The sequence below is a fragment of the Bradyrhizobium sp. NP1 genome, from assembly GCF_030378205.1.
Lineage (GTDB): Bacteria > Pseudomonadota > Alphaproteobacteria > Rhizobiales > Xanthobacteraceae > Bradyrhizobium.
The window spans coordinates 1,613,150-1,725,909 of sequence record NZ_CP127385.1; the positions used below are offsets into that span (position 1 = coordinate 1,613,150).

The following is a 112,760-nucleotide window of genomic DNA, read 5'->3' on the forward strand; positions in this document are numbered from 1 at the left end:
AGATGATTTCAGGCATTCCGGCTCCCCCCCAAGGAGCCGAAATTAGACGAATTTAAGTTGTGTGCAACTATTCGTTGTTCTCGTTCGTATGAGATCCCTAGAGCTTGGCGGTGTCAAAGGTCTCTAGCACCAATCTCGCTACCTCCGCTTCCACCCGCCTCTGTGTCCCGGCGCGCCGCCGGTCGAGCGCGGGGCGGGGCCGAACTCGGGGCCGGACTGCTGCGAGTCGGTCGGCTGGAAGATACGGCTTTGCTTGCCGAACGGTTTTTCGGGCAGCGCACCGCTCGGCCGGAACGGCAGGGACTCCGGGCCGTGCATCTCGTCGAGATGCGGCTTGTGGACTTTTGAGCCGGCGCGGCCGCCCGCCTTGATGGCCGAGGACACGCCCTTTTTCTTCATCGCACTGACAGGCAAATTCGCGGCGTCGCCATATTTCCTGGTGCCCGCGTACGCGCCTGCGCGGTTCTGCACCACGCGCTGCTTGGCGGTGGGATCGTCGACCACGGCCATTTCGGTGGCGCGCAGCCGCTTGACCTCGTCGCGCAGCCGGGCTGCTTCCTCGAAGTTCAAATCCGCAGCCGCCTCGCGCATCCGCGTCTCCAGGTCGGCGAGCACCGCCTCGAAATTGTGCCCGATCGCGATGACGTCGTCGGACCATCCGGAGCCCTGGCCGCCGTCGCCGATCTCGACCAGCACATGGTCGCGCTCGTAGACCGAGTTGAGGATATCGCCGATCGACTTCTTCACGCTTTCGGGCGTGATGCCGTGGGCCGTGTTGTACTCGACCTGCTTCTCGCGGCGGCGGTTGGTCTCGGCGATTGCGCGCTCCATCGAGCCGGTCACGGTGTCGGCATAGAGGATCACCTTGCCGTCGACATTGCGCGCGGCGCGGCCGATGGTCTGGATCAGCGAGGTCTCGCTGCGCAGGAAACCTTCCTTGTCGGCGTCGAGGATCGCAACCAGCGCGCATTCGGGAATGTCGAGGCCTTCGCGCAACAAATTGATGCCGACCAGCGCGTCGAACGCGCCGAGCCTCAAGTCCCGGATGATCTCGATGCGCTCGATGGTGTCGATGTCGGAGTGCATGTAGCGCACCCGGATGCCCTGCTCGTGCAGATATTCGGTGAGATCCTCCGCCATGCGCTTGGTCAGCACCGTGATCAGCGAGCGGTAGCCGGCCGCGGCCGTGGCGCGCACCTCGCCGACGAGATCGTCGACCTGGGTGCGGGCGGGCCTGATATCAACGGGGGGATCAATGAGTCCGGTGGGGCGGATCACCTGCTCGACGAACACGCCGCCCGATTCATTGAGCTCCCAGCCGCTCGGCGTCGCCGACACCGCGACCGTCTGCGGCCGCATCATGTCCCATTCCTCGAAGCGCAGCGGGCGGTTGTCCATGCAGGAGGGCAGGCGGAAACCATATTCGGCCAAGGTCGCCTTGCGGCGGAAGTCGCCGCGGAACATGCCGCCGATCTGCGGGACGGTGACGTGGCTCTCGTCGGCGAACACGAGCGCGTTGTCGGGCACGTATTCGAACAATGTCGGCGGCGGCTCGCCGGGCCTGCGGCCGGTGAGGTAGCGCGAATAGTTCTCGATGCCGGCGCAGCTTCCGGTCGCCTCCATCATCTCGAGGTCGAACATGGTGCGCTGCTCGAGCCGCTGCGCCTCGAGCAGGCGCCCCTGCTGGTTGAGCTGGTCGAGACGCAGCTTCAGTTCGCTCTTGATCGCCTTGATCGCCTGCACCAGCGTCGGTCGCGGCGTCACATAGTGCGAGTTGGCGTAGACCTTGATGAATTCAAGGTCGTCCTGCTTGTGGCCGGTGAGCGGATCGAATTCCTCGATGGTCTCCACCGTGTCGCCGAACAGGTTCACGCGCCAGGCGCGGTCCTCATAGTGCGCCGGGAAGATGTCGATGACGTCGCCCCGGACACGAAAGGTGCCGCGGGAAAAATCGGCCGAGGTGCGCTTGTATTGCAGCGCGACGAGGTCGGCGATGAGCTGGCGCTGGTCGATGCGCTCGCCCTTCTTCAGCGCAAACGTCATCGCGGTATAGGTCTCGACCGAGCCGATACCGTAGATGCAGGAGACCGAGGCCACGATGATGACGTCGTCGCGCTCGAGCAGCGCGCGCGTCGCCGAATGGCGCATGCGGTCGATCTGCTCGTTGATCGAGGAGTCCTTCTCGATATAGGTGTCGGTGCGCGGCACATAGGCTTCGGGCTGGTAGTAGTCGTAATAGGAGACGAAGTATTCCACCGCATTGTCGGGGAAGAAGTTCTTGAACTCGCCATAGAGCTGGGCGGCCAGCGTCTTGTTGGGCGCCAGGATCAGCGCCGGGCGCTGCGTCGCCTCGATCACCTTGGCCATGGTGTAGGTCTTGCCGCTCCCGGTGACGCCGAGCAGAACCTGGCTGCGGTCGTTGCGCTGGATGCCCTCGACGAGCTCCGCGATGGCCTGCGGCTGGTCGCCCTTGGGCTGGTAGTCGGACTTGATCTCGAAGCGGACGCCGCCTTCGCTCTTTTCCGGGCGCGGCGGCCGGTGCGGCGTCCACACCTTGAGCTGGCCGTCTTTGCCGCGAAATTCCGGGCGGCCGTCGCGGATCAGGTTTTCCAGCGCTTCGGCGGTGGCCTTGACGCCGAGTGCCTCCATCTTGTTGCGCGGCGGCCGCGCCAGCTCCGCCTCGTCGTCCTCGGCAGTCGGCAGGCCGAGCTGCCGCGCCAGTTCCGGATCGAGCATCGGCACGGTCGCGGAGGTGCCGTAATGCGGCTGCGGCGCCTCCTCGAAACCTTCGCGCGGCGACGCCTCGCTTCCCGAAGCATCGCGCTCGGCGACCGCGTCGCTCTTGCTGCGGGTCGAGGCGCGGGCGCGGTGGGCGGCGGCCTCGCCGCCCGAGCGGCGATCCCACGAGTTGTCCGGCGGCGGCTGCAAGCCGGTGGAGGAACCGACGCCGCTTTCGCCGCGGTTGATCGCGGGGTTCAGCAGTTCCGCCAGCGCCGGCGCGATCGGTTGCACGTCGGGCCGATGTGCCTTCGAATTTGGCGCTTTGGATTTCGGGGTTTTGCCGGGCCTTTTGGGGTCGTCAGGTTTCTTCGCCATGGCCGGAATATGGGACGAGTCCGGCGGGCATGAAAGGGCAAACGGCGCGGCCGCGGCCGATTGTCAGCAGATGTCAGGGGCGGTCAGGAGTGCGTCGCGGGAGCCGCGATCGTCGTTCCCGGTTGCAGGCCGGTCGCGGCTGTTTCCGGCGCAGGCTCGACGATGTCGAGGTGGATGCCGCCACAGCGCGAGCATCGCAACGTCCAGTATTCGCAGGTGCCGCGGCCGCCGATCACCCTGAGGATGACGAGGGGCGCGTTGCAGTCAGGGCAGTTGGAGCGCACCGGGCCCGATTGGCGTTGCGATGATGGCTGGACGTCCTTCATGGGTGCGCTCCATCGGCTCGCCGGGTGGAGTGGAGCGGATTTGACGTTCGCTGCCCGCTTGTCCCGATTGCTTCCTGCGAACGTCAAATCCGAAACTCCACGCTAATGGTGATCGCTCGGGGCCAGGCTCGGCTTCTCGTAGCGGCACCGGAAGCGGTCGATATGGGCCTTGGCGTCGGCGACCGCCGCGTCCGGATCTGACCACGCAAAGCCGACCTCGAGAGTCGGGAACAGCACGCCGTCGATCACGACCGGACTGAGATCGGCGCGCCTGATCCGCGCATGCCACAGGCCCTTGCCAGCCTCGAAGGATTCGATGTCGAAACCGTCGTAAAAGTAGATCATTGGTTCACCCTGTCGTTCGCCCAAACCACAGGGAATCATGTTTCCGCCCGCTCCACTGTGAAGCGGTTCACACCGGCGTTTTTTTAATCTGCAAGGAACTCAGCCGCGCGCGCCGAGGCGCAAAGCCGCCTTGCCGCGGGCGGCCGGCTCGGCCGCGGCGCGGACGATCCAGCGCCGGAAGGCGGCGAAATCGCGCTGCTCGCGCTGGAAGCCGCGATAGACCAGATACCAGCGCATTCCCTTGGGCACGCTTGAGCCGAACGGGGCCACCAGCCGTCCCGCCGCGAGGTCGTCGTCGATATAGGGCCGGATACCCATCGCGACGCCGAGCCCGTCGACCGCGGCCTGGAGCGCCTGTCCGTAGAACTGAAACTCGGTGCCGCGCGCGCCGATGCGGGTGACGCCGGCGGCCTTCAGCCACAGCGGCCAGTCCTCGGGCGAATGGGCGACGCGGAGCAGGCTCGGCCCCTTCAGGTCGGTCGGCCGCTTCAACTGGCTGGCCAGCCGCGGCGCGCAGACCGGCGTGAGGTCGGCCGCGAACAGCGGCTCGGCGACGAGGCCGGGCCAGGCGCCATCGCCGAGCTTGATGCCGCAGCTCCAGTCCTCGCCGAACGGCACCGCGGCGCCGCCGGTGGTGATGCGCACGTCGATGTCGGGTTCCTGGCGCCGGAAATCCGCCAGCCGCGGAATCAGCCAGCGCATCGCGAAGGTCGGTCCGACCCCGATGGTCAGTGCCCGGACATGGCCGGCCGCCGTCACCTGCGCGGTCAGGCTCGCCAGTGCGTCGAAGATCGGCGTCAGCCCGCTCTGATAGGCGCGCCCGGCCGCGGTCATCACCAGGCGGTTGGCCTTGCGCTCGAACAGTGCCACGCCGAGCCGCTGCTCGAGCAGGTGCACTAGGCGGCTGATCGCGGCCGGCGAGACATTGAGCTCGTGGCCTGCGGCGGCGAAGCTGCCGCCGCGCGCGGCGGCCTCAAACGCCTTGATGCCGTTGAGAAACAGGAGCCGTCGCATTGCCTCTGGCTATACCCTCAGGAAAACTGAGGCAAGGGCAAGATATCTCAGTTTGCGCGAAAGGTTCAGGCAAGGCAGAAATACAGCCGGTCGTTGAGCCGGGTGAATCACCTCTCCCCGCATGCGGGGAGAGGTCGGCGCGTAGCGCCGGGTGAGGGGGATTCTCCACCGGCTGTGCTCTGGAGGCTGCCCCTCACCCCGACCCTCTCCCCGCAAGAACGGGGAGAGGGAGGACGACCGCCGGAGATTCGAATGACGCCGCTTCTGATCGCAGCCCTCGGCCTGTTGATGGTCGCGACCGCGTTCCTGTCCGGCCTGTTCGGCATGGCCGGCGGGCTGATCCTGATCGGCGTGCTGCTGGCGCTGATGCCGCTGCCGACCGCGATGGTGCTGCACGCCATCACGCAGATGGCCTCGAACGGCTGGCGCGCCTTCCTGTGGCGGGCGCATATCCGCTGGCGCCCGGTCTTCGTCTACCTGATCGGCTGCGCGCTGGCGCTCGCGCTGTGGTCGCTCACCCGTTACGTCCCGGACAAGCCGGTGGCGCTGTTGATGCTGGGCGTCACGCCGTTCATGGCGCGGATGATGCCGAAGGGGTTGAAGCCCAACCCCGACAGCGTTGTCCAGGGCTCGTTCTACGGCCTGATCTGCATGGGGCTGATGTTGATGACCGGCGTCTCGGGCCCGCTGATGGACACCTTCTTCCTCGGCGCCAAATTCGATCGCCGCTCCATCGTCGCGACCAAGGCGACCTGCCAGGTCGCCAGCCATTTCACCAAGCTGATCTATTTCGGCGGCATCATCGACCAGGCCGCGAGCCTCGATCCGCGGCTTGCCGCGGTCGCGATCGCCGCCTCCATGCTCGGCACCACGCTGGCGCGGCGCATCCTGGAAGCGATGAGCGAGCAGCAGTTCCGCACCTGGGCCAACCGGCTGATCACCACGGTGGCGAGCTACTACATTCTCTACGGCGGCTGGCTGCTGCTGGCCGGCCAGAGCTCCGTCGCCGCAAATTAAGGGAGGACGCGATGGCCGAGGCCGATCCGCTGGTGCTCGATTTCGTCGAATGGATCGCGCGCGAGCCGCGCGTCTATGCCGAGGTGGTGGCGACCTGGCGCACCTCATGCCCGCGCCTGACGATCTGGGAGGACGCCGCCGATCGCGGCTATGTCGCGCGCGAGGCGATCGCCGGCTTCGGTCTGGTCGTGACGGCGACCGAAGAGGGCGAAAAGCTGCTGCGCGCGCACGGCCGCATCATCAACTAGCGCAGTCCGAACAGATCAGCCCTGCGCGCCGCGCGCGATCACTTTTGCGCGCCGTCATTGACTTCGATTGTCGTCATGGCAAGGTTCATGCAATCGCATCTTTCTTGCGATCCATGAGCCATTCATTCCGCGAGGAACGCCCGCCATGATCGACCTGCATTATTGGACTACGCCGAACGGCCACAAGATAACGATGTTCCTCGAAGAGACCGGTTTGAAGTACAAGATTTTCCCGGTCAACATCGGCAAGGGCGATCAGTTCAAGCCGGACTTCCTGAAGATCGCGCCCAACAACCGCATCCCCGCCATCGTCGACCACGAACCCAAGGGCGGCAACAGGCCGATCTCGATCTTCGAGTCCGGGGCGATCCTGCTCTACCTCGCCGAGAAGACCGGCAAGTTCATCCCATCCGATCTCTACGGCCGCTATGACGCGATCCAGTGGACGTTCTGGCAGATGGGCGGGCTCGGGCCGATGGCCGGGCAGAACCATCACTTCAACAATTACGCGCAGGACAAGATCAAATACGCGATCGATCGCTATGTGAACGAGACCAACCGCCTCTACGGCGTGCTCAACAAGCGGCTCGCGGATCGCGAGTTCATCGCCGGCGACTACTCGATCGCCGATATGGCGAGCTATCCCTGGATCGTGCCCTACAAGAACCAGAGCCAGGACATCGACGACTTCCCGCATCTGAAGCGCTGGTTCGAGACCGTCCGCGACCGGCCGGCGACAGTGCGCGCCTACGCCGTCGCCAAGGAGGTCAATCCGAATTTCGGCCAGCCCTCCATTCGCACCGATGAGGAACGCAAGCTTCTGTTCGGGCAGACCGCGGCGGTGGTGCGCTAGCGATACAACATTGTCGTCACGGCCGGGCTTGACCCGGCCATCCATCCTTTAGTGCGGTAGGGTGGGCAAAGGCGCGCTTGCGCCGTGCCCACCGGTTGGCCCGTAGTTGGATGTCGGTGGGCACGCGGAGCCTGTCATCGGGCGCGCGTTCGCGCGACCGGTTGGCTTTGCCCACCCTACGAAATTGGCTCGAGTTTGCTTATGTCCCTAAAACTCTTCGAACTCGTCGGCACCGACGAACGCCGCCCCTTCAGTCCCTATTGCTGGCGGACGCGGCTGGCGCTGGCGCACAAGGGGCTGTCGGCGGAAACCATTCCCTGGCGCTTCACCGAGAAGGCGGCGATCGCGCCCTACGGCTCCGACAAGGTGCCGGTGCTGCTCGATCGCGATCGCACGATCGTCGATTCCTGGGCGATCGCGAATTATCTCGAGGACACCTATCCGGATCGTCCGTCGCTGTTCGGCGGCGACGGCGGCCGCGCGATGGCGCGAATGCTGAACTGGTGGGGCGACATCGCCATCGTCGGCGGCCTGTTTCCGCTTGTCGTTGCCGACATTCCGGCGCAGCTCGGGCCCGACGATGTCGGCTATTTCCGTACCTCGCGCGAGGCGCGGCTTGGCCGTCCGCTCGAAGTGGTCGCGGCCGAGCGCGACAAGGCCGTGGCCGGATTCCGCAAGTCGCTCGATCCGCTGCGGCTGACGCTGAGGTCGCAAGCCTTTCTCGGCGGCAACGCGCCGAACTACGCCGACTACATCGTGTTCGGCGGCTTCCAGTGGGCGCGCGTCGTCAGCCCCTTCAGGGTGCTGGAGAAGGACGATCCGGTCTATGCCTGGCGCGAGCGGATGCTCGATGCCTTCGACGGGCTTGCGCGGAAGTCACCAGGCTTTCCGGTGTAGCAGCGGCAGTACGGCGTCAAGGTCGGGTAGCACTGCCCGGCAGCGCCGGCGCGTTTCCTCGGTCGGCGGCACGATGTCCGGCACCATGATCGTGATCGCGCCGGCGGCATGCGCCGCGGCGACGCCGGGATTGGAATCCTCGATCGCGAGACAAGCCTGTGGCGGCATTCCTATCCGCGCGGCGGCGAGCAGGTAGAGCTCGGGACTCGGCTTTCCGCGACTGACATCGTCGCGGGTCAGGATCGCATCGAAGCGATTGTCGATGCCGGCAAGCGCAAGATGCAAATCCGTGGTGCGGCGCGAGGAGGAGGTGACGATCGCCTTCGGCAGCCGCGCCGCGTCCAGCGCATCGAGCAGCGCGATCGCGCCTCGCTTGAGCGGCAATCCGGCGGCGAAGATGTCGGCGCAGTGGGCCTCGAAAGCGCGGTTCACGTCGTCGAACGGAAAGCCGTCGCCGAAATGATTGCGCAGCATCCGCTCGCAGTCGGGACTTGGAATGCCGATCATGGCGTGGCACAGCTCGATGACGCCGTCGCTGTAACCGCAGGCGTTCAAGGCCGCGATCGCGCTTTGCAGATAGACCCGCTCGGTGTCGAGCAGCGTTCCATCCATGTCGATAAGGACGGCGGCGGGAGTCCAGCGCTCTGTCACTTTGCTGCGGCGCCCTGTTCCGCCATCTTCCGCAGGCAATCCGGGCACAGGCAGTCGTCGCTGCCTGATGGCATCGGCAGGCGGAACGTCTCGTCGGCGCACCAGCATCCGCCCGACAGGTTGCACGAGAATTCCGTTCCGCAACGCGCACAGGCGAGGCGTCGGCTGGCCGGGTTTTCTGACCGATTTGTCATGAACGTAAATGCGCTTTTCATGCCGGGTTCATTTCCGGCCACCGTATAATCCGCCCGACACTATACGCCCTAGCGGTCCGATTCTAACATTCGCTACCCGCTTTGGGAGGTACTTTTGCGAATGTTAGAATCATAAGGGCCACTAGCAAATTATTTGTTCTAGTGGAGCTTTGGATTTGACGTTCGCATAAAGAACCCGCGGCAAGTGGGTAGCGAACGTCAAATCTACTCCACTAGAGAGCGCCAAGGGAAAGCTGCAAAGGGAAACCTGCAGAGGGAAAGCCGATGGCCCGGGATTCGCAGAACGCCCTTGTCGCGCTCAACCGCTTCGGCTTCGGTGCGCGCGGCGGCGCGTCGGGCGACTTCGTCAATGCGGCGTCCGACCCGCGCGGCTTCGTCAAGGGCGAGCTTGCGCGCCCCAACGGCGCGTTGCTCGAATTGCCGGGGCTGCTATCGACGCCGCAATTGGCGAAAGCCGTGTTCGAATATCAGTTCGAGCAGCAGCAGGCGCGCGCCGCCGCCGCCAAGGCGATGCCGCCGGCCGAAGGCGGCGAGGACAAGCCGCAGCGGCGCAACCTGTCGCTTTCCAGCATCGCCATCGAGATGGCGCCGAAGGAAACGCCGCGCGGGTCCGGCAATGCCAATGCGGCGATGGCTCCCGCCGACGCGCAAGTCGCGCCGGCCGTGCAGCCGAATGCGGCCAAGCCACCGCAGCAGCCGCTCAACGTGATCCAGAAGACGTTCCGTGCGGAGGCCTTGGCGCGGCTGCAGCGCGCCACGCTGGCCGATTGCGGTTTCGTCGAACGGCTGGTGGCGTTCTGGTCCAACCATTTCTGCATCTCGGCGGGCAAGGGCGGACTGGCGCGGATGTGGGCCGGCTCGTTCGAACGCGAGGCGATCCGCCCGCATGTGCTCGGCCGCTTCAGCGACATGTTGAAGGCCGTCGAGCAGCACCCGACGATGCTGTTCTTCCTCGACAACCAGCAATCGCTGGGTCCGGATTCGCGCGCCGGGCAAAACCGCAAGCGCGGGCTGAACGAGAACCTGGCGCGCGAAATCATGGAGCTGCATACGCTCGGGGTCGGCGGCGGCTACACCCAGGACGACGTGACGTCGCTCGCGCGCGTCATCACGGGTTGGACGTTCGCCGGCCGGCAGGGCCAGCTCGGCACACCCGGCAGCTTCGTGTTCAACGCGAATGCGCACCAGCCCGGTCCGCAGACCGTGCTCGGCAAGGTCTACGAGCCGAACGGCCTGGCGCAGGGCGAGGCTGTTCTTTCGGACATCGCGCGCCATCCCTCGACCGCGAAATTCGTCGCCACCAAGTTCGTCCGCCATTTCGTCGCCGATGATCCGCCGCCTGCGCTGGTGGCGCGGCTGCAGGACACATTCACGAAGACCGACGGCGACCTCAAGGCGCTGGCGCTGACACTGGTCGATTCCGACGAGGCGTGGGCCGCGCCGCTGACCAAGATGCGCTCGCCTTACGAATTCCTGGTGGCGAGCGGCCGGCTGCTGGCGCGCGTGCCGGAAGATCCCGGCCGCTATCTGGGCGGCCTCAACGTGCTCGGCCAGCCCCTGTGGTCGCCGGCCGGCCCGAACGGATTTCCCGACAGCAACGCGGCTTGGGCCGCGCCCGAAGGCATGAAGCTGCGGCTCGATATCGCGGCACAGATCGCCTCGCGGCTCGCCGACAGTGTCGACCCGCGCGAGCTGCTCGAGCTCGCCGCGGCGGATGCGGCATCGGAAGACACGCGGCGCACCGTCGAGCGGGCGGAGACGCGGCAGCAGGCGCTGGCGCTGCTGCTGATGTCGCCGGAATTTCAACGGAGATGACGATGGATTGCTGTGAGAGCCGATTTTCACTGGCCACGTCGCGCCGCGGCCTCCTGCTCGGCGCCGCTTCGTTCGCCGCCTGGGCCTACTTGCCGAAATTCGCGCGCGCCGCGGACGGCCGCGATCCCCGCGTCATCGTCGTGATCCTGCGCGGCGCGCTTGACGGCCTTGCCACCGTCGCGCCGACAGGCGATCCCGACTATGCCGCGCTCCACGGCTCGATCGCGTTGACGCGCGACGGAGCACATCCGGCCCTGATGCTGGATTCTTTCTTCGCGCTGCATCCGTCGATGCCGGAATTTGCGCGCATGTATCGCGACAACCATGCCGCCGTGATCCATGCGGTTGCGACGTCGTATCGCGACCGCTCGCATTTCGACGGGCAGGACGTGCTCGAAAGCGGCTTTCCCGGCCCCGGCCGCGTGCAGTCCGGCTGGCTCAACCGCGCGCTGGAAGCCTTGCCCAGAGGCGAGCGCGTGACCAGCGCGCTTGCGATCGGTCCCACGACGCCGCTGGTGCTGCGTGGCGCCGCGCCGACGGTCGGCTGGGCGCCGGTGGCGCTGCCGCAGGCCGATGACGACACCGCCGCGCGGCTGCTCGATCTCTATGCGCATCGCGACCCGGCGCTGGCCGGCGCGCTGTCGCAAGGCCTGAAGCTCGAGAAGGCCGCGCAGGGCGACGACATGAAGCCGAAGCCCGGCGGGGGCGGCATCGCGGCGATGCGGCAGGTGGCGCGCGGCGCCGCCAAGCTGATGGCCGCCGATGACGGCCCGCGCATCGGCGCGCTCGCCTTCGACGGCTGGGACACCCACGCCAACGAAGGCGGCCCGGTCGGCCGCCTCGCGCAATTGCTGTCGGGTCTCGATGGTGCCTTGGCCGAATTCGAGAAGGGGCTTGGTGAGCGCTGGCGCGATACCGTGGTGGTGGTCGCGACCGAGTTCGGCCGCACCGCGCGCATCAACGGCACCGAGGGCACCGATCACGGCACCGGCACGGTCGCGCTGCTCGCCGGTGGCGCCGTGAAGGGCGGCCGGGTGATCGCGGACTGGCCGGGGCTTGCGCCCGCCAATCTCTACCAGGCCCGCGACCTCGCGCCGACCACGGATCTACGCGCCGTCATCAAGGGTGTGCTGCGCGATCGGCTTGGGCTTTCCGAGCGCGTGCTGGCCGAGACGGTGTTTCCCGACAGCGCCGCGGTGAAGCCGATGAAGGGATTGGTCGTGTGAGACAACGACGCGGCGAGTGAACCTCTCCCTGCGCTTTGCGGGGAGAGGTCGGATTGCGAAGCAATCCGGGTGAGGGGCAAGGGGAATGCGAGGGCCAGATCGCAAATCGATCAGAATCGCACGACGCTTGCGCGTCAATCAAACCGATGCAGAAAGGGTTCTATGGAACCGTCTTCGCAATCGACAGATCGATGGGCACAAGTTTGTGCGGCAAGATCCGATCAAAGGCTATGTTTGCGATTTCGTCTGCCGCGAAAAATGTCTCATCATCGAAGTGGATGGCGGGCAGCACAACGACTCTGCCGAGGATGTGATCCGGGATAGGCGTTTGGCAGATTCGGGCTACAGGGTGCTTCGATTTTGGAATAACGACATCCTCGGCAATCTGGATGGTGTCTTGCTTGCCATTCAAAGCGAGCTTCAAGGCCAAGAGCCCCTCACCCCGACCCTCTCCCCGTAAGAACGGGGAGAGGGAGCAGGGGCGCTACCCCAGCGTGATCCTGTCGATCTCCGCCATCTCGTCGGCGGTGAGTTTCCAGGCGATCGCGGTCACGTTCTGCTCGACCTGCTCGACGCGGGTGGCGCCGGCGATCACGCTCGAAACAAGCGGCCGCGCAGCAAGCCAGGAGAACGCCAGCTCCAGCATGGAGTGGCCGCGTTCTTTCGCAAACGCGGCCAGCTTCTCCACGATGTCCTCGTTGCGCGGCGTAACGTAGCGGTCGCGCAGCGCCGGGGCCTTGGCAAAGCGTGTATCCGCGGGCGCCGCGGCGCCGCGCCTGTACTTGCCGGTCAGAAGTCCGCTCGCGAGCGGAAAGAACGGCAACAGCCCGAGCCCATATTCCTGCGCCGCCGGCAGCAGGTCCTTCTCGATGTCGCGCACGACGAGGCTGTATTCGTCCTGCGCCGAGACGAAGCGGCTGGTATTGATCGCGCGCGCGACATACTCCGCTTCCGCGATGCGCCAGGCCGGAAAGTTGGAATGGCCGATATAGCGCACCTTGCCCTGCCGCACGAGATCGTCGAGCGCGCGCAAGGTCTCCTCGATCGGCGTCAGGGGATCGTATTCGTGCTGCTGGTAGAGATCGATGTAGTCGGTCTTTAGCCGCCTCAGGCTCGCTTCGACCGCGTCCATGATGTAGCGCCGCGAGGCGCCCTGCCTGGTGCCGTCGCTCGCCATCGGCTTGGCATATTTGGTCGCCAGCACGATGTCCTTGCGGCGGTCGCCGAGCACCGTGCCGAGCACGGTCTCCGAGCCGCCCATCCCGGCATAGATGTCGGCGGTGTCGAACAGCGTGATGCCGAGGTCGATCGCCTTGTGAATCACCTTGCGCGAGGTTTCGAGATCGGTGCGCTGGCCGAAATTGTTGCAGCCAAGTCCGACCGCGGACACGCGCAGGCCCGAGCGGCCGAGATTGCGGATTTCCATGAACAGTTTTCCTGAGGTGTGCGGCAGGGTCATCGCATTGTGACGCGCGCACGACACTGCCGCAAGGCGGCACCCGTGGCCGGCAGATCACGATGCCTCGCGTCAAACGCGAGGGCTTGACCGCTCGCCAAGAACCGTGTCGCAGAAAACGCTGTCGCACAAAAAAGTGCGGCCCCGGTCAGACGCGGCTGCTGACGGGGACCGCTGGGCGTTGATCTGTGACGGGGGGCCTGATCAGACGCCGGTGCACGCTAACCCCGTAATGTTACGCGGCCGTGACAGCGGGGTTATCCACAGGGCGTGGCCGCCCGTCCCGGTTGCCTCCCGCGCCGGCCCGCACGGGCATCAAAGCGGCTTGCGGTAGATGATGAACCCCTGGTTCTCCGCGACCTTGTCGTACAGCATGCGCGCGGTGCGGTTGGTCTCGTGCGTCTGCCAATAGACGCGCCCGCAGCCGATGCGGCGTGCCTGATCGTACACCCCGTTGATCAGAGCCCGTCCGACACCCTTGCCGCGCGCGGCTTCGCTGGTGAACAGGTCCTGCAAATAGCAGACCGGTTCGATCGCGATGGTCGAGCGGTGCAGCAGGTAGTGCGTGAGCCCGATCAGCTCGCCGCCATGCTCGGCGACCAGCGCATGCATCGGCTCATAGGCGTCGAAGAAGCGCTGCCAGGTCACGCGCGTGATCTCGAGCGGCAGCGCGGTTGGGCCGGAGCGGCCGTAGAACGCGTTGTAGCCGTCCCACAGCGGAAGCCAGCGCTCGTAATCCTGGCGGGTGACGAAACGGACGGAGAGCTCGCTGGACATCGATGAGCCTGATGAGACGCGCAGGCGGAATGCTGCGGCCGCAGTTTACGAGAGGCGTGGTCGGAGGATCAAGCCGGCCGTGCTATTCGGCCGCCCGCAGGTGCCAGGAGAGCTTGCGGTCGCCGTGGTCGCGCAGCGAGCGGTAGAACTCGGCGCTCGCGGGATCGTCGGTGTGGCGGACCAGGTCGGTGACCGGCGTGTAGCTCAGCATCCGTCCGCCGTCGGGTAGCGCCGTGCAGGAAAAGCGCAGCACGCGGCCGTCGCGCAGGTTGATGTTGATCGGCGTCGAATCGCCTGCGCGCATCATCGCGGTGCGGCGGGCGATGAAGGCGGCGAGCTCGTCCTCGGGCAGCTCGAAGGCGCCGGTGTCGCGGCCGTGATACATCAGCGCGATGAACGGCGGCTTGGCATCGGCCTGCTCGTCCGAGAGCGAGAAATAGTTGCGGAAGGCGCGGTTGATGAATTCGGCGCGGGTGTCGGCGTCGAGCAGCACGATTCCGATGTCGACCTGGTCGAGCGCCGCCGACAGGCGCATCGCGGTCTCGTGATGCATGCGCTCCCAGGCCAGCGTGTCCATCAGCCGCTGCCGCAACAGCCCGGTAATTCCGGCGGTGCCCGCCGCAGTCATCGCCAGCAGCGCCAGCCGGACCAGGTCCGTGGTGTCGTAGCCGGGCGTGGCGCGATGGTTGAGGAAGAACAGCGCCGAGCCGACCACCGCGATCCCCGCGCTCGCCATGCCCGAGGCAAAGCCGGCGAGCGAGCCTGCGAACGCGACGATGCAGACGAACAGCGGGGCGGGATTGGGCACGGCAATGAGGGTGCGGTCGGCGCAGATGGCGGCCAGCGCCGTCGCCGCCGTCAGGGCCGGACCGGAGATTGCACGCCAGTCGAACCGCATGGCCTTACACTCCTCGCCTCACGAGCATAAGGCCGATCGCGGTACCGATGGTTGCGTTATGATGGGGACTTTTTGCGCTGTGCTTAAGAAATCGTTGACGATGCCGGCAGCCTTTTCCCGGCATCTCGGGCTCAAATCGGATCGATCGCGAAGCCGCGGCAGTCTCGACGTCGCGGGTCCCTTGGCCCCAAGCGCCGCGAACAAAATCAAAAAGCAGAAGTCGGCGTTCCCCAGGGTAACGTGGCCCTCGGTTTTCGCAATCAAGAAGCCGAAAGAGCCGCTGGCGAGAAAAAAGGCTGCGCACCGAAAGGCGTGCAGCCTTGCTTTTGGCTTACTCTACCCTTGCGCGTCGAGTTGCTTGCCGATCGGCAGCGTGCGGATGCGCTTGCCGGTGGCCGCGAATATGGCGTTGAGCAACGCCGGCGCAAAGGGCGGCACGCCCGGCTCGCCGACGCCGCTCGGCGGCGTATCGGGGCCGGGAGGCACGATGTGGACGTTGGTGACAAGCGGAGCCTCGTCGATCCGGATCACAGGGAAATCATCAAAGTTGCCCTGCTGCACCTTGCCTTCCTTGAAGGTGATCTCGCCATATTTGGCAAGGCTCAGGCCCATGATGGCAGCACCCTCGATCTGAGACCGGATTCGCTCCGGGTTGACATACGTTCCGCAATCGATGGCGGTATCGACCCGAGGCACCGTGATCTTGCCGTTGTCGTCGACTGCCACCTCGACGATGGAGGCGATGTAGCTGACGAAGCTGCGGTGGACGGCGATCCCGAGCCCGTGGCCTTTGGGCACGGACCGTCCCCAGGCGCCCTTGTCAGCGACCAGTTCGACCACGCCGCGCAGCCGTGCCGTATCGATCGGATAGCTGTCGTAGGGCTCGCCATAGTTCCACAAGTCCTTCACGGAGGAGAGATCGACGATCCGTGGCGAGCCGATGAGCTCGAGCAGCATGTCTTTCTGGTCGCGGTTGGTGGCGTGCGCAAGCTCGCCGACCATGCACTGCACGGCAAAGGCGTGCGGGATGTTCGACACCGAGCGGAACCATCCGATGCGGGTATGCGCGGCCGCTTCCGGATTTTCGCACTGGACGTTGGCGATCTCGAACGGCATGTCGACCACACCCATGCCGAGTTCGAACGGCTGCTGGTGCACCGTGTTGGCCGCAAATGTCGAACCGATGCTGGGCGCGACTGTGCGGTGGCGCCAGGCAGTCACCTTGCCGGTCTTGTCGAGGCCGGCCTCAATGCGTTCCGCGGAAACCGTGTGCAGGAAGTCGTGACGAACGTCATCTTCGCGCGTCCATTGCACCTTCACCGGCGCGCCGAGAGCTTTCGAGAGCAGGGCCGCCTCCAGCGCATAGTCGCATTTCGACTTGCGACCGAAGCCACCGCCGAGCAGCGTGACGTTGACCGTGACGTTGTCTTCGGGAATGCCGAGCGTTTTCGCGACGTCTTCCCGCGTTCCTCCCGCGCTTTGCACGGGCGCCCAGATCTCCGCCCTGTCACCCTTGACGTCTGCGACGGCAACGGGCGGCTCCATGCTGACATGGGCCAGATGCGGCACGTAATACTCACCGACGATCACCTTGTCAGCGCCCTTCAGGGCGGCGTCGACGTCTCCTTCCTTGCGCACGATCAAGCCCGGCTTGCGCGCGGCTTCCTCGAGTTGGGCCCGATAAGCAACCGAGTCGTATTTGCCGTTGGCTCCATCGTCCCAGACGACCTTCAGCGCGTCGCGCCCCTTGATCGCGGCACCGGTATTGCGCGCAATCACCGCCACCCCGCCGAGTGGCTGGAACTTGGAAGGCCACGGCCATCCCTTGACCTCCATGATTTTTTCGACACCGGAAACCTTCTGGGCCTCGGCGCCATCGAAGGACACGAGTTTGCCGCCGGTTACCGGCGGCCGGGCGATCACGGCATACTTCATGCCCGGCAGGCGGACGTCGGCGCCGTACATCGCTTTGCCGACGGTGATGTTGCGGAGATCCACGATGCTGATCTCGCCTTTGCCGAGATAGCGGAAATCCCTGGGGTCCTTGAGTTTCAGACTTTCGAGGCTCGGCACCGACTGCTTCGCTGCATCGGCGGCCAGGTCGCCGAAGCCGATGCGGCGTCCGCTCGCATTGTGGACCACCTCGTGATTGACGGCCTTCACCTCGGTGGCCGGCACGCCCCAGCGCTTCGCCGCGGCGGCTTCAAGCATCGCGCGTGCAGAGGCGCCGATCTGCCGCATCGGCATCAAATAGTGCCGCGTGCTGCGTGATCCGTCGGTATCCTGGTTGCCATATTTGACTTCGTCGCCAGGCGCCTGCTGGACGCGGACGCGAGACCAGTCGGCTTCCATTTCTTCGGCGACGATCAACGGCAGGCTGGTCCGGACGCCCGTTCCCATCTCGGCGCGGTGCGCGACGATGGTAACAATTCCATCCGGTGCGATCGCCACGAAGACACGCGGATCGACCACGGTACCGTGCGGCATCTTGTCCGCGCCAGTCTTGTACGCCGCGAAAGCAGGGCGCGACATCACGGGAGCGGCGAGCACGAAGCCGCCGGCGATGCCGAGACCCTTCAGGACGCTGCGACGTGAAACGTTCTCGACCCTGACGGTCTCGACGTTGATATGTCGCTCAAAGCCACGGAGTTTTCCGGGATTGGTCAGGATATTCATGGTCACACCCCCGTCGATGCGAGATGGACGGCGTTTTCGATACGCTGGTAGGCACCGCAGCGGCAGATGTTGCCCGACATCGCTTCACGTATCTGGTCGTGAGACGGTTTTGGATTTTGGCTCAGCAGCGCTGCCGCCTGCATGATCTGACCGGCCTGGCAATAGCCGCATTGCGGAACATTGAGCTCGCGCCAGGCCTTCTGAACCGGATGATCGCCTGTCGGATGGAGGCCTTCGATCGTCGTGACTTCCCGGCCGGCCGCGTCGGAAACCGAGGTGATACACGCGCGTACGGCATCCTTGTCGACAAGGACGGTGCAAGCGCCGCAGAGCGCCTGGCCGCACCCAAACTTGGTGCCGGTCAATCCCGCCTCATCACGGAGAAACCAAAGCAGTGGAAGATCCGGGTCGCCATCCCAGCTCTGTTCCTGGCCATTAATCTTCAATTTGATCATGATCGTTTCTCGCTCTTCGTAAGCTACTGATGTCCGCTTCGGTGCAAGCCGGAACATGCTTCCATTCGCTTGCATCAACCGCTCGACTTCCCGCCCGATTGCGCCAGGAAGTCCGAAGGACCTCATCTGCACGACCTATTTCGGTAGTCTGTTGTTGCGTACGCCTCCCGCATCTATTCAGTTCTTGATTGTTGTGCACGCGGACCTTCGTCGCGAGGGCTGCAATGTTATCAGAATTGACGTGCAGTTGACTTCACGCACAGTTGTTTTTGCATTTTTCGTTTGTCGAAGCGGACGCCGATTGCCGGAACTCTTCAATTGTCCCGACAAGGTTGAGAGGCTGTGGCAGCGGCGAGCAGCGGGAGCGACAACCACGAGCATGGGTCAGGGTTGCGGACACACGGCGATCCGAAAGCAGCCGGGGCCGGGCCAGCAGCTTTGTGCTTGGCCGGACGCCTGTGATTCAAGCTCCGGAACCGGGGCTTCGAAGCGTGCGCTGTGAACTGCCGCCTAGATCGGCGGCTGTGAACTGGCCGCCTAGATCGGCATCGCCATGCCGACCCTGATCGACAGCACGGTCAGGGCAACCATGACGCACAGCGACACCGCGCCCGCCGCAAGCGAGGCCGCAACGGCATCGATGAGCCGCGACGAGGAGGAAACGCTTTTGCCGTGAAAGCCTCCGCTGTGAGGCCGCATGGTCCGATCCTTCGATACACGGGCGAATCACCCACTGCATCCCGGGAATCTCGCAACGGTGGCGGGCAACATTGCGGCATTTTCCACCGCGAATGGGGCGGTTCGGCCGCAAGCGTTAATGCTTGTTAACGATATCCGGCAGCTAGGCGCCGGCTGCGAGGCTCGCGGCCGCTTCCTCGGACTGCCAGTCCATCGGCACATAGCCCTGGGTCTGTTCGACGCGCTTGAGCCAGCTGCGGATCGCCGGGAATGTCGAGAGGTCGAAGTCGCAGCGGTCCGCGAGGTGCGTGTAGCCATAGAGCGCGATGTCGGCGACGGTGAGCTGATCGGCGGCAAAGTAGTCGTGCGTCTTGAGGTGGTTTTCCATCACCTGCAGCGCCGCATAGCCGCGCTCCATCCAGTCCTCCAGCGCATGCGTCTGCAGGGTGCGGCCGCCCTTGACCAGCGCCAGCCAGAAATAGGCGGCGCCGATATTCGGCTCCAGCGCGTGCTGCTCGAAGAACATCCATTGCAGCGCCTCGGCGCGCTCGATGCGCGATTCCGGCGCCAATGGCGTGCCGCCGCAGACGTACCACAGGATCGCGTTGGACTCCGCGAGATAGCGGCCTTCGCCGACTTCCAGGAGCGGCACCTGGCCGCTCGGATTCTTGGCGAGAAATTCCGGCGTGCGGCTTTCGCCGCGCAGGATGTCGACCTCGATCGCGCGATAGGGCGCGTCCAGGAACGCCAGCGCAAGGCGGACCTTGTAGCTGTTGCCGGAGCGCTGCATCGAGTAGAGCTTGTACATGGGTGCGGGATTTCGTCCGATCTGCAAGGCGCTCGCGCACGACGACGGAATCGATGGTTCACATCGCAACGCGGCTAGACAATGATCTCGATGGCGGGGGGCTGCAAGGTGCGCGATATGGAAAAAGTCGAAAAAGCCTGCCGCAGCGCAACCATGCGGAAGATCTTTCCACACGCGCAAACACATCGAATCACGCTTGCGCGATGCGATCGCTCCGCCTGAAATGCGCCGCGATGGCTGCGCGGCATGATGATGCTCCCGGCATGTCGAACGGGCTCGGCGCGGGCTCGCCACGCGGCGCAACGTGTCGTTGCGGGCCGCCACGTTCCAGCCAAGGCCCGCACGATCCCCGAAGGCCTGAGCAGCGTCGGTGCCGCTTGCCAGATATGACCCATCGGCCTCTGGAACTTTATGAAAGTTGCGCGGGATCGGCGGTGTCCGGGTGGGTCACCCCTAAAGTTTGCATGACTGGGCCGAAGCTTCTTGCGGTGCAGTGGAACGCGCTTTAGGGTGGCGATATTCCCATCACCACGAGTCGTGAAACTACCGATTCACGACGTCTGCCAGGAGAAGATGATGCCCTTCCTGTCCGCTGCGCTTGCCCGTGTGAAGCCGTCCGCAACCATTGCGGTCACGGATAAAGCACGCGCGCTGAAAGCGGCGGGGCGCAACGTCATCGGGCTTGGCGCCGGCGAGCCAGATTTCGACACGCCGGCCAACATCAAGCTGGCGGCGATCCACGCGGTCGAGGCCGGCAAGACCAAGTACACCGCGGTCGACGGCATTCCCGAGCTGAAGGAGGCGGTGATCGCCAAGTTTCAGCGCGAGAACGGCCTCGCCTACAAGCCGGGCCAGGTCATCATCGGCACCGGCGGCAAGCAGGTGCTGTACAACGCGCTGATGGCGACCATCAATCCGGGCGACGAGGTGATCATCCCGGCGCCCTACTGGGTCAGCTATCCGGAAATGGTCGCGCTTGCCGGCGGCGAGTCCGTGCCGGTGGTCTGCACCGCCAAGCACGGCTTCAAGCTGCAGCCCGCGGATCTCGAGAAGGCGATCACGCCGAAGACCAAGTGGATCATCCTCAACTCGCCGTCGAACCCGACGGGCGCCGCCTATACGCGGGCCGAGATGAAGGCGATCACCGACGTGCTGGTGAAGCACCCGCATGTCTGGGTGATGACCGACGACATGTACGAGCATCTCGTCTACGACGATTTCGTCTTCACGACGCCGGCGCAGATCGAGCCGAAACTCTACGACCGCACGCTGACGGTGAACGGCGTGTCGAAGGCCTATTGCATGACCGGCTGGCGCATCGGCTATGCCGGCGGCCCGACCGAGCTGATCAAGGCGATGGCGACGATCCAGTCGCAGTCGACGTCAAATCCCTGTTCGATCGCGCAATGGGCGGCGGTCGAGGCGCTGAGCGGTCCGCAGGACTTCATCCCTGCGAACAACAAGGTGTTCAAGGAGCGCCGCGATCTCGTGGTGTCGATGCTCAACCAGGCGAACGGCATCGATTGCCCGCGGCCGGAAGGCGCGTTCTACGTCTATCCGTCCTGCGCCGGCACCATCGGCAAGAAAGCGCCGTCCGGCAAGGCGATCGGCAATGACGAGGATTTCGTCACCGAGCTGCTCGATGCCGAAGGCGTCGCCGTCGTGCAGGGATCGGCGTTCGGTCTCGGCCCGGCCTTCCGCATCTCCTATGCCACCAAGACCTCGGATCTCGAGGACGCCTGCAAGCGCATCCAGCGCTTCTGCGGCAATTTGCGCTAGTGTTTCGGTTCTGACATTCGCAATCATTCCGTGGCGGATTTTTTGCGAATGTTGGGGCCAAGGGAGCACCGGTTGCGTCACCCTGCTGCGGGTTTTTGGATTTGACGTTCGCTGCGAGGAGCCGCCGCGCAACCGGGGCGAATGTCCAATCCGCCGCAGCTGTCAAATCACATCAGGCTTCTGGCGCGTTGATGTTTTGACGGCAAATTTTTGGAAGCGCCTTGTTTTGGACACGGCACTTCCTTCTTGTCCCTCCGCTTTCGTTCAATTCGTCTCGCGGAGATCAGACAAATGCGACTTTCGACCTTCCTTCTCGCTGCCGCTACCCTGTTCGGCGCATGTGCAAGCGCCAGTGCGCAGCAGCCGGCGATCCGGGCCGGCATCCTTCAATGTGAGGGCGGCCAGAATGTCGGCTTTGTCCTCGGGTCGATCGCGACGCTGGAATGCGTGTTCCAGAGCCCGGGCCGGCGGCCCGAAGGCTATCTCGCGACCATCCGTCGCTTCGGCGTCGACCTGGGCGTGACCGAACAGACCCAGTTCACCTGGACCGTGACCGCGCCGACCACGCGGCTTGGTTATGCTGCGCTTGCCGGCGCCTATGGCGGCGTCGGCGCCAACGCCTCGATCGGAATCGGCGGCGGCGGCAACTTCCTGGTCGGCGGTCCCGGCAATTCCTATGCGCTGCAGCCGATCAGCGTGCAGGGCCAGACCGGCTTGAACCTCGCGGCCGGCGTCGCCGGCCTCGAGCTGCAGCCCGCCAGCTTTGGCCGTCGCGGCCGCGCGCATCATCGTCGCGGCTGACGCAAATCACGCGTGACAATCGATCCGGAGGCCCGCGCAAGCGGGCCTCTTTTCTTTGCCACGGCGCGGGATGTTGTGGCATAGAGGGAACCGTCTTTCTCTGCTCGCATCACATTATTTTAGCCGGAGATTTCCTGACATGCGCCGTTCATTCGCCCTTGGTGGGACCGCCACCGCACTGCTGCTTGCGTCGATCGTCGGCGCGCTATCGCAGCAGCCGATGCAGCGGGTCCAGGTCGGCGTGCTCGAATGCCGCGGCGGCGCGAGCATCGGCTTCATCGTGGGATCGGTGACCAATCTCGGCTGCGTGTTGCGCGTCGACGGCGTGCCTGATGACCGCTACATCGCGACCATCCGCAAGGTGGGCCTCGATCTCGGCATCACCCAGGAGACGGCGCTCGCCTGGGGCGTGTGGGCGCCGGTTGCGCGGCTCGGGCCGGGCGATCTCTCCGGCGACTATGCGGGCGCGCAGGGCAGCGCGACCCTCGGCGTCGGCGTCGGCGGCAACGTGCTGGTCGGCGGCTCCAACAATTCGATCGCGCTGCAGCCGCTCAGCCTGCAGGGCCAGGTCGGCCTCAACGTCGCCGCCGGCCTCGAAAGCCTGGAGCTGCGGCCGGGACGGTAAGCTTCAAGAGGCCCGCCCGCATCTAGTGTGGTGGTTCGAAAGTTCTCTTCATTTGTGCCGCGAGTTCGTCAAGAGAACTTCCGAACCGAAACCACACTAGAATCACTAGCAAAAGGGCCGAGACGCTGCCCTTGTTTTTCCTGCTTGCCAAATCCCGAGGACAGGAGGAGCATTCTGTCGCCGACCCAATCACGGGCCGAGCTCCAGATGAAGGAGGCGGCGAATGGGACAAGACGTCAGAAGTCCCCGTGGTCCCCGGTGCATCGCGCTGGTGGGCCCATTCCAAAGCGGTAAAACCACACTTCTTGAAGCGATATTGGCCCGCACCGGCGCGATCCCGCGGGCCGGCAGCGTCGATGCCGGAACTTCCGTCGGCGACGCCAGCCCCGAGGCCCGCCATCACAAGATGAGCGTCGGCCTGTCCGCCGCATCAACCAGTTTCATGGGCGACAGCTACACTTTTATTGATTGTCCGGGCTCGGTCGAATTCGCGCATGACATGCGCGCGGCGCTGCCCGCCGTCGATGCCGCGATCGTGGTCTGCGAGGCCGACGAGAAGAAGTTGCCGCAGCTGCAGATCATCCTGCGCGAGCTGGAAGAGCTGCGCATTCCGCGTTTCCTGTTTCTCAACAAGATCGACAAGGCCAACAAGCGCATCCGCGAGACGCTCGCGACGCTGCAGCCGGCCTCCCGCGTGCCGCTGGTGCTGCGACAGATTCCGATCTGGAAAGGCGAATTGATCGAGGGGTTTGTCGATCTCGCGCTGGAGCGCGCCTTCGTCTACCGCGAGCACAAGGCTTCCGAGGTCATCGCGCTCGAAGGCGGCGATCTCGATCGCGAGAAGGAAGCGCGCTTCTCGATGCTCGAAAAACTCGCCGACCATGACGACGCGCTGATGGAGCAGCTGCTGGAGGACATCGAGCCGCCGCGCGACGCCGTGTTCGACGATCTCGCGCGCGAGCTGCGCGAGGGGCAGATCTGCCCGGTGCTGCTCGGCGCTGCGCTGCGCGAGAACGGCGTGCTGCGGCTGATGAAGGCGCTGCGCCATGAGGCGCCCGGCGTGGCCGAGACCGCCAAGCGCCTCGGCGTGCCCCAGACCAAGGACGCGCTCGCCTATATCTTCAAGACCATGCACCTGCAGCACGGCGGCAAGCTGTCGCTGGCGCGCGTGCTCACCGGCCATCTCGACGACGGCGCGACGCTGCAGAGCTCGTCCGGCGGCGCGGGCCGCATCTCCGGCATCTACGCCACCAGCGGCGCCTATGACAGCAAGCGCCCCTCGGCGGAAGCCGGCGAAACGGTGGCGCTCGGCAAGCTCGACGCGGTCAGGACCGGCGACACGGTATCGAGCGGCAAGGTTGCGCCGCAGGCGCTGGTCAAGGTCGAGCCGATCGCGCCGGTGCTCGCGATGTCGGTCGCGGCCGCCGATCGGAAGGACGACGTCAAGCTCGGCCAGGCGCTGCTGCGCCTCAACGAGGAAGATCCGTCGCTGACCATGGTGCAGAACCAGCGCACCCACGACATCGTGCTGTGGGGGCAGGGCGAGATGCATCTGCGCGTGGCGCAGGAGCGGCTGCGCGACCGCTTCGCCGTCAACGTCAAGTCGCACCCGCCGGCGATCGGCTATCAGGAGACCATCCGCAAAGCCATCACCCAGCGCGGCCGGCACAAGAAGCAGTCGGGCGGTCACGGCCAGTTCGGCGACGTGGTGCTGGAGATCCGGCCGGTGCCGCGCGGCGAGGGCTTCACGTTCGCGGAGAAAGTGGTCGGCGGCGCGGTGCCGCGCAATTACATCGGCGCGGTGGAAGAGGGCGTCGTCGACGGGCTGGCGCGCGGGCCGCTCGGCTTCCCCGTCATCGACGTGCAGGTGACGCTGACCGACGGCTCCTATCACAGCGTCGATTCCTCCGATCTCGCCTTCCGCACCGCGGCGCGGATCGGCGTCAGCGAGGGCCTGCCGCAGTGCCAGCCGGTGCTGCTCGAGCCGATCCATGTGGTCGAGATCGTCTGCCCGAATGACGCGACCGCCAAGATCAACGCGATCCTGTCGGCGCGGCGCGGCCAGATCCTCGGCTTCGACACCCGCGACGGCTGGAGCGGATGGGACTGCGTCCGCGCCATGATGCCGGAGGCCGAGATCGGCGAGCTGATTGTTGAGCTGCGCTCGGCGACCGCCGGCGCCGGCAGCTTCACCCGGCAGTTCGACCATATGGCCGAGGTCACCGGGCGCGCCGCCGACCAGATCATCGCCGCCCATCGCGACGCGGCGTGAGCATCGCGCAACCTGCGATCCCCCGAACCGGGATCGCGGGCCGCGCGCCCACCTCAAAACGACCGCGCGCCGGCCTGCGCCTCGCGCGGGTTTTCCCGGACATCCCGAAGCGCGTGCCCCCTGCACGGAAGGCGGGCGGCACCGTAATGCGCCCTTGCGCTTTGCTGGAAATGATGTATTTTACATCATTGTCTTTATCTCAGATATCACTTATCTTGCTTCTTGCGTGAGGCCATCGTGATCACGTCCTTCCAGATGCGTGCGGCGCGGGCGCTGCTCGGGATCGATCAAAAGACCCTGGCTGAGCTTGCTGGCGTTTCGTTGCCGACCATCCAGCGGATGGAAGCCTCCACGGGCAATGTCCGCGGCGTGGTGGCGTCGCTGACCAAGGTGGTCGACGCGCTCAATCGCGCGGGCGTGGAGCTGATCGGCGAACACGCGCGCAGCGACAACGGCGGACGCGGCGTTCGCCTCCGGGAGCCGGGGCCGCCGCGAGCCGTCGCGCTTTAGCGGCATCGGGGCCATCGCCGCACGATGCAACGGGAGCATGGTGAGGCATGAGCATCGCGAGCGAACGCAGGGCGGGGGCCGTTCGGCCGCATCAGCACCAGCCGAGCTTCGCCGAGCTTTATGCGCCGAAACTGCTCACTGTGCTGCGCGAGGGCTATCGCCTCGCTGATTTCCGCGCCGATGTGATTTCGGGCCTGACGGTGGCGATCGTGGCGCTGCCGCTGTCGATGGCGATCGCGATCGCTTCGGGCGTTCCGCCGGCGCGCGGGCTCTACACCGCCGTGGTCGGCGGCTTCATCGTGTCGCTGCTGGGCGGCAGCCGCTTTCAGATCGGCGGGCCGGCCGGCGCCTTCATCGTGCTGGTCGCGGCGACCGCCGACCGCCACGGCGTCGACGGCGTCATCCTGGCGACGATGATGGCGGGCGCGTTCCTGATCGCGGGGGGACTGCTTCGCCTCGGCACCTACATCAAGTTCATTCCCTATCCGGTGACGGTCGGCTTCACCGCCGGCATCGCGGTGATCATCTTCGCAAGCCAGCTCAAGGATCTGTTCGGCATCACGCTTCCCGCCAAGGAGCCGGGCGAATTGATACCGAAGCTCGCAGCCCTTGCCGGCGGGCTGCATACTGCGAATTTCTCCGCGATCCTGCTCGCCGCCGCCAGCATCCTGATCATCGCGGTGCTCAGGAAGCTGCGGCCGACCTGGCCCGGCATCCTGATCGCAGTCGCTGTCGCAGCTATCTGCACCTATGCGTTGGCGTTGCCGGTCGAGACCATCGGCACCCGCTTCGGCGGCATCCCGCGCGAGCTGCCGGCGCCGGCGCTGCCGGCCTTCTCGCTGGAGAAGGTGAGGGCGGTGCTGCCCGACGCCATCGCGTTCGCGCTGCTCGGCGCCATCGAGTCGCTGCTCTCGGCCGTCGTCGCCGACGGCATGACCGGGCGCCGTCACCGCTCCAATTGCGAGCTGGTGGCGCAGGGCTTCGCCAATATCGGCTCGGCGCTGTTCGGCGGCATCTGCGTCACCGGCACGATCGCGCGCACCGCGACCAATGTCCGCGCCGGCGCACGCGGTCCGGTCTCGGGGATGCTGCACTCGGCCTTCCTGCTCGCCTTCATGCTGATCGCCGCTCCGCTCGCGAGCTACATCCCGCTTGCGGCACTCGCTTCCGTGCTGGTCGTGGTGGCCTGGAACATGGCCGAGAAGCAGGAATTCGCGACCCTGGTCCGCTCCTCCTGGGCGGACGCCACCGTGCTGCTCGCGACCTTCCTGCTCACCATCTTCCGCGACCTCACCGAAGGCATCCTGGTCGGCTTCGCGCTCGGCGCGGTGATCTTCATCAACCGCATGGCGCAGATGACCGGCATCGAGGGCGGAACGCCGCTGGTCGCCGCCGACCGCGCCGACCATGGCGACGGCGACCGCGTGCCCTATGATTCCAGGCTCGCCGTCGATCGCGACGTGCTGGTCTACCGCATCACCGGCGCATTCTTCTTCGGCGCGGCGCAGGCGGTCGGCAGCGTGCTCGACGGCATTGCCGACAAACAGAAGGGGTTCGTGGTCGACTTCGCCGCGGTCCCGTTCCTGGATTCCACCGCGGCGAATGCAATGGGCCGTGTCGCGGCCAAGGCGCACCGGCAGGGCATCAGGCTGTTCATCACCGGCGCTTCGCCCACGGTGCGACGGGCGCTGTTGACCCATGGCGTGAGCCCGCCGCGGGCGCGCTTCCGCGAGACCATCGAGCGCGCGGTGGCCGATATCAAGGGGAAGCTGAGGCCTTCTCAGGCCGGCTGATTTCGTGAACATTGTGCCGTGCCGAGAAGGATGGCGGCGCGGACAATGCTCGATACCCATCGCAACATCACGCTGGCCTGCGCGCTCAGCGCGCTCGCCGGTTATGTCGACAGCATCGGCTATCTGCATCTCGGCGGCCTGTTCGTCTCCTTCATGAGCGGCAACTCGACCCGGCTCGGCGTCAGCCTCGCCGCGGCACATTGGTGGGACGCGTCGGCGGCGCTCGGCCTGATCGTGCTGTTTGTGGTCGGCGCCGGCTTTGGCAGCCTGATCGTGCGCGGGCGCAGCCGCTATTGCCAGTGCTGGCTCCTGCTGGTCGAGGCGCTGCTGCTCGCGGGCGCAGGGCTCGGCCATGCGCTCGGCGCGCACGACGATCTTGCGGTTGCTGCGATCGTGCTGGCGATGGGCCTGGAAAACGCGGTGTTCCAGATCGAGGGCGGCTCCGGCCTCGGGCTCACCTATGTCACGGGCGCGCTGGTCAAGGTCGGCCAGCTGGCGGCCAGTGCGATCACCGGCGGCCCGCGGTTCGCATGGCTGCCGAACCTGATGCTGTGGGCGGCGCTGGTTGCCGGCGGCGTCGGCGGCGCGCTCGCCTATCGCGCGATCAACCTCGCCGCAATCTGGTTTGCCGCCGCCGTGGCGCTGCTGCTCGCCGTGTTCGCGGCGGTGACCGCGAAGCGCTAGCATTTTCGGAAAATTCGCGTCGGCATTGACAGCGTCCGCCGCTTGTCCGATGTCACAGGCATGACCCGCCACGTCAAAGGCCCCGCCGCCTGCCTGCTCGGATGGCCGGCCGCGCATTCGCGATCGCCGCTGATCCATCACTACTGGCTCCGCACGCTCGGGATTGAGGGCGGCTACAGCATCGAGGCGGTTCCGCCGGAAGGCTTTGCCGAATTCGTGCAGCACCTTGCGACGCACGGCTTCGTCGGCGCCAACGTCACCATCCCGCACAAGGAGCGGGTGCTGGCGCTGTCGAAGCCGGATGCGCGCGCCCGCGCCGTGGGCGCCGCCAACACGCTGTGGTACCAGGCCGGCGAATTGTGCTCGACCAACACCGACATCGAAGGCTTCATCAACAATCTCGACGCCTGCGCGCCCGGCTGGGACAAGGTGGAGGAAGCGCTGGTGCTCGGCGCCGGCGGCTCCTCGCGCGCCGTCGTGTTCGGCCTGATCGAGCGCGGCGTCAGATGCGTGCATCTCGCCAACCGCACGCTGGAGCGGGCGCAGGCGCTGGCCGGCCAGTTCGGCAGCGCCGTGCAGCCGCTGGCCTGGAATGCCGTGAACGCGGCGTTGCCGCGAGCCGGGCTGCTGGTCAACACCACCTCGCTCGGCATGCAGGGCCAGCCGCCGCTCGAGCTCGATGTCGGGCTGCTCCCGGCGGACGCCGTGGTCGCCGATCTCGTCTATGTGCCGCTTCGCACGCCACTCCTGGCGGCGGCAGGGGAGCGCGGACTGAAGGTTGCCGACGGTCTCGGCATGCTGCTGCACCAGGCGGTGCGCGGCTTCGAATTGTGGTTCGGCCGGCGTCCGCAGGTGACGGCGGAACTGCGCGCGCTCGTCGAGGCCGATCTCGCGCATAGCTGATCGATCGCGTAGCGGCGGCGGTCGCCTGATCACGCCTCTTTGAGCGCGGAATACGGTACGGCGAGCGGGGTCCTGTCGTTAGATCGGATCAGTTCCCCGTCCTGCCGGAGAGCCCTTATGCCCGCCCGCCGCCCCTCGCTTTTCCGTCCGCTTGCCGCCGTCGCCATGGTCGCCGCGTCATCGCTTTATGCGCTGGCCCAGCAGCCGCCGTCGCCCTCGCGGGTGCGTGGCACGATCGAGGCCGTCGACGGCGACCTCGTCGCGGTGAAGTCGCGTAGCGGCGAGGACGTCAAGCTGCACATGACCGCCGACCTGCGCGTGGTCGGGATCACCAGGATTTCGCTCGCCGACGTCAAGGTCGGCTCCTTCATCGGCGCCACCACGGTGCCGGGCGCCGACGGCATGCCGAAGGCGCTCGAGGTGCATGTGTTCCCCGAGGACATGCGCGGCACCGGCGAGGGATCGCGGCCCTACGATCTGCGTCCCAACTCGACCATGACCAACGCCACGGTGGCAGAGAGCGTCGTCGGCAATGACGGGCACACCCTGCTGGTCAAGTACAAGGACGGCGAGAAGAAGGTGCTGGTCTCGCCCGACACGCCGGTCGTGACCTATGTGCCGGCCGACAAGTCCGACCTCAAGGCCGGCGCCAAGGTGATCGCCTTCGTCAAGCCGCTCTCCGACGGCTCGTTCGAGACCAACCGCATCAGCGTCGGCCGCGACGGCCTGACCCCGCCGATGTGAGGCCGTGTTGTCCGGGAGAGGTGAGCTCGACCTCTGATGTAGCGACTCCATTCAAGGGCCAGCAAGCTTTAGCCGTCATGCTTCGGAAGCCTCTGGACCGCCACGCTAGATGGGGTTCTGCTCGGAGAGGAGAGCCGCCAGCGTAGCGACCAATTCCGACTGTCTTCGGACCCCCGTCTTGGCGAAGATCGACTTGAGGTGCTTGCGCATGGTTTCGGGCGAAACCCCGAGCTTCAGCGCCTCCGTGTGCAAGTCGCTTCCCGAGCCCAGGGCAACGGCAAGCCGCGCCTCCGCCTGCGTGAGATCAAAACCGGCCTGAAGCGTTCTTGCTGTCGGAAGCGATCGCTGCTCCGGATCCACGATCACCACCAGCGCGTGAAAGGACGACAGCGCCGATTCACAAAGTCCGGGACAGCGGATCGCATAGACCAGAAGCGGCAACCTGTCTTGCCTCGGGAAGATAATTGACGGCGCCGACGACGCGTCCTCTGCCCAGAGCAGGCTTTTGATCGCGGCGTTCAGTTCAGCGCTCGCCGTCTGGCTCCGCGAAAACAGGCGCTTGTGGCTGATGAAGACGTCTTCGCCGAACAGCTGCTCCGCGGCCTGATTGACTCGCACGACGTCACCCCGGCGGTTCAGCAGCAGAGCAGCCTTCTGGGTGACGTCGAATGCAGCAAGCGCGCCCTCGCCGCGCGTGAAGGCGAGAGCGCTGGCGGTCGCGGCGATGCTGTCCAGGTTTTGCGCCAGCCGCGCGAGCGATCGCAGTTCAGACGGACTGAACAGGTCCTGCGCTGCCGATCGCTGGATCGAAAGCGCCCATACGTTGTCGCCTTTTCCGACTCGAACGCCTGCGAAGCCATGCAGTCCACAGCGCGCGAGAAAATCCTGATAATACCCGCTCTTTCGTATCTCGTCCGGTGAGACAAAGTCGAGGTCGGTTACCGCGCCCCTTTCGATCATCAAGGACACTCCGCGCAGGCGTTCGTCCCTGTCGATCCAGCCGTTGCGGACATAAAAGTCGAAGGTTGGGAGGATCGATTCGCATGCCGGGACGTAAGGCAGCGCCCCTCTGTTGGGAAACATCAGCGCGCCAAGCGAACCGGTCTCGACGCTGACCATTTCCATGACGGAATTCCAGCGACTGGAATCGATCGCCGCGGCGGCGAAGGCCTCGGTAATTTTCGCAATGTCGAAATCGGACGTCATAGGAGTCTGATCGACAGCAAAATCAGCAGCAGCATCAGGGGCAATGTTGCCGGATGTCGCGCGACATTCTGACCGGGGAAGATGTGCCGTTTCGGCAACAGACGGTCGTCACGATTGGCATATGCCCCGTTTGGGGCAGGCCCGTCGCCCTGCTTCCCGGTCAAGTATCGCCCTGGGGGCGATCTTCAAAGTCGCCGATTCGATTGGGGAATTGAAATGAAGTTTCTAACGAGCACGGCGATCATTCTTGCGGCGTTGGGCGCCGTGTCAGCGCATGCGGCAGACCTCGGGGCACGGCCCTACACCAAGGCTCCCGCTTATGTGGCGCCGAGTTACAATTGGGGCGGCTTCTATGTCGGAGCCCATGTCGGCTATGGGTGGGCTGATACCAACGCAGATCAATACAACCTTGCCGGCGTATTCCAGGGCGGCGGGACAGGAAATGCGGACGGCGTGCTGGGCGGCGGCCAGATCGGCTACAATTGGGTGTTTGCACCGAACTGGCTCTTGGGCGTCGAGGCGGACATTTCCGGCGCGGACATCCGCGGCAGCTCGTCGGGGACGATCCCCGGGCAAGGATCCTCGACGGTCAGCTCGAAAATCGACTATCTCGGCACGGCACGCGGACGAATCGGCTATTTCTCAAACAACGTCCTGCTCTACGCGACGGGTGGCGCCGCCTGGGCCGGCACAAAAGCGACCCGTGAAATCACCGCGGTTGCCAATCCGGCAGCAGCCGCTCTCGTTGGACAAGCCCCAAGTTCAAGCAGCAATCCTGTCGGCTGGACCGCCGGCGGCGGCCTGGAGTGGGGTTTTGCGTCGAACTGGTCGGCAAAGGTCGAGTACCTCTACACCGAATTCGACACGTCATCGACGTTCACCTATGTCTTCCCGACCAACGTGGCGGATCGCCGCTTCGAGAGCAACACGCATCTTCACACGGTGAAATTCGGCGTGAACTATCACTTTGGCGGCCCCGTCGTCGCCAAGTATTGACGCACTCCCCTTCAGCTCGGCCCGGCCCACGCTGGGATCGCTGGCTGTCGGTGATCAATGCTCCTCGCCTGTGTCGCATCCAACGATGCGACACAGGCGAAGCCGTGCTTCGGAAGGAGCGGCCGCCGACCGCGGCCTGTACCTCTCCCCGTCGTCGGGGAGAGGGGTCTAGTCCCTCGATATCCTGCCCCTGCGAGAGTGGTTCGCCTCTCACTTAAGCGAGAGCGGCGTCTCGCATCGGAATAGTGCTCACCCCGTGGTGTTTTGCGATCGGTTGGTCGCTCAAACGGGAGGACAGGGTCATGTCGGGAATGAATTGGTGGGCGCCGCGCGCAGCCGCGGCGTCGCTGGTGGCGCTTTGCCTCCTGGGATCGGCGGCTTCGGCCCAGCAGCCGCCGACGGTGCGCATCCGCGGCACCATCGAGGCCGTCAACGGCAACACGCTCAGCATCAAGTCGCGTGACGGCAGCGACGTGAAGGTCAACGTCACGGACAATGTCGCCGTCACCGGCATCGCCAAGACGCAGCTCTCCGAGATCAAGGAAGGCAGCTATATCGGCGTCTCCGCGATGCCCGAGCCCGACGGCACCCAGAAGGCGCTCGCGGTCCACATCTTCCCCGAGAGCCAGCGCGGCGCGGCGGAAGGATTCCGGCCCTGGGATCTTCGTCCCAACTCGACCATGACCAACGCCACCGTCGCCCAGACGGTGGCCGGCGTCGACGGCCAGACCATCCTCGTCAAGTACAAGGACGGCGAGAAGAAGGTGGTGGTGCCGCCGAGCACGCCGATCGTCGCGTTCGTGCCCGGAGACAAGTCGGAGATCAAGCCGGGCGCCAAGGTCATCATCTTCGCCGCGACGAAGAAGGAAGACGGCACGCTCGAGACCAACCGCGTCGGGGTCGGTCGCGACGGCATCGCGCCACCGATGTGACTTTTCGGTCTACGCTTGTGTAGACAGAAAAGTCATCCCGGGGCGCTCGCGTGGCGAGCGAACCTCAGATGCGCAATTGCGCATCGGGGGATCTCGGTCCGCCAATCGCGCTACCGGCGCGGCTGGCTTTTGGCGCTCCCGAGAGGGAGGGGGGGTCGCCGGCGGACGCCGCGTTCGCGCCGACGGTTCACGGCCCCAAGGCGCGGCCGCTCCTGCGGTGCTCGCCCGGCGACCTCCCTAGTCGAGACTTGCGCGATACACAGTTGAACGATCGAAGAAATAGAGATGACTGCCGCGTCCGAATGCGGCGTCCCGAACCACGTCGGGACGCCGGCATCCGTTCACTCCGCCAGCACGCGCTCGTCGATCTCCGCGATGCTGTTGACCCCGCACAGGCCCATGGTGGTGATCAATTCCTTGGCGAGCAGGTCGATCGCCTTCGCCACGCCCTCTTGCCCGCCGGCGCCTAGTCCGTAGGCATAGGCGCGGCCGATCATGCAGGATTTGGCGCCGAGCGCGAGCGCGCGCAGCACGTCCATGCCGGAGCGGATGCCGCCGTCGAACATGATCTCCACCTGCGAGCCGACGGAATCGACGATCTCGGGCAGCACCTTGATCGACGACTGCGCGCCGTCGAGCTGCCGTCCGCCATGGTTGGAGACCACGATCGCCTGCGCGCCGCTCTTGGCGGCGATCTCGGCGTCCTCGACGTCGAGGATGCCTTTGAGGATCAGCTTGCCTGGCCAGATCGAGCGGATCCAGTCGACGTCCTTCCAGTTCAGCGTGGTGTCGAACTGCGAGTTGATCCAGGTCGAGAGCGAGGTGATGTCGTCGCTGATCTTCAGATGACCGGCAAGATTGCCGAAGGTGCGGCGCTTGCCGCGCAGCACGCCCGCGACCCAGCCCGGCTTGGTGGCGAAATCGACGAGCTTCGACAGCGACCATTCCGGCGGCACCGTCATGCCGTTCTTGATGTCCTGGTGGCGCTGGCCGATCACCTGAAGGTCGACGGTCAGGACCAGCGCGCTGCATTTGGCCGCGATCGCGCGCTCGATCAGCGCCTTGATGAAGCCGCGGTCCTTCATGACGTAGAGCTGGAACCAGAACGGCTTGTCGACAGCGGCTGCGATGTCCTCGATCGAGCAGATCGACATCGTGCTCTGCGTGAATGGAACGCCGGCGGCCTGCGCGGCGCGGCAGGCGTGGATTTCGCCGTCGCCATGCTGCATGCCCAGGAGCCCGACCGGCGCCAGGATCAGGGGCAGCGCCGCCGGCTCGCCGAGGATCGTGGTCGAGGTATCGCGCTTGGAGACGTCGACCAGGATGCGCTGGCGGAACTTGATCTTCTGCAGGTCGTCGTGGTTGGCGCGCAGCGTGTCCTCGGTATACGAACCGCGGTCGGCATAGTCGAAGAATGCCTTCGGCACCCGGCGTTTGTGCAGCTGGCGCAGATCTTCGATGCAGGTGATATGCTTCATGGACGCTCCCGACCCCGTCTTGTATTTGTCCCTTCCGTCGTCATCTACCATGGCTAACCGATCTGCCAAATTGCACTAGTGTCCCGGACCCGAAGTTCGCATCATTTTGCGGCGGGTCTTTTGCGACTTCGGGCCCGAAAGGACACTGGCAAATTCATGATTCTAGTGGTCCGATTCTAACATTCGCTCCCGGCTGCGGAGGCACTTTTGCGAATGTTAGAATCAAAGGACCACTAGCAAACCCAAGATTCTAGTGGAGTTTTGGATTTGACATTCGCTTTGTGAGCCCGCGGCCGGCAGGGAGCGAATGTCAAATCCACTCCACTAGTGTGGGTTCGGGAGTTTTCTTGACGAACTCGCGGCACAAATGAAGAGAACTTCCGAACCACCACACTAGCCAGGAGGCCTCCATGACCCGACCTCACGTCCCGAAAGCCGGCAAGGGAAACCATAAGGCTGAGGCCAAGACAGAGGCCAAGACAGAAGCTACGGCAGAGTCCAAGGGACAGGAGCGGCGCCGCCTCGACGAGGCGCTGGAGGAGGGGCTGGAAGAGACGTTCCCGGCCTCGGACCCCGTGAGCATCACCCAGCCGCCGCCGTCGAAGGGCAACGGAAGGCGCTGAGGCTGGGGATTAAGGCGGTTTGGCAGTCGCGGATTTCAAAAAAAGTATTTACAAACAGTACGTTATCGGCCCAATCTGGGGTTTGGCCCGGTAATGATTCATCATATTTTTTGAAGCCATCTTAGGGCCGATGGCATTATAACGCGGTCACGCCACGATTTGGGCGAAGTGGGCATGCGGGGTTTCGCGATCGGCGGGCGGAGCCTCGACAGTGCTGGGGGTGACATGAGCCGTAAATATTTCGGAACGGATGGTATCAGGGGCCGCGCCAACGGCCTGATCACGCCGGAGCTCGCGCTCAAGGTCGGCCAGGCCGCGGGGCTGGTGTTCCAGCGCGGCGATCACCGCCATCGCGTCGTGATCGGCAAGGATACCCGCCTGTCCGGCTACATGATCGAATACGCCATGGTCGCCGGCTTCACCTCGGTCGGCATGGACGTGCTGCTGGTCGGCCCGATGCCGACGCCGGCGGTCGCGATGCTGACCAAATCGATGCGCGCCGACCTCGGCGTGATGATCTCGGCCTCGCATAATCTGTTCGAGGACAACGGCATCAAGCTGTTCGGCCCGCAGGGCTTCAAGCTCTCCGACGACGTCGAGAGACAGATCGAGCAGCTGATGGATGAATCGCTCGACCGCAAGCTGTCGCAGAGCGCGAGCCTGGGCCGCGCCCGGCGCATCGACGGCGTGCATGACCGCTATATCGAATTCGCCAAGCGCACGCTGCCGCGCGACCTCTCGCTGGAAGGCCTGCGGGTGGTGGTCGATTGCGCCAACGGCGCGGCCTACAAGGTGGTGCCGGAAGCGCTGTGGGAGCTGGGCGCCGACGTCGTGCCGATCGGCGTTGAGCCGGACGGTTTCAACATCAACAAGGAATGCGGCTCGACCTCGCCGGAAGCACTTAGTCGCAAAGTACGGGAAATGCGCGCCGATGTCGGCATCGCGCTCGACGGCGATGCCGACCGCGTCATCGTGTGCGACGAACGCGGCCATCTGGTCGACGGCGACCAGTTGCTGGCGGTGATCGCGCAGAGCTGGAAGGAGGACGGCCGGCTCGCCAAGCCCGGCATCGTCGCCACCGTGATGTCCAATCTCGGGCTCGAGCGTTTCCTGGAAGGAATCGGCGTTGAGATGGTGCGCACGCCGGTCGGCGACCGCTACGTGCTCGAGCGCATGCTGAGCGGCGGCTACAATCTCGGCGGCGAGCAGTCCGGCCACATCATCCTGTCCGACTATGCCACCACCGGCGACGGCTTCGTCGCGGCGCTGCAGGTGCTCTCGGTGGTGCAGAAGCTGCGCCGGCCGGTCTCCGAGGTCTGCCATCGCTTCGATCCGCTGCCCCAGGTGCTGAAGAACGTGCGCTATCGGAGCGGCAAGCCGCTCGACAATGACGGCGTCAAGTCGGCGATCGACGCCGGCGAGAAGCGCCTCAACGGCCATGGCCGGCTGCTGGTCCGCTCGTCGGGCACCGAGCCCGTGATCCGCGTGATGGGCGAGGGTGATGACCGCGTCCTGGTCGAGGAGGTGGTCGACGAGATCGTCTCCGCGCTGGGCCAGGCCGCGGCCTGACGAAGCTGCCAGTCGCTCGGATCGTGCCGCTTGCTCTCATCAACTCACCTCTCCCAATGGGAGAGGTGAAGACGGGTGCAAGATCGGCTGCTTTCCCGGACCATTTGCATCGCAGCCATCGGCTGATGGCGGTGGTCCGCGAGGCGCTCCCGTCGTAGGAACGGCCTATCTTTCGACTGATCTCTGCCGGGAATATTCCTTGAACAAGCCTGTTGTCTCCGAGGAAGCGCTGGGCGAGCCGGTGCTGGTGCCTGATCTGACGCCCGCAAAAGCGGCCGCGGTCGCGGGCCCGGCCTATGTCGTTCTGATCGGCATCAGCTTCTCGCATTTCCTCAACGACACCATGCAGTCGCTGATCGCGGCGATCTATCCGATCCTGAAGGAGGCCTACGCGCTCGACTTCACCGAGATCGGCCTGATCACGCTCGCCTTCCAGTTCACCGCCTCGCTGCTGCAGCCGGTGGTCGGGCATGTCACCGACCAGAAGCCGAAGCCGTTCTCGCTCGCGATCGGCATGGGCTCGACCTTCTTCGGCCTGCTGCTGCTGAGCGTCGCGAGCCACTACCTCACGATCCTGATCGCGGCGGCGCTGGTCGGCCTTGGCTCGGCGGTGTTCCACCCGGAATCCGCGCGCATCGCGCGGCTCGCCTCCGGCGGGCGGTTCGGCTTCGCGCAGTCGGTGTTCCAGCTCGGCGGCGCCTTCGGCTCCGCGATGGGGCCGGTGCTCGCCGCGCTGATCGTGGTGCCGTTCGGCCAGCCGAGCATCGCCTGGTTCTCGACGATCGCGTTCCTCGCGATGCTGATCCTGTGGCGGATCGGGCTCTGGTACCGGCCGCAGATCGCCGGCAGGAAAGCGGTTGCGATCCATCGCCATCCGGATGCGCCGTCGCAGCGCCGCGTCCAGATCGCGCTCGCCGTGCTGGTGGCGCTGTTGTTCTCCAAGCAGCTCTACGTCTCCTGCCTGTCGAGCTACTACACTTTCTATCTGATCGATCGGTTCGGCGTCTCCACGCAGGCCGCGCAGCTCTATCTGTTCGTCTTTCTCGCCGCCAACGCCGTCGGCACGTTGTTCGGCGGTCCGCTCGGCGATCGCTTCGGCCGCAAATATGTGATCTGGGTTTCCGTGCTCGGCGCACTGCCGTTCACGCTGGCGCTGCCTTACGCCGGGCTGACCGCCAGCGCAGTGCTGAGCGTGCTGATCGGCCTCATCCTGTCCTCGACCACGTCCTCGATCATCGTGTTCGCGCAGGAACTGATCCCGCATCGCCTCGGCATGATCTCCGGCGTGTTCTTCGGCGTCGCCTTCGGCATCGGCGGCCTGGGCGCGGCCGCGCTCGGCAAGCTCGCCGACCACACCTCGATCGCCTTCATCTACCAGATCTGCTCCTATTTGCCGGCGCTCGGCCTGCTCGCGGTATTCCTGCCAAAGATGAAAGCGAGCAGGGCGTAGCCAATCGAACGCGTGCCCGTTCGCTATTCCCATTCGCCGTTCACACATCGTTAGTATCTGCGACGGAGTTGGCTGCGCGCTGCGCGTGCCAAGCGATGTCGTCACGGAAAATCAACCTTAAAAATTAGGGTTAAGCGCCGCTTAAGCTTTTGATGCGATCGTCCGGCCGTGGGTTTTTTGAAGTGAGGCTTCATTGCGCCTCACGGGCCAAAAGGACGAAGCCAATGCGTAGCGTTAAGTTTCTCGTCGCCGTCGGAGCGGCGTCACTGTTTTCCTCGGTGGTGTTCGCCGCCGACATGCCGATTGCCCCGCCTCCGATGCCCTATGCGCCGCCGCCCGCCGAATTCAGTGGCTGGTATCTGCGCGGCGACATCGGCATGACCAACCAGAGCATGAAGAGCATCGACAGCAACGCGGCGGCGCAGTTTCCGACCACCCAGGTCGGTCTGGGCTTCGACTCATCGCCGTCGTTCCAGCTCGGCGTAGGCTATCAGTTCAACAACTGGTTCCGCACCGACTTCACCGCGCAGTATCGCGGCAAGGCCAACCTGCACGGCTCCAACGGCCAGATCTTCACGCCGACCGCATTCCAGTCCGACAACTATTTCGGCAGCAAGTCGGAGCTCCTGTTCCTCGCCAACGCCTATGTTGATCTCGGCACCTGGTGGTGCATCACACCGTTCATCGGGTTCGGCGTCGGCTCGTCCTACAACATGGTCAGCGGCTTCCGCGACGAGAACGTCCAGATCGTGAACGGCGTCACCCACGGTGCGGTGGCGACCTTCGCCAACAACGGCACCTGGAATTTCGCCTGGGCCGCGCATGCCGGCCTCGCCTACAAGGTGACGCCCTCGGTCACGCTGGAAGTCGCCTACAGCTATCTCGATCTCGGCTCGGCGCGGCCCGGCAACTTCACCCTGCTCGACGGCACGACCGGCGCTTCCTCGATCGTGCTGCGCGACATCACCTCGCATGACCTGACGCTCGGCGTGCGCTGGAACTTCGACGCCGCGCCGGTCTACATGCCGCCGCCGCTGGTGACCAAGGGCTGATCGGCCCTCGATTTCTTAACTCCGGTTAACGGCGCGGGACTTGTCCCGCGCCGTTTTGCTTTGCGCGCGTGGCGCATCTTTGCGCTTTTCGACGCACCGCAGGCGCCGCGGCAACGATCGGTTAAGGTTAACGAGCGATGATCGCGCAACGTCGGGGTATTGGAATTGGAGCGTTGCGATGCGTAGCTTCCTGCTGTCGGTTGTGATGGTTGCGGCACTGTCCGCATCCGTGGCGCAGGCCGCCGATCTTCCCGACCTTCCGATCCTGCGCGGCGGATACACCGACGGACTCTCGAGTGGCCGCGTCAACTGGCAGGGCTTCTATTTCGGCGGGCAGGGCGGCTTCGGCACCTCCGACCTGAACTTCACCGGTGCGACCCGCACGATCGCGGCGCACCTGCTGTCCAACACGGCGGAGGAAGCAGCCGGCGGCATCTCGCAGTGGCCCGTCGGCGGCAAGGTGTCGGTCCACGGTCATGGCTTCGGCGCCTTTGCCGGCTACAACAGCCAGTGGGACAACGTCGTCATCGGCCTCGACTTCAGCTACATGCACGGCACCTTTGGCGGCTCGCAGACCGACAGCCTGTCGCGCCTCTTTGTCGACGGCAACGGCAACACGGACAACCTGACGTATCAGAGCATCGCCGCGATCCGGGTTTCCGATTTGGGGACGTTGCGCGCCCGCGCCGGCTATGCCTGGGGCGTATTCCTTCCCTACGCGTTCGGCGGCGTGGCGCTCGGCCAGGCCGATATCATCAGGACGGCCAATATCTTTGGAACGGAAACCTCTCCGCCGCCGGCGTCTGTCACACGCAATGTCTTCGTCACTGCGACCGACTCGCAGAACAGCCGTCTGGTCTACGGCTATACCGCGGGTCTCGGCGTCGACGTGATGCTGATCTCGTGCCTGTTCCTGCGCGCCGAGTGGGAGTATGTGCGGCTCACCACCTCGATCGACACCAATATCAATACGTTCAAGGCTGGTCTCGGCTACAAGTTCTGATCGCTGCGCCGCGCGTTGTGCCGGCCGGCCGTTGACAGGATCGCGCTCGCCTGTTGCTGTGTCGTGTGTGAAAAATTCCGGCACGGCGGCAGGCATGAAGATCCATGGCGACAGCAATTCGGGCAACTGCCTGAAGGTGAAGTGGGTCTGCGACAAGCTCGCGATCTCCTATGACTGGATCGAGATCGACATCCTGAAGGGCGAGAGCCGTACCGGCGAATTCCTCAGGCTCAACAGCGCCGGACAGGTGCCGACGGTCGTCTTCGATGACGGCCGCACGCTCGCGCAGTCCAACGCCATCATCAAATATCTGGCGCGCGACAGCGAACTCGTGCCGCGCGACGCCCTTGTCGCCGCGCAGATGGACGCCTGGCTGTTCTGGGAGCAGAACAGCCACGAGCCGTTCGTCGCGGTCTGCCGCTTCCACACCGTCTATCTCGGCAAGCCCGTCAGCGAGGTCGATCCCAACCTGATCAAGCGCGGCCATGCCGCGCTCGGTCACATGGATCGTCATCTGGCGGGCAACCGCTTCATGCTGGGCGATACCTTCTCGCTCGCGGACGTCGCGCTGCTTGCCTATACCCGCGTCGCGCCCGAAGGCGGGCTCGAGCTCTCGCCCTATGCCTCGCTGCGCCGCTGGATCGGCGAGAGCGAAAGCGAGCTCGGCCTGCGACGGAACGCGTCATGACTTCATCGTCCGCGTTCACCATCCGCCGCGCCCGTCGTGACGACGTCGATGCCATCGTCGCGATGCTTGCCGACGATCCGCTCGGCAGCGCGCGCGAGCGGCTGGAGACGCCGCTGCCGCCCTGCTATTTCGCCGCGTTCGAGGCGATCGATCGCGATCCGAATATTCAGCTGATGGTGGCGGACGATGGCGCAGGCGCCGTGATCGGCTGCCTGCAGCTCTGCGTGCTGCCGGGCTTGAGCTCGCAAGGCAGCCCGCGCGCTTTGATCGAGGACGTCCGCGTCGCTGCGCATTGCCGCAGCCGCGGCGTCGGCGAACAGCTCGTGCGCCGGGCGCTTGCGGAAGCGCGCGGCAAGGGTTGCAGGCTGGTCGAGCTGTTGACGCATCACACCCGTGTCGACGCGCAGCGGTTCTACGAACGGCTCGGCTTCGCCCGCAGCCATGTCGGCATGACGATGCGCTTTTAAGAGCGTGATGGGATAGCTCGAGGTGGATCGACGATCGAACTCTGCTCCCTCGCCCTGAAAGGGGGGAGGGGTGGGGAGCGGGCAGACTCAAAGAGTGAGGTCGATTGACATCTCGCTCGACAGCTTGATCCCCTCCCGCTTTGCTCCTCGCGGGGCAAAGCGACCTCCCCTTTCCAAGGGGAGGTCAGACACCTCAATGCGCCGATCGAGCGGCGGCCGGGAGAACAACCATGTCCACGATCCATCCTTTGACGGCGCTGGCCGTGGTGCTCGCGACGGCGGCGACGGATGCCGTCTACGTGATGTTCACGTCGGCGGTGGTGGCACGAAAGCGCGTGCCGGCGGCGACCTGGAGCAGTGTCTGGTATCTGCTCTCCTCCTTTGCCGTCATCAGCTATACCGAGAACTGGATCTATGTCGGCTTTGCCGCGCTGGGCTCGTGGATCGGCGCCTATGCATCATTGACGTTCCTGCATCGGCCGGGTGGCGGGCCGCCTGTTGGCGCGGCGCCGGAGTAGGCCCGTGCGAAAGTTTATTCCTCGCAAGCCGCCTTTGCTGAAAGAACCTGCTTTCCCCGCGCGCCTTGTGCATCAATCGCGCGTGTAGTCCGCATTGTTTCTTGACGGGAAGGGGCGATTCCCTTATTTGCGGCGGCGGGACACCTCCCCCCAACGGGAGGCTTACTATCTGGAAGGGTAGATCATGACTGCAGCGAAGCCCGCTTCGCGGCCTCTCGTGCCGCATTTCTCCTCCGGCCCCTGTGCCAAGCGCCCCGGCTGGAACCCCCAAAATCTCAAGGACGCAGCGCTCGGCCGTTCGCATCGCGCGAAGGTCGGCAAGGCCAAGCTCAAGCTGGCCATCGAGCTGACGCGCGAGGTGCTGGAAGTGCCTGCCGACTACAAGATCGGCATCGTTCCCGCGTCCGACACCGGTGCGGTCGAGATGGCGCTGTGGTCGCTGCTCGGTGCGCGCCCCGTCACCACGCTCGCCTGGGAATCGTTCGGCGAGGGCTGGGTTTCCGACATCGTCAAGGAACTGAAGCTCAAGGACGTCACCAAGCTCAACGCGGGCTATGGTGAGATCCCCGATCTTTCCAAGGTCGATTCCGATACCGACATCGTCTTCACTTGGAACGGCACCACCTCCGGCGTGCGCGTGCCCAACGCCGACTGGATCAAGGCCGATCGCAAGGGCCTGACCATTTGCGACGCGACGTCGGCGGCGTTCGCGCAAGTCCTCGATTGGAAAAAGCTCGATGTCGTGACCTTCTCCTGGCAGAAGGCGCTGGGCGGCGAGGCCGCGCACGGCATGCTGATCCTCTCGCCCCGCGCGGTCGAGCGGCTCGAAACCTACAAGCCGGCCTGGCCGTTGCCGAAGATCTTCCGCCTCACCAAGGGCGGCAAGCTCAATGCCGGCATCTTCGAGGGCGAAACCATCAACACGCCGTCGATGCTGTGCGTCGAGGACTATCTGGATGCGCTCAACTGGGGCAAGTCGATCGGCGGGCTGAAGGCGCTGATCGCGCGTGCCGACGCCAACACCAGGGTGCTGGCCGACTGGAAGGCGAAGACGCCGTGGATCGACTTCCTGGCGAAGGATGCTGCGATCCGCTCCAACACCTCGGTGTGCCTGAAGATCACCGATCCCGCGATTACGGCACTTTCGCCGGACGCGCAGGCCGACTTCTGCAAGAAGCTGGTGGCTCTGGTCGAGAAGGAGAACGCCGGCTTCGACTTCGCGCATTACCGCGACGCGCCGGCGGGCCTGCGCATCTGGTGCGGCGCCACGGTGGAAGCAAGCGACGTCGCGCTGCTCACGCAGTGGATCGACTGGGCGTTTGCCGAGTCCAAGGCCGCTCTGCCGAAGGCGGCGTAGCTCTTTCTTCACCTCGCCCCGTTCTTACGAGGAGAGGTCGGCGCGTAGCGCCGGGTGAGGGGCTCTTTCGACCTCGCACCCTTTTTGCAAATGCCCCTCACCCCGACCCTCTCCCCGTAAGAACGGGGAGAGGGAGAACAGAACGCTTCACCCGCTTCCGGCTCCTCGCGCCCAGCGGTGCTTTGGCCGGGACGACGTTCTCAATATTTCTCGTTCGTTTAGGAACAACACCCATGTCCAAACCCAAGGTTCTCATTTCCGACGCGCTTTCTCCCGCCGCCGTGCAGATCTTCAAGGACCGCGGCGTCGAGGTCGACTTCCAGCCCAATCTCGGCAAGGACAAGGAGAAGCTTGCCGAGATCATCGGCAACTATGACGGGCTCGCGATCCGCTCGGCCACCAAGGCGACCGCCAAGATCATCGAGAAGGCGGTGAGGCTGAAGGTGATCGGCCGCGCCGGCATCGGCGTCGACAATGTCGAGATCCCCGCCGCCACGGCAAAGGGCATCATCGTGATGAATACGCCGTTCGGCAATTCGATCACGACCGCCGAGCATGCGATCACGCTGATGCTGGCCCTGGCGCGCGAAATCCCGCAGGCCGACGCTTCCACGCAGGCCGGCAAATGGGAAAAGAACCGCTTCATGGGCGTCGAGATCACCGGCAAGGTGCTCGGCATCATCGGCTGCGGCAATATCGGATCGATCGTCGCCGACCGGGCGCTGGGGCTTCGCATGAAGGTGATCGCCTTCGATCCGTTCCTGTCGCCGGAGCGCGCCAAGGATATCGGCGTGGAGAAAGTCGAGCTCGACGAGCTTCTGAAGCGCGCCGACTTCATCACCCTGCACACGCCGCTCACCGAGAAGACCCGGAACATTCTCGACGCGGCCGCGCTCGCCAAGACCAAGCAGGGCGTGCGCATCATCAACTGCGCGCGGGGCGGCCTGGTTGACGAGAAGGCGCTGGTCGAAGCGCTCAATTCGAAGCATGTCGCGGGCGCCGCCTTCGACGTGTTCTCGGAGGAGCCGGCCACCTCGAACGTGCTGTTCGGCCACCCCAACGTGATCTGCACGCCGCATCTCGGCGCCGCCACCACCGAAGCGCAGGAGAACGTCGCGCTGCAGGTCGCCGAGCAGATGTCGGACTATCTGTTGCAGGGCGCGATCTCCAACGCGGTCAACTTCCCCTCGATCACCGCGGAAGAGGCGCCGAAGCTGAAACCGTTCATCGCGCTTGCCGAAAAGCTCGGCTCGTTCGCCGGCCAGCTCACCGAGACCGGCATTCTCAAGGTGCAGATCACCTATGAAGGCCACGTCGCCGAGATGAAGATCAAGGCGCTGACCTCGGCGGTGCTGGCCGGCCTGCTGCGACCGATGCTGGGCGACGTCAACGTCGTCTCCGCGCCGGTCGTCGCAAAGGAGCGCGGCATGGTGGTCGACGAGGTCGTCCGCACCGCGCAAAGCGACTATGAAAGCCTGATCACGGTCGCCGTCACCACCGAGCGGCAGGAGCGCGCGGTGTCGGGCACGGTCTATCACGACGGCAAGCCGCGGCTGGTCGACGTCAAGGGCATCCGGGTCGACGCCGAGTTCGGCAAGTCGATGATCTACGTCACCAACGAAGACAAGCCGGGCTTCATCGGCCACTTCGCAGGCCTTCTGGGCGACGCCAGGATCAACATCGCGACCTTCCATCTCGGCCGCAGCACGCCGGGCGGCGACGCCATCGCGCTGGTCGAGGTCGACGGTGCGGTGCCGCCCGACGTGCTCGCCAAGGTTCAGGCGCTGCCGCAGGTGAGGCAGGCCAAGGCGCTCGCGTTCTAGGCGCGCTGCGCCAAGGTGTGACGACGGAGGTTACCTCTCCCCGCCGGGGAGAGGTGAACCGGATTCGTGGATAGACTACTTCCGCCACCGCGCGGCCGGCGAGGCGATGCCGTGGGCGCGGCGAAAGGAGCCGTCAGAGCCGCTTACGCCAGCATGTCGCGCACCAGCGGCACGACCTTGCTTCCGTAAAGCTCGATGCTGTGCATCAGCTTCTCGTGCGGCATGGGACCGGCCGAATATTTCAGCTGGAAGCGCGCAGCGCCGAGCGCCTTCACCGTCGCGGCGATCTTGCGCGCCACCGTTTCGGGCGCGCCGACATAGAGCGATCCGTGCTCGGCCTCGCGCACGAATTCGTCGCGTCCCATCGGCGGCCAGCCGCGCTCCTTGCCGATGCGGTCGCGCATGAGCTTGTAGTCCGGCCACAACTCCTCGCGCGCCTGCTGGTCGCTGTCGGCGACATAGCCGGGGGAGTGCACGCCGATCGGTATGGCCGGGCGGCCGAACTCACGGAAGGCGCGGTGATAGAGATCGACATAGGGCGCAAACCGCTTCGGGTCGCCGCCGATGATGGCCAGCATCAGCGGCAGGTCGTAGTGCGCGGCGCGGACCACCGATTCCGGGCTGCCGCCGACGCCGATCCAGGTCTTGAGCCGGCCGTGCTCGACCGGCGGAAAAACCAGCTGGTCCTTCAGCGGCGGGCGCAGCTCGCCCTGCCAGGTGACCGGCTCCTGTTTCAGCAGCGCGACGAACAGGTCGAGCTTCTCCTCGAACAGCTGTTCGTACTGGCTGATATCGAAGCCGAACAATGGAAATGACTCGGTGAACGAGCCGCGGCCGAGGATCACCTCGGCGCGGCCGTTGGAAACCGCGTCCACCGTGGCGAAGCGCTGGAATACGCGAATGGGATCATCGGAAGAGAGCACCGTCACCGCCGAGCCGAGCCGGATGTGCTCGGTGCGCGCGGCGATCGCCGACAGCACGACCTCGGGCGCAGAGATCGCGAAATCGGCGCGATGGTGTTCGCCAAGCCCGATGAAGTCGATGCCAAGCTGATCGGCCAGCACCGCTTCGTCGATGACGTTGCGGATCACCTGCGCATGCGGCAGCGCGGAGCCTGCGGCATCCCGGGTGACATCGCCAAACGTATCCAGTCCGAGTTCAAGAGAGGGGGTCATGGTCTTGATCAGGATCATGCTTTGGTGCAGGTCTCGCCCTAGTGGTCCGACGCACCGTGCAGACTTGGAGGGAAGACAAGGTCATCCGCGGCGACGAAGCGCCGTGGCCTGCGGATCAGCGACAGATAAGGGGCGATCCCGATCTTGTGAGAGCGCTTTTGCGAAACGCAGGGTTTCCGTTTGGAGCGGTATTCGCGCTGCCAGCAGCCGCTTCGCAGCCGTTCGCCCTCGCGCCCGATTTCCGCTTGACGGGAAAACCGAAAGCAATCGACCGCGACAGACGCCCATGCTAGGAAGCATATGAAGCCAGAATTCTAGGGGAGAGAAACATGCGTGAAGCCGTCATCGTATCCTATGCGCGCACGGGCCTTGCGAAGTCCGGCCGCGGCGGATTCAACATCACCCCGCCCATGAGCATCGCGGCGCATGCCATCAAGCATGCGGTGGAACGCGCCGGCGTCGACAAGGACTATGTCGAGGACTGCTATCTCGGCAACTGCGCGCATCTTTCGAGCAATATCGGCCGCGAGGCGGCGCTGCTCGCCGGCATGCCGAAGACCACCGCCGGCGTCTCCGTCAACCGCTTCTGCTCCTCGGGCCTGCAGACCATCGCAATGGCCGCGAACCATATCCGCTCCGACGGTGCCGACTGCATCGTCGCCGGCGGCGTCGAGAGCATCTCCGTTCCCGGCGGCGGCGTGCCGAAGGAGGCCAAGGACGCCGAGCTCCTCAAATACGCGCCGGACATCTACATGGCGATGATCGACACCGCCGACATCGTCGCCGACCGCTACAAGATCAGCCGGGAGTACCAGGACGAGTTCTCGCTGGAATCGCAGCGCCGCATGGCCGCCGCGCAGCAGGCCAACAAGTTCAAGGACGAGATCGTCCCGATGAAGACCAAGATGAAGGTCGTCAACAAGGAGACGAAGGAAGAGAGCATCGTCGATTACACCGTGACGCGCGACGAGTGCAACCGGCCGGACACGACGATGGAGGGGCTCGCCAAGCTCGAGCCGGTGAAGGGCCCGGGCAAATTCGTCACCGCCGGCAATGCCAGCCAGCTCTCCGACGGCGCCGCCGCCGTGGTGCTGATGGAGGCCAAGGACGCCGAGAAGCGCGGCCTCAAGCCGCTCGGCCGCTTCGTGGCCTGGTCGGTCGCGGGCTGCGAGCCGGACGAGATGGGCATCGGCCCGGTGTTCGCCGTGCCGAAGCTCTTGAAGCGCCACGGCTTGAAGATCGACGACATCGACATCTGGGAGCTCAACGAGGCCTTCGCCAGCCAGTGCCTGTATTGCCGCGACCAGCTCGGCATCGATCCCGCCAAGTACAACGTCAACGGTGGCTCGATCGCGATCGGCCATCCCTTCGGCATGACCGGCGCGCGGCTCACCGGCCACATCCTGCAGGAAGGCCAGCGCCGCAAGGCCAAGTGGGGCGTCGTCACCATGTGCATCGGCGGTGGCCAGGGCGGCGCCGGCCTGTTCGAGATCTACAGCTGACGCGTCGCCGGCGCTAAAGCGCGCCGCGGCCGTTCATCAAGATGAAGCAGCACGGCAGGCATTGCCGTGCTGCTTTTTTGTGACCGCCTCTCGCCCTGCGACTTTCGGTCTCGGCCGGCGCATGATCGCGGAAAAGCGGATCTCGGTTTTTTCGAAAACATCTCGCTAAATCAAAAAGCTAAAGTGTGCTCGCGGTCTGCGGCGAACACCGCCGCGTTTTTGCGGCCGCCTTTGCAGCGCCTCAATCGAACCGGTTCCTAGATCGGAACGTCTCACCACTGGGGGTGGTGTGGCTTTTCTGCGCGTCCGTCCATCGGTGGCGGTTTGCGCGCGGAATTTGAGCGAATTTCGGAGGGTCATGATGCGAAGAACCGCGAAGTTGATGGTGACGACGAGCCTGGCTCTGGTTGCCGCATGGGCCGCCGTGCCGGCATCGGCGGCCGATCTCGATGCGAGCTCCGCGATCGACGCCGTCACCGTCTATCCCGACGGCGCGAGTGTCACGCGCGTCATCACGCTCGATCTGCCGTCCGGGGACAGCACGCTGGTCGCGAAGGATTTTCCGCTCGGACTCGATCCGTCCTCGCTGCGCGTCGAGGCCGAGGCGCACGGCCGGCTCACGATCGGCGCGATCGATGCGAAGCCGCCGCGGCCCGTTCCGCCGGTCGACCCTTCCGAGATCGACCGCCGCATCGAGGCGCTGAAGGACGAGCACACAGCCCTGCAGGACGCGATCACTGCGGCCGAAGCGCGGCGCAAATTCGCCGAGCGCTTTGCCAAGACCTCGCCCGCCGGCCTCGGCGACAAGGGCGAGGCGCGGCCGCTCTCGGAATGGCGCGCCGCCTTTGCCGCGGTCGCCGAGGAGGTGGCGAGCGCCAATGCCGCGATCCGCGACGCCGAGCACAAGCAGCGCGACATCGATCGCGAGACGGCGCGGCTGGAGGCGGATCGTGCGGTCAAGCCGCCGACGAAGCTCGAGGTGCGGGTCGATCTTGCCGCTGGCGAGGCCACCAGGGCGACGCTGCGGGTGACCTATGCCGTGCGCAATGCGCGCTGGACCCCGCTCTATGATGCGCGGCTCGATACTGGCGCTGCCGACCGCAAGGCGTCCATCGAGCTGGTGCGGCGGGCCGAGATCACGCAGGCGACCGGCGAGGACTGGTCCAACGTCGCGCTCGCGGTCTCCACCGTGCGCGTCGCGCGCGGCGGCAGCGCGCCGGACCTCAATTCGCTGCTCGTGCAATATCCGCAAGTCCAGCGCCCGGTGCCGCTCGGCGCCGCCGCCGACAGCGCCCGCCTGCGCTCCGCGCTCGCGCCGGCGCCGGAAGCGCCGGAGCAGTTCGCCAAGCGCGCCGAGGAGCAGCAGGCGGTCGCCGAGGTCGGCGGCTTCCAGGCGAGCTTCCGGATTCCGGGCCGCGTCAGCGTCGGTGCGAGCGAGGGCAGCAAGAGCCTGCGGATTGCGACCACGACCATCCGCCCGGATCTCGTTATCCGCGCGGCGCCGGTCGTCGATCCCACCGCGTTCCTCGAAGCGAGCTTCGTGCAGGGCGACGACGTGCCGCTGTTGCCCGGACGGATCTCGATCTACCGTGACGGCGTGTTCGTCGGCCGCAGCAGGATGGCGGCCGCCGCGCGCGACGAGACGGTGCGGCTCGGTTTCGGCGCCGACGACAGGGTTAGAATCGAACGTGCCGTGGTCAGGCGCAGCGAAGGCTCGGCCGGCCTGATCGTGGCGACAGCGAAAACCGACGAGCGCGCGTTCAAGACCACCGTGCGCAACGGCCACGACTTCCCGGTCAAGGTCGCGATCGAGGACCAGCTTCCGGTCAGCGAGAACGAGGACATCGTGGTCGAGATGCTGCCGCAGACCACGCCGCCGGCCACGACCAACGTGCACGACCGCCGTGGCGTGCTGGAATGGGCGCTCGAGGTCAAGCCCGGCGAGGCGAGGGACATCACCTTTGCCTGGCGCGTGCGCTGGCCCAAGGACAAGGGTGTGGTCATGGTGCCGGCCGGCTAGATGCGGCCGCCCGCTGTGTGATTTGGCTCACGACGCCCCTTCGCAGCCGGTCCTAATGCACGATGGCCGGAACTGGCCGGGTTCGACAAGCCCGGCCATGACGAAAGGTCTAGCCGCCCACCGAAGCGCCGAAAACATCGGCTGCGATTTTCAGTGAGGCTCCTCGCCGCTAAAATGGGAATGATTGGGCGACCGATTCCCGATCTGCTATAGCGGGAGCGCTTCGCTCTTGAGGTCATTGCAAATGAAATGCGTGTTTGCCGTCATTCTTGGCCTGCTCGGCTTGCCGGGCGCGGCGCTCGCCCAGACGCCGGTCGCCGTCGTCGAAGACGTGCAGGGCAAGGTCACCGGCGCCGAGTTCATGGACTATGTCGCGCCCGGCCAGGTCATCAAGCTTGGCGCCGGCGGCAAGGTCGTGCTCGGCTACATGAAATCCTGCGCGCGCGAGACCATCGCAGGGATAGGCACGATCATCGTCGGCAAGGAGCAGAGCGCGGTGCATCTGGCCGACTACCAGGTCGACAAGGTGGCCTGCGACGTCGGCCAGGCCGAGAAGATCGGCCGCGAGGTGAGCGAGAGCGCCGCGACCGTGGTGCGCAGCCTGAAGGAGGAACGTCCGGCGCCGCTCGTGCTGTATGGCACCTCGCCCGTCGTGATGACGGGAGAGCGCGGCAAGCTCGTGGTCGAGCGGCTCGACGCCAAGGGCGAGCGCCACGAGGTCGAGCTGACCGCGAGCTCATTGACGCGCGGGAGGTTCTACGACTTTGCGAAGGCCAACACTGCGCTTCAGCCCGGCGGCACCTATGCAGCCACGCTGAAGTCGAAGCGGGTGGTTTTCCAGATCGACGCCAAGGCCGGCCCCGGCGCCGGCCCGGTGATCGGCCGCCTGGTGTCCTTGCGTTAGCTTGAGGGAGCAAAAGCCCGGCCATGGGGCGCATCAGGCGGGACGCCATCGCGATTGTCCTGATCGCCTTTGCAAGCGGGCTCGCTTCGGTCGTTCCGCCCCTCAGCCTGATGCACGGCTGGTCGATCGACGCTCTCACGACGCTGCGCTGGGCGATGTTCGGCGCGCAGCGCGATCCGGCCACCGCGCCCGTCGCGGTCATCGCGATTGACGAGGAGACCTACGACAGCCCGCCGTTCAAGGGCTCGCCGACGCCGACCTGGACCACGGAGATCGGCCGCGTTCTTTCGGCGGTGCTCGACGGCGGCGCGAAGGTCGCCGGCTTCGACATCGTGTTCGCCAACTCGATCGAGCAGTCCGAGATTCCCTTCGGCGACGAGATGCTGGGGGCGCGGCTGCGCGGCTTCGACCGTCCCTTCCTGCGCGCGCTGGCGGCGGGCGCCTCCGCCGGCAAGGTGGTGCTTGGCGAGGTGCTGCGCAGCGACGGCGCGATCGCGCCATCGCCCGGCCAGCGCATCGCGGTCCGCCAGGCCGACAACATCCGCCCGTTGAACATCTATTCCGATCCTGACGACGTCGTCCGCCGCGTACCGCTGAGCTTTGCGGGCAAGGAGGGGAATATCCCCTCGATGGCGCTGGAGCTCGCCGCGCGCGCGCAAGGCGCACGGCCGGTGTTTGCCGAAGCCGGCGGCGTGTCGCTTGCCGGCTATCGCATTCCGGGCGCCGTGCGGAACACGATGACGCTCAACTTCGACGGAGCCAACGACGTCGCGACCTATTCGCTGGCCGACCTGCGCGCCTGCGTCGAGCGCAGCGACACCGACTTCTTTCGCCGTCACTTCGCGGGCCGGGTCGTCATCTTCGGAACGCTGCTCGATGCGACCGACCGCAAGCTCACCTCGAAGCGTTTTGCGACCGGGCGCGATCAGGCCACGGCGCCGCGCTGCGCGGGCGAGGCGGCGGCGGTCTCGCCTGCGTTCGGCCGCGGTTCGATCGCGGGCGTCTATGTTCACGCCACCGCGGTCAACAACCTGATCGCGCGCGACGCGCTGGTCGAATTCGGCCGGCCCGCGACCGTGGCGATCGCCATTCTGTTCGCGCTTGCCGCGGCCTTGGCCGCACGAATGCTGACGCCGTTCACGGCGGCCGCGGCCTGTCTTGGCCTGGCCCTGATCTGGATCGCCGGCGCGACGCTCGCCTTTCAACGCCTGCAGGTGGTGCCGCTGAGCGAGCCGTTCGCCGCCGGCCTGGTCGCGCTGGTCGTCATGAACGCCTACCGGCTGGTCGTGACCGATCGCGGGCAGCGGCTCTTGCGCAGGAGCTTCGCGCTCTACCTGGCGCCGCAGGTCATCGACAGGATGCTCGCCTCCAACAAGCTGCCGGCGCTCGGCGGGGAGACCCGCGAGGTCACGGTGTTCTTCTCCGACCTCGCGGGCTTTTCGTCGATTGCGGAGGCGATGACGCCGACCGAGCTGGTCTCGTTCATGAACGACTATCTCTCGGCGATGACCGACATCATCGAAAGCCAGGGCGGCTATGTCGACAAGTATATCGGCGATTCCATCGTCGCGGTGTTCGGCGCGCCGGTCGCCGATCACGACCACGCGCGCAATGCCGCGCGGGCGGCGCTGCTCTGCCGGGTGAGGCTGGACGAGCTCAACGAGAATTCTCCGGCCTTCCGCGGCCGCAAGGTGGCGCACCGGATGGGCCTGAATTCCGGCGAGGCGCTGGTCGGCAATATCGGATCAAAGCGGCGCTTCAACTATTCGGTGATGAGCGACGCGGTCAACGTCGCTTCCCGGCTCGAGGGCGCCAACAAATATTACGGTACGACCATCATCGCTTCGGAAACCACGGTCGGGCTCAGTGGTTCGACCTTCGTCTGGCGCGAGCTCGATGACACGCGCGTCAAGGGACGCGCGGCTGCGCTGAAGATCTACGAGCTGATGGCATTGAGTGGTGAGGCGACCCCGCAGCAGGAAGAGGCCGCGACGGCCTATGCGGAAGGTCTCGCGCAATGGCGGATGCGCGCATTCGCCGCTGCGGCGGCCTGCTTTGCCCGCGCAGCCTCGTTCGACAGGCCGTCGGCGCTGTTTCTCGATCGCGCCAACGCGCTTGCGAAAAACCCGCCGGGCGCGGGCTGGGAGCCGGTCAATGCGCTGGAGGGGAAGTGAAGCGCGGACGTATGGTGCAGCGAGCTCTGAATCATCTCGCCCCGCTCGCGGTGAGCGCATGGGCCGCATTCACCTGGCGTTCATGAACCTGACGTCCGTGTCAGAATCTGTCGCCTTAGTCATTTGAAGTCGGCGAATGATTTGGGTCTCCTGATCTCCTTCTTGCGGCGGCATCAACCGCTGCAATTCAACGGAGGAGGACATTGGGATGAGCAACGGGTTGCTTAAGTGTCTTATCGCAGGCGCGCTCGGTACGACGCTGGTTCTGGCGTCACCGGCGCTGGGCCGAGGCGGCGGTGGCATGGGAGGGGGCATGCACGGCGGCATGGGAGGCGGGATGCACGCAATGGGAGGCGGGATGCATGGCATGGGCGGAGGAATGCATTTCGCCGCCATGAGAGGCGGCCCGGCATTCGGCGGCGCGCGCTTTGCGGGTCCGCGTTTTGCAGGCGCGGCTTTCTCGCCGCGCTTTTCACACGCCGCATTCAGGCCCGGCTTCCATCACCGCTTCTTCCATCATCGCTTCCATCGCTTCGCGTTCTTTGGCGCGCCCTTCATCTATGCCTCTTACGGCTACGACGGCTGCTGGAGCAGGGTGTGGACGCGATACGGGCTGCAGTGGGTCAACGTGTGCGGGGACTACTACTGAACGTTGCCGCTGTGGATGACCGTCACCGGCGCTCCGGCGAGAGACCAGGGTGGGAGCGACCGGTGGCGGCCATCACGACGATTTGCGAGCCTCCCGAGGCGAGCTTGGGAGTAACATGCGTTGATCGCGGACGCACTGATCGAGCTCTGGGCCAGCCGTTCGGAGACAGAAGTCGATGGGAGGTCATCGCCACATTCTGGTCGTTGAGGACGATCCCGAAACCGCCGGTCAGCTCATGGAACAGCTCACCTCCAGCGGTTACCGGGTCGATCTGGCGTGCAGCGGCAGCGAGGCGCTGAGCCGTGGTGCCGCGTGCGACTATGCCGTGATCACGATCGACCGCATGCTGCCGGATATCGACGGCATCGCGGTGATGCGCCAATTGCGCGACGACGGCATCGCCGCGCCCTTCCTGATCATCAGTGCGCTCGGCGAGGTCGACGACCGGGTGCGCGGCCTGCGCGCCGGCGGCGACGACTATCTGGTCAAGCCGTTTTCCTTTGTCGAATTGCTGGCGCGGCTCGAGGCGCTCGGCCGGCGCAGCGACACCATTGCCAAGGAAACCATTTTGCGTGTCGGCGATCTCGCGATCGACCTGATCTCGCGGACGGCGAGCCGGCGCGGCAAGGAAATTTTGCTGCTGCCGCGGGAATTCCAGCTGCTCGAATACCTGGTGCGCAACGAGGGCCGCATCGTGTCCCGCGCCATGTTGCTGCAGCACGTCTGGGATCTTCATTTCGATCCCTCGACCAATATCATCGACGTCTACGTCGGGCGCGTGCGTCGCAAGGTCGACGATCAGCAGGCCTATCCGCTGATCCATACGGTTCGCGGTGTCGGGTATTGTCTCCGTGCTCCTGGCTAAGACCCTAACGTCATCGACGTTCAAGCTGGCCCTGATTGCGATCGCGACCTTTGGCCTGCTCGCGTCGGCTATTTTCATCTACGTCTATTTGTCCACCGCCTCCTACGTGCGGAGCCGGTCGGATCGGGCCATCATGACCGAGCATGCGAGCCTGCGCGACGCTTACGAGAAGTCAGGACGCGACGGGCTGATCGCGCTGATCCGGCAACGGATGGCCGACAAGAGCTTTGCCGAGCACGTCTACATGCTCGCGGATCCTTCATCGGCCGTGCTTGCCGGCAACCTCGAACGATGGCCGCAGGCGGCCGCGGCGCCTTCGGGATGGACGGAATTCCACGCAAGCGCACCGTTGCCCGGCGGGCTGGTGCGCGGAATGCTCGATACGCTTCCAGGCGGCGATCGGTTGCTGGTTGGCAGGGACATCAGCGACCTCGGCACCTATACCGGCCAGATCAAGACCGCCGTGATCCTGGTCATTGCGTTGATGTTCGTGATCGCGGCGGCCGCGACCGTCCTGGTGACGCGCCGAACCGTGGGGCGGATCGAGCAGATCAACGCCACCAGCCGGGCCATCATGCAGACCGGGCTCGACCAGCGCATCCCGCTCCGCGGCAGCAACGACGAATGGGATCGCGTGGCCGAAAACCTCAATCTGATGCTGGACCGCATCGAGACATTGATGGGGGAGGTCAAGCAGATGAGCGACAACGTCGCGCACGATCTTCGTACGCCGCTGACGCGGATGCGCGGGCGGCTGGAGAAGGCCTATCATGGCGAGCGCGGCGGCTCGGATGACCAATCGCTGATCGGCGACACCATCGCCGACCTCGATGCGGTGTTGCGGATATTTTCCTCCATCACGCGGATCGCGCAGATCGAGGCCCAGGCGCGCATGGGCGCGTTCCGCACCGTGAACCTGGTCGAGATCGCAAGCGAGGTCGTCGAATTGTACGACGCCGCCGCCGAACAGGACGGCACCTGTCTCGCCGTTGCCGGAGATCGCGAAGTTCTGGTGACCGGCGACCGCGACCTGCTCTTCGATGCCATCGCCAATCTCGTCGACAACGCGATCAAGCACGGTCGCGCCGGGGGCCATGTCGTCGTTGCCAGCGAAAATGCCGACGGCCGGCCGGTGATCTCCATCTCTGACGACGGCCCCGGCATCCCCACCGGCGAACACGAGCACGTCTTCAAGCGCTTCTATCGCCTCGAGCAAAGCCGCTACGCGCCGGGCAACGGCCTTGGGCTCAGCCTGGTTGCCGCGGTTGCCCGTCTGCACGGCGCGCGGATCGAAATGCGCGACAACGCGCCCGGCCTGAAATTCAGACTCTGGTTTGCTGCACCGGTTGGCTAAAGCGCGATGGAATCAGGTGGAATCGCCATCGCGCTTTGGCTCATGATTGAGCATGATCTCCGCGCAAACGCATTCGGCGTTTGTCGCGAGGGAAAACCGTTACTCGTTTTTCCGGATCATGCTCCAGGCGGGATGGAGCGCTGGCATCCGGCGATGAGCCGGGGCGGCGGATTCATGGGCGTGAAAGGGCGGTCCGCCATTGCAAACGATGCCAACCGGGTAGAACATCCGCGGGGCTGCTACCTCGGGGAAAAGCAATGAAGGTCCTTGCCGCGACTCTTGCCTTGCTTGTTTCAAGTGCTGCCGCCGCCCAGGAGTGCAAGACATGCGGGCTGGCCGATGCCTGCATCAAGGCGTACGGTCAGGCGGCGGTGGAGGCGCAACGGGCCACCAAGCAGGCCGTCCGGGATTGGAAGCAGAACCTCGACAAAAAGGCTTCCGCGGAATTCGCCAGCAGGGGCACGGTCGCGCTGCAGGACGCCATGGAGACGCAGGTTCGTTCGGAGCTTGACCGGTTGAAGGAATGCCTGGGCAAGATCAGGTAGCGAGGCAGGCGTGAATGCGCCGGCGGGGAAGCAGGGCGCGGCTTTCTACCCTCCCCAGGAGGGGTCGAGACGAGCGAAGCTCGCTCTTGGGTCGACGAGCAACGCGTAGCGGTGCGAGGCGGGGTGGGGTGAAATTATGGGCTGGAAGACACCCACCCCCGATCGCTCATTTCATTCGCGCGTAGCCGAAGCTTCGCTTCGGCATCTTCAAAGGACGGCCGCCAAGGGCGGCCTATGCCTCCCCCTCCAGGGGAGGGTGTCCAGCCGGTTTCGCGGATAGCCTCAGCTGTTCGGGCCGCGGTCCATGCTGACCGGCTGCCAGCGCTTCAGCGCGGTATTCTGCAGCACCGCCGGATTGACGCAGGAGACCGGCCACATCCCCTGCAGCACCAGCGACAATTCGTAGCCGACGCGACGCTTGCGCGCCTCGTCGAAGCGCGCCGAGGCCGAGGCGACGTGGGCGGTCAGCGTCACGTTGTCCATGCGCAGCATCGGATTGTTGTGCGAAGGCGGCTCCTTCTCCAGCACGTCGAGTGCGGCGTGCGCGATCCAGCCTTCCTGCAGCGCCTTGATCAGCGCTTCCTCGTCCACGGTGGCGCCGCGCCCGGTATTGATGAAGATCGCGTTCTTCTTCATCTGCCGGAAATGCTTCTCGGAGAGCATGTGGTGCACTTCAGGGCGCGCCGGCGCGTGCATCGACACGAAGTCGGATTGCGACAGCACTTCCGACAAGGTCGCCGGCATCACGCCGTGATCGTACATCAGCGTTTCCTGGATGAAGGGATCGAACGCCATCAAGCGCAGGCCGAACGGCGCGGCGCGCTTGGCAACCGCGCGCGCGACGCGGCCGAACGAGATGAAGCCGAGCGTCTGGCCCATCAGGCGCGGGATCTTGAGCAGCGCCGGCCGGCCCTCGGCCCAGCGGCCCTCGCGCACCATCCTGTCCTGCTCGACCAGGCGGCGGAAGCCTGCGAGCAGCAGCATCATGGCGTGGTCGGCGACCTCCTCGATGAAGGTGTCGGGAATGTTGGTGACGGGAATGCCGCGCGCGCTCGCCGCCTTGACGTCGACGCTGTCGACGCCGACGCTGCCGAGCGTGATGACCTTGCAGTTCTGCAAGCTGTCGATGATCGCCTTCGTGATCGGCATCCCCTTGGCGTAGATCGCATCGGCGCTCTTTGCGGCCGCGATGAACTCGGCCTCGTTCGCGGGCGCCTCGACGATCTCCGCGCCGATCGGATCGAGCGCCTCCCTCTCATAGGAATAGTCGCCGCCGGCGACCGTGAAACTCGCGCCCTTCGGCGTCACCACCCTGAACTTCGGCATCAGCTGCTCCCGATCCTGATCTTGTTGATTGTTGCACGACTACGAGTTGTTCCGCCTTCGATGTTCGCCTTTTCATCGCCATTCGGCGAGCTTGCTCGCCAAGCCCTTGTAAAGGCGGAGCTTCGTAACCCGATGGTAAAGAATTTCACTATAACGTGATGGCGTTTCCCGCCAATGCCTCGCGCCTTCCCCCGGAGAAATGCCTTGAAGTTGAACAACCTTACGATCGCCCCGAAGCTCGGGATGCTGATCGCTGTGACGCTGGTCGGCCTCTGCATCGCAGGCGGCCTTGCCGGTTACCTGATGCAGCAGGAGATGCTGCGGGCCCGCGTCGACCAGACCAAATCGATCGTCGAGATGGCGCGCAACATGGCGCTCGAGCTCAAGAAGCAGGTCGACGCCGGCCAGATCACCAGGGAGCAGGCGATGGCCCAGTTCCGCCAGCTCGGCAATGCCATGACCTACGACCACGGCTCGGGCTATCTGTTCGGCACCTCCTATGACGGCATCACCCAGCTCGCGCCCGATCCGAAGCAGATCGGCACCAACCGCATGGACGTGGTGACCAACGGCCGCAAGCTTTCCTATGAGCTGATGGACGGCGCCAAGGCCAATGGCGAAATCCTGCTCAAATATGAATATGTGAAGCCCGGCCAGGAGACGCCGATCCGCAAGATCGGCTACGCCGTCGCGATCCCCGGCTTCGACATGTATGTCGGCACCGGCGCCTATCTCGACGATCTCGACGCCAAGCTGAAGCCGATCGCGTGGGTGCTCGGCCTTGCCATTCTCGGCATCGCCGCGATCTCGGGCGTGATCGCCTGGCTGATCGGCCGCAGCATCAGCCGGCCGCTCGCCGCACTCGGCACCCGCATGCAGGATCTCGCCGAAGGCCGGCTCGACGGCGAAATTCCCGGCGTCGGCCGCGGCGACGAGGTCGGCAAGATGGCGGCCACGGTGCAGATCTTCAAGGACAACGCGCTGCGCATCCGCGATCTCGAAAAGGCCGAAGGCGAGCGGCAGGCGCGCGCCGCCGCCGACCGTCAAGCGGCGATGCAGGCCATCGCCGACGATTTCGAGCGCAGCGTCAACGGCATCGTCCGCTCGGTGTCGCAGGCTGCCGCCGGCATGCAGACCACGGCGCAGTCGATGACCTCGACCGCGAGCGACGCCAGCGCGCGCGCTGCGACCGTCAGCTCCGCCTCCGAGACCGCTTCCAGCAATGTCGGCACGGTCGCGGCCGCCGCCGAGGAGCTGTCGAGCTCGGTGACGGAGATTTCGCGGCAGGTGACGCGCTCGAGCGAGATCGCCAGCAAGGCGGTGAACGACGCCGAGCGCACCAATTCCACGGTCCAGGTGCTCTCCAGCGGCGCCGAGAAGATCGGCGAGGTGGTCAAGCTGATCCACTCGATCGCGGCGCAGACCAACCTGCTCGCGCTCAATGCCACCATCGAGGCGGCGCGCGCCGGCGAATCCGGCCGCGGCTTCGCGGTGGTCGCTTCCGAGGTGAAGGCGCTCGCCAATCAGACCGCGAAGGCCACCGAGGAGATCTCGGCCCAGGTCGCCGCGATGCAGGCTTCCACCGGCGATGCGGTCGCCGCCATCAACGGCATCACCGAGACCATCAGCCAGATGAGCCAGATCACGGTGTCGATCTCGACCTCGATCGAGCAGCAGGGTGAGGCGACGCGGGAGATCGCGCGCAACATCCAGTCGGTCGCGGCGGGCTCGAGCGAGATCAGCACCCATATCGGCGGCGTCACCGCGGCGGCCGCCGCCACCGGAACGGCGGCGACGGACGTGCTCTCCAACGCGCGCGAGCTCGACAACCAGTCGGGCATGCTGCGCACCGCGGTCGAGGGTTTTCTGACCAAGGTGCGCGCCGCCTAGCGCCGGCGCATCATCGCAGGGTGGGCAAAGCGTCAGCGTGCCCACCACGCCGGAGACGGTGGGCACGGCGCTTCGCGCCTTTGCCCATACTGCACTCTAGCCGTTAGGCCGAGGCGCGGCGCGATGCGATCACCACGCCCGCCAGCACCAGGGCGTAGCCGATGATGTGGAAGACCCGCAGCTCTTCGCCGAGCAGCGCGATCGCCATGATGGAGCCGAACACCGGCATCAAATGGAAGAACGGCGCCGCGCGGTTTGGTCCGATCATTGCGATGCCGCGGTTGAAGAACAGATAGGCGAGCGTCGAGGGAAAGATCGTCACGTAGATCAGCGTGCCCGCCGTCACGAGGTCCGGCTTCAGCGTGAAGCCGGTGAAAAATTCCCAGGCCGAGAACGGCAGCAGCAGCAGCGCGCCGCAGCCGGTGGTGAACACGATCAGCGACAGCGGATGCGTCTTCGGGCGGCGCGGCATCAGCGCCGAATAGAGCCCGAACGCGAGCAGCGTGCCGGCCAGCGCCAGATCGCCCTTGTTGAAGCGAATGGTGGCAAGCGTCGCGAAGTCGCCGCGCAGGATGATGGTGAGCACGCCGGCGAGCGACAGCATGATGCCCGCGAACTGTGCCGCCGTCAGCCGCACGCCGAACAGCAGCAGCGACCACAGCGCCACGAACAGCGGGCCCGATGACTGCATCAACAGCGCGTTGAGCGCCTGGGTGTGCTGCAGCCCCCAGTAGGAAAGCGCGTTGTTGATGGCAAAGCCGGTCGCCGACAACAGGACCAGCAGCGGCAGCTGCGCGCGCATCGCCGGCCAGTCCCGCTTCAGGTAAGAGTGCGCGAACGGCAGCAGCATGAGGAAGCTGCCGATCCAGCGCACGCAGGACAGCGTCAGCGGCGGCACGTGGCCCGCGACATAGCGTCCGAGCACGATGTTGCCGGCCCAGAACAGCGAGGTCAGGCTGAGCAGCAGGTAGGGCTGGCTGTTGAGCCAGCGGAGGGGCGAGTGGGTCTTGCTGGGCAAGGCGCTGGAATTTAACGGCTTCGGACCAGTCTCTTGTGCCCGAAAAATCCGCCGCTACAAGCCGTGCCAGCGGATTGGTGCCATGCGGCGCGGCGGCGGCGCGGACCGCGAACGCTATTTCTGCGGGCCCGACAGCGCGATGTCGCGCTCGGCACGAAAAACGTTGCTGTAGAGGTTGGCAATCCACTGCCGGCCGCTGGCGGTGACGTTGAGGTAGCGGATCGCGGTCTGCACATGCGGCGCGACGCTGTTCCAGTAGAATTGCGGATAGAGGTTGACGAGGTCGGCCGGCGAGGAATAGCCGAGCTGCCGGTTGAGCCCGGCTTCCTCGAACTCGTGATAGAGCGCGTTCGCCTTGCGGATGTAGTGGGGGTCGCCGAGCTGGCCGATCAGGTCGGCCGCCCGCAGCAATGCCGCCTCCTCGCCGAGTTCCTCCTGATCGCTCGGAATGCTCGACGGAAAGCGCGTCCCATCGATGGCGCGCGCGATGCGGTACCGGTCGAGCAGCGTGGTGCCCGCGATCCGCTCCATCACGAACATCTTCGAACGGTCGACATGGTAGGACATCAGCGCCGCGTCCGAGGCGCCGCGCGGCAGCGCCACCTTGCCGCCGGCTTCATCGACCAGGTAGCCGTCGCAGTCGTCGGCGCGGAACACGCCGCGGACATAGCCGATGTCGTGGGTCAGGCAGGCGACGATCACATGCGCGTAGTCTTCGGCCGGCATGTGGCTGTGGAGCGCGCGGCCGCGAAGGATGTCGTGTCCGGCGAGCGTCACCAGCATGGTGTGCTCGACATTGTGGTACAGCGCGTCGCTGTTGCCGATGCATTCCAGTGCGATGCGGGCGATCGAGGGCACCATCTCGACCAGATGGGTCTGCGACGAGCCGAAGCGGCGGCGCATGTAATTGCCGATAAATTCGCCCAGCGCGTCGGCGGCGAGCTCCGGAACGGTGATCATCATGGATCGCCTCTGACCGGTGCGGGGCGCGCGCAAGGCGCCCGCACGCAGTTGCCAGTCTAGCGGGGCGTTATGACACATTCTTTGCGGCTGGCGCCATGACGGCTAGCCCGCGCGGGCGGGCCTGCGCGAGGCGACGAACACGCCCGACAGCACCAGCGCGAAGCCGATGACGTGGAAGGCCTGCGGATGCTCGCCGAGGAAGGTGATCGCCATCACGGAGCCGAACACCGGCACCACGTGGAAGAACGGCGCGGCGCGGTTGGCGCCGATCATCTGTATTCCACGGTTGAAGCAAAGATAGGCGAGGGTGGAGGGAAACACCGCGACATAGAACAGCGACAGCAGATTGGGGACGTTGAGCGCCATCACCGGCCGGGCGAGCAGTTCCCAGATCAGCAGCGGGATCAGGCAGGCGGCGCCGCAGCCGAAGGTGAAGGCGACGAACGACAGGCTGTGGATCGCCGGACGCTTCAGCGTCATCACCGAATAGAAGCCGAACACCACGAGTGCGGAGACGAAGATGACGTCGCCGCGGTTGAACTCGATTCCCCTGAGCCTGGTGAGGTCGCCATGCAGCAGGATCGCCAGTACCCCGATCATCGACAGCACGACGCCGAAGGCCTGCGCCAGCGTCAGCCGCACGCCGAGCAGGATCAGCGACCACACCGCGATGATCAGCGGCGCGGCCGACTGCAACAGCAGCGTGTTCAGCGCCTGGGTATATTCCAGCGCCAGGTATTGCGCGGTGTTGAACGCCGCGATCCCCGTGAACGACAGCAGCACCATGATGCCGAGCTTGGCACGGATCGCGGGCCAGTCCGCAACCAGATGCTTCCAGGCAAACGGCAGGATGATCAGGAATGCGAGTCCCCAGCGCAGGAACGACAGCGTCACCGGGGGAATCTGCCCGGCGGCAAGCCGCCCGACGATGGCGTTGCCGGCCCAGCACAGCGCGGTGAAGCTGAGCAGGAGATAGGGCTGGTTGACGAGCCAGTGGCCGGAACGCGCGGCGCGCGAGGCTGGGTCGGAAACGGACATGAAGAAGCTTGCGGGGTCGGACGGTCGTTGGCCGGTTCGAGGCGGTGGCCGGTTCGGAGCGGTGGCCGGTTGGGGCGCCGCGGCCCGGCCCGGCATCCATGGCTGGGCCGGCCGCCCCCACAGACACCGATTTTCGCCGCCCAGCAACGGTCGCGGATGCATCGCGACCATGCATCCGGCGGTTGTATGGGCGGGGTGTCGGCAAAGAGAACGCGATGGCGCTTGATGCCGGGCGATCGCGCCTTGGCGTCGTGCGCTTCAGCCGTTGCCGTGGCGACCGGCCTGCCGCTTCACCATCTGCTCGGCCAGCGCGATCAGCATCCGCTTGCTGCGCTGGTCTTCCAGTTCGCGGAACGCGCGCAGCAGCCGCAGGTCGAGCAGCGCTTCCAATACCGCGCCCGGCCCGCAGGCGTCCTCGACCGGCTCGCTTACGCCGGCGCCGCGCGCAGGATTGGCGGACAGGCCGAGCGTGTCGGCGAGCTGTCGCAGCCGCTCGGCCGCCACCTTGCTCGCGCCTTCGGCGCCGTCAGGCTGCGCCTGCCGGAATGCCGCGCCGAGCACTTCGGCAAGGTCGCTCTGCGACAGCCCCATCGCGAGCCACCGCGCCTTCACCAGCCGATCGATATTCCCCTCGGTCGGGTTGCCTGTCATCGCTGGGTCCCATTGGCGCGATCGGGAAAACGGACCACTTTCGGACGCGACACCTTCTTGAACCCGGCGAACAGGTTCACCAGCGGCTCGGCATCCTTGTAGGCCCGCTGCAGATCCTTCGGGTGGATGAACTCGTCGGCGAACCAGGGATATTTGTGGCCGTCGAAGGATTGCACGGTCCAGTCGATCAACTGCCGCACCCGCGCGATCTTCTTGGCGTCGGGGTGATAGGCGAGCCAGATGTCGAGGTCGAACTGCACGCCGATATCGAGCGGGATCAGCGGATCGCCGAGCGCCGGCACGTAGGTCGGCAGCCAGCCGATGCCGGCGCCCTTGGCGATCGACCACAGATGCGCGGTGGAGACGTTGTTGCGCATCGCGACGAAGCCGACCTGCTCGCGACCCGCATACTTCTCGTACATCTCCTGGGCCTTGGTCTGCTCGGCCTCCTGCATGACGATGCGATGGTTCTGCCTGATGTCGTCGGCGTCCTTCGGCATGCCGTAGATCTCGACATAGGAAGGACTGACGAACGGCATGATGTGCAGCCGGCCGAGCTTGAGCCGCTTCAGGTCGGGCTGCGTCGGTGGCTCGAGCTGGATCGCGAGATCGGCCTCGAGCCGGAGCACGTCGGCCGAGCGCATCTCGCATTTCAGGTCGACGAGAAGGCCCGGATAGGCGCGCTGGAACTCGACCAGCCGCGGCGCCAGCCAGAAGGTGCCGAGCCCCTCTGTGACCGCGATCCTGACCTCGCCGGAAAGTGCAGGCGTCGCCTGGTTGAGCGCGCAGTCGAGCCCGAAGGAGGCCTCCTCCATGCGCTTGGCCGCCTCCAGCACCTGCAACCCCTCGCGGGTCAGGCGGATGCCGTCGACATGGCGCGTCATCAGCGTGGTCTTGTAGGAGCGCTCCAGAAGCGAGATCCTCTTGGAGAGGAAATTGGCGGACATGTTGAGGCGCTCGGCCGCGGCGCGGAAACTGCCGACCCGCGCCACTTCCAGGAATATCCGGACCAGGTCCCAGTCCGCCATTCGACCCGGGGTGTGCGCACCGGTGTGCGCACCCCTGCGCTCAGGTGAGTGCATACAAAACCCCTCGTCCATTCTTTGATCATTCATTGCAGAAATAAGGCGGCTTCACAACCAAGAGACGACGACATGACCGCTCTCGACCTCAGCTTAATACGCAAGACGGCTGGCGGACGGACCTCGCAGGACCGGGCGCCGACCTTCTCCCTCGACCGGATGACCGCGCTGCAGCTCGCCCGGCGCACCCTCATCTTCAACGTCGATTCAGCCAGCATCGGCTCCCTCGTCGATGCCGCGCGCGAGGACATCCCGGGTCTTACGTCGAACGAGATGTTCCAGACGGTGGCCAATCACAACCCCGATACGTTCTGGGCGATCGCCCGGCGCGACCGCTTCAACATCGCAAGCCCGAAGGGCGAGGGCTTCCTTGCGGTGCTGCCGCTCACCCATGAGGGCACGCGGCGGCTGATTGATGGCCGGCTCAACACCAAGAAGCCGGAACTCTGCTATGTCGCGCGCCAGTCGGAACGGCCGGCCGGCATCTATGTCTGGGCGATCCATGCCAAGGGCATGATCGCGGCGGGCATTCCGCTGGTGCTGGAGAAATTCTCTGCTCCCCTCTACCGCGGCGTCAACATCTATTCGCGGCCCGTCACCAAGGGCGGGTTGAGGGTGCTGGAGCCGCTCGGTTTCTCGCCAGGCGCGCATTACGACGGCCTCTACACCCCGAAGCTGCAGATGTTCGACCGCGCCGCCGAGATTCCGCTGCAGCCCGCCGACCACGATCCGGTCACGGTGGAGGTGGTGCGCTCGATGGACGAGATGGCGCGCGTGATCGCGATCCGCGCCGCCATCTACATGGCCGAGCAGCACTGCCCGTTCGAGGAGGAGTTCGACGGCAACGATTTCTCCGCCACGCATCTGATCTGCCACAAGGATGGCGAGCCGGTCGGCTGCATGCGCATCCGCTACTTCGCCGACTTCGCGAAGCTCGAGCGGCTCGCGGTGCGCCATGAAGGCCGCGGCGCCGGCCTCGCCGGCCGCATCCTTGATGCTGCGATCGATCTCTGCCGCAAGAAGGGCTACAGCGTGCTCTACGCGCATTCGCAGAAGCGCTTCCTCAAGGTGTGGGAATCGCGCGGCTTCAAGCGGATGGGCAAGCGCGAGCTGGTGTTCTCGGATTTCGACTATGTCGAGGTCAAGCTCGAGACCGAGAAGCATCCGCAGAGCATCACGCTCGACGACGATCCCTATGTGTTGATCCGGCCCGAGGGCCGCTGGGACAAGCCGGGCATCCTCGAGAAATCGGCGAACCGCGGCGTTTGCCAGGCGGCGGCGCGATGAGCGAGGTGATTGACCTGAGCGCCTATGTCGGTGCCTCCAACAGTCGCCTGTTGGTGATGGTCGACCTGCAGGAGCACAATTACGAGACGCTGGCGAGAGAGCGCGGCTTCGACCTCGCTCGCTCGCTGGAAAACTGCATGGCCGCGATCACCCATGCGCGCAGCCTCGGGCTGCCGATCGCCTTCACCCGCCATGCCGAGGCCGCAGGCCTGATCGGGCGCTCGGCGGCCTGGATCGCGGGGCTCGAGCCGAAGCGCTCCGACATGGTGTTCGAGCGCGACGAGCCCTCGTGCTACGGCAACTGCCTGTTCGACGACGTCGCCTCGCGCGCCGGCGGCTTTGCGATCGGCGGCCTGATCGCGGAGGAGACCTGCCTCGCGACCGCGATCGATGCCGCCTATCGCGGCCACCAGGTGACGTTCCTGAACGATGCCTCGGTGAGCCGGCGCCGCCCGGACGTCGACGCGCGCGGGGTGCACGACGGCGCCACCCGCGCGATGGAATTGTTCGCCGGCGTCGCGACCGTCAGGCACTGGATGGTCGCGACCTCGCCGCGCAGCTTCAGAGGACAGCGGCATGGACGAGTTTAGCGCTCACCGGCTGCGCAACGTCATCCCGGTGCTGATCCAGCAGCGCAACATCATGGTGTCCGCCGGCGGCTCGCTGGCCGGCCACCTGGTCGATCTCGCCATCATGGAGCTGCGCATGACGCTGCACGACGTCTCGGAGGAGGAGCTGTCGCAATTGTCCGACATCGTGAGCGTCAGCCTCGCGGCCGGCGAGCAGGCGGACTAGAGGGGGCGCGGGATGGCAGAGCCGCGCTGGATCGTGCTGGCCATCCTGTTCGCTGCCCGCGCGGCGACCGGCTTTCAGTTCCAGTCGGTCGGCTCGTCGGCGTCTTTCCTGATGCATGATCTCGCGCTGGACTACGCGCAGATCGGGCTGTTGATCGGCGCCTACCTGCTGCCGGGCGTCGTCGTCGCCTTCCCGGCGGGCATGATCGGCCAGCGCTGTCAGGACAAGGCGATCGGCCTTGCCGGCCTCGCGCTGATGGTGGTGGCCGGCCTGGCGCTGGCGCTGTCGGGCGGCTTCTGGCCGGCGCTGGTTGCGCGCATCGCCAGCGGCATCGGCGGCACCATGGTCGTGCTGGTCGCGACCAAGATGGTCACCGACTGGTTCGATCGCCGCGAGATCGTGCTGGCGATGTCGATCCTGCAGATGAGCTGGCCGTTTGGTGCGATGGTGGCCCTGCCGATCCAGGCCATGGTCGCGCAAGTGTGGGGGTGGCCCGCAGTGATGCTGTCGGGGGCGCTCGCGGCGGCCGCCGCGCTCGGTGCTTTCGCCTTGGTTCCGGTGGCTCGCGCCGCCGAGGCGACGGCGCCGGAGCGCGGCGGCATGCCGGGCAGGGTGCTCGCGCCCGTCATCGTGATCGGCCTGGCCTGGGGCGCCATGAACCTCGCCTGCATCCTGTTTTTCAGCTATGCGCCGCTGCTGATGACGGCGCGCGGCGTCACGCCGGCGCTGGCGGCGTCGCTGACCTCGCTGTCGATCTGGTTCACGATCCTGGCGATCCCCGCCGGCGGCTATCTCGTGCACCGGCTGGGGCGGCCGATCGGCGCCACCACCGTGTGCGCGCTGGCCGGGGCCGGCGCGCTGGCGCTGTTCGCGGCGGACCGGGCACCGACGCTGGCCTGCCTCGCCTTCGGGATCGCGGTCGGCCCCCTGTCCGGGGCCATCCTGTCGCTGCCCGCGCAGGTCTTGCAGCCGGCCCAGCGCTCGGTCGGGCTCGGCATCTTCTACACCTGCTTTTACGCGCTGATGGCCATCGGGCCGTCCGCGGTCGGCCGCCTGCAGGACCACTGGCGCACGCCGGCGGCCGGGCTGGTCGCCGCCGCGGCGCTGCTCGCCGCGGTGGTGCCGCTGGCGCTTTGTTTCGCGGCGCTGGTGCAGCGCCGCCAGATCCGCGCCGTCGCCGCCAAAACCACCCTGCCGGCGGCGCCGTAACCGGCAGGGCGCCTGCCGTAACATCCCGGTTGGCCGCCGCCATCGAACCGACACAAATATTCCGGGGATATCAATGAGTTGGAGTATAGTCGGAGGGGCCCTCAAAGGCCCTTCTTGCTTGCGTCGCCGCACGCCTTCCTTTATCGGGTTGGACGTGCCTCGCATGCGGGCGGCCTTGGGCCGTGGATGGGCTGCGGCGGCAGCGTGATCCCGAAAGGTGGAGAGACGGCTTTCCGCGACGGATCATGCGCGTTTGACGCAATTGTTGCAGAGGGAATAGTTCTGGCATGGCCAATGTTGTCGTCGTCGGCGCCCAGTGGGGCGACGAAGGGAAGGGCAAGATCGTCGACTGGTTGTCCGAGCAGGCCGACATCGTCGTCCGCTTCCAGGGCGGCCACAATGCCGGCCACACGCTCGTGATCAATGGCGAGACCTACAAGCTTGCGCTGCTGCCGTCCGGCGTGCTGCGGCCGTCAAAGCTCGCGGTGATCGGCAATGGCGTCGTGTTCGATCCGCAGGCCTTCCTCGACGAGGTCACCAAGTTGAAGGGCCAGGGCGTCGCGGTCGGGCCGGACAATCTGCGCGTTGCCGAGAACGTCACGCTGATCCTCCCCTTGCATCGCGAGCTCGACGCCCTGCGCGAGTCCGGCAATGCGGTGACCGCGATCGGCACCACGCGGCGCGGCATCGGCCCTGCCTACGAGGACAAGGTCGGCCGCCGCGCGATTCGCCTGATGGACCTTGCCGACCTCGACACGCTGCCGCACAAGATCGACCGGCTGCTGGCGCATCACAATGCGCTCAGGCGCGGGCTCAACCTCGATGAGATCGACGGCGCCGGCATCCTGAAGGAATTGACCGCGCTGGCGCCAAAGCTTCTGCCCTATGCCGAGACGGTGTGGCGGCTGCTCGACATCAAGCGGCGCGAGGGCAAGCGCATCCTGTTCGAGGGTGCGCAGGGCGCGCTGCTCGACGTCGACCACGGCACCTATCCCTACGTCACCTCCTCGAACACGGTGGCGGCGCAGGCGGCGACCGGCACCGGGCTCGGGCCCGGCGGCGTCGGCTACGTGCTCGGCATCTGCAAGGCCTACACCACCCGGGTCGGCCAGGGCCCGTTCCCGACCGAGCTGACCAACGAGATCGGCGAGGAGCTCGGCCGCCGCGGCAAGGAGTTCGGCGTCAACACCGGGCGCAAGCGGCGCTGCGGCTGGTTCGACGCGGTGCTGGTGCGCCAGACCGTGCGCACCTCGGGGATCAACGGCCTGGCGCTGACCAAGCTCGACATCCTGGACGGCTTCGACGCCATCGAGGTCTGCACCGGCTATCGCCTCGACGGCAAGGAGATCGACCATCTGCCGGCCGGCGAGGGCGCGCAGGCGCGGGTGCAGCCGATCTACGAGACCATCGAGGGCTGGAAGCAGCCGACCGCCAACGCCCGTTCATGGGCGGATCTGCCGGCCCAGGCGATCAAATATGTGCGCAGAGTCGAGGAACTGGTGGGCTGTCCGATTGCATTGCTTTCCACGAGCCCCGAACGCGAGGATACTATCCTGGTCCAGAACCCGTTCGAGGCTTAACGAGATATTACCTGAGAACGCGTAGTTGAGTCGAAATGGCTGATTACTACCCGCTGATCGCCCGTGCCATTGCCGGGCTCGATCCCAACGCCTCCGGCGAGAGCCGGCGCGCGTTGTATGAGCGGGCGCGTGCGGCCCTGATCGCGCAACTGCGCAGCGTGCAGCCGCCGCTGTCCGAATCCGAGATCACCCGCGAGCGGCTGTCGCTGGAAGAAGCCGTGCGCAAGGTGGAATCGGAAGCCGCCCAGCGCGCCCGCGACGCGCGATCCGGCGGCGGCGCCGCGCGCGGCGGCGACGCCTTCCGCCGCGCCAATGTGCGCCCCGCCGACGGCGCAGCGCCGTCCACGCCCGCGGCGCGGCCGCGCCCGCCGGCCTCGCCGGCAGCACCGCCATCGCGCGAGCCGCGTCCGCCGCTCGGCCAGGAAGAACGTGGACCAGAGCGCGGACCCGAGCGTGGGCCGGATCGTAGCAACGACCGCAATGGCGATCGCGCCGCTGCGCGCCCGCCGCGCGACTTCCGCCCCGAAGGTGCGCCGCCTGCTATGCGGCCGCCGCCGGCCCAGCCGCAGATCGGCATGGAGGAGCCGCTGCTGCCGCCGCCGGCCCGCGAGCGGCCTGCCGGAGGACGCCGCAACGAGGGCGCGCCGCCACCCTTGCCGCCGGCGCCGGGCGTGCGCGGTTTTCGCGACATCACCGCTGACGCCGACGACCTCGGCCGCGCCGCCGCGCAGGCCAACCGCGCCGCCCGCCGCACCTACGCCAACGTGCCGTCGCCTTCGCCGGAGTTCGACCGGCTCGAGCCGAGCATGGAGGACCGGGCCGGCGAGTCGGACTCGCCTTTCGGCTACGACGAGCAGATGGACGCGCCGCCGCCGTTGCCGCCGGCGCCGCGCGCGCGTATCGGCCGCGACGCCGACCGCGAGCCGAAGAAGCGCGCCCGCGCGGCCGCGGTGTTCCCGTTCAAGAGCGCGATCGCGATCGGCATCGTCCTGATCCTGGTCGGCGCCGCCATCCTGTGGGGCCGCTCAGCGGTCTCGACCGTGAGCGGCCTGTTCAAGTCGCAGCCCGTGGTCGAGGCGCCGAAGGACGCGGCGACGCCGCTGTCGAAGCCGAAGATCCCGGATCGCGTCGGCCAGCCTTCGTCGACCGAGCAGGTCGCGCCGGTCGCGCAGCGCGTCGTGCTGTATGACGAGGATCCCTCCGATCCCAAGGGCAAGCAATATGTCGGCTCGGTGATCTGGCGCACCGAACCGATCAAGGCGAGCGGCGGCCAGGCCGGCGACATCGCGGTGCGCGCCGACATCGAGATTCCCGACCGCAAGTTCAAGATGACGATGTCGTTCCGCCGCAATACCGATTCCTCGCTGCCGGCGAGCCACACCGCGGAATTGACCTTCATCCTGCCGCCGGATTTCTCGGGCGGCGGCGTCGCCAACGTGCCGGGCATCCTGATGAAGTCGAACGAGCAGGCGCGCGGCACGCCGCTTGCCGGCCTCGCGGTCAAGGTCACCGACGGCTTCTTCCTGGTCGGCCTCTCCAATGTGGAAGCCGACCGCTCGCGCAACATCCAGCTCCTGAAGGAGCGCTCCTGGTTCGACGTGCCGCTGGTCTATGCCAACCAGCGCCGCGCCATCATCGCGATCGAGAAGGGCGCCCCGGGCGAGCGCGCCTTCAACGACGCCTTCGCGGCATGGGGGGAGTAGCGGTTTCCCCTTTGCTCGCTGCGTTTCGCGCCTCGATCTGCGTTGAACGCCGCGCTGCTGCGAAACCGGCTAATCCTCCCATGACGTAACGGCCGCTCCGCTCCTTCGCGCAGGCGGAGATTCCAAGGCGGACATTTTCAGCCTTGCGCAAGTCGGGGCGTTGAAGAAAATTGTGAAGCGATAGTTTGCGAAATAGTCTGTGAAAGAGAGAGCATGGCGCGCAACATCCTGATCCTCGGAGCCTCGTACGGCTCATTGCTGGCGACGAAGCTTTTGATGGCGGGTCACAACGTGACGCTGGTCTGCCGCAAGAAGACGGCGGAGCTCATCAATCGCGACGGCACTGAGGTTCGCATCAAGCTGCGCGACGAGGCGGTGCACCGGGCGATCTTTTCGCGCAACCTGCCCGGCAAGCTCGACGCGGCGACGCCCGCGGACGTCGACCTCTCCCGCTATGACCTGGTGGGTCTCGCGATGCAGGAGCCGCAATACACCAACCACACGATCCGGGTGCTCATGATCAGGATCGCCGAGGCGAAGCTGCCTTGTCTTTCGATCATGAACATGCCGCCCTTGCCTTATCTCAAGCGGATCGCTGCGCTGGCCGACATGGACCTCGAGGAGGCCTACACCAACGCCCAGGTATGGGAACGCTTCGAGCCGGGACTGGTGTCGCTCTGCTCGCCTGATCCGCAGGCGTTCCGTCCGCCGGAAGAGGCGGCGAATGTGCTTCATGTCGGCCTGCCGACAAACTTCAAGGCGGCGGCATTTGCCGACGAGCAACATAACAGGTTGCTTCGGGAGCTCGAGGCGGACATCGACGCGGTGAAGCTCGATGGCCAGGACGTTCCGGTGAAGCTCAAGGTGTTCGATTCGCTGTTCGTCCCGCTCGCCAAATGGTCGATGCTTCTGACCGGGAATTACCGCTGCATCACGCCGCACGAGCCGCAGTCGATCCGCGACGCCGTGCACCAGGAGCTGACGCTCTCGCGATCGATCTATGACCATGTCGACGCCATCGCCCGGCGTCTGGGGGCCGACCCCGGGGACCAGGTGCCTTTCGAGAAATACGCCAAGGCGGCGGAAAGCCTGCTCAAGCCCTCGTCGGCGGCCCGTGCGGTGGCCGGTGGCGCGCCCTTCATCGAGCGGGTCGACCTCCTGGTGAAGCTGATCTCGCATCAGCTCGGCATGCCCAACGCCGAGATCGATCGCACGGTCGAGACCGTCGATCAGAAGCTGAACGAGAGGATCGTGGCGGGCGGCTCGGGCGCGCAGTGACGGCGCGACGGCCGATCCTATTGGTCCGCGATTTTTACAGCTTGCTACCGTCCCGGAGATCATTGGCGCGTCTCGTCTCCCGCGCAACGTCATCGAAAACTTGTGCCACGCTTGCGCTGCCAACCGGAGCGGAGCTCAACGGCCAATGAGAGATTTCCTCAACGCGGCCAAACTACTGCTCCTCGACCTGGCGTCGACAATTCTCTTTCTCGTTCTGTTTCTCCTGACGCACAACACAATCCTCTCGGTTAGCTTCGGCATGGCGCTGGGCCTGGCGCAGATCGGGACCCAGTTCGTCCGTCGAAAACCGATTGACACCATGGAGTGGCTGAGCCTCCTTCTGGTCGTCGCTACAGGCACCGCGACGCTGCTTACCGACGATCCGCGCTTCGTGCTGTTCAAGCCAACCGTGATTTATTCGATCGTCGGTGTCGTGATGCTCAAGCCTGGCTGGATGAATCGCTATTTACCGGACATCGCAAGGACGGTCGTGCCGGACGTCGCCGTGGTTTTGGGCTTCGCCTGGGCAGGCCTGATGTTCCTCTCCGCTATGGTGAATGCGTTCGTCGCGCTGACCTGCAGCGTGGCGACGTGGGCCCTGGTCATGCCGATTTTTGGCGTCGTGAGCAAGGCGATGGTCTTCCTTATCGGATTTGCTGCCATGCGCTTCATCGGCAGGCGCCGCGTGCGCGCCATGCCAGCGCTTGAACGTGATGCCCTGCTGGTCGCGACAGGACGGAAGTGACGGCGTCGCGATGACGGGCCGGTTCCGCTCAGGGTCAAAAGCGGCAACTCTCACATTGAGCAAAGCATTCTAGGGCGTGGACTCGTTAGCGCGCAGCCAAATGCGGATTGATGCCAGCTTGATGAACGCCAGATAGCTGGCGGAGAGTTTGTCGTATCGGGTCGCGACACGCCGACATTGCTTGATCTTGTTGAAGAACCGTTCGACGAGATTTTGCGCACGATACAGATACGGGCTGAAGCAGATCGGGCCTTTACGATTTCGTTTCGGCGGAATATTCGCCCATGCTCCTTGCTGGCGTGCAAGCTCCCTGATCCAGTCCGCGTCGTATCCTCGATCCGCAAGTAACATCGTTTGTGGGAGCAACGCGCGGAGGAGAACCGAACACAACCGATTGTCGTGTGCTTCACCGGGCGTGAGGGCGAGATGGACTGGCAGGCCGTTGGTGTCCACCACGGCGTGAATCTCGCTCGTCAGGCCCCCTCGTGAGCGGCCCATATCTTGATGATTGTTGTCCGCGACGCGGGCTCCGTGCTGGTGCACGCGCACGACGGAGGTATCGATCATCTGCACCGCCGCATCATGACCGGCGGCCAGCGCATCGATGATCTGGTCCCAGACGCCAGCCCGCCGCCAGCGCACGAAGCGATTGTAACAAGTGGTGCGGGGACCATAGGTTTCTGGCAGGTCGCGCCACGGCGACCTGATCGCAGAACCCAAAAGATGCCATTGACACGCGACGGTCATTTACACGCGGAAACGCCACGCGGCTTGTTCGGCAGCATCGGTTTGATGGTGGCCCATTCGCAGTCGCTGAGTTCGTAGCGCATGATTCGAGGCTCCGGTTTCGGAGCTTGAATCACATCCACGGCCGTACCATCAACCCGCAACGGCCGTCGCGGAGCCGCTAATTCTCTGAACTTACTTCCGCTTTCGGCGGCATAGCGGAGAATGCGGTCATCTTGATATTCGCTTTCAAGAGCATTGGCGTGTCTGCGCGGTCCGGATTGATGAAGGTCCTGCGAAGCTTCGCCCGGGGGCTTCGTGCCGAAATTGCATGGTGCGGGTCCGCTCAACCGGCTAATCTCGCGGCAGGGACCGTTCAATGGAAAGGACCTCGACATGCCAAGAACGACGGTTGTTGTGTTCGCTTCGGCGCTGCTCTTGGGATCCGGATCATCAGCGTTAGCCCAGGGCAACCCTCTCCGCGATGCGTATTTTGGCGAGACGCACGTCCACACCAGCTGGTCGCTGGATGCGTGGTTGTTCGGCAATCGGGTGACGGATCCCGGCGATGCCTACAAATATTTCAAGGGCGAGACCATCAAGCATCCACTCGGCTTCGACATCAAGATCGAGACGCCGCTCGACTTCGCGGGCGTCACCGATCACTCCGAATATGTCGGCGTGATGAAGTTGGCCAATGATCCCAGTTCGCCGATTAGCAAGTTGCCAGCCGCGGCGCCGCTGATCCTCAAGAACAACAGCCCAGAAGAGGTTCAAAGAGTCTACCTCTACGGCGCCAACTTGCTCGGTGGCGCGCCGGTCAAGGCGCTCGCGAGTCCCGAGATCGCGCACACGGTCTGGGAACAGAACGTCCAACTCGCGGACAAGGCCAATGAACCCGGCAAGTTCACCGCCTTCTGCAGCTATGAGTGGACATCCATGCCGAACAACATGAACCTCCACCGCAATGTCTTCTTCAAGGATTGCGCCCATGTGCCGGCGATGCCGTTCAGTTCGCTCGATTCGCCTGACCCGACCGACCTGTGGACCTGGATGGATGGCCAACGCAAGGCGGGCAACGAACTTCTCGCAATCTCGCATAACGCCAACCTCTCGGATGGCCGCATGTATCCGACCGACGTCGACCTAAAGGGACGGCCGATCGACAGAGCCTATGCAGAATCCCGGAACCGCAATGAGCCGCTCGTCGAGATCAAGCAGATCAAGGGGCAATCGGAAACCCATCCTCTGCTCTCACCCAATGACGAGTTCGCCAACTTCGAGATCCTCACTTATCTCCTCGGCGATCCAGCCGGCCGCATTCCGCATGTCATCGGCAGCTATGCCCGCCAGGCTCTAAAGGATGGGCTCGCACTCGAAGACACCAAGGGTTTCAATCCCTACAGGTTCGGTTTCGGCGCCGCGTCTGACTCGCACGACACCGGGGTGCCTTATCGCCAGGACAACTTCTTCGGGGCGCACGGTATCGCCGACGGAACCATCGAGACCCGCATGTCGGGAAATCTGTTCGCCGGCCTCGATGTGCGCAAAGAAGGCCCCGCCGGGCTCACCGGCGTGTGGGCGGAGGAGAACACCCGCGAGTCGATCTTCAACGCCATGAAGCGCAAGGAGACCTTCGCGGTCAGCGGCCCGCACATCAAGGTCCGCTTCTTTGGCGGCTGGAATTATTCCGAGACAGCGACGGCCGAGCAGCGGCGCGCGTTCTGGAAGTTCGTGCCGGAATGGATCAAGGACCGCGATTGGATCAAGGCCGCCTATGCGCAGGGCGTGCCCATGGGTGGGGACCTGACCCCCATGCCCGCGGGCGACAAGGCACCGTCATTCGCGGTGTGGGCAGTCAAGGATCCCACGTCTGGCAATCTCGACCGCATCCAGATCATCAAGGGCTGGACCAAGAGCGGTCAGAGCTTCGAGAAAGTCTTCGATGTTGCCTGGGCGGGTGACCGTGAGCCCGACAAGTGGACAGGTCGCGTGCCACCGATTGCAAGCACGGTCGACGTCGAAAAAGCCACCTACACGAACAGCAGCGGCGCCGTCGAACTGAAGACCGTGTGGACCGATCCTGAGTTCGATCCGAGCGTTCCGGCGTTCTACTACGCCCGCGTGCTCGAGATTCCGACGCCGCGCTGGACGACGATCCAGGCCGCGCAACTCGGCATCGCGCCGCCCGCCGTGGTGGCGGCAACCGTCCAGGAGCGGGCATGGAGCTCCCCGATCTGGTACAGCCCGACCGCCGAAGCGCGGAAAGTCGCCAAGGCTGGTCCCACCGTTGACGATCTCAAGAAACAGGGGGCGGTTGCCCTCAACGATGCTCAGCTGGAGGCGCTGATCGTCGACAAGTCCCCGTGGCTGCAAAACAATGTGACCGGCACGAAGTTCAAGATTACATATAGCGCGTCGGGGACTGCCAATGCCACGCAAACGCTCACGCCGATCGATCCGACGTACGTGACGTCAAAACTCGCCCAAAATCAGGGTCAGAGCCTGATCGATCACGCCGGCCGTGGCGTTGTCCAGCCGAGCGCCGTCGGCGATCCGGCGGGGGCCAGCTATCTTGGCACGCCCTCGCCCTATTACGTCAACAACGGCAAGATCGTCACCGTGATCGCCGGCACGCCGATCGAAGTCACCGCCTACAAACTGGGAGACAAGTATTACGGCGCCCGCAGCAACGAGTTCGGCTTCGCGAATTACGAGATCATCCCGGCAGTGCCCGAACTCAGTCCGTTGCCGGGTAAGCCGGTGCTGCGCTGAGGAGGCATCGATGTTGATTCGACTGCCGCGGTCTCTCGCTCCGAGGCGGCTGAAGTGTACGCTGGCCGCCTTCTTCCTCCTGATCTCTGCAGCGGCCGCAGTGGCATGCCAGCTCTGCTATGAAGCTGCTCGCCAAATGGTGACCATCGGCCAGCGCCTGGATATGGCAGATCGAGCGGTGCTGGCCGTGCCTTTCGCGGGCGCGACTCGTTTCCGGATTGTCGAGGTCGTGAAGGGCAGAGATGCCGTCGGCGATATCATCGCGGACCCGCCGACGGGCCTCGGCGAGGCAATGGCACCGGGCTCTGATCCATGCCTGCTCGTTCGCGACCCGTTTGCTTCGCAATGGACCAGTCTCGGCACCATCCGGGCTGAATATGCGGATTGGCTGCGACAACTCGCTGCAACCGCTTTGGTCAAAGGTGACCGTCCACGGCCTACCTGGCCGTCGAACATGCAGACGTCGTCCGCGCTCAGCTACGCCGGCTGGCGTCAACGTGTTGCGCTCGTTCTGCCCTACCTCGAAAACCCCGATCCGCTGGCTGCCCAGATCGCATGGGGCGAGCTGGCACGCGCCCCATATGCGATCATGGACGTTGCGAGATCGCGGATCGATGCAGCAACGGTTGTGAGCTGGCTGGGCGATCCAAGACTCGCCTCACGCCATGCCGCCTATACTCTCCTGCTTGGCTTCGTCGGCGGTCCGGCCGATGCCGCGCGGCTCGAGCAGCACATCGAGGCGGCATGGAGCTCTCACGACGCCACGAACCTCGCCGCGATGATTGGCGCGGACCTCGAATTGCGCGGGCCATCCCGCGTTGGCTGGGTCGAAGCGATGTATTTTGCCGATCGCAGCCGGACCATGCCGGAAATCGAGGCCGCCCTGCTTGCGCTCAACGTTCACGGCGATGCGAATCGTACCGTGCCCCGCCAGCGTGTGATCCAGGCGTACCGAGCTTTCATCAGGCAGCGCCCACCAATGGCCGGGTTCGTGGCGCAGCAACTGGCTGACTGGGACTATTGGGACGCCGCGACGGAATACGCGGCGCTTCTCAAGTCCAACACGATAACGGATCCGGCCTCGGAATTTGCCGTCGTCAACTATCTGCAGCGCGCCGCGTCCGCCAACGCGGCTCTTGAATAGATCCCCCATCCTGACAGGCCAACCCCATGGCACCGCAGCCGCTTGTCCGACCGCAGCCGACCTCGGAACCGCCCGAGTCAGCGCTGAATGAGTCACAGACTGGACCGAAACCGCCAACCCCTGTGCGCAGGTGGTTGCGGGAACCCCTGCTGCATTTCCTTTTTGCCGGTGCGCTGATCTTCGCGATCTATCAACTGTTGAACCCCACCGCCAACCGGACCGACCGAACCAATCAGATCGCGCTCACGAAGGACGATCTCCGCCAATTGGCGGTGCAATGGCTCGCGCAAGGTCGGCCACAGCCGACGGCTGATGAGATGCACGCCCTGATCGAGCAGCGGGTAAGCGAGGAGATTCTCTCCCGCGAAGCCGTGGCGCTTGGGCTCGACAAGGATGACGAGATCATCAAGCGCCGGTTGGCGCAGAAGATGGATTTCCTGGCAGCAGATATTGCCGCCTTGCAGGATCCCGGCGATGCCGAACTGAGAGCCTGGTACACGCAGAATTCGGATCGCTTTGCGCTTCCGCCGCGCGCGAGCTTTCGCCACCTGTACTTCTCCTTCGATCGACCTGGTGCTCGCGACAGGGCTGCCGGAATACTCGACAAGATCTCCGGTAAGCCGGCCGACGCACCTGAGGTCGCTACGGTTGCCGACCCCTTCATGTTCCAGGACTACTACGCCGAACGCGCTCCCGACCAGATCGCCAAGGAGTTTGGCCCGGGCTTCGCAAAGGCGGTGTTTCAGCTCAAGCCCGGTGCATGGCAGGGGCCGATCCAGTCGGGCTATGGCTGGCATCTCGTCTTCGTCGACGCCATCGAGCCGGGCCGGGTGCCTTTGTTCGAGGAAGTCGAGTCCGACGTCAAATCCGCGTGGCTGGATCAAAAGCAGCGCGAGATCAAACGGATTGCTTTCGAAGCGATGCGTGCGCGCTACACGGTCGTGGTCCCGCCCATCGAATCGGTCGACTTCGGGAGCCTGCGGAATCCTCAGGCGCCAATCGCGTCGACAGGCGTGTTGCCGCAGTGAGGGCGCGATCGATGCAATGGCGGCGGCTCCAGGTCGCGTTGGCGGGTCTGCTGGCGGCGCTGATGGTGCCGATGCAGCCCGCGCACGCTCACGAGGTCCGGCCGGCCTATCTGCAGATCGATGAAGCCGGGCCCGGCCGCTACCAACTGCTTTGGCGAACGCCGGTGCTTGCCGGCATGCGCTTGCCGGTCGTGCTGCGCCTCCCGGACGAGATTCACAATGTCGTCGAGCCTGTCGCGCAAGAGCTCTCAGATTCCCTTGTCGAACGCCAGGTCATTGACGTGGGTGCCCAGGGACTGGCCGGAAGGCGCATTGAGTTCGTGGGGCTTCAGGCGACGGTCACGGATGTTCTGGTGCGCGTGCAGATGCTGGATGGCACGCATTCGACTACGCTGGTGCGGCCGTCGCAGCCGTGGGTCGACATCGCGACGTCACTGGGGCCTCTCGCGGTCGCCGGCGCCTATCTGTCGCACGGCATTGAGCACATCCTGTTCGGCTTCGACCATCTTCTGTTCGTGCTCGGGCTTATTCTCATCGTGCGCAACACACGGATGCTGTTGTTGACGGTGACGGGCTTCACCGTCGCACATTCGATCACGCTCTCGCTTGCGACCTTGGGCGTTATCCACGTGCCGGGACCGCCGGTCGAGGCGTGTATTGCTCTGAGCATTCTGCTTCTGGCAAGCGAGATCCTGCGGCGGCAGCGAGGGGAACCCAGCCTGACCGCCACCTGGCCATGGGCGGTCGCGTTTACATTCGGGCTTCTGCACGGCCTCGGTTTCGCCAGCGCACTGATCGATATCGGTCTTCCACAAGGCGACGTTCCGATAGCACTGCTCGCCTTCAACATCGGCGTCGAGGTGGGACAGCTTGCTTTCATCGCCGCCGTTCTCGGCGTGATGCAGTTGGCCAAGCAATTTGGAATCCCCGACATCGTCGAATGTCGGCTGCGGACCGTCACGGCCTATGGGGTCGGCGTCGTGGCAGCGTTCTGGTTCGTTGAACGGCTGGCAGAATTTTGGGCATGAGGACGCTGCCGTAACACTTTGGCGAGCGGTCCGCTCGGCAGATTTATGGGTTCACGCCCTAGTTTGTCCTCGAAAGCGGAATCGGACTGACTGATTTGCCCGACGGGCAGTCACACAAAAATCCTGTCCAGCCCTTGCGCGAAAAATATTCTGCTTGAGCCGTCGGGCAAATCAGTGGCCTCAATCGGCCCGTCCTGCCTCCACAAGAGGGGCGTATCGCGATCGTCACGAACGTTGGGTGCGGGATGCGATGGACGCGGGTGGCGCATCAGACGAATGCGCTGCATCGCGGATGGCGAAGTCGTGTGGTCCTGATCCCCCGACGCTGGGATCAAGTTTGCGAAACGACAATTCGCAAATGACGGTGGCAACAAAGCCCGGTCACCGGGGAGAGCACGAAGGAAACCGTTAAAACCATTCGCGCAGGGAAGGCCGGCATGATCCCGGTCAAGCCTGTGGTGACTAACTCGTGTGCTTTCTACTTTCGCACGCGAGGCTGCGGGTGCGACCAGCATCCGGCTTTCCCTGCGCCCTCTGTTCTCTCGAGGGTGAACGCTTTGCAAAGCCCCGGGCGTTTTCGCGCGGCGGGAATGCGAAGTTCTGTGCGCTGTTTGATGGGGTGGACGGCCCCCGCTCACGGCATCGATGTGCCAAAACGTGGTCGTTGGTGAACGCCACAAGGAGAGGAGCCGTCCATGGGCGAGGTTAGCACGGTTGGTTTGGATTTGGCGAAGCATGTCTTTCAGGTGCATGGAGTGGACGAGCAGGACAATGTCGTGATGCGCAAGCCGTTGCGGCGGAGTGCGGTGTTGAGTTCTTCGCAGAGCTTTCGCCCTGCACGGTCGGGATCGAGGCCTGTTCAACCGCGCATTACTGGGCGCGGGAACTCACGGCGCTGGGGCACACTGTGAGGCTGATGCCGCCAGCCTATGTGAAGCCTTATGTCAAACGCGGCAAGAACGACGCGTCCGATGCGGAAGCGATCTGCGAGGCGGTGATGCGGCCGACCATGCGCTTTGTTCCGGTGAAGTCCGCCGAGCAACAGGCGAACGCGATGATCTACAAGGTGCGGGAGCTTCTGGTGCGGCAGCGCACGCAGCTGATCAATGCGCTGCGCAGCCACCTTGCGGAGATGGGCATCGTGGCCGCAAAGGGGCCAGGCAAGCTCGACGATCTGATCGCGATCGTATGCGACCAGGATGATAGCCGTCTGCCGCCGCCCGCACGGCAGGCCTTGCAAGAACTGGCGGAACAGATCGCAGCTTTGGACGCACGGATCGAACCACTGCAACAGGAGATCGTCTCCCAGCTACGCTCGAATGAGACTGCGCGCCGGCTGACGACCATTCCAGGCGTGGGGCCGCTGATCGCGGGCGCTTTGGTCGCGATGGTGCCCGATCCCGGTGGATTCCACTCGGCGCGGCACTTTGCAACCTGGCTCGGCTTTGCGCCACGACAGAAGTCCAGCGGCGGCAAGCAACGGCTAGGATCAATCAGCAAGCAAGGCAACCGCTATCTGCGGAGCCTTTTGATCCTGGGGGCAGCGAACGCCTTGCGCCGGAAGAGCAGTTCCAGATCCGCTTGGCTCATGGCGTTGCGCGGACGTCGGCCCTTCAGGGTCGTCGCCGTGGCGTTCGCGCACAAGATCGCCCGCATCGTCTGGGCGTTGATGGTCAAAGGGGGAAGTTATCGCGCGGCCATGCCGGCCGCAGCTCTGGGCTGATCGGCGGGCCGCCGCCGACAGGGACAAGGTGCACTAAGACGCGATGAGACAGAGGGTCGAAGACCGGATGCGAGACAGCCAGGCGATTGTCAAGCGCCTCGAAGCGCGCCTGTTTGATCGGGCACTCGCGTCGCGGACTCCATCGGGGCCAGCGGCCAAATCGGCCGCCTCAAAGGCCGGACACATGACCGCAACCGTTCCCTCACCCTCAGAACGTCAAAAACACCTTGATCCGCGGGGGCCGTCCACACATGACAATCGAATCCGAATATCGCCATTCCCCGTCGTCGCGGCGAAAGTGGCGACCCTGCACCGCCACGTCGCGAACGCGGAGGCGAAGTTGTCCGCCCGTCCGAGGCCATGACTGCACGGGCCGCTTCAAGAACATCGCCGACGATGATCGCGGAACTAACTTGACGGTCGCACATTATTCGCGTGGGCAGGGCTCCAAGGGAGTACCCCAGTGCGCCCTGCGTACCTTGTTGTGCTTTACTTTCTTTCATTTGCATCGGAAGCCTTTGCCGAGGAAGGACTTGCCTCCTTCTACAGCTATGGAAAGGCTGCTCGCGCCGAGATGACGTGCGCCCACAAAACCAGGCCCTTTGGCAGTGTACTCACCGTTTCCTACGGTGGGCGCTCAATTCAATGCCGCGTGGCCGACCGAGGGCCGTTCATCAAAGGCCGCATAATCGACCTGTCCGTGAGCGCGGCACGAGCGCTCGGCATGATCAGCGCCGGCGTGGTGCGGGTATCGGTGGACTAGGGCGTACCTGACTCCCCTGGTCACTTCGCTCGCCTCCAGATCACATCGGTCAGCGCTGGAGCTTCGGTGGGGGCGGCATCCGGACGCATAACCACCGCTTTTTTTGTTCGCGCGAAGCACAAGCCGCCGTCCTCACCGATCGCGCTGTTCTGTGGTGATGGCCCCGCCTTCGTGAGGAGACATGGAGACCGCCAGGGGGGCAGCACGACGCTGCGGCGCGGCATTTCCTCACCGAGAATTAATGGTTCAAGCGTCATGCCGCGCTGCTATAAAGGGGTCGCAGGCGTTCAAGGGGTGCTGCATGAAACGCTACCTGATCTTTGCGGCGGTCGGGCCGCTGCTCGGCGGATTCTGGCTGCTGCTGACGACGACCTACCAGTCCGGCTACTGGACCGACACCAACGCCGCCGAGGTGGCAAAGCTCTTCAAGGTGTTTTTCACCACCCTGCAATACAGCTACCTGTTCGGCATCCTGCCGGCGCTGATGATCGGCGCGGTCGACGACATCCTCTTCCACGTCAAGCGGATCGGTCCGGCGCTGCGCGTGCTGCTGGTCGGAATCGTCGCATTCGTCGCGTCCGAATTGATGTATGGCTCGCGCGGGCCCGACAGCGGCGTGGTGCAGTTCGTGCTCTATGGCCTGGTCGGCTTCATCCCGGGCACCGTGTCGTCCTGGCTCACGCATAAATATGCCGAGGAGCAGCCGAAGCCCGTGACCTCGTCCTGACGGCATGAAAAACGGCGGGCTTTTGACGGCCCGCCGCGCAAGCAAATACTCTTACGTGCTGAAAAGGCGGATATCAGCGCCCGTTGCCGCGGCAGCCGCCGTAAGGCCCGACGTGATAGCCGCGCGGACAGGCATGCGCCGCCGGATTGGCGTAGTTGCGCAGGCAGCCGCCATAGGGACCGCGGTGCCAGCCCGGACCACAGCCGCCGGCAATGCGGACGACGTTGCCGTCCGGCGTCGTGGCCGGCGCGATCGGCAGCGCCTCTGCACTTCCGATCATGGTGCCGAGCAGCAATGCGGCGGCGAGCATCTTCTTCATGGATCGTTTCTCCCTTTCCCAGCGTTTAAAAAATCAGCCGCCGGCAAAGGCGATGCCGGCGCGCACCTCGCCGATGGCCTGATCGATCAGCCCGAGCGCGCGTTCGCGGTGGCCGCCCTTGTTCGGGGTTGCGGCGGCAAGCTCGGCGCGGGCCGATTGCAGCAGCGTGATGGTCTCGGTCATGTGCGGCTGCGCGCCGATCGCGTAGCCGACGCCGATGCTGGCGGCGATGGCCGCCCCAAGCGCGAGCCTGCGGGTGAAGTAGGTCTTCATCTCTGGTCGTCTCCTCTGCAATGATCCGGAAGGCTGTCGCCTGCCGGCGAGGGCCCCATGGCGACCGCCGGCGCTTTCGGTAGAGGAGACGGCTGTTCGCGTCTTGGACTGTCCGGCGCCGGAGGCCGCCGGTCTTGGACTGTCCGGCGCTCGCCTTCGCGCTGGAGGCGCGCGGCTTGCGCGCCCATCGCGTTTTCGAGCGAAGTGGGCCCACCGGTTCGCGTGAAGAAAACGCGTCAAAACTGGGAATGAGAGCACCGGCTCTGATGCAACTTCGGATTCGGGACGCTAGAGTGTGGACAAAATTCGAGACGGCCTTCGGCCCAGGCGGCGTCCGGGCAGACAGGCTCTTGCATCACCGCTGGTTTGCCTTCGATGTCCGTCGTCAAGAAACTGCTTTCAACCGACATGCTCCCGTCCGGTCTCGACGACCGTGAGCGCTACATGCGCTTTGCCGAGCTGTTCGAGTATTTCTCCAGCACCGCCGAGCTCGATCCGACCCCGGACGTGCCGTTCCGGGCCGCGATGAATTCCATCCATGTCGGCACCACCCTGCTCGGGCGCTGCGACGGCAGCTTCACGTCGATCCGGCGCGACCAGCGTCAGGTGCTCGCGACCAACGACAACCGCTACTGCCTGGCGCGCAACAGCTGCGACCACAATGGCACGATTCTCCATCGCGGCCGCGAATATGTGCTGCGGCCGAAATCGCTGACGCTGCTGCGGCTCGACGAGCCGTTCTTCAGCATCGACGGCGCCAAGGAGAAGCGCTTCACCAACGTCCACCTGCCGATGGAGACGTTGCGGGCGATGGTCCCCGGCATCGACGACATGGTCGGCCGCGAGCTCGAGCCGGGCGGCGCGCTGTCGCTCGCGATGGACTACAGCGACCTGTTGTTGCGCCATCCCGGCGCGGTCGACGAGGCCGGCTTCGCCATCGCCGCGCATCTGATGGATCTCGCCGCGCTCGGGCTCGGGGCCCGCGGCGATCTCGCGCGTGCCGCCGAGCGCCGCGGCGTCCGCGCGGTGCGCCTCAAGGCGGTGCTGATGATCCTGGAAAGACGGTTCGGCGAGCCGGATTTCTCCGCGCAGAAGCTTGCCGCCGCCGCCGGGCTGTCGGAGCGCTACGTCAACGAGCTGCTCTACGAAGCGGGCGCGAGCTTCACGGTGCGGCTCACCGAATTGCGGCTGCGCAAGGCCGCCGACATGCTGGCGCGCGATGCCGAGCGTCGGATCAGCGACATCGCCTTCGACTGCGGCTTCAACGACCTGTCGTATTTCAATCGCTGCTTTCGCCGCCGCTTCGGGCTGACGCCGACCGCCGCCCGTGGTCGCTGACGGGCCGGTGATGCGCGCTGGTATCGCGGCCTCGGCCGCGGCGGCGTGACGCAACTTGCGCTCGCCTTGCGCATTCCCATCTGATGGGCATGCACGACCGCACCATGAAAGCAGGCGAGGCTCCGCGTTCCGGCCGCGCGTCCCGCGCCGGTTTCGGCGCGTCCGAGGCGCGAGGTCCGATCATCGACCAGGAAGGCCGCGAAATCCCGCCGGAATCGCTGCACGACGGATTTCGGGAATTTCGCTTCGATTTCGCCAACCCCTTCAGCGAAAGGTTGACGCGCGAGGAAAGGCTGGTGCGGCTCGAGGCCATCGCGCGGCTGCTCGATGTCGCCTTTATCGTGCCGGGCACCAAGATCCGTTACGGCATCGACGGCCTGATCGGGCTGATCCCGGTGGTCGGCGACATCATCACCACGGCGATCTCGCTGTGGCTGGTGCGCGAGGCGCGTGCGCTCGGCGCGCCTTGGCACATCACGGCGCGGATGCTGGGCAATGTCGCTCTGGACGGCGTCGTCGGGATGGTGCCGTTGGCCGGCGACGCGTTCGACGTTATGTTTCGCGCCAACATGCGCAACGCGCGGCTGTTGCGGCTCTGGATGGAGAAGGAGAAGCAGCGTTGAGTGGTGCAACGACCCATCAGGCCAAAAGCAAAGCGCGATGGCGGACCATCGCGCTTGGGCTTGTCTGAATTATCGGGGGATGACGCGCGTGCTTACGCCGCGTCTTTCTTGCTGCCCTCGACCGGAGCAGCCTCCACCTTGCGCGGGCGGCGCGGCAGCGGGAAGGCCTCGCTCTCATAGAGCGAGCGGATGCCCATCTGGTCGAAGCGGGCCTCCTCGACCTGCAGGTAGGCGCCGTTCAGCGAATCGGCCGGCAACTCCTCCATCGCGAAACGAACGGCTTCGGCCGCGGTGCCAAATCGCCGATAGGCAAAACCGGCACGCTTCTTCTTGCGGATGGCGGCGGGAAACAGTTCGGCGGCAGTGTTGAAGTTGAACGGACGCATGAGCGACGACCTCTTGTCTTCTTGGCGCAAGCGCGGAGTGGGTTGGAAAGCTGGCCGGCGGTTTGCGCCGCAACCGGGCGGCACGCCGAGCACGTCATTTCAGTGCCTAATATAGGCTTCTTTGACAGAATTGCGAATCCCGGGGGCCAAAATGATGAATCGGCAGCCCAGCCTCCCGACTGCGGCATATCTCTGTAATTTCAATGGCTTGCCTGGTTAAATCTTGCCCAATAGCACCAGAATCAGCAGCACAACGAGGATCACCCCGATCAGGCCCGAGCCGGAATGACCCATGCCATAGCCGGGGCCGCCGATCCGGCCGCTGAGGCTCCCCAGCAGCAGAATAATCAGGATGATGATCAGGATCGTCCCAAGGGTCATGGCACCCTCCCGCAACGCCGCAAGGCAGAGGCCCTGGCCCCCCGAGCGCCTTAGATCAAATCATATTCGCCGAATGGGTTCCATCCGGGAACCGATTTTCCAAGCAAAAGCCCGCGCGAGCGGATCGCGCGGGCTTGTCAGCCGGGCAGAGGGACTAGCGGGGCTTGAGCTTCAGCGCCGCCGAATTGATGCAGTAGCGAAGGCCGGTCGGTCCTGGGCCGTCGTTGAAGACATGGCCGAGATGGCCGCTGCATTTCGCGCACAGCACCTCGGTGCGGACCATGCCGTGGCTATGGTCGCTCTCCTCGTCGACATGGCTGTTCGCCGCCGGCTGCGTGAAGCTCGGCCAGCCGCAGCCGGAATCGAATTTGGCGTCGGAGTCGAACAGCACTTCGCCGCAGCCGGCGCAGACGTAGGAGCCCGGCCGCTGCTCATGCTCGTATTCGCCGGTGAACGGCCGCTCGGTGGCCTTCTCGCGCAGCACCGCGTACTGCATCGGCGTCAGCTCCTTGCGCCACTCGGCCTCGCTTTTCACGACCTTACCGGTCGCAGCCTTGGTGTCGGACATCGTATCTCCTGTCTGGAAGCCCGGGTCAGTGTGCGAACTTCGGATTCGGGACGCTAGTTGGTGAGCTTGGTGTTGCCCACCAGCGTCGGCTTGTCCTGATAGTTGTCGGCGAAGATCTTCTTGAGATTCTCGATCTTCGGCAGGTCGTTATAGGCAATATAGGGCTGGTTGGGGTGCAGCGTCAGGTAGTCCTGGTGGTAGCCTTCCGCCGGATAGAAGCCTTGCAGCGGGCCGACCTTGGTGACGATCGGCTTGCGGTAGACCTTGGCGGCATTGAGCTGGGCGATATAGGCATCCGCCACCTGCTTCTGCTCGTCGGAAGTGGTGAAGATCGCCGAGCGGTACTGCGTGCCGCTGTCCGGTCCCTGGCGGTTGAGCTGGGTCGGGTCATGCGCGACCGAGAAGAAGATCTGCAGGATCTTGCCATAGGAGATCTTCGCCGGGTCGTATTTGACCTGGACGGATTCCGCGTGGCCCGTGGTGCCGGTCGAGACCAAATTGTAGTCGGCGGTCGACTGGTTGCCGCCGGCATAGCCGGAAACGGCGCTGACGACGCCTGCGGTGTGCTGGAACACGCCCTGCACGCCCCAGAAGCAGCCGCCGGCCAGCACCGCGGTCTGGGTACCGCTGGACGCCTTCACATCAACGGCGGGCGGCGGGATGACCACGGCATCTTCCGCCGCCCACGCGGGCGCGAGACCCGTGATCGCAAGGCAGCCGATCGCGGCGGCAATGAGCGAGGGCAAATGGGTTCGGCGCATGGCGTATCCTCTCGGGCGGTGGGGGACATTCTAGGACGCGAAGGCGGGGCCCAACAATCGGCCTCCCGCGGTCCGGTATCCCAAGATACGGTGCGCCGGCACCGTTGTTACGGTGCGGCAGACACGACTGCGTGAAAGGCGGGCGGGGCGGCGCTCGCGTCAGGGGGATGATAGCGGAAATGACCGATCCCGGCCGCAATGAACCGCCCTTGGTGCCTGCCCGACCAATGCTGGTCGGGCAGGAGCGTTCCCGGGACATGTTTCGCGCCTTCTTGCTGTCGTTCTTCATTCCGCTGCTGCTTGTCGGGACGGCCGCTGCCGGCCCCGAGCTCGACGACGACGTCGCCGCCTGTCGCGACACGCAGAAAGAGGCCCAGGCCCGGCTCGACGCCTGCGAGCGCGTCATCGCCGCGGGCCGCGCCGCGCCGAAGGATCTCGCGCTGGCGCTGGCTGCGCGGGGCGACGCGCTGCTGCGCAAGCGCGACTACGACAAGGCGATTGCCGCCTATACCGAGGCGCTGAAGTCCGATCCGGACAATTTCCGCATCATCGACGTTCGCGGCATCGCCCATGAGAACAAGGGCGAGGACGACCTGGCCGTCGCCGACTACAACCTCGCCTTGCAGAAGCGGCCGAACTTCGCGGCCCCCTACAACAACCGCGGCACCGTCCACCTGCGCAAGGGAGCCCTGCAAAGCGCGCTCGACGACTTCAACGCCGCGATCAAATATGCGCCGAACATGTTCATCGCGCATGTCAACCGCGCCAAGGTGCTGACCTTGAACAGGGACTTCGACGGTGCGTTGGCTGACCTTGCCGAAGCCGGGCGGATCGATCCGAACTCGCCAAGCGTGCCTGCGCATCGCTGCCAGACCTATGTCGCGATGGGTAAATTCGACGACGCGATCAGCGACTGCAACGGCGTGATCGACAAGACGCCGAACTATCTCTACGCGGTGGCCAACCGCGCGGAAGCCCATATGGGCAGGGGCAATCTCGATGCGGCGCTGAAGGACTACAACGCCATCCTCGCGCGAAATCCGAACGACATCCGCGCCCATGAGGGGCGCGGCGAGCTGTTCGAAAAGCGGCGTGATCTCGAGCAGGCGCGCGCCGACTATCGTTCCGCGGCCTATGCGGTGATGCGGGTCGACGGTTACGAGATCGCGCAAATCCGCGCCAAGGCTCTCGATCGGCTCACGGCGCTGACGCCGCAGGGGCCCGGCGGAACCGCCAGAACGCGGCGCGTCGCGCTCGTGATCGGCAACGGCGCCTACAAGAACGTCCACGCGCTCGACAATCCGCCGCGCGACGCGAAGCTGATCGCGGCCGCGCTGAAGGATGTCGGCTTCCAGGTGGTCACAGTCGCGAGCGACCTCGCCCGCGACAAGTTCTTCGAGGCGCTGCGCGCTTTCGCGGCGGAAGCCGAAAAATCCGACTGGGCCGTGATCTACTATGCCGGCCATGGTTTCGAGATCGGCGGCGTCAACTATCTCGTGCCGGTCGACGCCAGGCTTGCGGCCGACAAGGACGCCGAGACCGAGGCGGTCGCGCTCGAGCAGGTGTTGGCGGCGGTCGGCGGCGCCCGGGCGCTGCGGCTCGTGATGCTCGATGCCTGCCGCGACAATCCGTTTGCGCCGACCATGCGGCACACGATCGCGCTCAAGCTGGTCGACAGGGGCTTTTCCAACATCGAGCCGAGCACCGGCTTCATGGTGGTCTACGCCGCCAAGCACGGCGAGACCGCGCTCGACGGCGAAAGCAGCAACAGCCCGTTCGCGACCGCGGTCGCGCGCGACATCCGCGAGCCGCATGTCGAGGTGCGCAAGCTGTTCGACATCGTGCGCGACGACGTCTGGAACGCGACGCGGCACGGGCAGCAGCCCTTCACCTACGGCTCGCCGCCGGGACGCGAGGATTTCTACTTCGCGGGAAAATGAGGGGCGTTACACCACGATGGAAAGCCGCTTCGCGGCGCGCGTGATGCCGGTATAGAGCCAGCGCGCGCGGCTGTCCTGGAACGCGAAGCTCTCGTCGAACAGCACGACGTCGTCCCATTGCGAGCCCTGCGACTTGTGCACGGTCAGCACGTAGCCGTAGTCGAACTCGTCATAGGGCTTGCGCTGCTCCCACGGGATCGTCTCGACGCCGCCCTCGAAGCAGTCATGCCGCACCGAGACCTTCGTCACCTTGTGCCCGAACTCCTCGTCGGGCATCAGGCGCAGGCTCAGAATGCGCGATGCCTTCGAGCGCGACTGTCCGCGTGACTTCACCCGCCACAGCCCGCCATTGAACAGGCCCTTCTTCCTGTTGTTGCGCAGGCAGACCAGCTTGTCGCCGGCGACCGGCAAGGGGTCTTCGATATTCTGGCGCTGACGCATCCGCATGTTGTAGGCGCGGCGGGTGTTGTTCCGCCCGACCAGCACCTGGTCGGCAGCCATCACGCGCTGCGGATCGAGCTCCTGGCGCGACACCACCTCGCTCTCGCCGTGGCGGCCGATCTCGAGCTCGCGGCCCTCGCGGATGTCCATCGACATCCGGACGATCGGGTCGTCCTGCGCCTGGCGGTGCACCTCGGTCAGCATCGCATCCGGTTCGGAATCGGTGAAGAAGCCGCCGCCCTGGATCGGCGGCAGTTGCGCGGGATCGCCGAGCACGAGCAGGGGGCAGTCGAACGACATCAGGTCGCGGCCCATCTCGCCGTCGACCATCGAGCATTCGTCGATCACGATCAGCCTTGCCTTGGAGGCGGGCGCGTCGTCCCACAATTCGAAGCTCGGCTGCTCGACGCCGGACTCGCGGGCGCGGTAGATCAGGGAATGGATGGTGGAGGCGTTGTCGCAACCCTTGTTGCGCATCACCAGCGCGGCCTTGCCGGTGAAGGCGGCGAATTTCACCTCGCCGTCGACGCCTTCGGCGATGTGCCGCGCCAGCGTGGTCTTGCCGGTTCCGGCATAGCCGAACAGGCGGAACACCTGCGGCGTGCCGTTCCGGCCGGGTTTTGCTTTCAGCCAGGTGGCAACGGCCTTCAGTGCGGAATCCTGGTGCGGCGAGAACGTGGTCATGGGATCTCGGTGGGGAAAAGCCGGCGGGGAGGGCCGCGACTCGCTTCACCGACAAGCTAACCATTCACCGCGCCGGCGCAAGGCATCTCCGCGCCGGTCCGCGCGGACGGTATTACTGCCAGCCTGGAACGCCGCGCATGTCCGGCAGGCGGTGGGCGATGCCCTTGTGGCAGTCGATGCAGGTCTTTTCGCCGGTGAACAGGAATCGTTGGTGGGCGACTGAGGCGCGCGGCGACTGGCGGGTGATGTCCATCGACTCGGTGCTGTGGCAGTTGCGGCACTCGAGCGAATCATTGGCCTTGAAGCGGGCCCATTCGTGCAGCGCCAGCTCCAGCCTTTGATCGATGAATTTCTCGCGGGTGTCGATGCTCCCGAACAGATGGCCCCAGACCTCCTTGGAGGCCTGCATCTTGCGTGCGATCTTGTCGGTCCAGTTGTGCGGGACATGGCAGTCCGGGCAGCTCGCGCGCACGCCGGAGCGGTTGGTGAAGTGGATGGTCGACTTCAGCTCGGCGAACACGTTGTCGCGCATCTCGTGACAGCTGGTGCAGAACTTCTCGGTGTTGGTGAGCTCCAGCGCGGTGTTGAAGCCGCCCCAGAAGATCACGCCGGCAACGAAGCCCGCGAGCACCAGCACGCCCAGTCCGAATACCGAGCTCGGGCGGCGCAGCACATCCCACAACTCGATGACGAAGGCCCAAACCCGCGCGAGCCGCCCTGGGCGCGGGGCTGGCTTGTCAACCGGGTTCATCGCCGGCCACCGGGAGCTGCGCGGGAGAGCATGGTGTCGATATCGACGAAATCATTGCTGACCGGCGGGGTGGTGACGTTCTGCGGCACGTGGCATTCGGTGCAGAAGAAGCGCCGCGGCGAGATCGAGGCCAGGAATTGCCCGTCGCGGTCCATGAAGTGCGTGATGCTCACCATCGGTGCCTGGGACTCGCCGATGCGGGCGCGGGCATGACAGGACAGGCACTTGTTGCCCTGGATGTCGATCTGGTAGCCGTCGATCGAATGCGGGATCACCGGCGGCTGTTCGGGATAATTGCGCGTTTCCCGTTCCGCTGTGTTGCGCATCGGCGTCATCGGCGGCGCCGGCCCTTCGTCGTCGAGCGGCGTCGGCCCGCGCAGGCCGGAGTTCAGCGTTTGCGCGCAGAGCGCGCCGGATCCGGCCGCGATCGCGGCGGCAAGCAGCAGCATGGCGGCGGTTCTGGTCATGGCAGTCACACCCGCTCGATGCGCACGGCGCATTTCTTGAAATCGGCTTGCAGGGAGATCGGGTCGGTCGCGTCCAGGGTTACCTTGTTGATCAGCTTGGATTCGTCGAACCAGGGCACGAAGACGAGACCACGTGGCGGCCGGTCGCGGCCGCGGGTCTCGACGCGGGCGCGGATGAAGCCGCGCCGCGAGATCACTTTCACCTCGTCGCCGCGCCTGAGCTTGGCTTCCTGCGCGTCGTCGGGATGCATGAAGCAGACCGCCTCGGGAAATGCCCTGTAGAGCTCGGGGACGCGGCGGGTCATGGTGCCGGAGTGCCAGTGCTCCAGCACGCGGCCGGTCGACAGCCAGAACGGATAGTCGTCGTCGGGCGATTCCGCTGGCGGCTCATAGGGCAGGGCGAAGATGCGCGCCTTGCCGTCGGGATAGCCGTAGAACTGCACACCGGCGCCCTGCGTCACGTAGGGGTCGGAGCCCTCGCGGAAGCGCCAGCGCGTTTCCTGGCCGTTCACCACCGGCCAGCGCAACCCGCGCGCCTGATGATAGGCGTCGAACGGCGCGAGGTCGTGGCCATGGCCGCGGCCGAACGAGGCATATTCCTCGAACAGCCCCTTGTGGACGTAGAAGCCGAACGCCTTCGACTCATCGTTGGCGTAGCCTTCCTCGATGTCGGAGACCGGAAACTTGTCGACCTCACCGTTCCTGAACAGCACGTCGAACAAGGTCTTGCCGCGATAGTCCGGCTTCTTCGCGATCAGCTCCTCCGGCCAGACCTCCTCGACCTTGAAGCGCTTGGAGAATTCCATGAGCTGCCAGAGATCGGAGCGGGATTCGCCGGGCGCGCTGACGAGCTGGTGCCAGAACTGGGTGCGCCGTTCGGCATTGCCGTAGGCGCCTTCCTTCTCCACCCACATCGCGGTGGGAAGAACGAGGTCCGCCGCGAGCGCCGTCACCGACGGATAGGCGTCCGACACCACGATGAAATTGTCGGGGTTGCGGAATCCCGGATAGGTCTCCTCGTTGGCATTGGGGCCGGCCTGCAGGTTGTTGTTGACCTGCACCCAGTAGGCGTTGAGCAGCCCGTCCTTGAGCATGCGGCTTTGCAGCACGGCGTGATAGCCGGGCTTGTCGGGAATGGTGCCCTCCGGCAGCTTCCAGATGCGTTCCGCCTTGTCGCGATGCTCCTTGTTGGTGACGACCATGTCGGCGGGCAGGCGATGGGAGAAGGTGCCGACCTCGCGCGCGGTGCCGCAGGCGGAAGGCTGGCCGGTGAGCGAAAACGGGCTGTTGCCCGCCTCCGCTATTTTTCCGGTGAGCAGGTGAATGTTATAGACGAGGTTGTTGCACCAGACGCCGCGGGTGTGCTGGTTGAACCCCATGGTCCAGAAGCTGACGACCTTTGTCTTCGGATCGGCGTAAAGCTCGGCGAGCGCCTCGAGCCGGTTGAGCGGCACGCCGGACATTTCGGCGGCTTTCTGCAGCGAATAGTCGGAGACGAACTTCGCATATTCCTCGAAGCTCATGTCGGTCGAGTCGTTCGGATTGGCCGCGCCCTTTGCTTTCTTCTGCAGCGGATTGTCCGGCCGCAGACCATAGCCGATGTCGGTCTGGCCGCGCTTGAACAGGGTATGCGCGGCGACGAAATCCTTGTTAACCCTGCCAGTCTTGATGATGTGGTTGGCGATGGCATTAAGCAGGTAGAGGTCGGTCTGCGGCTTGAACACCATGCCGATGTCGGCAAGGTCGAACGAGCGGTGTTCGAAGGTCGACAGCACGGCGACCCGCACGTGCGGCGCCGACAGACGACGATCGGTCACCCGCGTCCACAGGATCGGGTGCATCTCCGCCATGTTGGAGCCCCACAGCACGAAGGCATCGGCGGCTTCGATGTCGTCATAGCAGCCCGCGGGCTCGTCGATCCCGAAGGTGCGCATCATCCCTGCGACGGCGGAAGCCATGCAGTGGCGCGCATTGGGGTCGATATTGTTGGTGCGGAAGCCGGCCTTGAAGAGTTTCGAGGCTGCGTAGCCTTCCCAGATCGTCCATTGCCCCGAGCCGAACATGCCGACGCCGGACGGCCCGCGCTTCTTCAGCGCGGCCTTGAATTTTTCCGCCATGATGTCGAAGGCTTCGTCCCAGGAGACCGGCGTGAATTCGCCATCCTTGTCGTACTTGCCACCCGTCTTGCGCAGCATTGGCTGGGTCAAGCGGTCGTGCCCGTACATGATCTTGGAAAGGAAATAGCCTTTCACGCAGTTGAGGCCGCGATTGACCTCGGCCTTGATGTCGCCATGGGTGGCGACGACGCGGTTATCCTTGGTCGCGACCATCACGCTGCAGCCGGTGCCGCAGAAGCGGCACGCGGCCTTGTCCCATTTCAATTCACTGGCGTCGCGCTCGGTGACCAGGTTGGCCGCCAGCGCGGGCCCGGGCATCCCGCCGGCCGCGGCCGCAATCGCAGCGGCTTCGAGCTTGAGAACCTGGCGGCGATCGAGCTTCGGTGCGGTCATGAGTGTTCTCCCGGCCTTCGGCCGTTGCGGCTTCTAGCCTGCATCGATGGCGTGAAAGACGAGCGAGGCGGAGTGGACATGTGGCAACAGCGCGATGGTGTTGAGCGTCGCGCCAAGTGATCCCGCATCCGGCGCGTCGACCACGACCACCAGCTTGCCGCGCGGATCGCGCGCGTAGACTTCGCAGCCGCTCAAGCCGGCGATGACGCTCTCGACCTCGGCCAGGCGCTCGGGGCGGGCCTGCACGAGGATGCTTGCGATCTCTCCGCCGGGAGGCGCGATGACGCGATCGGCGCTAAGCACGCGGCCGGTTATCAGGCTGCGGCGGTCGATGGTGATCTGAGGTTGGCGCACGTCTGCTGGTTCCTAGGATGAGCGCTCAATGCGCTGGGGGCGGACCGGGTGGTCCGGCGACCATCTGATAGATCCACACGGCGAGGCCGTAGCTGCCGACCGTCGCCACCGCCAAGGCGGGCATCAGCACCGCGGTCAGAAACAGGAACGCGAAGATTTCCATGCGCCTGCGGCGCGGCCGTCCACCCACGTCGTCGCCCGCGGCCGACATCTCAAATCTCTCTGCCATGTTGGGATCAGACGGCGTCCGGGCCGTTACCTGCCGCCACTTTAGGCAGCCGCTGTTCCTCATCGTTGATCTGGATCAATGAATCGACAGGCGCGGCCCTGCGGGAACAGTTTGTCGCAGAGCAACATCACCGGGCGGCCGCCTGCCGCAAGACCTATGCCTGCGCGTGGACTTCGCGCTTGCGCCGACTACAATGGAACAAAACAACAAGTTCGCGCTTGCGGAGGCGCCATGAAGTTCGGCATTTTCTATGAATTGCAGCTGCCGCGCCCATGGCAGGACGGCGACGAACTCAGGCTCTACCAGGACGCGCTGACCCAGCTCGAGACCGCCGACCGGCTCGGCTACGATTATGCCTGGGTGGTGGAGCATCATTTTCTCGAGGAATATTCGCATTCGCCGGCCCCGGAATCCTTTCTGGCTGCCGCGAGCCAGCGCACCAAAAACATCCGGCTCGGCCACGGCATCTTCCAGCTCACCACCAATCATCCGGCGCGTGTCGCCGAGCGCGTCGCGGTGCTCGACCTGCTCAGCCGCGGACGCTGCGAGTTCGGCATGGGCGAGAGCGCCTCGATCACCGAGCTCGAGCCGTTCGGTCGCGACATGGAGACCAAGCGCGCGGTGTTCGAGGAAGCTGTCGCCGCGATCTTCCCGATGTTCTCCAGGGGCGCCACAGAGCATCACGGAAAATATTTCGACATGCCGCTGCGCAACGTGGTGCCGAAGCCGGTGCAGAAGCCCCATCCGCCGCTGTGGATGGCCTGCTCGCAGCTGCCGACCATCGAGCGCGCCGGGCGATGCGGCTTCGGCGCGCTCGGCTTCCAGTTCGTGAGCGCGGACGCGGCCCATGCCTGGGTCCACGCCTATTACAACGCGATCACGCGCCGGCTGAAGAAACTCGCCGACTACGAGATCAACCCGAACATCGCGCTGGTGTCGTTCTTCATGTGCGCGAAGACCGACGAGGAGGCGCGCGCCCGCGCCGACGGCGCGACCTTCTTCCAGTTCGCGCTGCGCTACTATGGCGCTTCGCAGAACCGGCAGCGGCCGGCGCCGGGCACCGTCAACATGTGGGACGAATATAACAAGTGGAAGCGCGACAACCCGCAGGCGCAGGAGCAGGCGCTGCGCGGCGGCCTCATCGGCTCACCCGAAACCATCGCCAGGAAATTGCGACGCTTCCGCACCTCGCATATCGACCAGGTGATCCTGCTCAACCAGGCCGGCAAGAACACGCACGAGCACATCTGCGAATCGCTCGAACTGTTTGCGCGCGAGGTGATGCCTGAGTTCCAGCTCGATCCCGAGCACGAGGCCTGGAAGGCGGGCGTCATGAGCGGGGCGATCATGCTCGATGAAATCGACACGCAGGCGTTCACCGATCGCTACGGCAAGCTTGGCGTCGAGCTCGCCTCGCGAGCCGCCTCGACGGGGTGAGGCCATCGCGCAGGCGCAAGCCGCGTCGCTTCACATCCTCTTGAGCGCGCAGCATTCACATATTTCGTGATCAGGAATCCGTGCGCTGAACGCATCAGCAAAAATGCGCCGCGACTGATCCTCTCCCGGCAATAAACGCTTCGCACCCGGTGCCTCGGATAGCACCGTCATTGCTATTTTTGCAGAGCACTCGACACGCGAAGAGCACGCCACCATCATTTTCCGGAGCGCAGTGATCGCAACCGCGATGCAGTCGTGGCGGGAGTTGTTGGAAATGCAGCGTCGTGAGTTCCTCAAGATGTCGCTGGGCGGCGCAGCCGCGGCTGCCATGCCGCTTGGCGCGCACGCCGAGGGCAGCCTGAAGGAGATTCGTGTCGGATATCAGAAGAACGGCGTGCTGGTTATCGCGCGACAGCAGGCAACGCTGGAAAAACATTTCAATCCGCTCGGCGTCGACGTGAAATGGGTCGAATTCTCGTCGGGCCCGCCGATGATGGAGGCGATGAATTCCGGCAGCGTCGATTATGGCGCGGTCGGCGACTCGCCGCCGGTTTTTGCGCAAGCCGCGGGCGCAGCCATCGTCTATGCGGCCGGCCAGCCCATCACGAACGGCCAGGGCATCCTGGTGCAGCGCAATTCCGATATCAGGACGATCGCCGACCTCAAGGGGAAGCGCGTCGGCTTCACCAAGGGCTCCAGCGCTCACAACATCGTGGTGCAGACGCTGGAAAAGGCAGCGCTCACCTATAACGACATCTCTCCGGTCTATCTGGTGCCGCCGGATGCCGGCGCCGCCTTCGCCAACGGCAGCATCGACGCCTGGGCGATCTGGGACCCGTATTTCGCGATCGGCGAGACGAAGCAGAACGGGCGCGTGCTGGTCAACGCCCACGAGATCACCAAGACCAACTCGTTCTATATCGCCAACCGCGACTTCGCGAAGAACCACGGCGCGGTCCTGCAGCAGATCATCGACGTGACCACGTCGACGGCGAAATGGGCGGAGACGCATCGCGACGAGGTGGCGCGCGCGCTCGCCACGGTCACTGGCGTCCCGCTCGAGATCCAGACGCTGGCGGCCAGTCGTTCCGCGTTCGTGGTCGGGCCGATCACCGACGACATCGTCACGACCCAGCAGGGCGTGGCCGACCGGTTCTTCAAGCTCGGCCTCATCCCGAGGCCGATCGCGATCCGCGACATCGTGTGGCGCAACCCCCAGAGCTGATCCCGCACGCCCCTGGATCGCGATCAAAGAGGATTTTCCATGACCCATTTCGTTCGACGCCTGATTGCCAGCGCGATGCTGTCGATCGGTATCGTTGCGGCCTCCGTCGGAGCCTCCTACGGACAGGACAAGGTGGTCCGCATCGGCTTCCAGAAATACGGCAAGCTGGTGCTGCTGAAAGGCAGGGGCACGCTCGAGGAGAAGCTCAAGGCGCTCGGCTACAAGGTGGCATGGACTGAATTTCCGTCCGGACCGCCGCTGCTCGAGGCGCTCAACGTCGGCGCGATCGATTTCGGCATCGCCGGCGAGACGCCGCCGATCTTTGCCCAGGCCGCCGGCGCGCCGCTGGTCTATCTCGCCTACGATCCGCCGGCGCCGCAGGGCGAGGCGATCCTGGTGCCGAAGGACAGTGCGCTGAAATCGGTGGCGGAGCTGAAAGGCAAGAAGGTCGCGCTGAACAAGGGCTCCAACGTCCACTACCTCCTGGTCAAGGCGCTGGAGAAAGCGGGCCTCAAATATACCGACATCCAGCCGGTGTTCCTGGCGCCATCCGACGCGCTCGCCGCCTTCACGCGCGGTGCGGTCGACGCCTGGGTGATCTGGGACCCCTACGAGGCGGCGGCCGAAGCCTCCACCGGCGCGCGCATCCTGGCCGATGGCACCGGTCTCGTCGCCAACCACCAGTTCTATTTCTCGTCGAAGAAATTCCTCGCCGACAACGCAAAGGCGGTCGATGTCGTGCTGGAAGCGTTGAGCGAGGCCGACGAATGGACGAAGAGCAACATCGATGCCGCCGCCGAGCAGTTGGCCCCATCGGTCGGCCTGCCGGCGCCCGTGCTCGCCGTCTCGCTGAAGCGTGAGTCCTACGGCATCCGCCCGATCAGCGACGAGGTGATCGCGAGCCAGCAGCGCATCGCCGACACGTTCCTGGCCCTCGGCCTGCTGCCGAAGGCCGTCACCGTTTCCGAGCTTCAGCGCAAATCAGGATCATGACCATGAGCACCCATGCTCCCTCGAAAGCCAATATCCTCTGGTTCCTGCCGACCCACGGCGACGGCCATTATCTCGGCAGCTCCGTCGGCGGCCGCGAGGTGAACTTCAATTATCTGCGCCAGATCGCGCAGGCCGCCGATCAGCTCGGCTATTTCGGCGTGCTGCTGCCGACCGGGCGAAGCTGCGAGGATTCCTGGGTGGTCGCCTCGACGATCGCGCCGTGGACCGAGCGGCTGCGTTACCTGGTCGCGGTGCGTCCCGGCCTGCAATCGCCTTCCGTGGCCGCGCGCATGACCGCGACCCTCGACCGCGTCTCCAACGGGCGCCTCCTGATCAACGTCGTCACCGGTGGCGATCCGGTCGAAAACAAGGGCGACGGCATCTTCCTGAACCATGACGAGCGCTACGAGGTGACGCGCGAGTTCCTCAACGTCTACAGCGACCTTCTGGCGGGCAAGACGGTCAATGTCGAGGGCAAGCACATCCGCATCGAGGACGGACGGCTGCTGTTCGCTCCGGTGCAGTCGCCGCGGCCGCCGCTCTATTTCGGCGGATCGTCGGATGCCGGCATCGACGTCGCGGTCGATACCGTCGACAAATACCTGACCTGGGGCGAGCCGCCGGCGCAGGTCGCCGACAAGGTGGCGCGCGTGAAGGCGGCCGCCGTCGCACGCGGCCGAAAGCCCTCCTTCGGCATCCGCCTGCACGTGATCGTCCGTGAGACCAGCGAGGAGGCCTGGCGGGCCGCCGACGACCTGATCAAGCATGTCACCGACGAGACGGTCGCTTCGGCGCAAAAGATTTTCGCCCGCATGGACTCCGTAGGCCAGCAGCGCATGCTGCAGCTTCATGGCGGGCGCCGCGACCAGCTCGAGATCAGCCCCAATCTCTGGGCCGGCGTTGGCCTCGTGCGCGGCGGCGCCGGCACTGCGCTGGTCGGCGATCCCCAGACCGTCGCCGCGCGGATCAGGGAGTATCAGGATGTCGGCATCGATACCTTCATCATGTCGGGATACCCGCATCTGGAGGAAGCCTATCGTTTCGCCGAGCTGGTGTTCCCGCTGCTGTCGCTGGAGCAGCCCGGCAATGTGACGCCGATCCGCGTCAACACCGGGCCGTTCGGGGAGACCATCGGCAACGACTACCGGCCACAGAAGCAGGCCGCACAATCATGAGTCTGATTGAGAGTCTTCCCCGCGTTCGCGCGCTGAAAGTGCCGCGCGCCGACGGGCTGATCCCCTGGATCGTGCCGCTGGCCATTCTCGTGGTCTGGCAGGTCGCCTGCTCCACCGGCTTCGTGCCGGCGCGCGTGCTGCCGGCGCCGAGCGATGTCGCGCTGGCCGGATGGAAGCTGCTGAAGTCAGGCGAACTCTTCCGCAACATCTGGGTGAGCTTCTGGCGCGCCGGCGTCGGCTTCCTGATCGGCGGCGCGATCGGATTTGCGTTCGGGCTTGCCAACGGCCTGTCGCAGCTTTCCAGCAAGCTCACCGACACGACGCTGCAGATGGTGCGCAACATTCCGCATCTGGCGCTGATCCCGCTCGTCATCCTGTGGTTCGGCATCGACGAGACGGCCAAGCTGTTCCTGGTGGCGCTCGGCGTGTTCTTCCCGATCTACATCAACACGCTGCACGGCATCCGCACCGTCGATCCGCAGCTGATCGAGATGGGCCGGATCTACGGCATGAGCGATGGCGAGCTGTTCCGTCGCGTGATCTTTCCCGGCGCGCTGCCGTCGATCTTCGTCGGCCTGCGCTTCGCGCTCGGCATCATGTGGCTAACCCTGATCGTGGCGGAGACGATCGCCGCCTCATCCGGCCTCGGCTACATGGCGATGCAGGCACGCGAATTCATGCTGATCGACGTGGTCGTGCTCAGCATCCTGATCTATGCCCTGCTCGGCAAGCTCGCCGACAGCGCTTCGCGTGTGCTGGAGCGGCTGACGCTGTCCTGGCACCCGGCGTTCCAGAAGAAGTGAGAATAGAAATGCAGGAAGCCCTTCGCTTTCGTCTTTCCGGCGCCGAGCCCGTCGAGCACGCCGATTTCGTCGCGCGGGCGCGGCAGCTGCGGAAGGGCTCGGCTTCGTCGCGCGGGCTGCCGCTGACGATCCGGGATTTACGCAAGTCGTTCGGTGACAACGAGGTGCTGCGTGGCGTCGACCTGCATATCCCGGCGGGCCAGTTCGTCGCCGTGGTCGGCCGCAGCGGCTGCGGCAAGAGCACGCTGTTGCGCCTGATCGCGGGCCTCGAGACCGCCGATGCCGGCACGATCAGCTTCGGCGAGGCAACCCGGCCCGAGGACATCAGGGTGATGTTCCAGGAGCCGCGGCTGCTGCCCTGGGCGCGGGTGCTGGCCAATGTCGAGGTCGGGCTGCGTCGTGACCGTACCGCGCGCGATCCCGCTCGCGCCGCAAAGGCGTTGCGCGAGGTTGGCCTCGCCGAGAAGAGCGGGCAATGGCCCGCGGTGCTGTCCGGCGGCCAGAAGCAGCGCGTCGCGCTGGCGCGGGCGCTGGTCAGCGATCCGCGCGTGCTCGCCTTCGACGAGCCGCTCGGCGCGCTCGACGCGCTGACGCGCATTTCAATGCAGCAGCTGCTGGCGCGGGTCTGGGGCGAGCAGGGCTTTACCGCGATCCTGGTGACGCATGACGTTTCCGAAGCAGTGGCGCTTGCCGATCGAATCCTCGTGATCGAGGACGGCCGCATCGCGCTCGATGTCGATGTCGATATCGTCAGGCCGCGCGAGCGCGGCGCGACAGAGCTGGCCGCGCTGGAAGGCTCGATCCTGCGGCATCTGCTGGGCAGGACGGAACGAGAGTAGGAGAGATGCCATGAACAGCGTGGTCCGCACCATCAGGATCGATCGCGAGGCGCCGGCTGCCGATTTCCGCAGCGCCATGCGGCATCTCACCGGCGGCGTCGCCGTCATCACCGCGGGCCGCGGCAGGGACATCTCGGGAATGACGGTCACCTCGGTGACCTCGCTCGCGGTCGATCCGCCCTCGCTGCTCGTCGCGATCAACCGTTCGGCCTCGTCCTGGCCGCTGATCAGGCAGCATGGCTTCTTCGGCGCGAACATCCTCGCCGCCGATCAGCTCGAAGTCGCCGAGCGGTTTACCGGCAAGGACGGGCGCAAGGGCGCCGAGCGCTTTGCCGGCGCCGAATGGGTCACGCGGGCTTCCGGCGTGCCGCTGCTTGCGGGCGCGCTGGCCGCGATCGATTGCGAGGTCGAGGATATCGTCGAACGCCACTCCCATGGCATCGTGATCGGGCGTGTGCTGGACGTGCAGCTGTCGCCGCGCCGCGCGGCGCTGGCCTATTGGCACGGCCAATATGTCGCGATCGACCAGGACGACGACGCGGTCCGGCTGGCCGAGGTCAGCCTGCCGCCGCCGCGCACCGTCAGATAGCGGGGCCCCGGGGCTTCGTCGGACTGGCGTTTTGCCGGTCAGCGATCTAAAAGCGCGATCGTTTTGTATCGGAGCGCGTCGCGCCATGAAACGGATCGCAGTCTGGGCGTTCTACGCGGTCGGCACGCTCGCGATTCTTTATCTCGCGCTCTACGCCTATGCCGCCTTCACGCATCGCGGCTTTGAGCCGGGCGATCCCATCCACATCTTCCGCAAGCCCGATGCGCCGGACTATTCGTGATCTCGTGGGATAGCCGCTTCCGTCATGGCCCGCGCAAGCGGCGCATCCGGTATTCCGTGGCGTCGACCGAATCTTATCACGATCGCCACGGTATACTGGATCGCCCGGTCAAGCCGGGCGATGACCGAGGGGAAGACTACCCCGCCGCGGCGCGGTGATAGTCGCCGGATGCCGGCGGCGGGATCGGCAGGCCGCCATCGGCGTATTCGTTCAGCTTGTTGCGCAGTGTGCGGATCGAAATGCCGAGGATGTTGGCGGCATGGGTGCGGTTGCCGAGGCAGTGCTTCAGCGTCTCCAGGATGAGATCGCGCTCGACGTCGGCGACGGTGCGGCCCACCAGCGCGCGCGTCACCTGCTCGGCGGCCATGGTCGCATGCGCCACCGCCGGCACCGTCCTTGCAATGTCGAGGCGGTCGCCGTCGGGGGTGAGGATCGCGTCGGCGCCGATCTCGTCGCCCTGCGCCATCAGCACGGCGCGGTGAATGGTGTTCTCGAGCTCGCGAACATTGCCTTGCCAGCGGTTTGCCGTCAGCACCCGCCTGGCGTCGGCCGACAGCGGCCGCAGCGGCACGCCGTTGGCTTGCGAATATTTGCGCGCGAAGTGCTGCGCCAGCTCCATGACGTCGGCCGGCCGGTCGCGCAAGGGAGGGATCTTCAGATTGACCACGTTGAGCCGGAACAGCAGGTCCTCGCGGAAGGTGCCGTCGCGCACCGCCTCGCCAAGGTTGCGGTTCGAGGTGGCGATGATGCGGATGTCGATGGCGACAGGCTTGTTGCCGCCGACGCGGTCGATCACGCGCTCCTGGATCGCGCGCAACAGCTTCGACTGCAGCCGGACGTCCATTTCGGAGATTTCGTCGAGCAGCAGCGTGCCCCCGGTCGCTTCCTCGAACTTGCCGATGCGACGGGCGACCGCGCCGGTGAAGGCGCCTTTCTCATGGCCGAACAGCTCGGATTCCAGCAGGTGCTCGGGGATCGCGGCGCAGTTGATCGAAATGAACGGGCGCTTGGCGCGCGTGGAGCGGCTGTGGACGTAGCGGGCGAGCACCTCCTTGCCGGTGCCGGATTCGCCGGTGATCATCACGGAGGCATCCGAGCCCGCGATCTGCTGGGCGAGCTTGATCACCCGGCCCATGGCGTCGTCGCGATAGACCAGCTCGCGGGAGTCATTGGCGACGGCGGCAAGCACCGCCGCGATCAGCTCAGGGTCCGGCGGCAGCGGGATATATTCCTTGGCGCCGGCATGGATCGCTGCGACGGCCGCGCGTGCGTCGGAGGAGATGCCGCAGGCAACGATCGGCACGTGGATGTGCTCGGCGTCGAGCCGGATCACCAGGTCGCGGATGTCGAGGCCGACATCGACCAGCAGGAGGTCGGCGCCCTTGCCGCCGCGCAGCACGGCCATCGCCTGCTCGTTGCCCTCCGCATGGGTCACGGAGGCGCCGTTCTCCATGGCGATCTTGGTCGCGGTGGTGAGCTGGCCCTTCAATGTGCCAACGATGAGAAGCCGCATGTCTGTCTCCTGTCCGTCTGTCGGCGCGGCTTGCGCGCCTCGTCCTGATCGTTAGGTGCTTGCCTTGATGATTTCCGTCATGGTGACGCCGAGCTTGTCTTCCACCAGCACCACCTCGCCGCGCGCGACCAGGCGGTTGTTGACGTAGATGTCGATCGCCTCGCCGACGCGGCGGTCGAGCTCGAGCACGGTGCCGGGGCCGAGCTTCAACAGCTCGCCGACCTCCATCTTGGAGCGGCCGAGCACGGCCGAGACCTGCACCGGCACGTCGAACACCGCTTCGAGGTCGGCGGCGATGCGGGCGGCGTTCTCGTCCTCGTGATAGGCGATGTCGTCGGACGAGGGCGCGGTCGCCGGCGCGTTGAGATCGGGAAGGGGTACTTGGCTGTCGGTATCGCTCATGGCTTAATCCTCGTGGCCGGCGCTTGCGGCCTGGTTGCGGGACGCCATGTAGCGCCCGACGAGCTCGTTGATCTTGGCCTCGATGGTGGCGCGATCCAGCACGACGCCGCCGTCGGCCCATTCGATGCGGCAGTCGCCGGCGGCGATTTCCGGCTCGGCCAGAAGCACCAGCCGGCCCTGGAAGCCGCTTTGCGCCGCCTGCCGCTCGATGCTTTCGCGCGCGGCCTCGTAGAGCGCGGCGTTGATCCGCACCACGAGATGCGGTGTCGAGACGAGCTGGGAGAAGCAGTCGCGGATCAGGCCGGTGATCTCGCCGAGCGGCTCGGCCGCGATCAACTGGCTGCACAGCTTGCGGGCGACGGCGACCGCGACGTCGACGGCCTCGGTCTCCATCCGCGTTTCGATGCCGGCAAAGCGCGCCGCGATCCCCTGCATGCCGAGCCGGATTTCCTCCAGCGCCAGCGCCATGCGGCGATCGCTTTCCACCTTGGCCTCGCGCTGCGCGGCGTCGTAGCCCTGCCGATAGGCGAGCGCCTCGGCGGCCGCGACCTTCTGCGCGACCTCGGCGGCGGTGGCCGCCCGCTCGCGCGATCTGTCGGGTGCGGCGAAGTCGTTGTCGAACAGGAATTTGGCGGGCGCGGCCATCAGTACACCAGCTCGTCGTCGGCGCGGTTCTTGGTCAGCATGATCTCGCCCTTGGCCGCGAGATCCTTGGCGAGGTTGACCAGCAGCGCCTGCGCCTCGTCGACGTCGCGCAGCCGCACCGGTCCCATCGCGGCCATGTCGTCGACCAGCATCTTGGCGGCGCGCGAGGACATGTTGCTGAAGAAGAAGTTGCGCACCTCCTCATTGGCGCTCTTGAGCGCGACGCCGAGCTTGTCCTTGTCGACATGGCGCATCAGGGTCTGCGCCGAGCCGGAATCCAGCTTGATCAGGTCGTCGAAGGTGAACATCAGCGCCTTGATGCGCTCGGCGGACTCGCGGTTTTCCTCTTCCAGCGCGGTGATGAAGCGGGTCTCGGTCTGGCGGTCGAAATTGTTGAAGATCTCCGCCATCACCTCATGGGCGTCACGGCGGCGGGTCTGCGACAGGTTGGACATGAACTCGGTGCGCAGCGTCTGCTCGACGCGCTCGATCACCTCCTTTTGCACCGCCTCCATCTTCAGCATGCGGCCGACGACGTCGAGCGCCATGTCCTCGGGCAGGATCGCGAGCACGCGGGCGGCGTGTTCCGACTTCAGCTTGGACAGCACGACCGCGATCGTCTGCGGATACTCGTTCTTCAAATAGTTGGCGAGCACCTCTTCCTGCACGTTGGAAAGCTTTTCCCACATGTTGCGTCCGGCGGGGCCGCGGATCTCGTCCATGATGCCGGTGACGCGGTCGGCAGGCAGGTACTGCTGCAGCAGCCGTTCGGTGGCGTCGAAATTGCCCATCAGCGCGCCGGAGGCCGACATCCGCGAGACGAATTCGAGCAGCATGTCCTCGACCACCTCGGCCTCGACGGTGCCGAGCGTCGACATCGCCATCGACAGCTCCTTGACTTCGTCGTCGTCGAGCATCGACCAGATCTTGCCGCCATATTGCTCGCCGAGCGCCAGCATCAGGATCGCCGCGCGCTGGCGGCCCGGCATCTTCACCTGGGGCCTGCCGTTCTGGCGCGGCGCGAGGCTCGCGATCACACTGGTGATGTCGGTCGAGTTTGCGGTCTGCGGTAATGCCATGTCAGGTAGCCGGTTCAGTCAGCCATTGGCGAAGGATGGAAACGGTTTCGTTGGGGTTGCGCTCGGCAAGCTCGCCGACGCGATGCACCGACTGGGCGTGGACCTGGCCCTGGACCTGGGCGACGTCGATCAGCTGCGCGGTGGCGTTCGTGCCCGGAAGCAGGGCCTGGCCGGGCGCGCCGCCGCCCGATGCGCTGCCGTCGGCGATCGCCGGCACCGGCTCGCCGGCGAGCGCGGCTGCGATCTCCTCGGAGGCGAGGATGCGTTTGACCAGCGGACGGATCACCATGAACATCACGACGAGGCCGAGGATCATCATGACGCCGAGCTCGATCACGTACATGACGTCGTCCTTGGTGAACTGCAGCATGCCGAGCAGGCCGGACGGTTCGGGCAGCGAGGCGACTGCGGGCGCCTCGGCGAATTTCAGGTTGACGACCTCGACCTGGTCGCCGCGCTTCTGGTCGAAGCCGATCGCCGAGCGCACCAGCGCGGCAATCCGGTCGAGCTCTTCCTTGCCGCGCTCCTTGTAGACCATCTCGCCTTTTTCGTTCTTGGCGTAGCTGCCGTCGACCAGCACGGCGACGGAGATGCGGTTCACCCGTCCGGCCTCGGTGACCTCGGTCTTGGTGGTGCGCGAAATCTCGTAGTTGTTGGTCTCCTCGGTCTTCTTGCTCTGATCGCGGCTGGCCGCCGCATTGTCCTGGTTGCGGTTGCCCGGCAGCTCGTTGTTGACGGTGACCTGGCCGTTGTTGTCGGTCGTGACCGCGGATTCCTCGCGGGTCTGGCTCGAGCGCAACACCCGCCCTTCCGGATCGAACTTGTCGGAGGTCTGGGTGATCTTGTTGTAGTCGAAATCGGCGGAGAGCTGGACGCGGGCGCGACCCTGGCCGACCACCGAGGACACGATGTCCTCGACCTGCTTGCGCATCCGCTTCTCGAAGCCGGCCCGGCGTTCGTCGCCGACCGCCTGGTCGATATCGCTGGCGGCGCCGTCGGCGAGCAGCTGGCCGGCCTCGTCGACGATCGACACCCGCTGCGGCTTCAGGCCGTTGACCGCCGAGGCGACGACATGGCGAATCGCGCGAATCTGCTGCGGCTCAAGCGTGCCGCGGACGCGGACCACGATCGAGGCCGAGGGCTCCGGCGTCTCGCGCGAGAACAGGGGGCGCTCGGGCAGCACCAAATGGACGCGCGCGGCCTGGATACGGTCGATGGCACGGATGGTGCGGGCGAGCTCGCCTTCCAGCGCGCGCAGATGGTTGATGTTCTGGACGAAGCTCGTGGTGCCGAGCGCGTCCGACTTGTCGAAGATCTCGTAGCCGACGCCGCCGCCCTTGGGCAGGCCGCCCTCGGCGAGCTTCATCCTGAGCCGCGTGACCTTGTCCTTGGGCACCATGATCACGCTGCCTTCGCCGCGCAGCTCGAACGGAATGCCCTGGCGCTCCAGGTCCTTGATGATCGCGGACGAGTCCTCGACGCTGAGGTCGGTGAAGAGCGTCGTCATCTGCGGCGTCGTGACGCGCATGATGACAAAGGCGAAGAAGCCGATCAGCGCCGCTGTCACGGCGATCATCGCCATCAGTCGCGAGGCGCCAAGCCCCTTCAGAAAGTCAACCAGACCCTGCAAACCAACCGCCCCAGATTCGGCGCCCAAATTCAGCTGGGCAATTATTGCCTAGGGTATGGTTTCGATATGGTTAACGAAGGTTAAGAGGTCGGGACGAAAAATGGTCATGAAAAAAATCGGCCTCGCGGGGCGAGGCCGATTTTCGTCAAATTGCGCTGGTTCTAGCGGAAGCGTTACTGGCGATATTGCTGGATGCGGGTCGTGCGCAGTCCGGCAAGGCCGTGCTGGTCGATGGAAAATTGCCAGGAGAGGAATTCGTCGACCGTCAGGGTGTAGCGGCTGCAGGCTTCCTCAAGCGAAAGCAGGCCGCCGCGCACCGCGGCAACGACCTCGGCCTTACGGCGAATGACCCACCGTTTGGTCCCGGGCGCGGGCAAATCCGCGATCGTGAGCGGACTGCCGTCGGGCCCGATGACGTATTTCACCCTCGGGCGATGGGGTTCTGTCATGGCGTACTCACAAACTCTCAACCACTGAACTCACCCCGGCAAACTACGCCCTTCGGCTTAAAATTTGCCTAAACCCAAGGCTGCAATATGATTCTCCTTTGACAAGCCCTCATGCTGGCGGTCCGGACAGGGCAAAAGCCCGGACCGGACCCGCGATTGCTAACGAATCGTTAACGAGGCCGACGGGCCTCGAGCTAATTCACGATGCGCTGGATCTGGTTGATGGTGTAGCTCTGTCCGTTGATCGAGAGCAGCGGCGGCGACTGGGTGAGGTCGACCGAGTTGACCACGCCCTGCGCCTGGGTGGTGATGCCGACGGCATTGCCGGAGCTGTCGGTCGCGGTCGCGGTCAGCGTGTACTGGCCGTTCTGCCATTGGGTGCCGTCGTTGCCCTGGCCGTTCCAGACGAACGGCTGGTTGTTGCCGGCGCTGGCCGAATATTTCCCCGAAAATACCGTCTGCCCGCTGCTGTTGGTGATCGAAATATTCACGGTCGAATTGCTCGGGATGTTCAGGTTCCAGGTCGCCTGGGAGTTGGTCAGGGTCGCCGTGTTGCCGTTGACCACGGCGGTCTTGCCGACGAAGGTCAAGGCCTGGGTGGCCTGCGCGGTCTGCTGCAGCGAGACCAGCGTGGTCAGCTGGTCGTTGGTCTTGAGCTGCTGCTCGACCGAAGCGAATTGCACGAGCTGCTGGGTGAACTGGTTGGTGTCCAGCGGATCGAGCGGGTTCTGGTTCTTCAGCTGCGTCGTCAGCAGCGTCAGGAAGGTCTGGAAATTTCCCGCCAGCGTCGCGCCGGAGGTCGAGCTGAGCGAAGAGCCCGACGAGGACGCCGGTAGCGGCGTCGTTCCCGAAACGACAGGGCTGGCTGTAACGGCTGCTCCGGCGGTAGTCGCCATCTTACGTCTCCTTACACCCGGATATCGACGCCGCCGCTCGGCGAGAGCATGCGGCCATATGATCGTCCCGCGGCTATCGGGGGCATCGTATCGTCTTCGCTGATCACCAGCCGCTGCGCGTTGCCGGCACCATCGCCGTTGTTCTGCCCGGACGAGGACTGATCGCGCAGGCTGAACTGCAGGCCGTTGCCGTTCATCTTCAGCCCGGCGTCGTCGAGCGCGCGCTGCAATTGGGGTGCATCCTGCTGCAGCATCGACAGCGTCTGCGGCTTTTCGACCGTCAGATGCGAGGTCACCTGGCCGTTGCGGTCGACGTCGATGCGGACGTCGATGCGGCCGAGGTCGGCCGGATCGAGACGGATGTCGAAGCGGGTCTTGCCGCTTTTGGCGGACGCTGCGATCTCCACCGCAAGCCCGCTCAGCGGCACGGCCACCGCATTGGGAGCGGCGGAAACATTGAAATTGGTGCTGGAGGCGGAAGCCGGTGTCGCAGCTTGCAGCTGCGCGGGCAGTGCGGCGGGCGCCTGCAGGCCGGTGTCCGGCGCCGTGGTCGCGGCGGCTTCGCTTGAGGTTTGAACGTGGTCGCGTGCCGTGGCCGCCGCAGGCGTGTTGTCAGGGTTCGCAGCTTTGGCGGCGCCTTCGGCCGCGACCGCCGCGGCCGGCCTGGCGGTGGCGGTCGGCTGCGGTCCGGTGGTCGTGACCGCAGGACCCTGGGTGGTCACGGCGGTCGCGCCCGATCCGTCTGGCGGATCGGCGGCGTCTGATGAGTCGGTCGCGGCTTGGGTCGCCGTACCCGTCTTGGTGGTTGCAGCTTTCGCTGTGCCCGGAGCGGGGAGACCGACTCCGTTCGGCAATGACTGGCCGGGCGCCTGTGAATTGGTCTCGATCGCGCCTTGCGGAAGCGGCGGGCCGGTCTCGATGGCCGGCGTTTGCGCGCCGGCCTTGATGGCGGCTGCATCCTGCGCGGTCGACCCGGTGGCGCCGCCCGTGCCGCCCGTGCCGCCGGGTCCCGCCGGCGCTGTCGTTGCGGCAGCGGTCGTTGCGGCGGCGGTCGTTGCCGCGGTCGCGGCGATCGCGGCCTTGGCGATTGCAAGCGGCCCGGTCGAGTCGGTCGGGCCCTGCGCCGGATTGGTGGCGGTGCTGCCGGGCACGGTGAATGGGATCGCCACGACGAGGCCGTCCAGTGTCGTGCCGGTCACCTGTTGAGGTGAAGCCGTCGCGTCGCTCGCCGTCGAAGTCGTCGGCGTGGTGGTGGTGTCCGATTTAGCCGCCTTGCCGTCGCCGTCCTTTGCGGCGGACTTGCCCGCCTTTCCGGATGAGCGGGTGGCTGGCGATGTCGAAGCGTCGCTGCCGCCTTTCGAGTCCGTCGCGCCGGCGGCCGGCGGACTGGAAGCGCCGTTGCCGCTATCGTTGCCCGCGCGGGACGCGGGCGGTGAAGCCGCATCGCGCTGGGCCCGGCTGTCGGCAGGCGTATTGTCGGTAGAGCGTGGCAGCGCAGGCGGCTGGGGAGCCGGCGAGGGCGGCGTGTCGCTGCCGGACTGGCTGACGAGTGAGCCGAAATTGTCGGCCGGACGCGGCGGGTCGGGCCGCGCTGCCTTCGGCGGCGGGACCTGAGCGGACAAACTGGCAGCTAGATCTGACGTGACACTGAACACGGACCGGCCTCTTTCAAGCAACGCGCTTTCCCTCCTCAGCAAGGAGTGGGCCATCTCCGCGCGTTCAGAAATGTGTATATATTTCAATGGCTTGCTTGGGCGTTGCGGGGGCGCCGGAGCGATCCCGGCGATGCCGTTTCTGCCCGGCGGCAAGATTTGCCGCTTCACAGGTGCAAAAGGGGAAGGCTCGTGATTGCCTCGCGCCAGCACCACCTATATTAAAGAGCAGCTTTTCAGCCGTCCCGAGCAGACGAATCCCGCCTGTTTGGAACCGCTTAGGGGTTCCGATCGCAGACCGCCTTCCGGCCGTGGAAGCGCCCGATCGCGCCCACGGACGCCAAGCCGATGACCGACACCACGCGCAACAGTCTGGACCTCGAAGGCCGCCCGCAGGACACGCGGGTCGTGGTTGCCATGTCCGGCGGCGTCGATTCCTCGACCACGGCCGCGCTGCTGAAGGCGGAAGGCTATGACGTCGTCGGTATCACGCTGCAGCTCTACGACCATGGCGCCGCGACCCATCGCAAGGGCGCCTGCTGCGCGGGGCAGGACATCCACGATGCGCGCGAAGTCGCCGCCCGGATCGGCATTCCGCATTACGTGCTGGATTACGAGAGCCGCTTCCGCGAATCCGTGATCGACACTTTCGCCGAAAGCTATGCCTCCGGCGAGACACCGGTGCCCTGCATCGAATGCAATCGCTCGATCAAGTTCCGCGATCTGTTGAAGACCGCGCGCGAGCTCGGCGCGTCGGCACTGGCCACCGGCCACTACGTCGCCTCTCGTCGTCTGGGCGACGGTTCGCGGGCGCTGGTATGCGCGGCCGATGCCGAGCGCGACCAGAGCTATTTCCTGTTCGCGACCACGCGCGAGCAGCTCGATTACTTGCGTTTTCCCCTGGGCGACATGACCAAGGCCGAGACGCGCGAGCTGGCGCGGCGCTTTGATCTTGCGGTCGCCGACAAGCACGACAGCCAGGACATCTGCTTCGTGCCGACCGGGCGCTACACCGACATCATCAGCCGGCTCAGGCCGAATGCGGTCGAGCCCGGCGACATCGTCGATCTCGACGGTCGCGTCATCGGCGCGCACCAGGGCATCATTCATTTCACCGTGGGCCAGCGCAAGGGATTGGGCATTGCCGCCGGCAGCCCGCTTTACGTCGTGAAGCTCGATGCGGCGACCCGCCGCGTCGTGGTCGGCCCGCGCGAAGCGCTGCGCACCGACCGCATCGTGCTGCGCGACGTCAACTGGATCGGCGACGGTCCGCTCGATCGCGCCGTGGCTGGCGGGCTGGAGATTTTCGTGCGGGTGCGTTCGACCCGTGCGCCGCAGCCGGCGTGGCTGCGCGGCGGCGACGGTCACTACGAGGTCGAGCTGGTCGCGGGCGAAGAGGGCGTTTCTCCGGGCCAGGCCTGCGTGTTCTACGATGCGCCGACAGGGCAGGCGCGCGTGCTCGGCGGCGGGTTCATTCAGGCGGCGATCGCAAAGGCTGCGACGGGCGCGGCAATTCGGCCGCTCGAGGCGATGCGCGGATAGCAGCTTCAGGGGCAGGGGGAAATGGCTGCGGACATCGACCGCGAGGGGGTCGAAAAGGCCTATGGGCGCTGGGCGCCGGTCTACGATCTGGTGTTCGGCAAGGTGTTCGATCAGGGCCGGCAGTCCACCATCGTGGAGGCCGATCGGATCGGCGGCCGCATCCTCGATGTCGGCGTCGGCACCGGGCTTTCGCTCTCCGACTATTCGCGCTCGACCAGGCTGTGCGGCGTCGACATTTCCGAGCCGATGCTGCGGCGGGCGCAGCAGCGCGTACGCGCGCTCGGCCTCACCAATGTCGAGGTGCTCGCGGTGATGGACGCCAAGCACCTGGCATTCGCGGATGCCTCCTTCGATGCGGTGGTGGCGCAATATGTCATCACCGCCGTGCCCGACCCGGAAGCGACGCTGGATGATTTCATGCGCGTGCTCAAACCTGGCGGCGAGCTGATCCTGGTCAATCACATCGGCGCCGAGAGCGGCCCGCGCCGCATCTTTGAACTGGCGTTCGCACCGCTGGCGCGGCGGCTGGGCTGGCGGCCCGAGTTCCCCTGGGTGCGGCTGGCCAACTGGGCCGCAAGGCATGGCGGCGTGAGCCTCGCTGAACGGCGCCCGATGCCGCCGATGGGGCATTTCTCGCTGATTCGCTACCGCAAGATGTGATCTGCGGAAGGCGGCACACATCGCATGCCGGCGGAACTTTCGCGGCATCGATTTGTTTTCGCTGCATGCGGATCACATGCACTCTTCTACTCTGTGCGCTGTCCGCGGCCGGCATTGACGCCGCCGCGGCGCAGGCGCCTCCCGTGGCGGCAACGCCGCCTGCCGCCACGGCACCCCCCGGACCGCAGGCTGCGAGCGACTGTGCCCCGACCAAGCCGGTGCCGTCGCGTGGAACGGTGGTTCCGGAAGGCACCACCACGGGCCAGGCCAGCGAGCCGCTCGGCGACCGGCTGGCGAAGTCGAACGGCGTGCTTTGCCCGCCGCCCGGTATCGACCCGGAAATGCGCGCGCCCGCGCCGGATGCCGGCAATACGCCGGTGATCCCGCCGCCCGGAAGCCCTGGGGGCGATCCCAACCTGCGGCCAAAATAAGCCAAGGATTTGGGCACTTTGCTTGACAGCGCGTCGGGTGCTTTCTTATATGCCGCCCGTTCGCGGATGCAGCAGCCCGTCTCCAATATAGAGACATCCGGCCCTGCAGCCCGACGCCGTGGCGGGGTAGCTCAGCTGGTTAG

111 protein-coding genes, 1 tRNA gene and 2 pseudogenes (2 of these 114 running past the window's edge) are annotated in these 112,760 nt (G+C 65.5%); 68 read left to right on the forward strand and 46 right to left on the reverse strand.

Annotated elements, in window-relative coordinates; genetic code table 11:
• The 5 genes from QOU61_RS07695 to QOU61_RS07715 all read right to left on the reverse strand — a co-directional run.
• Positions 1-16 carry the 5' portion of a DNA adenine methylase gene (locus QOU61_RS07695; protein WP_289657513.1) on the reverse strand. Its footprint begins 791 nt before the window's first position, so the window shows 16 of its 807 coding nt (coding positions 1-16); it begins with the start codon at positions 14-16; its stop codon lies beyond the left edge, outside the window.
• 122 nt (positions 17-138) lie between these two features.
• Positions 139-3,096, reverse strand: coding sequence for an excinuclease ABC subunit UvrB (uvrB, locus tag QOU61_RS07700; RefSeq protein ID WP_289657514.1), 2,958 nt, complete (start codon positions 3,094-3,096; stop codon positions 139-141).
• A gap of 83 nt (positions 3,097-3,179) precedes the next feature.
• Positions 3,180-3,422, reverse strand: a complete 243-nt coding sequence (locus QOU61_RS07705) for a hypothetical protein (protein WP_289657515.1) — start codon at positions 3,420-3,422, stop codon at positions 3,180-3,182.
• A 102-nt stretch (positions 3,423-3,524) separates the two neighbouring features.
• Positions 3,525-3,767, reverse strand: a complete 243-nt coding sequence (locus tag QOU61_RS07710) for a hypothetical protein (protein WP_289657516.1) — start codon at positions 3,765-3,767, stop codon at positions 3,525-3,527.
• A 99-nt stretch (positions 3,768-3,866) separates the two neighbouring features.
• On the reverse strand, positions 3,867-4,781 hold the full coding sequence (locus QOU61_RS07715) for a LysR substrate-binding domain-containing protein (protein ID WP_289657517.1): 915 nt from the start codon (positions 4,779-4,781) through the stop codon (positions 3,867-3,869).
• 252 nt (positions 4,782-5,033) lie between these two features.
• On the opposite strand from QOU61_RS07715, the gene QOU61_RS07720 reads away from it, so the two are divergent.
• The 4 genes from QOU61_RS07720 (at position 5,034) to QOU61_RS07735 (ending at position 7,796) form a co-directional block, all read left to right on the forward strand.
• Complete coding sequence (locus QOU61_RS07720) at positions 5,034-5,798, forward strand: sulfite exporter TauE/SafE family protein (RefSeq protein ID WP_289657518.1); 765 nt, start codon at positions 5,034-5,036, stop codon at positions 5,796-5,798.
• Between the two features lie 11 nt (positions 5,799-5,809).
• Positions 5,810-6,046 carry a hypothetical protein gene (locus QOU61_RS07725; protein ID WP_289657519.1) on the forward strand — a complete coding sequence of 79 codons (237 nt, stop codon included), beginning with the start codon at positions 5,810-5,812 and terminating at the stop codon, positions 6,044-6,046.
• 145 nt (positions 6,047-6,191) lie between these two features.
• Positions 6,192-6,899 (forward strand): glutathione binding-like protein, encoded by a 708-nt coding sequence (locus QOU61_RS07730; protein WP_289657520.1) that lies wholly within the window; start codon positions 6,192-6,194, stop codon positions 6,897-6,899.
• A 201-nt stretch (positions 6,900-7,100) separates the two neighbouring features.
• Positions 7,101-7,796, forward strand: coding sequence for a glutathione S-transferase family protein (locus QOU61_RS07735; RefSeq protein WP_289657521.1), 696 nt, complete (start codon positions 7,101-7,103; stop codon positions 7,794-7,796).
• On the opposite strand, the gene QOU61_RS07740 is transcribed toward QOU61_RS07735, so the two are convergent.
• Positions 7,776-8,447, reverse strand: a complete 672-nt coding sequence (locus QOU61_RS07740; protein ID WP_354142517.1) for an HAD family hydrolase — start codon at positions 8,445-8,447, stop codon at positions 7,776-7,778. The two genes, QOU61_RS07735 and QOU61_RS07740, sit on opposite strands and share 21 nt — an antisense overlap.
• On the reverse strand, positions 8,444-8,641 hold the full coding sequence (locus tag QOU61_RS07745) for a cysteine-rich CWC family protein (protein ID WP_289661359.1): 198 nt from the start codon (positions 8,639-8,641) through the stop codon (positions 8,444-8,446). The genes QOU61_RS07740 and QOU61_RS07745 overlap by 4 nt, the downstream gene beginning before the upstream one ends.
• A gap of 285 nt (positions 8,642-8,926) precedes the next feature.
• On the opposite strand from QOU61_RS07745, the gene QOU61_RS07750 reads away from it, so the two are divergent.
• The 3 genes from QOU61_RS07750 to QOU61_RS07760 all read left to right on the forward strand — a co-directional run bounded on the left by QOU61_RS07750 (position 8,927) and on the right by QOU61_RS07760 (position 12,163).
• Positions 8,927-10,477 (forward strand): DUF1800 domain-containing protein, encoded by a 1,551-nt coding sequence (locus tag QOU61_RS07750; RefSeq protein ID WP_289657522.1) that lies wholly within the window; start codon positions 8,927-8,929, stop codon positions 10,475-10,477.
• Entirely contained in the window at positions 10,474-11,703 is a 1,230-nt protein-coding gene (locus QOU61_RS07755) for a DUF1501 domain-containing protein (RefSeq protein ID WP_289657523.1), read from the forward strand. The genes QOU61_RS07750 and QOU61_RS07755 overlap by 4 nt, the downstream gene beginning before the upstream one ends.
• Before the next feature lie 85 nt (positions 11,704-11,788).
• Entirely contained in the window at positions 11,789-12,163 is a 375-nt protein-coding gene (locus tag QOU61_RS07760; RefSeq protein WP_289657524.1) for an endonuclease domain-containing protein, read from the forward strand.
• Positions 12,164-12,187: 24 nt separating this feature from the next.
• Here the strand turns inward: QOU61_RS07760 and QOU61_RS07765 are convergent, their stop codons facing one another.
• From QOU61_RS07765 to QOU61_RS07800, 8 genes are all read right to left on the reverse strand, one after another.
• On the reverse strand, positions 12,188-13,129 hold the full coding sequence (locus QOU61_RS07765) for an aldo/keto reductase (RefSeq protein WP_289657525.1): 942 nt from the start codon (positions 13,127-13,129) through the stop codon (positions 12,188-12,190).
• A 345-nt stretch (positions 13,130-13,474) separates the two neighbouring features.
• Positions 13,475-13,936 (reverse strand): GNAT family N-acetyltransferase, encoded by a 462-nt coding sequence (locus QOU61_RS07770; RefSeq protein ID WP_289657526.1) that lies wholly within the window; start codon positions 13,934-13,936, stop codon positions 13,475-13,477.
• A gap of 82 nt (positions 13,937-14,018) precedes the next feature.
• A complete protein-coding gene (locus tag QOU61_RS07775; RefSeq protein WP_289657527.1) occupies positions 14,019-14,834 on the reverse strand; it encodes a PAS domain-containing protein in 816 nt (271 codons plus the stop codon).
• Between the two features lie 336 nt (positions 14,835-15,170).
• Positions 15,171-17,510 carry a xanthine dehydrogenase family protein molybdopterin-binding subunit gene (locus QOU61_RS07780; RefSeq protein WP_289657528.1) on the reverse strand — a complete coding sequence of 780 codons (2,340 nt, stop codon included), beginning with the start codon at positions 17,508-17,510 and terminating at the stop codon, positions 15,171-15,173.
• 2 nt (positions 17,511-17,512) lie between these two features.
• Positions 17,513-17,965, reverse strand: a complete 453-nt coding sequence (locus QOU61_RS07785) for a (2Fe-2S)-binding protein (RefSeq protein ID WP_289657529.1) — start codon at positions 17,963-17,965, stop codon at positions 17,513-17,515.
• A gap of 537 nt (positions 17,966-18,502) precedes the next feature.
• Positions 18,503-18,664 carry a hypothetical protein gene (locus QOU61_RS07790; RefSeq protein WP_289657530.1) on the reverse strand — a complete coding sequence of 54 codons (162 nt, stop codon included), beginning with the start codon at positions 18,662-18,664 and terminating at the stop codon, positions 18,503-18,505.
• Positions 18,665-18,806: 142 nt separating this feature from the next.
• Positions 18,807-19,451, reverse strand: a complete 645-nt coding sequence (locus QOU61_RS07795; protein ID WP_289657531.1) for a glutathione S-transferase family protein — start codon at positions 19,449-19,451, stop codon at positions 18,807-18,809.
• A gap of 74 nt (positions 19,452-19,525) precedes the next feature.
• Complete coding sequence (locus tag QOU61_RS07800; protein ID WP_289657532.1) at positions 19,526-19,699, reverse strand: hypothetical protein; 174 nt, start codon at positions 19,697-19,699, stop codon at positions 19,526-19,528.
• 328 nt (positions 19,700-20,027) lie between these two features.
• Between QOU61_RS07800 and QOU61_RS07805 the strand changes: the two genes are divergently transcribed.
• The 9 genes from QOU61_RS07805 (at position 20,028) to QOU61_RS07845 (ending at position 29,562) form a co-directional block, all read left to right on the forward strand.
• Positions 20,028-21,230 (forward strand): pyridoxal phosphate-dependent aminotransferase, encoded by a 1,203-nt coding sequence (locus tag QOU61_RS07805; RefSeq protein ID WP_289657533.1) that lies wholly within the window; start codon positions 20,028-20,030, stop codon positions 21,228-21,230.
• Between the two features lie 291 nt (positions 21,231-21,521).
• A complete protein-coding gene (locus QOU61_RS07810) occupies positions 21,522-22,031 on the forward strand; it encodes a DUF992 domain-containing protein (protein WP_289657534.1) in 510 nt (169 codons plus the stop codon).
• Between the two features lie 139 nt (positions 22,032-22,170).
• A complete protein-coding gene (locus QOU61_RS07815) occupies positions 22,171-22,656 on the forward strand; it encodes a DUF992 domain-containing protein (protein ID WP_289657535.1) in 486 nt (161 codons plus the stop codon).
• Between the two features lie 223 nt (positions 22,657-22,879).
• A complete protein-coding gene (locus QOU61_RS07820; RefSeq protein ID WP_289657536.1) occupies positions 22,880-24,928 on the forward strand; it encodes an elongation factor G in 2,049 nt (682 codons plus the stop codon).
• Between the two features lie 237 nt (positions 24,929-25,165).
• Complete coding sequence (locus tag QOU61_RS07825) at positions 25,166-25,438, forward strand: helix-turn-helix domain-containing protein (protein ID WP_289657537.1); 273 nt, start codon at positions 25,166-25,168, stop codon at positions 25,436-25,438.
• 47 nt (positions 25,439-25,485) lie between these two features.
• The gene (locus QOU61_RS07830; protein WP_289657538.1) at positions 25,486-27,231 is read left to right on the forward strand and encodes a SulP family inorganic anion transporter; all 1,746 of its coding nucleotides are present in this window, start codon (positions 25,486-25,488) and stop codon (positions 27,229-27,231) included.
• Between the two features lie 45 nt (positions 27,232-27,276).
• Entirely contained in the window at positions 27,277-27,915 is a 639-nt protein-coding gene (locus QOU61_RS07835; protein WP_289657539.1) for a YoaK family protein, read from the forward strand.
• Positions 27,916-27,975: 60 nt separating this feature from the next.
• Positions 27,976-28,818 carry a shikimate dehydrogenase gene (locus QOU61_RS07840; protein WP_289657540.1) on the forward strand — a complete coding sequence of 281 codons (843 nt, stop codon included), beginning with the start codon at positions 27,976-27,978 and terminating at the stop codon, positions 28,816-28,818.
• A 165-nt stretch (positions 28,819-28,983) separates the two neighbouring features.
• Positions 28,984-29,562, forward strand: coding sequence for a hypothetical protein (locus QOU61_RS07845; RefSeq protein WP_502876941.1), 579 nt, complete (start codon positions 28,984-28,986; stop codon positions 29,560-29,562).
• Positions 29,563-29,667: 105 nt separating this feature from the next.
• Here the strand turns inward: QOU61_RS07845 and QOU61_RS07850 are convergent, their stop codons facing one another.
• Positions 29,668-30,768 carry a helix-turn-helix transcriptional regulator gene (locus tag QOU61_RS07850; protein ID WP_289657542.1) on the reverse strand — a complete coding sequence of 367 codons (1,101 nt, stop codon included), beginning with the start codon at positions 30,766-30,768 and terminating at the stop codon, positions 29,668-29,670.
• A gap of 216 nt (positions 30,769-30,984) precedes the next feature.
• Between QOU61_RS07850 and QOU61_RS07855 the strand changes: the two genes are divergently transcribed.
• Positions 30,985-31,764, forward strand: a complete 780-nt coding sequence (locus QOU61_RS07855; protein ID WP_289657543.1) for an outer membrane protein — start codon at positions 30,985-30,987, stop codon at positions 31,762-31,764.
• A 311-nt stretch (positions 31,765-32,075) separates the two neighbouring features.
• Positions 32,076-32,696, forward strand: coding sequence for a single stranded DNA-binding domain-containing protein (locus QOU61_RS07860; RefSeq protein ID WP_289661361.1), 621 nt, complete (start codon positions 32,076-32,078; stop codon positions 32,694-32,696).
• Positions 32,697-33,037: 341 nt separating this feature from the next.
• Here the strand turns inward: QOU61_RS07860 and QOU61_RS07865 are convergent, their stop codons facing one another.
• Positions 33,038-34,174 carry an alpha-hydroxy acid oxidase gene (locus tag QOU61_RS07865; protein WP_289657544.1) on the reverse strand — a complete coding sequence of 379 codons (1,137 nt, stop codon included), beginning with the start codon at positions 34,172-34,174 and terminating at the stop codon, positions 33,038-33,040.
• A gap of 410 nt (positions 34,175-34,584) precedes the next feature.
• On the opposite strand from QOU61_RS07865, the gene QOU61_RS07870 reads away from it, so the two are divergent.
• From QOU61_RS07870 to serA, 10 genes are all read left to right on the forward strand, one after another.
• Complete coding sequence (locus tag QOU61_RS07870; protein WP_289657545.1) at positions 34,585-34,797, forward strand: hypothetical protein; 213 nt, start codon at positions 34,585-34,587, stop codon at positions 34,795-34,797.
• 225 nt (positions 34,798-35,022) lie between these two features.
• A complete protein-coding gene (gene glmM / locus QOU61_RS07875) occupies positions 35,023-36,366 on the forward strand; it encodes a phosphoglucosamine mutase (RefSeq protein ID WP_289657546.1) in 1,344 nt (447 codons plus the stop codon).
• Between the two features lie 199 nt (positions 36,367-36,565).
• Entirely contained in the window at positions 36,566-37,816 is a 1,251-nt protein-coding gene (locus QOU61_RS07880; RefSeq protein WP_289657547.1) for an MFS transporter, read from the forward strand.
• A gap of 224 nt (positions 37,817-38,040) precedes the next feature.
• Positions 38,041-38,868 carry an outer membrane protein gene (locus QOU61_RS07885; protein WP_289657548.1) on the forward strand — a complete coding sequence of 276 codons (828 nt, stop codon included), beginning with the start codon at positions 38,041-38,043 and terminating at the stop codon, positions 38,866-38,868.
• A gap of 178 nt (positions 38,869-39,046) precedes the next feature.
• Positions 39,047-39,871 (forward strand): outer membrane protein, encoded by an 825-nt coding sequence (locus tag QOU61_RS07890; RefSeq protein WP_289657549.1) that lies wholly within the window; start codon positions 39,047-39,049, stop codon positions 39,869-39,871.
• A 94-nt stretch (positions 39,872-39,965) separates the two neighbouring features.
• Positions 39,966-40,559, forward strand: a complete 594-nt coding sequence (locus tag QOU61_RS07895) for a glutathione S-transferase family protein (RefSeq protein WP_289657550.1) — start codon at positions 39,966-39,968, stop codon at positions 40,557-40,559.
• Positions 40,556-41,026 carry a GNAT family N-acetyltransferase gene (locus QOU61_RS07900; protein WP_289657551.1) on the forward strand — a complete coding sequence of 157 codons (471 nt, stop codon included), beginning with the start codon at positions 40,556-40,558 and terminating at the stop codon, positions 41,024-41,026. Before QOU61_RS07895 ends, QOU61_RS07900 begins: the two co-directional genes overlap by 4 nt.
• A gap of 230 nt (positions 41,027-41,256) precedes the next feature.
• Positions 41,257-41,544: a hypothetical protein gene (locus QOU61_RS07905; RefSeq protein ID WP_289657552.1), complete on the forward strand. Its 288-nt coding sequence runs from the start codon at positions 41,257-41,259 to the stop codon at positions 41,542-41,544.
• 184 nt (positions 41,545-41,728) lie between these two features.
• Positions 41,729-42,901 (forward strand): phosphoserine transaminase, encoded by a 1,173-nt coding sequence (locus QOU61_RS07910; RefSeq protein ID WP_289657553.1) that lies wholly within the window; start codon positions 41,729-41,731, stop codon positions 42,899-42,901.
• Positions 42,902-43,134: 233 nt separating this feature from the next.
• Positions 43,135-44,724 carry a phosphoglycerate dehydrogenase gene (gene serA, locus QOU61_RS07915; protein WP_289657554.1) on the forward strand — a complete coding sequence of 530 codons (1,590 nt, stop codon included), beginning with the start codon at positions 43,135-43,137 and terminating at the stop codon, positions 44,722-44,724.
• Positions 44,725-44,867: 143 nt separating this feature from the next.
• Here serA and QOU61_RS07920 read toward each other — a convergent pair whose 3' ends face one another.
• Positions 44,868-45,899 (reverse strand): LLM class flavin-dependent oxidoreductase, encoded by a 1,032-nt coding sequence (locus tag QOU61_RS07920; protein ID WP_289657555.1) that lies wholly within the window; start codon positions 45,897-45,899, stop codon positions 44,868-44,870.
• 329 nt (positions 45,900-46,228) lie between these two features.
• Between QOU61_RS07920 and QOU61_RS07925 the strand changes: the two genes are divergently transcribed.
• The 8 genes from QOU61_RS07925 (at position 46,229) to QOU61_RS07960 (ending at position 55,912) form a co-directional block, all read left to right on the forward strand.
• The gene (locus tag QOU61_RS07925) at positions 46,229-47,401 is read left to right on the forward strand and encodes an acetyl-CoA C-acyltransferase (RefSeq protein WP_289657556.1); all 1,173 of its coding nucleotides are present in this window, start codon (positions 46,229-46,231) and stop codon (positions 47,399-47,401) included.
• A 361-nt stretch (positions 47,402-47,762) separates the two neighbouring features.
• Entirely contained in the window at positions 47,763-49,421 is a 1,659-nt protein-coding gene (locus QOU61_RS07930) for a mucoidy inhibitor MuiA family protein (RefSeq protein ID WP_289661363.1), read from the forward strand.
• Positions 49,422-49,665: 244 nt separating this feature from the next.
• Positions 49,666-50,325, forward strand: coding sequence for a hypothetical protein (locus QOU61_RS07935; RefSeq protein ID WP_289657557.1), 660 nt, complete (start codon positions 49,666-49,668; stop codon positions 50,323-50,325).
• A gap of 23 nt (positions 50,326-50,348) precedes the next feature.
• Positions 50,349-52,499 carry an adenylate/guanylate cyclase domain-containing protein gene (locus tag QOU61_RS07940; protein ID WP_289657558.1) on the forward strand — a complete coding sequence of 717 codons (2,151 nt, stop codon included), beginning with the start codon at positions 50,349-50,351 and terminating at the stop codon, positions 52,497-52,499.
• Positions 52,500-52,707: 208 nt separating this feature from the next.
• Positions 52,708-53,148, forward strand: a complete 441-nt coding sequence (locus tag QOU61_RS07945) for a hypothetical protein (RefSeq protein WP_289657559.1) — start codon at positions 52,708-52,710, stop codon at positions 53,146-53,148.
• Between the two features lie 175 nt (positions 53,149-53,323).
• Complete coding sequence (locus QOU61_RS07950; protein ID WP_289657560.1) at positions 53,324-54,013, forward strand: response regulator transcription factor; 690 nt, start codon at positions 53,324-53,326, stop codon at positions 54,011-54,013.
• Complete coding sequence (locus QOU61_RS07955; RefSeq protein WP_289657561.1) at positions 54,000-55,367, forward strand: sensor histidine kinase; 1,368 nt, start codon at positions 54,000-54,002, stop codon at positions 55,365-55,367. The genes QOU61_RS07950 and QOU61_RS07955 overlap by 14 nt, the downstream gene beginning before the upstream one ends.
• A gap of 257 nt (positions 55,368-55,624) precedes the next feature.
• Positions 55,625-55,912: a hypothetical protein gene (locus QOU61_RS07960; RefSeq protein ID WP_289657562.1), complete on the forward strand. Its 288-nt coding sequence runs from the start codon at positions 55,625-55,627 to the stop codon at positions 55,910-55,912.
• 282 nt (positions 55,913-56,194) lie between these two features.
• Here the strand turns inward: QOU61_RS07960 and QOU61_RS07965 are convergent, their stop codons facing one another.
• Positions 56,195-57,238, reverse strand: a complete 1,044-nt coding sequence (locus QOU61_RS07965; RefSeq protein ID WP_289657563.1) for a C-terminal binding protein — start codon at positions 57,236-57,238, stop codon at positions 56,195-56,197.
• Positions 57,239-57,442: 204 nt separating this feature from the next.
• Between QOU61_RS07965 and QOU61_RS07970 the strand changes: the two genes are divergently transcribed.
• Positions 57,443-59,128, forward strand: a complete 1,686-nt coding sequence (locus QOU61_RS07970; RefSeq protein ID WP_289657564.1) for a methyl-accepting chemotaxis protein — start codon at positions 57,443-57,445, stop codon at positions 59,126-59,128.
• A gap of 103 nt (positions 59,129-59,231) precedes the next feature.
• On the opposite strand, the gene QOU61_RS07975 is transcribed toward QOU61_RS07970, so the two are convergent.
• From QOU61_RS07975 to QOU61_RS07995, 5 genes are all read right to left on the reverse strand, one after another.
• Positions 59,232-60,146: a DMT family transporter gene (locus tag QOU61_RS07975; protein WP_289657565.1), complete on the reverse strand. Its 915-nt coding sequence runs from the start codon at positions 60,144-60,146 to the stop codon at positions 59,232-59,234.
• A gap of 114 nt (positions 60,147-60,260) precedes the next feature.
• Positions 60,261-61,106, reverse strand: coding sequence for a metal-dependent phosphohydrolase (locus tag QOU61_RS07980; RefSeq protein WP_289661365.1), 846 nt, complete (start codon positions 61,104-61,106; stop codon positions 60,261-60,263).
• Positions 61,107-61,211: 105 nt separating this feature from the next.
• Positions 61,212-62,147, reverse strand: coding sequence for a DMT family transporter (locus QOU61_RS07985; protein WP_289657566.1), 936 nt, complete (start codon positions 62,145-62,147; stop codon positions 61,212-61,214).
• A gap of 258 nt (positions 62,148-62,405) precedes the next feature.
• The gene (locus QOU61_RS07990; RefSeq protein ID WP_289657567.1) at positions 62,406-62,798 is read right to left on the reverse strand and encodes a hypothetical protein; all 393 of its coding nucleotides are present in this window, start codon (positions 62,796-62,798) and stop codon (positions 62,406-62,408) included.
• On the reverse strand, positions 62,795-63,880 hold the full coding sequence (locus QOU61_RS07995) for a LysR family transcriptional regulator (RefSeq protein ID WP_289657568.1): 1,086 nt from the start codon (positions 63,878-63,880) through the stop codon (positions 62,795-62,797). The genes QOU61_RS07990 and QOU61_RS07995 overlap by 4 nt, the downstream gene beginning before the upstream one ends.
• 72 nt (positions 63,881-63,952) lie before the next feature.
• Here QOU61_RS07995 and QOU61_RS08000 point away from each other — a divergent pair, with 72 nt between their 5' ends.
• The 8 genes from QOU61_RS08000 to QOU61_RS08035 all read left to right on the forward strand — a co-directional run bounded on the left by QOU61_RS08000 (position 63,953) and on the right by QOU61_RS08035 (position 72,477).
• Positions 63,953-65,167: a GNAT family N-acetyltransferase gene (locus tag QOU61_RS08000; RefSeq protein ID WP_289657569.1), complete on the forward strand. Its 1,215-nt coding sequence runs from the start codon at positions 63,953-63,955 to the stop codon at positions 65,165-65,167.
• Positions 65,164-65,757 carry an isochorismatase family protein gene (locus QOU61_RS08005; RefSeq protein WP_289657570.1) on the forward strand — a complete coding sequence of 198 codons (594 nt, stop codon included), beginning with the start codon at positions 65,164-65,166 and terminating at the stop codon, positions 65,755-65,757. The genes QOU61_RS08000 and QOU61_RS08005 overlap by 4 nt, the downstream gene beginning before the upstream one ends.
• Complete coding sequence (locus QOU61_RS08010) at positions 65,744-65,962, forward strand: hypothetical protein (RefSeq protein WP_289657571.1); 219 nt, start codon at positions 65,744-65,746, stop codon at positions 65,960-65,962. Before QOU61_RS08005 ends, QOU61_RS08010 begins: the two co-directional genes overlap by 14 nt.
• Before the next feature lie 12 nt (positions 65,963-65,974).
• Entirely contained in the window at positions 65,975-67,171 is a 1,197-nt protein-coding gene (locus QOU61_RS08015; RefSeq protein ID WP_289657572.1) for an MFS transporter, read from the forward strand.
• 287 nt (positions 67,172-67,458) lie between these two features.
• Entirely contained in the window at positions 67,459-68,751 is a 1,293-nt protein-coding gene (locus QOU61_RS08020) for an adenylosuccinate synthase (RefSeq protein WP_289657573.1), read from the forward strand.
• A gap of 35 nt (positions 68,752-68,786) precedes the next feature.
• A complete protein-coding gene (locus QOU61_RS08025) occupies positions 68,787-70,454 on the forward strand; it encodes a hypothetical protein (protein WP_289657574.1) in 1,668 nt (555 codons plus the stop codon).
• Between the two features lie 213 nt (positions 70,455-70,667).
• Entirely contained in the window at positions 70,668-71,732 is a 1,065-nt protein-coding gene (locus QOU61_RS08030; RefSeq protein ID WP_289657575.1) for a ketopantoate reductase family protein, read from the forward strand.
• A 145-nt stretch (positions 71,733-71,877) separates the two neighbouring features.
• On the forward strand, positions 71,878-72,477 hold the full coding sequence (locus QOU61_RS08035; protein ID WP_289657576.1) for an inner membrane-spanning protein YciB: 600 nt from the start codon (positions 71,878-71,880) through the stop codon (positions 72,475-72,477).
• Between the two features lie 69 nt (positions 72,478-72,546).
• Here the strand turns inward: QOU61_RS08035 and QOU61_RS08040 are convergent.
• Positions 72,547-73,307, reverse strand: a pseudogene (locus QOU61_RS08040) (IS5 family transposase).
• 292 nt (positions 73,308-73,599) lie between these two features.
• Here QOU61_RS08040 and QOU61_RS08045 point away from each other — a divergent pair.
• From QOU61_RS08045 to QOU61_RS08070, 6 genes and pseudogenes are all read left to right on the forward strand, one after another.
• Positions 73,600-75,978: a DUF3604 domain-containing protein gene (locus tag QOU61_RS08045; RefSeq protein WP_289657577.1), complete on the forward strand. Its 2,379-nt coding sequence runs from the start codon at positions 73,600-73,602 to the stop codon at positions 75,976-75,978.
• A 10-nt stretch (positions 75,979-75,988) separates the two neighbouring features.
• Positions 75,989-77,122 carry a hypothetical protein gene (locus tag QOU61_RS08050; RefSeq protein WP_289657578.1) on the forward strand — a complete coding sequence of 378 codons (1,134 nt, stop codon included), beginning with the start codon at positions 75,989-75,991 and terminating at the stop codon, positions 77,120-77,122.
• Positions 77,123-77,256: 134 nt separating this feature from the next.
• Positions 77,257-78,150, forward strand: a complete 894-nt coding sequence (locus QOU61_RS08055; RefSeq protein ID WP_354142519.1) for a peptidylprolyl isomerase — start codon at positions 77,257-77,259, stop codon at positions 78,148-78,150.
• An 11-nt stretch (positions 78,151-78,161) separates the two neighbouring features.
• Complete coding sequence (locus tag QOU61_RS08060) at positions 78,162-79,178, forward strand: HupE/UreJ family protein (RefSeq protein ID WP_289657579.1); 1,017 nt, start codon at positions 78,162-78,164, stop codon at positions 79,176-79,178.
• 695 nt (positions 79,179-79,873) lie between these two features.
• Positions 79,874-80,901: pseudogene (locus QOU61_RS08065) on the forward strand (IS110 family RNA-guided transposase).
• A 463-nt stretch (positions 80,902-81,364) separates the two neighbouring features.
• Positions 81,365-81,664 (forward strand): septal ring lytic transglycosylase RlpA family protein, encoded by a 300-nt coding sequence (locus tag QOU61_RS08070; RefSeq protein WP_289657580.1) that lies wholly within the window; start codon positions 81,365-81,367, stop codon positions 81,662-81,664.
• A 20-nt stretch (positions 81,665-81,684) separates the two neighbouring features.
• Here the strand turns inward: QOU61_RS08070 and QOU61_RS08075 are convergent, their stop codons facing one another.
• Positions 81,685-81,921, reverse strand: coding sequence for a hypothetical protein (locus QOU61_RS08075; RefSeq protein ID WP_289657581.1), 237 nt, complete (start codon positions 81,919-81,921; stop codon positions 81,685-81,687).
• Positions 81,922-81,965: 44 nt separating this feature from the next.
• Between QOU61_RS08075 and QOU61_RS08080 the strand changes: the two genes are divergently transcribed.
• The gene (locus QOU61_RS08080) at positions 81,966-82,391 is read left to right on the forward strand and encodes a DUF5413 family protein (RefSeq protein WP_289657582.1); all 426 of its coding nucleotides are present in this window, start codon (positions 81,966-81,968) and stop codon (positions 82,389-82,391) included.
• A 73-nt stretch (positions 82,392-82,464) separates the two neighbouring features.
• Here QOU61_RS08080 and QOU61_RS08085 read toward each other — a convergent pair whose 3' ends face one another.
• Together QOU61_RS08085 and QOU61_RS08090 are read right to left on the reverse strand one after the other, a co-directional pair.
• Positions 82,465-82,710: a GCG_CRPN prefix-to-repeats domain-containing protein gene (locus tag QOU61_RS08085; RefSeq protein WP_289657583.1), complete on the reverse strand. Its 246-nt coding sequence runs from the start codon at positions 82,708-82,710 to the stop codon at positions 82,465-82,467.
• Positions 82,711-82,743: 33 nt separating this feature from the next.
• Positions 82,744-82,983 (reverse strand): hypothetical protein, encoded by a 240-nt coding sequence (locus QOU61_RS08090; RefSeq protein ID WP_289657584.1) that lies wholly within the window; start codon positions 82,981-82,983, stop codon positions 82,744-82,746.
• A gap of 375 nt (positions 82,984-83,358) precedes the next feature.
• Between QOU61_RS08090 and QOU61_RS08095 the strand changes: the two genes are divergently transcribed.
• Both QOU61_RS08095 and QOU61_RS08100 read left to right on the forward strand, forming a co-directional pair.
• Positions 83,359-84,321, forward strand: a complete 963-nt coding sequence (locus QOU61_RS08095) for an AraC family transcriptional regulator (RefSeq protein ID WP_289657585.1) — start codon at positions 83,359-83,361, stop codon at positions 84,319-84,321.
• An 83-nt stretch (positions 84,322-84,404) separates the two neighbouring features.
• Positions 84,405-84,944 carry a DUF4112 domain-containing protein gene (locus QOU61_RS08100; protein WP_502876899.1) on the forward strand — a complete coding sequence of 180 codons (540 nt, stop codon included), beginning with the start codon at positions 84,405-84,407 and terminating at the stop codon, positions 84,942-84,944.
• Between the two features lie 92 nt (positions 84,945-85,036).
• Here the strand turns inward: QOU61_RS08100 and QOU61_RS08105 are convergent, their stop codons facing one another.
• The 4 genes from QOU61_RS08105 to msrA all read right to left on the reverse strand — a co-directional run bounded on the left by QOU61_RS08105 (position 85,037) and on the right by msrA (position 87,040).
• Positions 85,037-85,330, reverse strand: a complete 294-nt coding sequence (locus QOU61_RS08105) for a hypothetical protein (RefSeq protein ID WP_289661372.1) — start codon at positions 85,328-85,330, stop codon at positions 85,037-85,039.
• Between the two features lie 216 nt (positions 85,331-85,546).
• Positions 85,547-85,711, reverse strand: a complete 165-nt coding sequence (locus tag QOU61_RS08110) for a DUF3309 family protein (protein WP_289657586.1) — start codon at positions 85,709-85,711, stop codon at positions 85,547-85,549.
• Between the two features lie 154 nt (positions 85,712-85,865).
• A complete protein-coding gene (gene msrB / locus QOU61_RS08115) occupies positions 85,866-86,279 on the reverse strand; it encodes a peptide-methionine (R)-S-oxide reductase MsrB (RefSeq protein WP_289657587.1) in 414 nt (137 codons plus the stop codon).
• Positions 86,280-86,332: 53 nt separating this feature from the next.
• The gene (msrA, locus tag QOU61_RS08120) at positions 86,333-87,040 is read right to left on the reverse strand and encodes a peptide-methionine (S)-S-oxide reductase MsrA (protein ID WP_289657588.1); all 708 of its coding nucleotides are present in this window, start codon (positions 87,038-87,040) and stop codon (positions 86,333-86,335) included.
• Positions 87,041-87,297: 257 nt separating this feature from the next.
• Here msrA and QOU61_RS08125 point away from each other — a divergent pair, with 257 nt between their 5' ends.
• Positions 87,298-88,980: a caspase family protein gene (locus QOU61_RS08125; protein ID WP_289657589.1), complete on the forward strand. Its 1,683-nt coding sequence runs from the start codon at positions 87,298-87,300 to the stop codon at positions 88,978-88,980.
• Between the two features lie 6 nt (positions 88,981-88,986).
• On the opposite strand, the gene QOU61_RS08130 is transcribed toward QOU61_RS08125, so the two are convergent.
• The 6 genes from QOU61_RS08130 to napE form a co-directional block, all read right to left on the reverse strand.
• Positions 88,987-90,105 (reverse strand): ATP-dependent DNA helicase, encoded by a 1,119-nt coding sequence (locus QOU61_RS08130; RefSeq protein ID WP_289657590.1) that lies wholly within the window; start codon positions 90,103-90,105, stop codon positions 88,987-88,989.
• Positions 90,106-90,217: 112 nt separating this feature from the next.
• On the reverse strand, positions 90,218-90,856 hold the full coding sequence (locus QOU61_RS08135) for a NapC/NirT family cytochrome c (protein WP_289657591.1): 639 nt from the start codon (positions 90,854-90,856) through the stop codon (positions 90,218-90,220).
• Positions 90,853-91,305, reverse strand: coding sequence for a nitrate reductase cytochrome c-type subunit (locus tag QOU61_RS08140; protein WP_502876942.1), 453 nt, complete (start codon positions 91,303-91,305; stop codon positions 90,853-90,855). Before QOU61_RS08140 ends, QOU61_RS08135 begins: the two co-directional genes overlap by 4 nt.
• Before the next feature lie 23 nt (positions 91,306-91,328).
• The gene (gene napA, locus QOU61_RS08145; RefSeq protein WP_289657593.1) at positions 91,329-93,833 is read right to left on the reverse strand and encodes a nitrate reductase catalytic subunit NapA; all 2,505 of its coding nucleotides are present in this window, start codon (positions 93,831-93,833) and stop codon (positions 91,329-91,331) included.
• Between the two features lie 33 nt (positions 93,834-93,866).
• Positions 93,867-94,187, reverse strand: a complete 321-nt coding sequence (locus tag QOU61_RS08150) for a chaperone NapD (RefSeq protein WP_289657594.1) — start codon at positions 94,185-94,187, stop codon at positions 93,867-93,869.
• Positions 94,188-94,212: 25 nt separating this feature from the next.
• Positions 94,213-94,398 (reverse strand): periplasmic nitrate reductase, NapE protein, encoded by a 186-nt coding sequence (gene napE / locus QOU61_RS08155; protein ID WP_289661375.1) that lies wholly within the window; start codon positions 94,396-94,398, stop codon positions 94,213-94,215.
• Between the two features lie 249 nt (positions 94,399-94,647).
• Here napE and QOU61_RS08160 point away from each other — a divergent pair, with 249 nt between their 5' ends.
• The 8 genes from QOU61_RS08160 to QOU61_RS08195 all read left to right on the forward strand — a co-directional run bounded on the left by QOU61_RS08160 (position 94,648) and on the right by QOU61_RS08195 (position 101,718).
• A complete protein-coding gene (locus QOU61_RS08160) occupies positions 94,648-95,853 on the forward strand; it encodes an LLM class flavin-dependent oxidoreductase (protein WP_289657595.1) in 1,206 nt (401 codons plus the stop codon).
• 274 nt (positions 95,854-96,127) lie between these two features.
• On the forward strand, positions 96,128-97,078 hold the full coding sequence (locus QOU61_RS08165) for a sulfonate ABC transporter substrate-binding protein (protein WP_289657596.1): 951 nt from the start codon (positions 96,128-96,130) through the stop codon (positions 97,076-97,078).
• A gap of 39 nt (positions 97,079-97,117) precedes the next feature.
• Complete coding sequence (locus QOU61_RS08170; RefSeq protein ID WP_502876900.1) at positions 97,118-98,071, forward strand: sulfonate ABC transporter substrate-binding protein; 954 nt, start codon at positions 97,118-97,120, stop codon at positions 98,069-98,071.
• A 2-nt stretch (positions 98,072-98,073) separates the two neighbouring features.
• Positions 98,074-99,246: an FMNH2-dependent alkanesulfonate monooxygenase gene (ssuD, locus tag QOU61_RS08175; protein WP_289657597.1), complete on the forward strand. Its 1,173-nt coding sequence runs from the start codon at positions 98,074-98,076 to the stop codon at positions 99,244-99,246.
• Positions 99,243-100,049, forward strand: a complete 807-nt coding sequence (ssuC, locus tag QOU61_RS08180) for an aliphatic sulfonate ABC transporter permease SsuC (protein WP_289657598.1) — start codon at positions 99,243-99,245, stop codon at positions 100,047-100,049. Before ssuD ends, ssuC begins: the two co-directional genes overlap by 4 nt.
• Before the next feature lie 8 nt (positions 100,050-100,057).
• Positions 100,058-100,888 carry an ATP-binding cassette domain-containing protein gene (locus QOU61_RS08185; protein WP_289657599.1) on the forward strand — a complete coding sequence of 277 codons (831 nt, stop codon included), beginning with the start codon at positions 100,058-100,060 and terminating at the stop codon, positions 100,886-100,888.
• A 10-nt stretch (positions 100,889-100,898) separates the two neighbouring features.
• Positions 100,899-101,477, forward strand: coding sequence for a flavin reductase family protein (locus QOU61_RS08190; protein WP_289657600.1), 579 nt, complete (start codon positions 100,899-100,901; stop codon positions 101,475-101,477).
• Between the two features lie 85 nt (positions 101,478-101,562).
• Positions 101,563-101,718, forward strand: a complete 156-nt coding sequence (locus QOU61_RS08195) for a hypothetical protein (RefSeq protein ID WP_289657601.1) — start codon at positions 101,563-101,565, stop codon at positions 101,716-101,718.
• A 136-nt stretch (positions 101,719-101,854) separates the two neighbouring features.
• Here QOU61_RS08195 and flbD read toward each other — a convergent pair whose 3' ends face one another.
• From flbD to QOU61_RS08235, 8 genes are all read right to left on the reverse strand, one after another.
• Positions 101,855-103,231: a sigma-54-dependent transcriptional regulator FlbD gene (gene flbD, locus QOU61_RS08200; protein ID WP_289657602.1), complete on the reverse strand. Its 1,377-nt coding sequence runs from the start codon at positions 103,229-103,231 to the stop codon at positions 101,855-101,857.
• A 51-nt stretch (positions 103,232-103,282) separates the two neighbouring features.
• A complete protein-coding gene (fliN, locus tag QOU61_RS08205) occupies positions 103,283-103,633 on the reverse strand; it encodes a flagellar motor switch protein FliN (protein ID WP_289657603.1) in 351 nt (116 codons plus the stop codon).
• Between the two features lie 3 nt (positions 103,634-103,636).
• Positions 103,637-104,278: a FliH/SctL family protein gene (locus QOU61_RS08210; RefSeq protein WP_289657604.1), complete on the reverse strand. Its 642-nt coding sequence runs from the start codon at positions 104,276-104,278 to the stop codon at positions 103,637-103,639.
• On the reverse strand, positions 104,278-105,357 hold the full coding sequence (gene fliG, locus QOU61_RS08215) for a flagellar motor switch protein FliG (protein ID WP_289657605.1): 1,080 nt from the start codon (positions 105,355-105,357) through the stop codon (positions 104,278-104,280). Before fliG ends, QOU61_RS08210 begins: the two co-directional genes overlap by 1 nt.
• A gap of 1 nt (position 105,358) precedes the next feature.
• The gene (gene fliF, locus QOU61_RS08220; protein WP_289657606.1) at positions 105,359-106,987 is read right to left on the reverse strand and encodes a flagellar basal-body MS-ring/collar protein FliF; all 1,629 of its coding nucleotides are present in this window, start codon (positions 106,985-106,987) and stop codon (positions 105,359-105,361) included.
• Between the two features lie 173 nt (positions 106,988-107,160).
• Complete coding sequence (gene sciP, locus QOU61_RS08225; RefSeq protein WP_002714638.1) at positions 107,161-107,436, reverse strand: CtrA inhibitor SciP; 276 nt, start codon at positions 107,434-107,436, stop codon at positions 107,161-107,163.
• A 194-nt stretch (positions 107,437-107,630) separates the two neighbouring features.
• A complete protein-coding gene (locus QOU61_RS08230) occupies positions 107,631-108,332 on the reverse strand; it encodes a flagellar hook assembly protein FlgD (protein ID WP_289657611.1) in 702 nt (233 codons plus the stop codon).
• 11 nt (positions 108,333-108,343) lie between these two features.
• Entirely contained in the window at positions 108,344-109,531 is a 1,188-nt protein-coding gene (locus tag QOU61_RS08235) for a flagellar hook-length control protein FliK (protein ID WP_289657612.1), read from the reverse strand.
• A 46-nt stretch (positions 109,532-109,577) separates the two neighbouring features.
• Here QOU61_RS08235 and QOU61_RS08240 point away from each other — a divergent pair, with 46 nt between their 5' ends.
• The 5 genes from QOU61_RS08240 to QOU61_RS08260 form a co-directional block, all read left to right on the forward strand.
• A complete protein-coding gene (locus QOU61_RS08240; RefSeq protein WP_289657613.1) occupies positions 109,578-109,946 on the forward strand; it encodes a hypothetical protein in 369 nt (122 codons plus the stop codon).
• A gap of 386 nt (positions 109,947-110,332) precedes the next feature.
• A complete protein-coding gene (gene mnmA, locus QOU61_RS08245; protein WP_289657614.1) occupies positions 110,333-111,526 on the forward strand; it encodes a tRNA 2-thiouridine(34) synthase MnmA in 1,194 nt (397 codons plus the stop codon).
• Positions 111,527-111,547: 21 nt separating this feature from the next.
• Complete coding sequence (locus QOU61_RS08250) at positions 111,548-112,186, forward strand: class I SAM-dependent methyltransferase (RefSeq protein ID WP_289657615.1); 639 nt, start codon at positions 111,548-111,550, stop codon at positions 112,184-112,186.
• A gap of 65 nt (positions 112,187-112,251) precedes the next feature.
• Positions 112,252-112,617 carry a hypothetical protein gene (locus QOU61_RS08255; protein WP_289657616.1) on the forward strand — a complete coding sequence of 122 codons (366 nt, stop codon included), beginning with the start codon at positions 112,252-112,254 and terminating at the stop codon, positions 112,615-112,617.
• A gap of 120 nt (positions 112,618-112,737) precedes the next feature.
• Positions 112,738-112,760 (forward strand) — tRNA-Met (locus QOU61_RS08260) (it continues 54 nt past the right edge of the window).

Coding starts and splice junctions, on each gene's coding strand:
- uvrB (WP_289657514.1), bottom strand. CDS start 3,096: ATGGCGAAGAAACCTGACGACCCCAAAAGGCCCGGCAAAACCCCGAAA.
- QOU61_RS07705 (WP_289657515.1), bottom strand. CDS start 3,422: ATGAAGGACGTCCAGCCATCATCGCAACGCCAATCGGGCCCGGTGCGC.
- QOU61_RS07710 (WP_289657516.1), bottom strand. CDS start 3,767: ATGATCTACTTTTACGACGGTTTCGACATCGAATCCTTCGAGGCTGGC.
- QOU61_RS07715 (WP_289657517.1), bottom strand. CDS start 4,781: ATGCGACGGCTCCTGTTTCTCAACGGCATCAAGGCGTTTGAGGCCGCC.
- QOU61_RS07720 (WP_289657518.1), top strand. CDS start 5,034: ATGACGCCGCTTCTGATCGCAGCCCTCGGCCTGTTGATGGTCGCGACC.
- QOU61_RS07725 (WP_289657519.1), top strand. CDS start 5,810: ATGGCCGAGGCCGATCCGCTGGTGCTCGATTTCGTCGAATGGATCGCG.
- QOU61_RS07730 (WP_289657520.1), top strand. CDS start 6,192: ATGATCGACCTGCATTATTGGACTACGCCGAACGGCCACAAGATAACG.
- QOU61_RS07735 (WP_289657521.1), top strand. CDS start 7,101: ATGTCCCTAAAACTCTTCGAACTCGTCGGCACCGACGAACGCCGCCCC.
- QOU61_RS07745 (WP_289661359.1), bottom strand. CDS start 8,641: ATGACAAATCGGTCAGAAAACCCGGCCAGCCGACGCCTCGCCTGTGCG.
- QOU61_RS07750 (WP_289657522.1), top strand. CDS start 8,927: ATGGCCCGGGATTCGCAGAACGCCCTTGTCGCGCTCAACCGCTTCGGC.
- QOU61_RS07755 (WP_289657523.1), top strand. CDS start 10,474: ATGACGATGGATTGCTGTGAGAGCCGATTTTCACTGGCCACGTCGCGC.
- QOU61_RS07760 (WP_289657524.1), top strand. CDS start 11,789: ATGCGAGGGCCAGATCGCAAATCGATCAGAATCGCACGACGCTTGCGC.
- QOU61_RS07765 (WP_289657525.1), bottom strand. CDS start 13,129: ATGGAAATCCGCAATCTCGGCCGCTCGGGCCTGCGCGTGTCCGCGGTC.
- QOU61_RS07770 (WP_289657526.1), bottom strand. CDS start 13,936: ATGTCCAGCGAGCTCTCCGTCCGTTTCGTCACCCGCCAGGATTACGAG.
- QOU61_RS07775 (WP_289657527.1), bottom strand. CDS start 14,834: ATGCGGTTCGACTGGCGTGCAATCTCCGGTCCGGCCCTGACGGCGGCG.
- QOU61_RS07780 (WP_289657528.1), bottom strand. CDS start 17,510: ATGAATATCCTGACCAATCCCGGAAAACTCCGTGGCTTTGAGCGACAT.
- QOU61_RS07785 (WP_289657529.1), bottom strand. CDS start 17,965: ATGATCAAATTGAAGATTAATGGCCAGGAACAGAGCTGGGATGGCGAC.
- QOU61_RS07790 (WP_289657530.1), bottom strand. CDS start 18,664: ATGCGGCCTCACAGCGGAGGCTTTCACGGCAAAAGCGTTTCCTCCTCG.
- QOU61_RS07795 (WP_289657531.1), bottom strand. CDS start 19,451: ATGTACAAGCTCTACTCGATGCAGCGCTCCGGCAACAGCTACAAGGTC.
- QOU61_RS07800 (WP_289657532.1), bottom strand. CDS start 19,699: ATGCCGCGCAGCCATCGCGGCGCATTTCAGGCGGAGCGATCGCATCGC.
- QOU61_RS07805 (WP_289657533.1), top strand. CDS start 20,028: ATGCCCTTCCTGTCCGCTGCGCTTGCCCGTGTGAAGCCGTCCGCAACC.
- QOU61_RS07810 (WP_289657534.1), top strand. CDS start 21,522: ATGCGACTTTCGACCTTCCTTCTCGCTGCCGCTACCCTGTTCGGCGCA.
- QOU61_RS07815 (WP_289657535.1), top strand. CDS start 22,171: ATGCGCCGTTCATTCGCCCTTGGTGGGACCGCCACCGCACTGCTGCTT.
- QOU61_RS07820 (WP_289657536.1), top strand. CDS start 22,880: ATGGGACAAGACGTCAGAAGTCCCCGTGGTCCCCGGTGCATCGCGCTG.
- QOU61_RS07830 (WP_289657538.1), top strand. CDS start 25,486: ATGAGCATCGCGAGCGAACGCAGGGCGGGGGCCGTTCGGCCGCATCAG.
- QOU61_RS07835 (WP_289657539.1), top strand. CDS start 27,277: ATGCTCGATACCCATCGCAACATCACGCTGGCCTGCGCGCTCAGCGCG.
- QOU61_RS07840 (WP_289657540.1), top strand. CDS start 27,976: ATGACCCGCCACGTCAAAGGCCCCGCCGCCTGCCTGCTCGGATGGCCG.
- QOU61_RS07845 (WP_502876941.1), top strand. CDS start 28,984: ATGGTCGCCGCGTCATCGCTTTATGCGCTGGCCCAGCAGCCGCCGTCG.
- QOU61_RS07850 (WP_289657542.1), bottom strand. CDS start 30,768: ATGACGTCCGATTTCGACATTGCGAAAATTACCGAGGCCTTCGCCGCC.
- QOU61_RS07855 (WP_289657543.1), top strand. CDS start 30,985: ATGAAGTTTCTAACGAGCACGGCGATCATTCTTGCGGCGTTGGGCGCC.
- QOU61_RS07860 (WP_289661361.1), top strand. CDS start 32,076: ATGAATTGGTGGGCGCCGCGCGCAGCCGCGGCGTCGCTGGTGGCGCTT.
- QOU61_RS07865 (WP_289657544.1), bottom strand. CDS start 34,174: ATGAAGCATATCACCTGCATCGAAGATCTGCGCCAGCTGCACAAACGC.
- QOU61_RS07870 (WP_289657545.1), top strand. CDS start 34,585: ATGACCCGACCTCACGTCCCGAAAGCCGGCAAGGGAAACCATAAGGCT.
- glmM (WP_289657546.1), top strand. CDS start 35,023: ATGAGCCGTAAATATTTCGGAACGGATGGTATCAGGGGCCGCGCCAAC.
- QOU61_RS07885 (WP_289657548.1), top strand. CDS start 38,041: ATGCGTAGCGTTAAGTTTCTCGTCGCCGTCGGAGCGGCGTCACTGTTT.
- QOU61_RS07890 (WP_289657549.1), top strand. CDS start 39,047: ATGCGTAGCTTCCTGCTGTCGGTTGTGATGGTTGCGGCACTGTCCGCA.
- QOU61_RS07895 (WP_289657550.1), top strand. CDS start 39,966: ATGAAGATCCATGGCGACAGCAATTCGGGCAACTGCCTGAAGGTGAAG.
- QOU61_RS07900 (WP_289657551.1), top strand. CDS start 40,556: ATGACTTCATCGTCCGCGTTCACCATCCGCCGCGCCCGTCGTGACGAC.
- QOU61_RS07905 (WP_289657552.1), top strand. CDS start 41,257: ATGTCCACGATCCATCCTTTGACGGCGCTGGCCGTGGTGCTCGCGACG.
- QOU61_RS07910 (WP_289657553.1), top strand. CDS start 41,729: ATGACTGCAGCGAAGCCCGCTTCGCGGCCTCTCGTGCCGCATTTCTCC.
- serA (WP_289657554.1), top strand. CDS start 43,135: ATGTCCAAACCCAAGGTTCTCATTTCCGACGCGCTTTCTCCCGCCGCC.
- QOU61_RS07920 (WP_289657555.1), bottom strand. CDS start 45,899: ATGACCCCCTCTCTTGAACTCGGACTGGATACGTTTGGCGATGTCACC.
- QOU61_RS07925 (WP_289657556.1), top strand. CDS start 46,229: ATGCGTGAAGCCGTCATCGTATCCTATGCGCGCACGGGCCTTGCGAAG.
- QOU61_RS07930 (WP_289661363.1), top strand. CDS start 47,763: ATGCGAAGAACCGCGAAGTTGATGGTGACGACGAGCCTGGCTCTGGTT.
- QOU61_RS07935 (WP_289657557.1), top strand. CDS start 49,666: ATGAAATGCGTGTTTGCCGTCATTCTTGGCCTGCTCGGCTTGCCGGGC.
- QOU61_RS07940 (WP_289657558.1), top strand. CDS start 50,349: ATGGGGCGCATCAGGCGGGACGCCATCGCGATTGTCCTGATCGCCTTT.
- QOU61_RS07945 (WP_289657559.1), top strand. CDS start 52,708: ATGAGCAACGGGTTGCTTAAGTGTCTTATCGCAGGCGCGCTCGGTACG.
- QOU61_RS07950 (WP_289657560.1), top strand. CDS start 53,324: ATGGGAGGTCATCGCCACATTCTGGTCGTTGAGGACGATCCCGAAACC.
- QOU61_RS07960 (WP_289657562.1), top strand. CDS start 55,625: ATGAAGGTCCTTGCCGCGACTCTTGCCTTGCTTGTTTCAAGTGCTGCC.
- QOU61_RS07965 (WP_289657563.1), bottom strand. CDS start 57,238: ATGCCGAAGTTCAGGGTGGTGACGCCGAAGGGCGCGAGTTTCACGGTC.
- QOU61_RS07980 (WP_289661365.1), bottom strand. CDS start 61,106: ATGATCACCGTTCCGGAGCTCGCCGCCGACGCGCTGGGCGAATTTATC.
- QOU61_RS07985 (WP_289657566.1), bottom strand. CDS start 62,147: ATGTCCGTTTCCGACCCAGCCTCGCGCGCCGCGCGTTCCGGCCACTGG.
- QOU61_RS07990 (WP_289657567.1), bottom strand. CDS start 62,798: ATGACAGGCAACCCGACCGAGGGGAATATCGATCGGCTGGTGAAGGCG.
- QOU61_RS07995 (WP_289657568.1), bottom strand. CDS start 63,880: ATGCACTCACCTGAGCGCAGGGGTGCGCACACCGGTGCGCACACCCCG.
- QOU61_RS08000 (WP_289657569.1), top strand. CDS start 63,953: ATGACCGCTCTCGACCTCAGCTTAATACGCAAGACGGCTGGCGGACGG.
- QOU61_RS08005 (WP_289657570.1), top strand. CDS start 65,164: ATGAGCGAGGTGATTGACCTGAGCGCCTATGTCGGTGCCTCCAACAGT.
- QOU61_RS08010 (WP_289657571.1), top strand. CDS start 65,744: ATGGACGAGTTTAGCGCTCACCGGCTGCGCAACGTCATCCCGGTGCTG.
- QOU61_RS08015 (WP_289657572.1), top strand. CDS start 65,975: ATGGCAGAGCCGCGCTGGATCGTGCTGGCCATCCTGTTCGCTGCCCGC.
- QOU61_RS08020 (WP_289657573.1), top strand. CDS start 67,459: ATGGCCAATGTTGTCGTCGTCGGCGCCCAGTGGGGCGACGAAGGGAAG.
- QOU61_RS08025 (WP_289657574.1), top strand. CDS start 68,787: ATGGCTGATTACTACCCGCTGATCGCCCGTGCCATTGCCGGGCTCGAT.
- QOU61_RS08030 (WP_289657575.1), top strand. CDS start 70,668: ATGGCGCGCAACATCCTGATCCTCGGAGCCTCGTACGGCTCATTGCTG.
- QOU61_RS08035 (WP_289657576.1), top strand. CDS start 71,878: ATGAGAGATTTCCTCAACGCGGCCAAACTACTGCTCCTCGACCTGGCG.
- QOU61_RS08045 (WP_289657577.1), top strand. CDS start 73,600: ATGCCAAGAACGACGGTTGTTGTGTTCGCTTCGGCGCTGCTCTTGGGA.
- QOU61_RS08050 (WP_289657578.1), top strand. CDS start 75,989: ATGTTGATTCGACTGCCGCGGTCTCTCGCTCCGAGGCGGCTGAAGTGT.
- QOU61_RS08060 (WP_289657579.1), top strand. CDS start 78,162: ATGCAATGGCGGCGGCTCCAGGTCGCGTTGGCGGGTCTGCTGGCGGCG.
- QOU61_RS08075 (WP_289657581.1), bottom strand. CDS start 81,921: ATGACGCTTGAACCATTAATTCTCGGTGAGGAAATGCCGCGCCGCAGC.
- QOU61_RS08080 (WP_289657582.1), top strand. CDS start 81,966: ATGAAACGCTACCTGATCTTTGCGGCGGTCGGGCCGCTGCTCGGCGGA.
- QOU61_RS08085 (WP_289657583.1), bottom strand. CDS start 82,710: ATGAAGAAGATGCTCGCCGCCGCATTGCTGCTCGGCACCATGATCGGA.
- QOU61_RS08090 (WP_289657584.1), bottom strand. CDS start 82,983: ATGAAGACCTACTTCACCCGCAGGCTCGCGCTTGGGGCGGCCATCGCC.
- QOU61_RS08095 (WP_289657585.1), top strand. CDS start 83,359: ATGTCCGTCGTCAAGAAACTGCTTTCAACCGACATGCTCCCGTCCGGT.
- QOU61_RS08100 (WP_502876899.1), top strand. CDS start 84,405: ATGGGCATGCACGACCGCACCATGAAAGCAGGCGAGGCTCCGCGTTCC.
- QOU61_RS08105 (WP_289661372.1), bottom strand. CDS start 85,330: ATGCGTCCGTTCAACTTCAACACTGCCGCCGAACTGTTTCCCGCCGCC.
- QOU61_RS08110 (WP_289657586.1), bottom strand. CDS start 85,711: ATGACCCTTGGGACGATCCTGATCATCATCCTGATTATTCTGCTGCTG.
- msrB (WP_289657587.1), bottom strand. CDS start 86,279: ATGTCCGACACCAAGGCTGCGACCGGTAAGGTCGTGAAAAGCGAGGCC.
- msrA (WP_289657588.1), bottom strand. CDS start 87,040: ATGCGCCGAACCCATTTGCCCTCGCTCATTGCCGCCGCGATCGGCTGC.
- QOU61_RS08125 (WP_289657589.1), top strand. CDS start 87,298: ATGTTTCGCGCCTTCTTGCTGTCGTTCTTCATTCCGCTGCTGCTTGTC.
- QOU61_RS08130 (WP_289657590.1), bottom strand. CDS start 90,105: ATGACCACGTTCTCGCCGCACCAGGATTCCGCACTGAAGGCCGTTGCC.
- QOU61_RS08135 (WP_289657591.1), bottom strand. CDS start 90,856: ATGAACCCGGTTGACAAGCCAGCCCCGCGCCCAGGGCGGCTCGCGCGG.
- QOU61_RS08140 (WP_502876942.1), bottom strand. CDS start 91,305: ATGCTGCTGCTTGCCGCCGCGATCGCGGCCGGATCCGGCGCGCTCTGC.
- napA (WP_289657593.1), bottom strand. CDS start 93,833: ATGACCGCACCGAAGCTCGATCGCCGCCAGGTTCTCAAGCTCGAAGCC.
- napE (WP_289661375.1), bottom strand. CDS start 94,398: ATGTCGGCCGCGGGCGACGACGTGGGTGGACGGCCGCGCCGCAGGCGC.
- QOU61_RS08160 (WP_289657595.1), top strand. CDS start 94,648: ATGAAGTTCGGCATTTTCTATGAATTGCAGCTGCCGCGCCCATGGCAG.
- QOU61_RS08165 (WP_289657596.1), top strand. CDS start 96,128: ATGCAGCGTCGTGAGTTCCTCAAGATGTCGCTGGGCGGCGCAGCCGCG.
- QOU61_RS08170 (WP_502876900.1), top strand. CDS start 97,118: ATGACCCATTTCGTTCGACGCCTGATTGCCAGCGCGATGCTGTCGATC.
- ssuD (WP_289657597.1), top strand. CDS start 98,074: ATGAGCACCCATGCTCCCTCGAAAGCCAATATCCTCTGGTTCCTGCCG.
- ssuC (WP_289657598.1), top strand. CDS start 99,243: ATGAGTCTGATTGAGAGTCTTCCCCGCGTTCGCGCGCTGAAAGTGCCG.
- QOU61_RS08185 (WP_289657599.1), top strand. CDS start 100,058: ATGCAGGAAGCCCTTCGCTTTCGTCTTTCCGGCGCCGAGCCCGTCGAG.
- QOU61_RS08190 (WP_289657600.1), top strand. CDS start 100,899: ATGAACAGCGTGGTCCGCACCATCAGGATCGATCGCGAGGCGCCGGCT.
- QOU61_RS08195 (WP_289657601.1), top strand. CDS start 101,563: ATGAAACGGATCGCAGTCTGGGCGTTCTACGCGGTCGGCACGCTCGCG.
- flbD (WP_289657602.1), bottom strand. CDS start 103,231: ATGCGGCTTCTCATCGTTGGCACATTGAAGGGCCAGCTCACCACCGCG.
- fliN (WP_289657603.1), bottom strand. CDS start 103,633: ATGAGCGATACCGACAGCCAAGTACCCCTTCCCGATCTCAACGCGCCG.
- QOU61_RS08210 (WP_289657604.1), bottom strand. CDS start 104,278: ATGGCCGCGCCCGCCAAATTCCTGTTCGACAACGACTTCGCCGCACCC.
- fliG (WP_289657605.1), bottom strand. CDS start 105,357: ATGGCATTACCGCAGACCGCAAACTCGACCGACATCACCAGTGTGATC.
- sciP (WP_002714638.1), bottom strand. CDS start 107,436: ATGACAGAACCCCATCGCCCGAGGGTGAAATACGTCATCGGGCCCGAC.
- QOU61_RS08230 (WP_289657611.1), bottom strand. CDS start 108,332: ATGGCGACTACCGCCGGAGCAGCCGTTACAGCCAGCCCTGTCGTTTCG.
- mnmA (WP_289657614.1), top strand. CDS start 110,333: ATGACCGACACCACGCGCAACAGTCTGGACCTCGAAGGCCGCCCGCAG.
- QOU61_RS08250 (WP_289657615.1), top strand. CDS start 111,548: ATGGCTGCGGACATCGACCGCGAGGGGGTCGAAAAGGCCTATGGGCGC.
- QOU61_RS08255 (WP_289657616.1), top strand. CDS start 112,252: ATGCGGATCACATGCACTCTTCTACTCTGTGCGCTGTCCGCGGCCGGC.